This is a genomic window from Serratia sp. TSO36, from assembly GCF_057808395.1.
The window spans coordinates 171,692-282,586 of sequence record NZ_JBJZOU010000002.1; the positions used below are offsets into that span (position 1 = coordinate 171,692).

Consider the following 110,895-nt stretch of genomic DNA (forward strand, 5'->3'; position numbering starts at 1 on the left):
GGTTTGCCATTAACCTCAGGCGTGAATCGCGCCCTGGTCATTTCAACGCTGTTCCTCCAACCGCAGCGTCCAGTGGACGTAGCTCTGCCAGTGGCTTTCCTGCTCCAGCGCCTCGGCGCGCAGCGGATGCTGTTCCAACCAACCCGGCGGCAAGATCACCGTCAGTTCATCGTCCTGATTGGCGCGCAACCGCACCGCCGGCAGCGTGTCATCGCGGCGGCGGCTGGCGAAGATGATCGCCAGGCGCAAAATGCGGCACAGACGCTGCGCAGTGCGCGGCGGCAGGGCGTTTTGCTGGTTCAACAGCGACAGGTCGAGGGGGTTGCTCTGGTTTTGCAGCAGGGTGGCCAGCAGTTTTTTCTGCGCCGGGGTAAAGCCGGGTAAGTCCAGATGGCGGATCAGGTAGGCGGCGTGTTGCGGCGCCTGCTTGAAATCGACGCTGAGGCCGAGTTCGTGGATCAGACTGGCGCTGTGCAACAGCTCGCGACATCGCGCATCCAGCTGCCACTCGTTGGCGACCTGCTGCGAGAAGTTGGCGGCGAGTTGGCTGACGCGTTCGGCCTGCTCGGTGTCGATCAGGTAGCGGCGCTGCAGGTTGCGGATGGTGCGGATGCGAATATCCTGCTCCACCGGCAGATGCAGCATGCCGTAAACCAGGCCTTCACGCAGCGCCCCGCCGGCCAGCATCATGCTTTCGATGCCCAGTTCCTGGAAGATGGCCAACAGAATGGACAGGCCGCTCGGGAACACCAGCGCGCGCTCCAGCGTCAACCCTTCGATCTCCAGCTCTTCCAGCTTGCCGCACTGAATGGCGCGCTGTTTCAGCTGGCGCAGCTTGGGCAGGGTGATGCGCTCATCCATGCCTTGCGCCACCATGATCTCCTGCAGCGCCTGTACGGTGCCGGAAGCGCCGACGCAGATCTGCCAACCTTGCTGGCGCAGCTGCGGTGCGATCGGCCGCACCATTTCGCGCGCGGCCTGTTCGGCGCGCTCGAAGTTTTCTTGCCCGAGGTTGCGATCGCTGAAGTAGCGCTCCAGCCAGGTGACGCAGCCCATCGACAGGCTATACAGCTGCGATGCCTGTGCGCCGGTGCCGGTGACCAGTTCGGTGCTGCCGCCGCCGATGTCGACGACCAGCCGCCGATCCGGCCCGCCGGTGGTGTGCGCGACACCGTGATAAATCAGCCGTGCTTCTTCTTCGCCGCTGATCACCTGTACCGGGCAGCCGAGGATTTGCTCGGCTGCCTGCAGGAACTCATCGGCGTTGGACGCCAGGCGCAGCGTGGCGGTGGCGACGACGCGGATCTGCTCGCGCGGAATGTCCTGCAGGCGTTCGGAGAACAGCCGCAGGCACTGCCAGCCGCGTTGCATGGCCTCATGCGACAGGTGATTGTTCTGATCCAGCCCGGCCGCCAGGCGCACCTTGCGCTTGATCCGCGCCAGGGTCTGAATGCTGCCGGCCACCTCGCGCACCACCAACATATGGAAGCTGTTGGAGCCGAGATCGATGGCAGCATAAAGCGTGCTGGAGCTGAGCATGGCGATCAGCTCGAGCGTTTACGGTTGTTGCGCGGCGCGCCGCCGCGACGAGGCGCGGAGTTGCGACGTGGGCCGTTGCCGCCGCGCGGGCGCGACAGGCGTTTCGGCGCCGGCAGATCGGTCAGCAGCGCATCGCTATTGTACTTGCTTACCGGAATGCTGTGGTCGATATAGGTCTCGATCGCCGGCAGGTTGAGCGCGTACTCTTCACACGCCAGGCTGATGGAGTGGCCGCTGGCGCCTGCGCGGCCGGTACGGCCGATGCGGTGCACGTAGTCTTCGCAATCGTCAGGCAGATCGTAGTTGAAGACGTGGGTGACGGCAGGAATGTGCAGACCGCGCGCGGCGACGTCGGTGGCGACCAGGATGTCGAGGTTGCCCTTGGTGAAGTCGTCAAGGATGCGCAGGCGTTTTTTCTGCGCCACGTCACCGGTCAGCAGGCCCACGCGGTGACCGTCGGCGGCCAGATGGCCCCAGATGTCTTCGCAGCGGTGCTTGGTGTTGGCGAAGATGATGGCGCGATCCGGCCACTCTTCTTCGATCAGCGTCTGCAGCAGGCGCATTTTTTCTTCGTTGGACGGGTAGAACAGCTCTTCTTTAATGCGGTGGCCGGTTTTCTGTTCCGGTTCCACTTCAACATATTCGGCGTTGTTCATCTGCTCGAAGGCCAGCTCGCGTACGCGATAGGACAGGGTGGCGGAGAACAGCATGTTCAGGCGTTGATCGGCCGCAGGCATGCGGCGGAACAGCCAACGGATGTCTTTGATAAAGCCGAGATCGTACATGCGATCGGCTTCATCCAGCACGACAACCTGCATCGCGCCGAGATCGACATAGTTCTGCTTGGTGTAATCGATTAAACGGCCGGTGGTGCCAATCAGAATGTCCACGCCGCTTTCCAGCACTTTCAGCTGTTTGTCGTAGCCGTCGCCGCCGTAGGCCAGGCCCAGTTTCAGGCCGGTGCTCTGGGAGAGCGCTTCTGCGTCGGAGTGGATTTGCACCGCCAGTTCACGCGTAGGCGCCATGATCAAGGCGCGCGGCTGATTGGTCTGGCGATCCTGTTTCGCCGGGTGAGTCAGCAAATAGTGAAAAGTAGACGCCAAAAACGCCAGCGTCTTTCCGGTACCGGTTTGCGCCTGACCTGCAACGTCACGCCCGGAGAGCGTGAGCGGCAATGCTAACGCCTGGATGGGCGTGCAATTGTGAAACCCTTTTTTCTCAAGGGCTTCAAGGACTAACGGGTGCAGGGCGAAGTCGGAAAACTTCTGTTCAGTCAAGTGTGTTTTGCTCATAGTGTGGTAGAATATCAGCTAACTATTGCTTTACGAAAGCACATCCGTTGAAATAAACGCGGTGCAATAAAATCACCTTGAGTTGGTTAATGCTACACCAACAAGGTAGACATAATCCTGTGGAGTAGAACATGAGCGATAAAATTATTCACCTGACTGACAGCAGCTTCGACGCTGACGTGCTGAAAGCGGAAGGGCCGATCCTGGTCGATTTCTGGGCTGAATGGTGTGGGCCGTGCAAGATGATTGCTCCGATTCTGGATGAGATTGCCGAAGAGTTCGAAGGCAAACTGACCATCACCAAGCTGAATATCGATCAGAACCCGGCTACCGCGCCCAAGTACGGTATCCGTGGCATCCCTACGCTGTTGCTGTTCAAGAACGGTGAAGTGGCCGCGACCAAGGTTGGCGCGTTGTCCAAAGGTCAGCTCAAAGATTTCCTGAACGCGAATCTGTAATCGGGCGGGAAGCCCAGTATCAGGCGCCTGGCGGTGATGTTCAATTCACCGCTAGACGCCTGCCAAGAAGCGTGTTAAGTTTAACCACACTGCATATAGAACTTGCCCGAAGTTTTAAATCTAAAGAGTTTGAATCTAAAGCTATACTCTGTGTCGAATCACTGGCGTTGAAAGTAAACTGAACTCAGCCCGTGTTTTGGCAATCAAACGGTTTTGCAAAAATCATTTTTAAGGTACCTTCGATCTTCAACCGTCAATGCGTGCGCCCGATGTAAGCCATTTCTTACCGCGACGGCTCTGCGCCCGGTGATCGAACGTCCAGTAAACAGGCACGCATCTCGCTGCCATACCATTCACGATACAAGTTCGAGACATACCCCGAGTTTAAGAACCCACCACTATGAATCTTACCGAATTAAAGAATACGCCGGTTTCTGAGCTGATTACTCTCGGCGAAAATATGGGGCTGGAAAACCTTGCCCGCATGCGCAAGCAGGACATTATCTTCTCCATTCTGAAGCAACATGCGAAAAGCGGAGAAGATATCTTCGGCGACGGCGTGCTCGAGATATTGCAGGATGGATTCGGTTTCCTCCGCTCTGGAGACAGTTCCTACCTCGCCGGTCCCGACGACATCTACGTATCCCCTAGCCAAATCCGCCGCTTCAACCTCCGCACAGGTGACACCATTTCCGGTAAGATTCGCCCGCCAAAAGAAGGCGAGCGCTATTTTGCCCTGTTGAAAGTCAACGAAGTCAACTACGACAAGCCGGAAAACGCCCGCAGCAAGATCCTGTTCGAGAACCTGACGCCGCTGCACGCCAATTCCCGTCTGCGGATGGAGCGCGGCAACGGCTCGACCGAAGACCTGACGGCGCGCGTACTGGATCTGGCGGCACCGATTGGCCGTGGCCAGCGCGGCCTGATCGTGGCGCCGCCGAAAGCCGGTAAAACCATGCTGCTGCAGAATATTGCGCAGAGCATCGCCTACAACCACCCAGACTGCGTGCTGATGGTGCTGCTGATCGACGAACGTCCGGAAGAAGTGACTGAGATGCAGCGTCTGGTGAAAGGCGAAGTGATCGCATCGACCTTCGACGAGCCAGCTTCGCGCCACGTGCAAGTGGCCGAAATGGTAATCGAGAAGGCCAAGCGTCTGGTTGAGCACAAGAAAGACGTGATCATTCTGCTCGACTCCATCACCCGTCTGGCGCGTGCCTACAATACCGTGGTACCGGCTTCCGGCAAGGTGCTGACCGGTGGTGTGGACGCCAACGCCCTGCATCGTCCGAAGCGTTTCTTCGGTGCGGCGCGTAACGTGGAAGAGGGCGGCAGCTTGACCATCATCGCGACCGCGCTGGTCGATACCGGTTCGAAGATGGACGAAGTGATCTACGAAGAATTCAAAGGTACCGGCAACATGGAATTGCACCTGGCGCGTAAAATCGCCGAGAAGCGCGTATTCCCTGCGATCGATTACAACCGCTCCGGTACCCGTAAAGAAGAGCTGCTCACCACTTCCGAAGAGCTGCAAAAAATGTGGATCCTGCGCAAAATCATTCACCCGATGGGTGAGATTGACGCGATGGAGTTCCTCATTAATAAGTTGGCGATGACTAAAACCAACGATGAATTCTTCGATATGATGAAACGCTCATAATTCGTTAAAAAATTCGCTGAACGCCACGCCTAGTCGTGGCGTTTTTCGCTTTTGGCGGATACGATAAGTAGCAGTAATGGAAAAGTAAGTTGTTTCCTCGACTTATTGAGAATTCATCTTGTTTGTCGGTCGGCTCTGCGCCGGTCGGCTTTGCTGCTGTCGTTTTGTCAGCCGATGCGAAGAAAATAGGCATGAATCACCGTTGTCATAGGAAATGACCGAAAGGTGGCGGGGGTCGATGGCACAAGCTATTGCCCGTGGTAAGCTGCCTTATCTTCTACAGAGATCTGTTAACTGTGAACTTACTCACTATGAGTACTGAAATTCTATTTGTTTTCCTGTTTTCTTTGGCTTTTCTCTTTGTTGCCCGCAAGGCGGCAAAACGTATTGGTCTGGTAGATAAACCCAATTATCGCAAACGCCATCAGGGGCTGATTCCACTGGTCGGCGGTATTTCCGTTTATGCCGGATTGTGCTTCGCGTTTTGGATTTCCGAACAACCTATCGCGCACGCCAAGCTTTATCTTACCTGCGCCGGCATTCTGGTGTTTGTGGGCGCGCTCGACGATCGTTTCGACATCAGCGTTAAAATCCGCGCCCTGGTGCAGGCGTTGGTCGGCATCGCCATGATGGTGTTCGCCGGTCTGTATCTGCGCAGCTTCGGCCATGTACTGGGCGACTGGGAGATGTTGCTGGGGCCGTTCGGCTATCTGGTGACGCTGTTTGCGGTATGGGCGGCGATCAACGCCTTCAACATGGTCGACGGCATTGATGGCCTGCTGGGTGGGCTGTCGTGCGTCTCCTTCGGCGCGCTGGGTCTGTTGCTGTACCTGAGCGGCCACCATGAGATGGCGTTCTGGTGCTTTGCGATGATCGCCACCATCGTTCCCTATATTTTGCTCAACCTCGGCATTCTCGGCCGCCGTTATAAGGTGTTCATGGGGGACGCCGGCAGTACCCTGATCGGCTTTACCGCCATTTGGCTGCTGCTGCAAAGCTCGCAGGGCAAGGCACACTCGATTAATCCGGTGACCGCACTGTGGATCATCGCTATTCCGCTGATGGACATGATAGCAATCATGTATCGTCGTTTACGCAAGGGGATGAGCCCCTTCTCTCCCGATCGTCAACATATTCACCACCTGATCATGCGAGCCGGCTTTACGCCGCGGCAGGCTTTTGTGTTGATTACCCTGGCGGCCGCATTGCTGGCGGCGGTTGGCGTGATCGGCGAACGCCTGACTTTTATCCCAGAGTGGGTTATGTTGGCATTATTCTTGCTTGCTTTCTTCCTGTACGGTTACTGCATCAAGCGCGCCTGGCGGGTTGCGCGGTACATTAAGCGTATCAAGCGTCGCCTGCGGCGTTCGAGCGATAACAAGCAAGTATCTTAACCAGAGGCTTTTTGGCTGTGATGAATCCAGAAACAACGTCTGACAAGCATACCCCGGCGGTGGATAACGAACTCGATATCCGCGGCCTGTGCTGCACCCTGTGGCGCGGCAAACCGTGGATTATCGGCATTGCGGTGCTGTTCGCGGCGGTCGCGCTGATCGTCTCTTATCTGGTAAAGCAAGAATGGAGCGCGACCGCAATCACCGACAAACCCACGGTGAATGCGCTGGGCGGTTACTACTCCCAGCAGCAGTTCCTGCGCAATCTGGATGTGCGCACGCTGCCGGCGACGGCCGGCGATCAGCCGAGCATCGCGGACGAAGCGTACAATGAGTTCATCATGCAGCTGGCGGCTTACGATACGCGTCGCGATTTCTGGCTGCAGAGCGATTACTACAAGCAACGTCAGGAAGGGGATGCCCGCGCGGATGCGGCGCTGCTCGACGAGCTGATCAACAACATCCTGTTCACGCCGCGCGACGACAAGAAAGTGCCGAACGACGGCGTGAAGCTGACGGCGGAAACTGCCGCGGACGCCAACCGCCTGCTGCGTCAATACGTGGCCTTCGCCAGCCACCGCGCTGCCCTGCACCTGAACGAAGAGATTCAGGGGGCGTGGGCCGCTCGCACTACCTCAATGAAGGCGCAGGTCAAGCGGCAGGAAGCGGTGGCGGAGTCGGTTTACAAGCGCGAGCTGAACACCACGCAGCAGGCGCTGAAAATCGCCGAAAGCCAGGGGATCAGCCGCGCGCAGACCGACACCCCGGCCGAGCAACTGCCGGATTCGGATCTGTTCCTGCTGGGCCGGCCAATGCTGCAGGCGCGTCTGGAAGGTCTGCAGGCCTCCGGCCCGACCTATGACCTGGATTACGATCAGAACCGTGCGATGCTGGCGACGCTGAACGTTGGCCCGACGTTGGATGAGAAGTTCCAGACCTATCGTTATTTGCGCACGCCGGAAGAGCCGGTAAAACGCGACAGCCCGCGCCGGGTATTCTGGCTGATTCTGTGGGGCGCGATGGGCGCTTTGGTTGGCGCGGGCGTTGCCTTGGCGCGTCGGCCGCGTAGTTAAAAAATAATATAATAATCTGATGCAGGGCGCGTGAGCGCCCGATTCGCAGGCGTGGCCTGCGATTAACCGACCAAAAGAGAGTCGCTGTGAAAGTGTTGACTGTTTTCGGCACCAGACCTGAAGCCATCAAAATGGCGCCGCTGGTACATGCACTGGCCCAGGATGAGGCTTTTGACGCAAGAGTCTGCGTAACGGCACAGCATCGTGAGATGTTGGATCAGGTATTGCGGTTGTTTGAGATCACGCCGAATTACGACCTGAACATCATGAAACCCGGCCAGGGGCTAACGGAAATCACCTGCCGCATCCTGGAAGGGCTGAAAGGGGTGCTGGAAGACTTCAAACCGGACGTAGTGCTGGTGCACGGCGATACCACCACCACGCTGGCGACCAGCCTGGCGGCGTTCTATCAACGCATCCCCGTCGGGCATGTCGAGGCCGGGCTGCGCACCGGCAATCTGTATTCTCCCTGGCCGGAAGAGGCCAACCGCAAACTGACCGGCCACCTGGCGATGTACCATTTCGCGCCAACCGAGAACTCGCGCCAAAATCTGTTGCGCGAGCTGCTGCCGGACAACCGTATTTTCGTGACCGGCAATACGGTGATCGACGCGCTGTTCTGGGTGCGTGACCGCGTGATGAGCGATGCCGCGCTGCGGGCTGGCCTGGCACAGCGTTATCCGTTCCTCGACGCCGACAAGAAACTGATCCTGGTCACCGGTCATCGCCGCGAAAGCTTTGGCGGCGGCTTTGAGCGGATTTGCAGCGCGCTGGCGGAGATCGCCCGCAATCACCCGGAAGTACAGGTGGTGTATCCGGTGCATCTCAATCCGAACGTCAGTGAGCCGGTGAATCGCATTTTGAAAGGCATCGACAACGTCATGCTGATCGAGCCGCAGGATTATCTGCCGTTTGTCTATTTGATGACCCAGGCTTACATGATCCTGACCGATTCCGGTGGCATTCAGGAAGAGGCGCCATCGTTAGGTAAACCGGTGCTGGTGATGCGCGACACCACCGAACGCCCGGAAGCGATAGATGCGGGCACGGTGCGTCTGGTCGGCACCGATGTGGCCAAAATTGTTGAAGCGGTGACCCGGCTGTTGACGGACGAAAGCGAATATCACGCGATGAGTCGGGCGCATAACCCATACGGTGACGGACATGCCTGTCAGCGTATCCTCGAAGCTTTAAAGAATCATCAGGTGACACTATGAGTTTTGACACTATTTCGGTTATCGGCCTGGGTTATATCGGCTTGCCAACGGCGGCGGCGTTCGCTTCCCGCAAGAAAAAAGTGGTGGGTGTAGATGTTAACCAACATGCGGTAGATACCATTAACCGCGGCGCGATCCACATCGTCGAACCGGATCTGGACAAAGTGGTCAAGGACGCCGTCGACGGCGGTTTCCTGCGGGCGGTGACCAAACCGCTGGCGGCCGATGCGTTCCTGATCGCGGTGCCTACGCCGTTCAAGGGCGATCACGAGCCGGATCTGGCCTATGTCGAAGCGGCGGCGAAATCGCTGGCGCCGGTGCTGAAAAAAGGCGATCTGGTGATCCTGGAGTCCACCTCGCCGGTGGGGGCCACCGAACAAATGGCGGACTGGCTGGCGCAGGCGCGCAGCGATCTCAGCTTCCCGCAGCAAGCGGGCGAAGCGGCGGACGTGAATATCGCCTACTGCCCGGAGCGCGTGTTGCCGGGGCAGGTGATGGTGGAGCTGATTCAAAACGACCGCGTGATCGGCGGCATGACGCCGAAGTGCTCGGAACGTGCCAGCGCGCTGTACAAGATTTTCCTCGAGGGCGAATGCGTGATCACCAACTCGCGCACCGCCGAGATGTGCAAGCTGACGGAAAACAGCTTCCGCGACGTGAATATCGCCTTTGCCAACGAACTGTCGTTGATCTGCGCTGAGCAGGGGATCAACGTCTGGGAACTGATCCGCCTGGCGAACCGCCATCCGCGGGTGAATATTCTGCAGCCGGGGCCGGGCGTCGGCGGTCACTGCATTGCCGTCGATCCGTGGTTTATCGTGGCGCAGAATCCGCAGCAGGCGCGCCTGATCCACACCGCACGCCTGGTGAACGACGGCAAACCGCTGTGGGTGGTCGATCGGGTGAAAGCGGCGGTGGCCGATTGTCTGGCCGCCACCGACAAGCGCGCGTCCGAGGTGAAAATTGCCTGCTTCGGCCTGGCCTTCAAACCGAATATCGATGATTTGCGTGAAAGCCCGGCGGTAGAAGTGGCGCACCTGATCGCCGAATGGCACGTCGGCGAAACGCTGGCGGTGGAACCGAACGTCGAACAGTTGCCGAAGTCGCTGGCCGGCCATGTGACGTTGACGCCAGTCGCGGAAGCGTTGCAGCAGGCCGATGTGATCGTGATGTTGGTCGATCACCAGCAGTTCAAGGCCATCCGGCCGGAAGATGTAAAACAAACATGGGTTGTTGATACCAAAGGAGTATGGCGTTGAAACGTATTTTAGTTACCGGTGGTGCCGGTTTCATTGGCTCCGCAGTCGTGCGGCACATCATCGAGGCCACCGGCGATAGCGTGGTGGTGGTGGATAAGCTGACCTATGCCGGTAACCTCGAGTCGCTGGCGGTGGTGGCCGAGAGCGAGCGCTATGCTTTCGAGCAGGTCGACATCTGCGATCGTGCCGAACTGGATCGGGTATTTGCCCAGTATCAGCCGGACGTGGTGATGCACCTGGCGGCGGAAAGCCACGTCGATCGCTCTATCGACGGCCCGGCGGCCTTTATCGAGACCAACGTGGTGGGCACTTACACCATGCTGGAAGCGGCGCGCCATTACTGGCAGCCGTTGGCAGCGGAGAAGAAGCAGGCTTTCCGTTTCCATCATATCTCCACCGACGAAGTATACGGCGACCTGCACGGCACCGACGATCTGTTCACCGAAACCACGCCGTATGCGCCGAGCAGTCCGTATTCCGCCTCCAAGGCGTCGAGCGATCATCTGGTGCGCGCCTGGTTGCGCACCTACGGTTTGCCGACCCTCGTGACCAACTGCTCGAACAACTACGGCCCTTATCACTTCCCGGAGAAGCTGATCCCGTTGGTGATCCTGAATGCGGTGGCCGGCAAACCGCTGCCGGTATACGGCAACGGCGCACAGGTGCGCGACTGGCTGTATGTCGAGGATCACGCGCGCGCGCTCTATCAGGTCGTGACCGAAGGCGTGGTAGGCGAAACTTACAATATCGGCGGCCATAACGAGCGCAAGAATATCGAAGTGGTGCAGACCATTTGCGATCTGCTGGAAGAACTGGCGCCGAACAAGCCGCAGGGCGTGGCGAACTACCGCGATCTGATCACTTACGTGAAGGATCGCCCGGGCCACGACATGCGTTACGCCATCGACGCCGGCAAAATCGATCGTGAGCTGGGCTGGCGGCCGCAGGAAACGTTCGAAAGCGGCATTCGCAAGACGGTAGCCTGGTATTTGGCTAACGAAACCTGGTGGCGCCGGGTGCAAGACGGCTCTTATGCCGGCGAGCGTTTGGGGTTGTCAGATTAATTTAACGCCGCGCGCGCTTTGCGGCGGTGCGGCGGGTTTTGGAGTACGTATGAAAGGTATTATTCTGGCCGGCGGTTCCGGTACGCGTCTGCATCCGATTACTCGTGGCGTGTCAAAGCAACTGCTGCCGATTTATGACAAGCCGATGATCTATTACCCGATGTCGGTGCTGATGCTGGCGGGGATCCGCGACATTTTGATCATCTCGACCCCGGAAGATCTGCCGTCCTTCGAGCGTTTACTGGGTAACGGCGAACAGTTCGGCGTCAATCTCAGCTACGCTGCGCAGCCTAAGCCGGAAGGTTTGGCGCAGGCGTTTCTGATCGGCGAGGAGTTTATCAACGGCGATTCTTGCTGCCTGGTGTTGGGAGATAATATCTTCTTCGGCCAATCTTTCAGCCCGAAATTAAAAACCGTCGCGGCTCGCACCGAAGGTGCCACCGTGTTCGGTTATCAGGTCATGGATCCTGAGCGCTTTGGCGTGGTGGAGTTTGACGACAACTTCCGTGCGCTGTCGATCGAAGAAAAACCGAAGAAACCGAAATCCGATTGGGCGGTGACCGGCCTGTACTTCTACGATAGCCAGGTGGTGGAGTTTGCCAAGCAGGTGAAACCTTCCGAGCGCGGCGAGTTGGAAATCACCAGCATCAACCAGATGTATCTGGAGCGCGGTGAACTGACCGTCGAGCTGTTGGGGCGTGGTTTCGCCTGGTTGGACACCGGGACTCACGACAGCCTGCTGGAAGCCAGCAGCTTTGTGCAGACGGTAGAAAAACGCCAGGGCTTTAAAATCGCCTGTCTGGAAGAGATTGCCTGGCGTAACGGTTGGCTGGATGATAAGGAACTGAAACGCGCCGCCACTTCATTGTCCAAAACGGGCTACGGCAAGTATTTGCTGGATCTGCTGCATGCGCGTCCACGCCACTATTGAGCCTTTGTCATGGGAAAGCGAGTTTTTCGCGCTCGACAGCGCGAAACTCGGTTTTTCCTCCTCGGCTCCGGCGCTTGCCGAGGCCGATCTGGCGGCTTATAACCTGGTGCAGGCCAAAATTCCCGCGCAGCACCTCGCGTTGGCGGACGGCCTGGCTGATTTGGGATTTCGCCTGGTTGAGGGCGAAGTCGATCTGGTTCTGGCTCTTGAGAGTGATCTAGCGGTTGAACCGGGTTCCGCCGCCCAGATCTCCCGTCTGGCAACCGAGGCCGATATCCCGGCATTGCGCACCGCGGCGGCTCAGGCGTTCACCGTCAGCCGCTTTCGCACGCCCTGGTATCAACCTGATGACAGCGGCCGGTTTTATGCTTTGTGGATCGAAAAGGCCGTTCTGGGCACCTTTGATCATCAATGCTTGCTGGTGCTGGATAGCCAGGGGCAACCCGAAGGCTTTGTCAGCCTGCGTGACATTGGCGGCCAGGAAATGCGCATTGGCCTGTTGGCGGCGTTCCCCGGCGCATACGGCCGGGGCGTGGGCGCCAGGCTGATGACGGCGGCGATCGCCGAATGTCGGCAGCAGGGGATGCAGCGCCTGCGGGTTGCGACCCAGGTGGGCAATATCGCCGCATTACGACTCTATCAACGACAGGGTGCCGTGATTGAAAGCACCGCGTACTGGTTATACAGAGGTAGACATGATTCCATTTAACGCTCCACCGGTTGTTGGCACTGAACTGGAATATATGCAGGCTGCCATGGGCAGCGGCAAATTGTGCGGCGACGGCGGTTTCACCCGCCGCTGCCAGCAGTGGATGGAACAGCGTTTCGGCAGCGCGAAAGTGTTGTTGACGCCTTCCTGCACCGCGTCGTTGGAAATGGCCGCCATTCTGCTGGATATCCAGCCGGGTGACGAAGTGATCATGCCAAGCTTTACCTTCGTTTCCACCGCCAACGCCTTTGTGCTGCGCGGCGCCAAAGTGGTGTTCGTCGACCTGCGTCCAGACACCATGAACATCGACGAAACCAAAATCGAAGCGGCGATCACCGATAAAACCCGCGCGATTGTGCCGGTGCACTATGCCGGCGTGGCCTGCGAGATGGATACCATCATGGCGCTGGCGAAGAAATATAACCTGTTCGTGGTGGAAGATGCCGCGCAGGGCGTGATGTCGACCTACAAAGGCAAGGCATTGGGCACCATTGGCCATATCGGCTGCTTCAGCTTCCATGAAACCAAAAACTACACCGCCGGCGGCGAAGGCGGCGCGACGCTGGTGAACGATCCGGCTCTGATCGATCGGGCGGAAGTCATCCGCGAAAAAGGCACCAACCGCAGCCAGTTCTTCCGTGGCCAGGTCGACAAATATACCTGGCGCGACATCGGTTCCAGCTATCTGATGTCCGACCTGCAGGCCGCCTACCTGTGGGGCCAGCTGGAAGTGGCGGAGCGCATCAACCAGCGCCGTTTGGCTCTGTGGCAGAAGTACTACGACAGCTTCCTGCCGTTGGCCCGGTCAGGCCGCATCGAACTGCCGGTAATCCCGGCCGACTGCGTGCATAACGCGCACATGTTCTATATCAAGTTGCGCGATATCGAAGAGCGCACGGCCTTTATCGACTACCTGAAGGAAGCCGAAATCATGGCGGTGTTCCACTATATCCCGCTGCATGATTGCCCGGCCGGCGAACGCTTTGGCCGCTTTGCCGGCGAAGATCGTTACACCACGCAGGAAAGCGCGCGCCTGGTGCGCTTGCCGCTGTTCTACAATATGTCTGATGTCAATCAGCGTACGGTAATCAATACCATCCTGAGTTTCTTTGCCTGATATGTCGTTGGCAAAAGCATCGATATGGACCGCCGGCTCCACGCTGATCAAAATCGGCGTGGGGCTGTTGGTGGTGAAACTGCTGGCGGTGGCGTTTGGCCCCAGCGGGGTGGGGCAGGCGGGTAACTTCCGCCAGTTGATTACCGTGCTGGGCGTGCTGTCCGGCGCGGGCATTTTTAACGGTATCACCAAATACGTGGCGGAGTACCACCAGGATCCGCAGCGTCTGCGTCTGGCGGTGGGCACCGCGTCGAGCATCGTGCTGGGCTTTTCGACCTTGCTGGCGCTGGTGTTTCTGTTCGCCGCCGAACCGATCAGCATCGGGCTGTTCGGGCATGCCGATTACGTCGATGTGGTGCGCGCCGTCGCTTTCATTCAGATGGGCATCGCCTACGCCAACCTGTTTATGGCGGTGCTGAAAGGCTATCGCGACGCGATGGGCAATGCGCTGGCGGTGATCGGCGGCAGCCTGCTCGGCGTGGTGGCTTATTACCTGTGCTTCAAGCTGGGCGGTTATGAAGGCGCGCTGGCGGGGCTGGCGCTGGTGCCGGCGTTGGTGGTGCTGCCGGCCGGGCTGATGCTGTGGCGGCGCAAAACGCTGCCGCTGCGCTATTTGGCGCCGCGCTGGGACAAACTCGTGGCCGGCAACCTCGGCAAGTTCACCGTCATGGCGCTGATCACTTCGGTGACGCTGCCGGTGGCCTATGTGATGATGCGTAACCTGTTGGCCGCGCATTACGGTTGGGATGAAGTGGGGATCTGGCAGGGCGTTAGCAGCATTTCCGATGCCTATCTGCAGTTCATCACCGCCTCGTTTACCGTCTATCTGCTGCCGACGCTGTCGCGGCTGACGGACAAGGGCGCCATCTCGCGGGAGATCGTGCGCTCGTTGAAATTCGTGCTGCCGGCGGTAGCGGCGGCGAGTTTTACGGTGTGGCTGCTGCGTGATTTCGCCATCTGGCTGCTGTTCTCGGACAAATTCGTCGCCATGCGCGATCTGTTTGCCTGGCAGCTGGTGGGCGACGTGCTGAAAGTCGGGGCTTATGTGTTCGGCTATCTGGTGATCGCCAAAGCGTCGCTGCGCTTCTATATCCTGACGGAAGTCAGCCAGTTTCTGCTGCTGACGCTGTTCTCGCACTGGCTGATCCCGCTGCACGGCGCGTTGGGGGCGGCTCAGGCCTATATGGCAACCTACATCGTGTATTTCGCGCTCTGTAGCTGCGTATTTCTTATCTATCGTAGACGAGTATGACCACACTGATTCACGTTCTGGGATCCGATATCCCGCATCATAACCAGACGGTGCTGCGCTTCTTCAACGACGTGCTGGCGCCGCGTTTGCCGGCTGAGCAGACGCGGCATTTTATGGTGGCGGCCAAGGATGTGGCGGCACTGGGAGATTTCCCCGCCCTGAACATTGCGCCCTACGCGGACAAGAAAAGCCTGGCGGCGGCGGTCATCGCGCGCGCCCAGGCCGATCGCGATGCGCGCTTCTTCCTGCACGGCCAGTTCAATCCGGGGCTGTGGCTGGCGCTGCTGAGCGGCAAGATCAAGGCGCGTCAGGTCAGTTGGCATATTTGGGGCGCCGATCTGTATGAAGACGCCACCAGCTGGAAATTCCGGCTGTTCTATCTGCTGCGCCGCATTGCGCAGGGGCGAGTAGGGAACGTGTTTGCTACCCGCGGCGACGTGATCCACTACCAGCAGCGCCATGCGCGGGTGCCGGCCTCGCTGCTGTACTTCCCGACCCGCATGGATCCGGCGCTGACCGACGTTCACGTCGAGAAAAACCTGGCCGGGCCGATGACGATTCTGGTCGGTAACTCCGGCGATCGCAGCAATCGGCATATCGAAGCGCTGCAGGCGATTCATCAGCAGTTCGGCGCCGACGTGCGCGTGATCCTGCCGATGGGCTATCCGGCCAATAACGACGCCTACATCGAGCAGGTGCGCGCCGCCGGGTTGCCGCTGTTCGGCGAGAAAAACCTGCAGCTGCTCACGCAGCAGGTGGCGTTTGAGGACTATCTCAATATTTTACGCGCCTGCGATCTCGGCTATTTCATTTTCAATCGCCAGCAGGGGATTGGCACTTTGTGCCTGCTGATTCAGTTCGGCGTGCCTTTCGTGCTCAGCCGGCAAAACCCGTTCTGGCAGGATTTGGCGGAACAGCATCTGCCGGTGCTGTTCTACGGCGATTCGCTGGACGAGGCGGTGGTGCGTGAAGCGCAGCGTCAGCTGGCGGCGGTGGATAAACAGGCGATCGCCTTCTTCAATCCGAACTATGTCGACGGTTGGCAGCAAGCCCTGGCGTTGGCGGCGGGAGAGCACTCATGACGTTGGCGCAATTCGGCGGCCTGTTTGTCGTCTATCTGGTCAGCCTGACGTTTATCCTGACGCTGACCTATCAGGAGTTTCGGCGCGTGCGCTTTAACTTCAACGTCTTCTTCTCGCTGCTGTATTTGCTGACGTTTTATTTCGGTTTTCCTTTGACCTGCCTGCTGGTGTTCCAGTTTGACGTCGAGGTAGTGCCGGTGGAGTTTCTGCTGTACGCCCTGCTGTCGGCGACGGCGTTTTACGCCATCTATTACGTTACCTACAAGACCCGGCTGCGCAAGCGCCGCACACAGCCGCGCGCTGCGCTGTTTACCATGAACCGGGTGGAAACCCATATGACCTGGGTGCTGCTGGCGCTGGTGGCGATCGGTACCGTTGGGATCTTCTTCATGCAGAACGGTTTCCTGCTGTTCAAGCTCAATTCCTACAGCCAGATTTTCTCCAGCGACGTGTCCGGTGTGGCGCTCAAGCGGTTCTTTTACTTCTTCATTCCGGCGATGCTGGTGGTCTATTTCCTGCGGCAGGATCTGCGCGCCTGGTTCTTGTTCCTGATGGCGACGGTGGCGTTCGGCATTCTGACCTACGTGATCGTCGGCGGCACCCGCGCCAACATCATCATCGCCTTCGCGCTGTTCCTGTTTATCGGCATCGTGCGCGGCTGGATCACGCTGTGGATGCTGGCGGCGGCGGGCATATTCGGCGTGGTCGGCATGTTCTGGCTGGCGTTGAAGCGCTACAGCCTGGACGTCAGCGGCGCGGAGGCGTTTTATACCTTCCTCTATCTGACCCGCGATACCTTCTCGCCGTGGGAAAACCTGGCGCTGCTGTTGCAAAATTACGACAAGATCGATTTCCAGGGCCTGGCGCCGATCTTGCGTGATTTCTACGTCTTTATCCCTACCTGGCTCTGGCCCGGCCGGCCGGACGTGGTGCTGAACTCGGCCAACTACTTCACCTGGGAAGTGCTGAACAACCACTCCGGGCTGGCGATTTCGCCGACGCTGATCGGTTCGCTGGTGGTGATGGGCGGCGCGCTGTTTATCCCGCTCGGCGCGATTCTGGTGGGCATGATCATCAAGTGGTTCGACTGGCTGTATGAGCTGGGCAAAACCGAGCCGAACCGCTATAAGGCGGCCATTCTGCAGGGGTTCTGCTTCGGCGCGGTGTTCAACATGATCGTGTTGGCGCGGGAAGGGGTGGATTCATTCGTGTCGCGCGTGGTGTTCTTCTGCATTATTTTCGGTGCCTGTCTGGTGCTGGCGAAGTTGCTGTATTGGCTGTTCGATACCGCCGGGCTGATCAAGGCCAGAGTGACGCGCACCCGCGCGCTGGCGTCGCCGCCTCGGGCCAACGGTCTTTTGTAAGGGTAATGAGAACGATGGAAGCAAAGATTTCGGTGCCGCAGTATGAGCTGCGCGGTTTCAGCCTGTGGGGCTTTCGCGATATGGCGCACTGCATGGACTTTTTGTTCGACGGCGGCCGGGTAAAACAGGGCACGCTGGTGGCCATGAACGCGGAAAAGATCCTGAAGGCGGAAGAGGACCAGGCGCTGCATGCGTTGCTGGATGAGGCGGAGTACAAGTACGCAGACGGCATCAGCATGGTGCGCTCGATTCGCCGCAAATACCCGGCGGCGGACGTTTCGCGCGTTGCGGGCGCCGATCTGTGGGAAGCCTTGATGCAACGCGCCGGCCGTGAAGGCACGCCGGTCTTCCTGGTCGGCGGCAAGCCGGAGGTTTTGGCGGAAACCGAGCAAAAGCTGCGCAGCCAGTGGAATGTCAACCTGGTGGGCAGCCAGGACGGCTACTTCAAACCGGATCAGCGCGAGGCGCTGTTCGAGCGTATTCGTGCCAGCGGCGCCGCGATCGTGACGGTGGCGATGGGATCGCCGAAGCAGGAGATTCTGATGCGCGACTGCCGCAAGGTGCATCCGCAGGCGCTGTATATGGGCGTGGGCGGCACCTACGACGTCTTTACCGGCCATGTGAAGCGTGCGCCCAAGGTGTGGCAGAACCTCGGTCTGGAATGGCTCTACCGCCTGCTCAGCCAACCCAGCCGCATCGGCCGGCAGTTGAAGCTGTTGAAGTTTGTCGGCTACTACTACAGCGGCAAGATGTAACCCCTCATCCGGGGCGGAAAGTGCTGTTCCGCTCCGGTCTGCTGTACCAATAATCTGCTTTTGCGCGTTTCTCCCGCATATCTATAACCCTCGGCCCTAAACGTCGTCGCATTTATTCCATAAAGTTTTAAATTGCGGTTTGCTTATAGCGGCGAAATGCGAAACGATACCGCCCGGAAATTATCCCTGGCCGCTGAAGCTTGATGCGACAGCGCTGAACGATGTCCTTCTCACGGTCACTTCGCTCCGACAACCCGTTGATGCCAATCCGATCGGCAGGGGATGATTTATTCTTTTAATAATGACAATAACGACCGGCAGCGGCCGGCAGGCAAACACGACCCGAGAAAAATTATTGAGGATTTATGGCACACAAAGAGAAACCGCAAGGGCTACACCGGGGCCTGGAGGCCCGGCATATCGAGCTTATCGCTCTGGGGGGCACCATCGGTGTCGGCCTGTTTATGGGCTCGGCCAGTACGCTGAAATGGGCGGGGCCGTCGGTGCTGCTGGCTTACATTATCGCCGGGCTGTTCGTGTTCTTCATTATGCGTTCGATGGGGGAGATGCTGTTCCTCGAGCCGGTTGCCGGGTCGTTTGCCGTTTACGCGCATAAGTACATGAATCCCTACTTCGGTTACCTGACCGCCTGGGGCTACTGGTTTATGTGGATTGCCGTCGGCATTTCTGAAATCACCGCCATCGGGGTGTATGTGCAGTTCTGGTTCCCGGAAATACCGCAGTGGGTGCCGGCGCTGATCGCCGTGGCGATGGTCGCGTTGGCCAACCTGGCGGCGGTGCGCCTGTACGGTGAGCTGGAGTTCTGGTTCGCCATGATCAAGGTCACCACCATCATCGTGATGATTCTGGTGGGGCTGGGGGTGATCTTCTTCGGCTTCGGCAACGGCGGTGAACCTATCGGTTTCGCCAATTTGACGGCGCACGGCGGTTTCTTTGCCGGCGGCTGGAAAGGCTTCCTGTTTGCGCTGTGCATCGTGGTGGCGTCCTATCAGGGGGTTGAACTGGTGGGCATCACCGCCGGGGAAGCCAAGAACCCGCAGGTGACGCTGAAACGCGCGATCAACAATATCCTGTGGCGCATCCTGATCTTCTATGTCGGTGCGATCTTCGTCATTGTCACCATCTTCCCGTGGAACGGCATCGGCACCACCGGCAGCCCGTTCGTGCTGACCTTCGCCAAGATCGGTATCGTTGCCGCCGCCGGCATCATCAACTTTGTGGTGTTGACCGCCGCGCTCTCCGGTTGCAACAGTGGCATGTACAGCGGCGGCCGCATGCTGTACGCCCTGGCCAAGAACCGCCAACTGCCGGCGGCGTTGACTAAGCTTTCCGCCAGCGGCGTGCCGGTGAACTGCATCGCCGTCACCATCGGCTGCCTGTTGGTGGGCTCCGCGCTGAACTACATCATCCCGAATCCGGAGCAGGTGTTCGTTTATGTCTACAGCGCGAGCGTGCTGCCGGGCATGGTGCCGTGGTTCGTGGTGCTGATAAGCCAGCTCTATTTCCGTCGCGCCCATAAGGAAGCGATCAAAAACCACAGCTTTAAGTCGATCATGTTCCCGTATGTGAACTATCTGACCATCGCTTTTCTGGTTTGCGTGCTGGTCGGCATGGGAATCAACCCGGATACGCGCATTTCCCTGCTGGTCGGGGCGATTTTCTTAGCCGGCGTCAGCCTGTGCTACTTCGCTTTCGGCATGCACAAGAAACATCATCCGGTTGAAAATCGGGTAGAAACGCGCCAATAAACGGCGAAAAGGGGCTACGGAGTGCGCTTTTGTGCGCGGGAGTGAGCAAAGCGTAATCAAACGCAACATTTCTGCGAAAAAGCACTAGACAGGATTGGCGTAAATCCGTAGTATCCCCTCCCGCAACGGCGCTACGCGCCCGTAGCTCAGCTGGATAGAGCGCTGCCCTCCGGAGGCAGAGGTCTCAGGTTCGAATCCTGTCGGGCGCGCCATTAAGTTTGTGCGCAGGAGCTGCGGTGGTATATTACCGCGTGAGTAAGAAGTAGTAATGGTGGCTATAGCTCAGTTGGTAGAGCCCTGGATTGTGATTCCAGTTGTCGTGGGTTCGAGTCCCATTAGCCACCCCACTTCCTGATGAAGTGAAGATTTAGCAGTATTTTGTGACAGTGCGAAGGTGGCGGAATTGGTAGACGCGCTAGCTTCAGGTGTTAGTGTTCTTACGGACGTGAGGGTTCAAGTCCCTCTCTTCGCACCACGCAAAATATCTGATAAATATAAGATTTATATGGACAATGGTCTGATAAATCGGGTAGTATGAGCAACACAAATCGGCGAGTAGCGCAGCTTGGTAGCGCAACTGGTTTGGGACCAGTGGGTCGGAGGTTCGAATCCTCTCTCGCCGACCACTTTCAAAAAAACCGACGCAAGTCGGTTTTTTTACGCCTGCAGTTTATGAGGATGAGTACCTCCGCAGGAGGTTCGAGCCTCGCGAAGCGAGACAACGTTGCTTTACAACGGCCCGCAGGGCGCGCATCAAAGATGCGCGTAATCCTCTCTCGCCGACCACATTCGAAAAAACCGACGCAAGTCGGTTTTTTTACGCCTGTAGTTTATGAGGATGAGCACCTCCGCAGGAGGTTAGAACCTCGCGAAGCGAGACGTAGGTAGGCCCGTGCAGCAATGCGCGGGCTTTTTGCGTATCTAAGGATGGGCGGCACTTTGTCTCTGTCGGCGAGCGTGTTGGTTTTCAGCGACAGCGCTATCCAGCGCTGTCGTCAGGTTGAGACAAATAATTGATTGATTTAAAAAGATAAAATGGGCTTTGGCTTAAGTCGTCGTTTTGAGGCGACATTCTTATTACGGCTGCTGGCATGGAATGCCAGAGAGTGGCATATAACAGGAAAGACAGGGTTAAATTAAAAATTAATATATTTCAATGCATTGAGACCATTTTTTTATTGGGAATGGCCTCAGCCTTAAAGTTGGCACGCCAAGTGCAATATCTATAGCGTAGATGCTCATTCCACCTCTTATGTTCGCCTTAGGCCTCATAAACCCTGGGAATGACGCAGAGCCGATTTAGGGTGCCTATCGCCCACGAGAACGATGACTAACCCGTCATCACGCTCAGGGCAAAACGTTGAGTGAGGCACCGCCCCTGTTGTCCTAGACCTGATTGCTTCTTTATACACTTGCCATGCGGCAAGTGTTTTTTTTTGCGCTTCAGCAAGCTAACGGGCAAAAAAAAGCGCGGCACCGAGGCCACGCTTTCTCTGCCGGGCGGGCGGTTATTCGCCGCCGTTCTGTTTCAGCGTCAACATCAGTCCTTCACGCCGCATCTGCGCCGCTTCATCCGAACGATGCAGTTTCTCCAGCGTATCGGCCAGCCAGGCGTAATCGTAGGCGTCCGGACGCTGTTTCAGCGCTTCGCGGAAGGCGTCGGCCGCCTGCTGCCACTCGCCGTGTTTCATCAGCAGCTGCCCCAGCGTGCTGTTCAGCAGCGGCGTCGCGCCGTGCTGCTTCATCTGCTGGCGCAGCGCTTTCTCCAACTGCTCGGGGTTGCCGGACTTCAGCCGCGGCAGCAGCAGCACCAGGCGCTCGTCATATTGGCGCTTCAGGCCGTCGAGCACGATCTCCTGCGCCAGTTCGTGGTCATTGCATTCGATCAGGTGTTCCACCATCGCGATTTGCAGCGGCACTTCGTGACGCGTCTTGCGGCTCTGATCTTTCCACCAGCGCTTCAGGCCTTCGCTGCCTTCGTCCGCCATCGCCTGATTCATCAGCCCGATATAAGCCTGCTGCTGCAATGCCTGCAGTTGCTCTTCGCTGTGGAGTTCGATTTTACGCATCGACGGCAGCACTTCCAGCAGCGACGCATAGGCGCCGGTGCGCAGATAGGCTTGTTCCGCCAGGCGCAATACTTCCGGATGACGCGGCGCCTGGTTCAGGAGGCGATCGACGCCGTGGCGCGCGGCGTGGTTCTCGCCCTGTGCCAGCTGGATGCGAACCCGGGTGATATCCACCGGCAGCTGATCGGTGTCGGCCGCTTCGGCAGCGCGCTCCAGATATTGGTTGGTGCGGAAGTCATCGCCGCGTTGCTGTGCGGCCTCGGCGGCCAGCAGGTAGTTCACCACCGGCTGTTCGGCATGATCGGCGTTGCGCGTCATCAGCTTCTCGACCTGCTTGTAGTCGCCTTCCGCCAGCTTGATCAGCGCGGCCTTGGTTTGCTGGCGCGCGCGAGTGCGCTTGCGGCCGATAAACCAACCGCGCGTGCGGGCGCCGGTGCGGAAGAGACGGCGCAGGATCCACTCTATCGCCAGCAGCACCACGAACAGCAGCACCAGCATGATCGCCAGGCCGGTGACGCTGGTTTCGATATTGTAGTTGTCGGTCTGGATCAGCACATAGCCCTGATGCCCGGCCAACATCGGCCCGAGCACCACGCTGGCGATCACCACCAGGAACAGAAATAGCACGCGTAACATGGCTTAACCCTCCTGGTGAGCGGCAGGGGACTGGGTCATCAGGTTGCGCACCCGGGTCTGCATCACTTTTTCCAGCAGCGGCTGGCTTTTCAGCTGATCCGGCACGTCCATCGAGATCGACTGTTGGCTCAGGCTGTCCAGCTCTTCCAGGAAGGCCTTGGTCGCCGGATCGGTGGTGTCGAAATAGGCGCGCACCCAGGTGGAGACGGTTTCCAGGGATTGCTTGTAGGTCTCGTTCTGGTGGCGCGGGATGGCCTGCGCGGCCACCAGCAGGCGCGAACGGATGTTTTCGCGCAGGTAGATGTCCTGGTTCGGCGCCAGCAGCGGTTCGGCGCTGGCGTCGCGGCGGCGGATGGTAATGAAGTCGGCCATGAAATTGCGCCAGCTCTTGGCCAGGTTCTGCCGCCACTCGGCGATCGAACCGGAGAGCTCGCTGCTGTTTTGATCCATCGGCGCTTCGTCGGTGTCGTTGTCCGCCAAGCGCAGGTTATCCACCTGATTGGACAGCTGATTGACCTTGAGGATGATGCCGTCGTAATCGACCTGGGTCAGCGTAGCAAGCGTGCCGATGTCTTCGGTAATGGCGCGGCGCACGTCGAGCAGGCTAGGATCGTTCATGTCCGCCAGGCTGGCGTCGGCGCTTTTCAGCAGCGCGGCGGCGCTGGTCACGTCCTGATCGCTCCACAGCTTGCGGCCGGCCATTTTCACCAGGAAATCGGCCTGCGCCAACAGCCAGGTTTTGGCGTCGCTGCCGGAGATGGTCGCCACTTTTTCCTGCAGCTCACTCAGTTGGCGCGCGAGGTTAGCCTGCTCGCGATCGGCGGCGTCCAGGGTTTTACCCTGCTGCTGCAACAAACCTTCCAGCGCATTTCTTTCCTGCTGCTGGCTTTGCTTCACGCCTTCAAGCTGCTGCTGCAGCGCCTGATTGGCGGCGATCAGCTGTTGCGCCTGCTGATGCGTGTGGTAATAGCCGCCCGCGCCGAGGGCGATGACCAGCACGATAGCGATCGCGCCGAGCACCGGGCCGGTGTTCTTGCCTTTGCGGCTGGCAGCGGCTGGCTGCTGGGAGCTCTCAACCGCGGTGGTTGGCTCTTCAACCGGGGCGGATGGGGTATTTTGTTCCGTCATAGTGGCACATCCCATAGTCAGATTATTGTAGCGCGCGGATCAGCGCGTCATTATCGGCGTTGTCAGCTACCCGAATCGTACGCCAGCCCAAATCCCGGGCGAGGGTAGCCAGGCGTTCGCTCACTACTACCAGGCGGCAACGCAGCAGCCATGAAGAACGATAGTAATCAGGAACTAAAGTATAGAGCTGTTGTAACATTTCACCGCTGGTCACCACCAGCGTATCCACACCGGCGCGCTGCCAGTGGGCGCTCTGCTCGCTGCCGTCGTAGTGCACCGGGCTGCGTTGATAGCATTCATAATAGCTGACGTCGGCGCCGCGCTCGCTCAGCGTCGTGCCCAGCAACTCGCGGCCGCCGTTGCCGCGCAAAATCAGCGCGCGTTTGCCCGCCAGCTTTTGCAGCGCCGGCAGCAGCAGCAGCGTTTCGCTGATCTCGCGTTCACGCGGGTATTCCACCGGTAAACTGCTGATGCGGTGCAGCGCCAGCCCGGTGGTGCGGCCGATGGCGTAATAAGTCAGGTGCGCGGGCCAGCTCAGCCCGGCGCGGCCAATCACCGAATCGGCATAGTTCACCGAATGCTGCGACAGCACGAACACCAGATCGCCGGCGTTCAACTGCTGCAACGCTTGCGGCAGCTGCGGCAGATCGCCGCCGGGGGCGAAGTCGATCAGCGGTGCATGATAGGCAACCCGGCCGAGTGCGCGCAGCCGGCTCACTAACTGCTCTCCCGAAGGCGATGGGCGGGTTACCAGGATCGTCATGCCGGCGGATTTCCCTGATAAACTTCGCGCAGGATCTCGCGCGCGCCGCGCGCCAGCAGCTCTTCCGCCAGCTCAATGCCCATCCGTTCGGCCTCGGCGGCCGGGCCGCGGCGCTCGCCGCACACCATCTGACTGCCGTCCGGCGCGCCGACCAGGGCGCGCAGCCACAGGCTGTCGCCATCCAGTTCGGCATAGCTGCCGATCGGCACCTGGCAGCCGCCTTCCAGACGGGTGTTCATCGCCCGTTCGGCGCGCACGCGGGTTTCGGTGGCCGCATGGTTCAGCGGCGCCAGCAGCGCGCGGGTAACGCTGTCGTCGAGACGGCATTCAATGCCGACCGCACCCTGGCCGACCGCCGGCAGGCACTCTTCGGCACTCAGCGGGCTGCGGATGCGTTGCTCCAGCCCCAGGCGTTTCAGGCCGGCCACCGCCAGAATAATTGCGTCATAGTCGCCGTTGTCCAGCTTGGCCAGGCGAGTGCCGACGTTGCCGCGCAGGTCGCGCACGATCAGATCCGGGCGGCGTTCACGCAGCTGGCACTGGCGGCGCAGGCTGGAAGTGCCGACCACGCTGCCCTGCGGCAGTTGATCGAGCGAGGCGAAACGGTTGGAAACAAAAGCGTCGCGCGGATCTTCGCGTTCGCAAATGGTGGTCAAACCCAGGCCGGCGGGGAAATCGACCGGCACGTCTTTCATCGAGTGCACGGCAATGTCGGCGCGGCCTTCCAGCAGCGCCAGCTCGAGTTCTTTAACAAACAGGCCTTTACCGCCGACTTTCGCCAGCGGCGTATCCAGAATAACGTCGCCGCGCGTCACCATCGGCACCAACTCGACCCGCAGGCCGGGATGGCAGGCCATCAGACGTTGCTGCACATAATGTGCTTGCCAGAGTGCAAGCGGGCTTTGTCGGGTGGCAATTCGAATAATTTTGTCTAACATGCTTGTTACCGTTTTTATATTTCGCCATCCATCCTACCACTGAGAGCCAATACTGTCAGTGCAAGAAGCCGGAGGCGGAAAAAGGACAACGGAATCAAAGGGACGTGTGATGTGCTTTGGGGCAGTTAACACTGCGGGTAAATCGTTTAGGGAAGCGCTACAATAATTGTGAAGCGTTACCTCCTTTACGGTCAATCAGCAAGGTGTTAAATTGATCACGTTTCCAGCAATAAGTCGCCAAATATTCTTCTTACACTAACGGCGCTTATGGAATACGGGTTTTTTTCTAAACACCGGGATAATCAGGCGAGACGTCTTGTACCTCTACATCGAGACATTGAAGCAGAGACTGGATGCGATCAATCAGCTACGCGTCGATCGCGCCCTGGCGGCTATGAAGCCCGCGTTTCAACGGGTATACAGTCTGCTGCCCACCTTACTGCACCACCACCACCCGCTGATGCCGGGTTACCTGAACGGTAACGTTCCCCACGGCATTTGCCTCTACACGCCTGATGAAACTCAACAAGATTACCTGAACGATTTAGAAGACAAATGGGGCAGCCCGTTTGACAAACCGGCCAGCGGCGAGCTGCCGATCACCGGCGTCTATTCGATGGGCAGCACCTCGTCTATCGGCCAAAGCTGCAGCTCGGATCTCGACATCTGGGTCTGCCACCAGTCCTGGCTGGACAACGAAGAACGCACCCGCCTGCAGCAAAAATGCAGCCTGCTTGAGAAGTGGGCCGCCTCGATGGGGGTGGAAGTCAGCTTCTTCCTGATCGACGAAAACCGCTTCCGCCATAATGAAAGCGGCAGCCTGGGCGGCGAAGACTGTGGCTCGACGCAGCATATCCTGTTGCTCGACGAATTCTACCGCACCGCGGTGCGCCTGGCCGGCAAGCGCATCCTGTGGAACATGGTGCCGGGCGAAGAAGAAGCGCACTACGATGAATACGTGCTGTCGCTATACGCGCAGGGCGCGCTGACGCCGAACGAGTGGCTGGATCTCGGCGGCCTGAGTTCGCTGTCGGCGGAAGAGTACTTCGGCGCCAGCCTGTGGCAGCTGTACAAGAGCATCGATTCGCCTTACAAGGCGGTGCTGAAGACCCTGCTGCTGGAAGCCTATTCCTGGGAATATCCCAATACCCAATTGCTGGCGACGGACATCAAACATCGCCTGCATCAGGGCGAGATCGTCAGCTTCGGGCTCGATGCCTACTGCATGATGCTTGAGCGCGTCACCCGCTACCTGACCGACATCAACGACACCACCCGCCTCGATCTGGCCCGCCGCTGTTTCTACCTGAAAGTGTGTGAAAAGCTGTCGCTGGCCAAGGCCTGCGTCGGCTGGCGGCGCGAGATCCTCAGCCAGCTGGTCAGCGAATGGGGCTGGAGCGAAGAGCGTCTGGCGATGCTGGACAACCGCGCCAACTGGAAAATCGAACGGGTGCGCGAAGCGCATAACGAGCTGCTCGACGCGATGATGCAGAGCTACCGCAACCTGATCCGTTTCGCCCGCCGCAACAACCTCAGCGTCAGCGCCAGCCCGCAGGATATCGGCGTGCTGACCCGCAAACTGTACGCGGCGTTCGAAGCGCTGCCCGGCAAGGTGACGCTGGTGAACCCGCAGATTTCGCCGGACCTGTCGGAAAACGACTTAACCTTTATTCACGTGCCGGTTGGCCGCGCCAACCGCACCGGCTGGTACCTGTATAATCAGGCGCCGGCTATGGATTCTATTGTCAGCCATCAGCCGCTGGAATATAACCGCTACCTGAACAAGCTGGTGGCCTGGGCCTATTTCAACGGCCTGCTGACGCCGCAGACCCGCCTGCACATCAAGAGCGGCAACCTGTGCGACACCGCCAAGCTGCAGGAGCTGGTGGCCGACGTTTCCCATCACTTCCCGCTGCGCCTGCCGGCGCCGACGCCGAAAGCGCTGTACAGCCCGTGCGAAATTCGCCATCTGGCGATCATCGTCAACCTGGAAAACGATCCGACCGCCGTCTTCCGCAATCAGGTGGTGCATTTCGATTTCCGCAAGCTGGACGTGTTCAGCTTCGGCCAGCAGCAGCAGTGCCTGGTAGGCAGCATCGATCTGCTGTATCGCAACTCCTGGAATGAAGTGCGCACCCTGCATTTCAGCGGCGAGCAGTCGGTGCTGGAAGCGCTGAAAACCATTCTCGGCAAAATGCACCAGGACGCCGCGCCGCCGGAGTCGGTGGAAGTGTTCTGCTACAGCCAGCACCTGCGCGGCCTGATCCGCACCCGTATCCAGCAGCTGGTGTCGGAGTGCATCGAGCTGCGCCTGTCCAGCACCCGCCTGGAGCCCGGCCGCTTCAAGGCGGTGCGCGTCGCCGGGCAGACCTGGGGGCTGTTCTTCGAGCGCCTGAGCGTATCGGTGCAAAAGCTGGAGAACGCGGTGGAGTTTTACGGCGCCATCTCCAACAACAAGCTGCACGGCCTGTCTATCAAGGTGGAAACCGATCAGGTGCATTTGCCGCCGGTGGTGGACGGCTTCGCCAGCGAGGGGATCATCCAGTTCTTCTTCGAAGACACCTCAGACGACAAGGGCTTCAATATCTATATTCTGGACGAGTCGAATCGGGTGGAGGTGTACCACCACTGCGAGGGCAGTAAAGAGGAGCTGGTGCGCGACGTCAGCCGCTTCTATTCATCCTCGCACGATCGCTTCACCTACGGCTCCAGCTTCATCAACTTCAACCTGCCGCAGTTCTATCAGATCGTGCAGCTCGACGGGCGCACGCAGGTGATCCCGTTCCGCAGCAACGTGCTGTCCAGCCTGTGCGTGACGGTGGCCGACGGCGCCGCTCAGCCGCTGAAACAGCAGTTCCAGCTGCATTGACGCCGCAAGGGCTCGGTTGCCGAGCCCTGCTTAGCCTCAGGAAAAACGCAATTCCTCGCCGGCCTGCGCGCTGGCCGCTTCGCTGAGCAGCTGATAAAACGGCTGCCCGCTGCGATCGCATAGCCAAACGCCGTCGCGGTAGTTGAAGTGGTAGCCGCCGGCCTTGGTGGCGAGCCACACCTGGTGCAGCGGCTCTTGGCGGTTGATGACGATTTTGGTGCCGTTTTCGAAGCTCAGCGTCATTACGCCGCCATTGGTTTCGTAATCGATGTCCGCATCGCCGTCAAAATCGTCCAGTGTCTCTTCAATATTCAGCATCAGCTGGTCGGCCAACTGGTGAAACTCGCTGTCGTTCATATTCAATTCCTATTGCTTTTCATGATCCACCTGCGATTATAGAGACCTTGGACGCATGAATTACAGGCATTAATGCAAATGAAAAAACAACTACGCTATGCGCTGATGGCCGTTCTGGTTACCGGCCTCGCCGGCTGTGGTCTGAAAGGCCCGCTTTACTTCCCGCCTGCCGACCCCGCCAGCCAAAAACCGGCCAAGCCGCCGGTGCAAACGGGCGATCAGGTGCAAAAGAACCAGCAGGAGCAGTCTGGCTCTCAGCAAAAACCGTCGATGGTCGACCAGTAACACCCTGTTTACGGTGGCGAGCGCCGCCGTAAAATCAAGACGGATAGCGCGTCCAGATAGCGGAGTATGATATGCAGTTCTCCAAAATGCACGGTCTGGGCAACGACTTTATGGTGGTCGATGCCGTTACACAGAATGTCTATTTTTCACCTGAGCTGATCCGCCGGCTGGCCGATCGGCACCTGGGCGTCGGCTTTGACCAGATGCTGGTGGTAGAACCGCCTTACGATCCCGAGCTGGATTTTCACTACCGAATTTTCAACGCCGACGGCAGCGAAGTGGCGCAGTGCGGCAACGGCGCGCGCTGCTTCGCGCGCTTTGTGCGGCTGAAAGGGCTGACCAACAAACGCGACATCCGCGTCAGCACCCAAACCGGGCGCATGGTGCTCAGCGTCACCGACGACGATCTGGTGTGTGTCAACATGGGCGAGCCTAATTTCGATCCGCAGGCGGTGCCGTTCCGCGCCGCCAAGGCTGAAAAGACCTACATCATGCGCGCGGCGGAACACACCGTGCTGTGCGGCGTGGTGTCGATGGGCAACCCGCATTGTGTTTTGCAGGTGGACGATGTAAAAACCGCCAAGGTGGAGCTGCTCGGGCCGGTGCTGGAAGGGCATGAGCGCTTCCCGGAACGGGCCAACATCGGCTTTATGCAGGTGGTCAGCCGCGATCATATCAAGCTGCGCGTTTACGAGCGCGGCGCCGGCGAAACGCAGGCCTGCGGCAGCGGCGCCTGTGCGGCGGTGGCGGTGGGGATCCAACAGGAATTGCTGTCAGAAGAGGTGCATGTAGAACTGCCGGGCGGCAGCCTGCATATTCGCTGGAAAGGGCCGGGCAACCCGCTGTTTATGACCGGCCCGGCAACCCATGTCTATGACGGATTTATTCATCTATGAAAAGCGTAGAAGAACAGAGCGTCGCCGGCCTGGCGCTGGATGACGACACCGTGATGCAGTACCTGCTGCAGAACCCGGATTTCTTTATTCGCAACGCGCGCCAGGTTGAGCAGATGCGCGTGCCTCACCCGGTGCGCGGCACCGTTTCGCTGGTGGAATGGCATCTGGCCCGCCAGCGCAATCACATCGAGCGGCTGGAAGAAGAGATCACGCTGCTGATGGAGCAGGCCAGCGCCAACGAAGGGCTGTTCGCCCGGTTGTTGCACCTGCAGGCCGATCTGGCCACCGCCGACAGCCTGCAGGACATGCTCAACCGGCTGCAGCGCTGGGCGCGCGGTTTTGGTTTGGCCGGCGCCACGGTGCGCCTGTTCGCCGAGCGCTGGAAGATCGGCGCGCCTTCCGATTTCACCCATCTGGCGCTGACGCGTTCGGCGTTCGAGCCGTTTCGCATTCAGCGGCTGGGCAGCGAACAACATTACCTCGGCGGCCTGAACGGCCCCGAACTGCTGCTGCTGTTGCCGCAGGCCAAACAGATTGGCCAGATTGGCTCGGTGGCGCTGTCGATGCTGGGCGACGATGGCGAACTGGGCATGGTGATCTTCAGCAGCCGCGATACGCAACACTATCAGCAGGGCATGGGCACGGTGATGCTCAATCAACTGGCGCGCATGCTGCCGGCGCTGCTGGAACGCTGGGTCGAACGCGCATGACGCCGATTGCGCCCAGCCTGCAGCAGCCGGTGGACGCTTTTCTGCGTTATCTCAAGGTAGAACGGCAACTCAGCCCGCTGACGCAGCTTAGCTATTCGCGCCAGCTGGCGGCGCTGATGCGCCTGGCGCAGGAGATCGGCGTCACCGACTGGGCGGCGCTGGACGCCGCCCGGGTGCGCATGCTGGCTGCGCGCAGCAAACGCGCCGGCCTGCAGTCCGCCAGCCTGGCGCTGCGGCTCTCTTCGTTGCGCAGTTTCCTCGACTGGCTGGTCAGCCAGGGCGTATTGCACGCCAACCCCGCCAAAGGCATCCGCACGCCGCGCAGCGGCCGCCATCTGCCGAAAAACATCGACGTCGATGAAATGAACCAGCTGCTGGAGATCGATCTCAACGATCCGCTGGCGGTGCGCGATCGCGCCATGCTGGAGGTGATGTACGGCGCCGGTCTGCGCCTCTCCGAACTGGTGGGGCTGGATTGCCGCCATGTCGATATGGCGGCCGGCGAGGTGTGGGTGATGGGGAAAGGCAGCAAAGAGCGCAAATTGCCGATCGGGCGCACCGCCGTCACCTGGCTGGAACACTGGTTGGCGATGCGCGATCTGTTCGGGCCGGAAGATGACGCGATGTTCCTGTCCAATCAGGGGCGGCGCATCTCGACGCGCAACGTGCAAAAGCGCTTCGCCGAATGGGGCGTGAAACAGGGCGTCAACAGCCATATTCACCCGCACAAGCTGCGCCATTCCTTCGCCACTCACATGCTGGAGTCGAGCGGCGATCTGCGCGCGGTGCAGGAGCTGCTCGGCCACGCCAACCTGACCACCACGCAAATTTATACCCACCTCGACTTTCAACATCTGGCGAACGTGTACGATGCCGCGCATCCGCGTGCCAAACGGGGGAAATCCTGATGCATTTTTATCGCCCGCTGCGCCCGCTGGCGGCGCTGACTTTCGATCTGGACGACACGCTGTATGACAATCGCCCGGTGATCCGGCAAACCGAACAACAGTCGGTGGCCTTCCTGCAGAGCTACCATCCCGGTCTGAACAGCTTCCAGTCGGCGGATTTCCACCGCCTGCGCCAGGAGCTGCGCGAACAGGATCCGGAGATCTACCACGACGTCACCCAGTGGCGCTGGCGCGCCATTCATCTGGCGCTGAGCCGGCAGGGGCTGCGCGATGCCGACGCGGCGATCGGGGCCGATGCGGCCATGCAAAACTTCGCGCTGTGGCGCAGCCGCATCGAGGTGCCGCAAGCGACCCACGCCACGCTGAAGGCGCTGGCCGCGCGCTACCCGCTGGTGGCGATCACCAACGGCAACGCCGATCCGGCGCAGTGCGGCCTGGACGGTTATTTCCAGTTCGTGTTGCGCTCCGGGCCGGACGGGCGCGCCAAGCCGTATCAGGACATGTATCACCTGGCCGTCGAGCGGCTGGGCGTGGCGCCCGAGCAGATCCTGCACGTGGGCGACGATCTGACCACCGACGTCGCCGGCGCGCTGCGCGCGGGGCTGCAGGCCTGTTGGATCAACGATCGGCAACGCTGCCTGATGCAGGCCGCCGACAGCCGCCTGCTGCCGCATATTGAGATTTCGCAGTTGGCATCGCTGACAGCATTGTTATAATCCCTGCCAGAACTCTGTATAAATTTCCAGTGAAAAACCCGTCAGCGGCGGGTTTTCCCTTAACCATTAGTGGTGCCTATGGACGTCTCCGATCTGCTCGACAGCCTGAATGAAAAACAACGTGAAGCCGTGGCGGCGCCGCGCAGCAACCTGTTGGTTCTGGCCGGAGCGGGCAGCGGCAAGACGCGGGTGCTGGTGCATCGCATCGCCTGGCTGCTGTCGGTGGAGAACTGCTCGCCGTATTCGATCATGGCGGTGACCTTCACCAACAAGGCGGCGGCGGAAATGCGCCACCGTATCGAACATCTGATCGGCACCAGCCAGGGCGGCATGTGGATCGGTACCTTCCACGGCCTGGCGCACCGTCTGTTGCGCGCCCACCACCTGGAAGCCAACCTGCCGCAGGATTTCCAGATCCTCGACAGCGACGACCAGCTGCGGCTGCTCAAGCGCATCATCAAGGCGCTGAACGTCGACGAGAAGCAGTGGCCGCCGCGTCAGGCGATGTGGTACATCAACGGCAAGAAAGACGAGGGTCTGCGCCCGCAGCACGTCGAGACCTACAACAACCCGGTAGAGGCCACCTGGCTGCGCATCTACCAGGCATATCAGGAAGCCTGCGATCGCGCGGGGCTGGTGGATTTCGCCGAGCTGCTGCTGCGCGCACACGAGCTGTGGCTGAACAAGCCGCATATCCTCAACCACTACCGCGAACGTTTCACCAACGTGCTGGTGGACGAATTCCAGGATACCAACAGTATCCAGTACGCCTGGATCCGTTTGCTGGCGGGCGGCAACAGCAACGTAATGATCGTCGGCGACGATGACCAGTCGATCTACGGCTGGCGCGGCGCGCAGGTGGAAAACATCCAGCGCTTCCTGAAAGATTTCCCCGGCGCGGAAACCATCCGCCTGGAGCAGAACTACCGTTCTACCAGCAACATCCTGAAAGCGGCCAACACCCTGATCGCCAACAACGACGGGCGCATGGGCAAAAACCTGTGGACCGAAGGCGGCGAAGGCGAACCGATCTCCATCTACTGCGCCTTCAACGAACTCGACGAAGCGCGCTTCGTGGTCAACCGCATCAAGACCTGGCAGGACAACGGCGGGGCGCTGAACGACTGCGCCATCCTGTACCGCAGCAACGCCCAGTCGCGCGTGCTGGAAGAGGCGCTGCTGCAGACGGCGATGCCGTACCGCATCTACGGCGGCCAGCGCTTCTTCGAACGCCAGGAAATCAAGGATGCGCTGGCTTACCTGCGCCTCATTTCCAACCGCAACGACGACGCAGCCTTCGAGCGCGTGGTCAACACCCCGACGCGCGGCATCGGCGATCGCACCCTCGACGTGGTGCGCCAGGCGGCGCGCGATCGCCAGCTGACGCTGTGGCAGGCGACGCGCAAGTTGATGCAGGACAAGGTGTTGGCCGGCCGCGCTGCGTCGGCGCTGCAGCGCTTTATCGAGCTGGTGGAGTCGCTGGCGCACGAAACCGCCGACATGCCGCTGCACGTGCAGACCGACCGGGTGATCCGCGATTCCGGGCTGTTCATCATGTATGAGCAGGAGAAAGGCGAAAAGGGGCAGGCGCGCATCGAAAACCTTGAGGAATTGGTGACGGCGACGCGCCAGTTCAGCTATCAGGACGAAGATCAGGATCTGATGCCGCTGCAGGCGTTCCTGTCGCATGCGGCGCTGGAAGCGGGCGAAGGCCAGGCCGACGCCTATCAGGACGCGGTGCAGCTGATGACCCTGCACTCGGCCAAGGGGCTGGAGTTCCCGCTGGTGTTTATCGTCGGCATGGAAGAGGGCATGTTCCCGAGCCAGATGTCGCTGGATGAAGGCGGCCGTCTGGAGGAGGAGCGCCGCCTGGCCTATGTGGGCGTAACGCGCGCCATGCAGAAGCTGACGCTGACCTATGCCGAAACGCGCCGTCTGTATGGCAAAGAGGTTTACCACCGGCCGTCGCGCTTTATCGGCGAACTGCCGGAAGAGTGCGTGGAAGAAGTGCGCCTGCGCGCCAGCGTATCGCGCCCGGTCAATCACCGCCGCATGGGCACGCCGATCAGCGAGAACGATACCGGCTACAAGCTGGGCCAGCGCGTGCGCCATCCCAAGTTTGGCGAAGGCACCATCGTCAATCTGGAGGGCAGCGGCGAGCACAGCCGGCTGCAGATCGCCTTCCCGGGCGAGGGCATCAAGTGGCTGGTGGCGGCCTACGCTCGCCTGGAAACGGTATAAAAGAGAGGGGCGCGTTGCAGGGGGCAGCCCCTGCAATCGTTCAGGATCAGTGAGGGTAGCGATCGCCGACCTGCGCGGTGGCATACCAGCGCATCACCGCTTCGGTGCCTTCACCGCCTTCCTGCGGCGCCCACGGCATGCAGTCCTCTTCGGTCAACGCCTGATACGGGCCCTGCTTTACTTCGAACACCACGCCGCCGGCATCGACCGACAACACCGCATGCCAGGTAAATGCTGGCATCTCCAGCACTTTGGTTTCTTCGCCGAGCAGGGTGCGCTGCGTCACGACGCCGTCATCGTTGAACTGCAGCACGACAAAACGGCCGCGCAGCGGCGTCAGCAGTTCCCAGGTTTGCGGGTGACGGTGCGGGCGGATATAGGTGCCGGGTTCCATGGCGATCGCCAGGCGTTGCACCGGGTCGCTCAACTCTTCGTGTAAGGTGCGGTGCGCGCGCAGGCGGGGCACGCTGGCGGCCTGTTCGCTCATCGCGGTCAGTTCATGGGCGGTAATCTGTTTCATCGTTTAAATCCGCATGCTTGTCGTACCATTAGGGTGATGTCATCTTAGCAACATTCTTGGTGGCGGTAAGCGATCGCCGCGACTTTTTCAGTACGGTTTAGGCGCCATTTTTGCCATTGAACATCGTGATGATTTGTTGCGCAATTATCCCGCCTAACGTGTTGACAGGCTTTTTCTTCTCGGCGTAACATGCGCGCACTATTATCATTGAGGACAGACGCCTTGGACACACCCAGTAGATACTGGCTCACTGACCTGCGCCGCAGGTATAACTTCTAAGGCTCTCCGTTTTTGCTGATAGCCTTCGTGGTTGTCGGCGACCCCGCAAAGCGTCGCTATGAGTCAGATCTCTTCATGGTCTGAAACAAATCGGTGATACGCATCCCCTCTGTTTCTGTGCTTCAACGCGTTGTCCGCACCCGTTACCTTCACGGAGTTTTGGCACATGCTGAGCGCTTTTAAATTAGATAACCGCCGCTTGTCCCGTCTGGAACTGGACGACTCGGATGATCTCACGTCATCGCTGTGGGTTGATCTGGTCGAGCCGGAAGAGGGCGAGCGTGAGCGCGTGCAGAATGAGCTGGGACAAAGCCTGGCGACGCGTCCCGAACTGGACGACATCGAAGCCTCCGCCCGTTTCTTCGAAGATGAAGACGGTCTGCATATCCACTCCTTCTTCTACTTTGAAGATGCGGAAGATCACGCCGGCAACTCCACGGTGGCGTTCACCATCCGCGACGGCCGCCTGTATACCCTGCGCGAGCGTGAGCTGCCGGCGTTTCGCCTGTACCGCATGCGCGCCCGCAACCAGACCATGCTCGAAGGCAACGCCTACGAATTGCTGCTGGATCTGTTCGAAACCAAGATTGAACAGCTGGCGGACGAGATAGAGAACATCTACAGCGATCTGGAACAGCTCAGCCGGGTGATCATGGAAGGGCATCAGGGCGATGAATACGACGCCGCGCTATCGACGCTGGCGGAGCTGGAAGATATCGGCTGGAAGGTGCGTTTGTGTCTGATGGATACCCAGCGCGCGCTCAACTTCCTGGTGCGCAAGGCGCGTTTGCCGACCGGCCAGCTGGAGCAGGCGCGCGAAGTGCTGCGCGACATCGAATCCCTGCTGCCGCACAACGAATCGCTGTTCCAGAAGGTGAACTTCCTGATGCAGGCGGCGATGGGCTTCATCAACATCGAACAGAACCGCATCATCAAGATCTTCTCGGTGGTGTCGGTGGTGTTCCTGCCGCCGACGCTGGTGGCCTCCAGCTACGGCATGAACTTCGAATTCATGCCGGAGCTGAAATGGTCGTTCGGCTACCCGGGCGCCATCACCTTGATGATCCTGGCCGGTCTGGCCCCTTACCTGTACTTCAAGCGCAAGAACTGGCTGTAACCCGGCGGCGCCGGGCTCAGCGCAGCTTGCGCTGGGTGTAGAGCGCGTCGAGGGTGAACAGGATCAGCGCCGCCCAGATAAAGCCGAAGGTCACCAGTTTGTCCTGGCCGACGGTTTCGCCGTAGAAGGTGATCGCCAGCAGGAACATCAGCGTCGGGCCGAGATACTGGAAGAAACCGAGCGTCGACAGGCGCAGCCGGGTGGCCGCCGCGGTGAAGCACAGCAGCGGCACGGTGGTGACGATGCCGGCGGCGACCAGCAGCAGGTTCAGCGACCACGGGTTGGCGCTCAGGTGGCTGGTGGGGCTGTCGGCGAACAGGAACAGATAGGCCGCCGCCACCGGCAGCAGCCACAGCGTTTCGATCAGCATGCCGGTCTGGGCGTCGATGGCGATTTTCTTGCGCAGCAGGCCGTAGAAGGCGAAGCTGAACGCCAGCCCCAGACCGATGATCGGCAACGAGCCGAACTGCCAGAGCTGCACCAGCACTCCGGTGAACGCCAGCGTCACCGCCACCCACTGCATGCGGCGAAAGCGCTCGCCGAGAAACAGCATCCCCAACAGCACGTTAACCAGCGGGTTGATGAAGTAACCCAGACTGGCTTCCAGCATATGGTGGTTGTTCACCGCCCAGATGAACAGCAGCCAGTTGCCGCCGATCAACAGCGCGGTGACCGCCAGCAGCAGCAGCCGTTTGCGATTTTGGCAGGCGGCGCGCACTTTCGGCCAGTTGCGGCCCAGCGTGATCAGCGCCAGCATGAAGAAAAACGACCAGATGATCCGGTGGGTGAGGATCTCGTCCGCGGATACTTGCTGAATCAGTTTGAAATAGGCCGGGGCGATGCCCCACATAAAATAGGCGGCCAGGGCGAAGAAAATGCCCTGACGCGTTTGCTTTGCGTCCATGACGTCACTCGGTGGGGAACGTAAGATGCGGTGAGTGTACTGAAGACGCCCACCGCACACAATCATCAGCCGACCAGATAGGTGGCGGTCGCGGTCGCGATATGCAGGCCGTCGTGGTTATGCAGTTCTACGCGCGCGACGGCGACCTTATTGCCGCTGCGCAGCACGCTGGCGGAGGCGACGAAGTGTTCGCCGCGGCCGGGGCGCAGGTAGTCGACGCGCAGATCGATGGTGCCCATGCGCGACAGTTTGGCGGCGATCTCTTCTTCGATCAGCGGCTCCATGCGCGTCAGCACCCCGCCGGCGCAGGCCAGCCCGGCGGCGACGTCGAGCACCGCGGCGATCACGCCGCCGTGCAGAATTTCCTGTGCGGCGTTGCCCACCAGCTTGCGCTGGTTGGTGAAGCTCAGCTCGACGTAATCATCGTCGAAGCGGCGCAGCTCCAGGCCAAGCTCGCGGTTGAACGGCATGTGGTAGACAAAGATTTCGCCGATCTTGCGGCGGGCGGCTTCCAGGGTCAGTGGTGTGGTCGACATAGCGGGTTTCCGTTTTTCTTTTGCGTTTTAAGGGAGCTAACTGGTCAGTCCAGGTTAATGGAATGTTGATTTTATGCTTAACCTTTGTTGCTTTCCAGACTATTCCAATAAAACCGGCCTGCGCTGCGGTAAAGCCTCCTTTGTGTGTAAAATGGCCTGATTTTTTCCGGGATTGCCCTTTTTCGTTGGAGTGAGGAGAGGTTATGCGCATTTTGTCAGGGATCGTTTCCGCCACGCTGCTGATGCCGGCGCTGGGATTGGCTGCGGAAGCCAAAGAGCAGCAGATTCACGATAAGCCGGCGGTGCGCGGCAGCATTATCGCCAACCTGCTGCAGGAGCACGATAATCCGTTCACGCTGTACCCTTACGATCCCAATTACCTGCTGTATACCGACACCAGCGATATCAACCAAGAGGCCATCAAGACATACAACTGGGCCGACAAGGCGCGCAAGGACGAGGTGAAATACCAGCTTAGCCTGGCGTTTCCGCTGTGGCGGGGCATTGCCGGCGACAACTCGGTGCTCGGCGCGTCTTATACTCAGCGCTCCTGGTGGCAATTGTCCAACCGCGGCGAGTCTTCACCGTTCCGCGAAACCAACTACGAGCCGCAGCTGTTCGTGGGGTGGGCGACCGATTACCGCTTTGCCGGTTGGACGCTGCGCGATGTTGAAATCGGCGTTAACCACCAGTCTAACGGCCGCTCGGACCCGACGTCGCGCAGCTGGAATCGCGGCTATGCGCGGCTGATGGCGCAAAACGGCAACTGGCAGGTGGATCTCAAGCCCTGGTTCCGTTTCTCGGAGAGCTCGAGCAACGACGACAACCCGGACATCACCAAATACATGGGATACTACCGTCTGAAGGTCGGTTACGCCTGGGGGGACAGCGTGTTCAGCGTCGACAGCCACTACAACTGGAACAGCGGCTACGGCGGCGCGGAACTGGGCTGGAGCTATCCGATCACCCGCAACGTGCGTTTCTATACCCAGGTGTTCAGCGGCTACGGCGAATCGCTGATCGACTATAACTTCCGGCAGACACGGGTGGGCGTTGGTGTCATGCTGAACGATATTATGTAATCATACCCGGTGGGTGTGTACCGATGAAAAAATGGGGAAGTGTGTGTCAACCGCAGCAGTGATTAACAGAGAGTTGCTGGCCGAGCAGGTATTGCGCGATACCTTCGGCTACCAGCAATTCCGTCCGGGCCAACAAACGATTATCAACGCCGCGATCGGCGGGCAGGATTGCCTGGTGGTGATGCCGACCGGCGGCGGCAAGTCGCTGTGTTACCAAATCCCGGCGCTGGTGATGGACGGCCTGACCCTGGTGGTTTCCCCGCTGATCTCGCTGATGAAGGACCAGGTCGACCAGCTGTTGGCTTACGGCGTTTCCGCCGCCTGCTACAACTCGACGCAAACCCGCGAGGAGCAGCTGGACGTCATGGCCGGCTGCCGCAACGGCACCATCAAGATGCTGTACATCGCGCCGGAACGGCTGATGATGGAAAGCTTCCTCAACCTGCTCGATCACTGCCCGCCGGCGATGCTGGCGGTGGATGAGGCGCACTGCATCTCGCAGTGGGGTCATGACTTCCGGCCGGAATATCGCGCGCTGGGCCAGCTGAAACAGCGCTTCCCGGCGATGCCGGTGATCGCGCTGACCGCCACCGCCGACGAGTCCACCCGCGGCGATATCGTGCGCCTGCTGTCGTTGCAGGATCCGCTGGTGCAGGTCAGCAGCTTCGACCGGCCGAACATCCGCTACACGCTGGTGGAAAAATTCAAGCCGCTCGATCAGCTGTGGCGCTTCGTGCAGGATCAGCGCGGCAAGAGCGGCATTATCTATTGCAACAGCCGCGCCAAGGTGGAAGACACCGCCGCGCGTCTGCAGAGCCGCGGGCTGAGCGTCGGCGCCTACCACGCCGGGCTGGACAACGATCGCCGCGCGCAGGTGCAGGAAGCGTTCCAGCGTGACGATCTGCAGGTGGTGGTGGCCACCGTCGCCTTCGGCATGGGCATCAACAAACCCAACGTGCGCTTCGTGGTGCATTTCGACATCCCGCGCAATATCGAATCCTATTATCAGGAGACCGGCCGCGCCGGGCGCGACGGCCTGCCGGCCGAAGCCATCCTGCTGTACGATCCGGCCGACATGGCCTGGTTGCGCCGCTGTCTGGAGGAAAAACCCGCCGGGCAGCAGTTGGACATTGAGCGCCACAAGCTGAACGCCATGGGCGCGTTCGCCGAGGCGCAAACCTGCCGCCGCCTGGTGCTGCTCAACTACTTCGGCGAAGGCAAGCACGAGAACTGCGGCAACTGCGATATCTGCCTCGATCCGCCCAAGCGCTACGATGGGCTGGAGGACGCGCGCAAGGCGCTGTCCTGCGTGTACCGCGTCGGCCAGCGCTTCGGCCTCGGGTACATCGTGGAAGTGCTGCGCGGTTCCAACAATCAGCGCATTCGCGAATACGGTCACGACAAGCTGCCGGTGTACGGCATCGGCCGCGATCAAACCACGGAGCACTGGACCAGCGTGCTGCGTCAGCTGATCCACCTGGGCTTTATCACCCAGAACATCGCCATGCACTCGGCGCTGCAATTGACCGAGGCGGCGCGTCCGGTGTTGCGCGGCGAAGTGGCGCTGCAGCTGGCGGTGCCGCGCATCCAGAGCCTGAAGTCGCGCGGCAGCGCCAACCAAAAATCCTACGGCGGCAATTACGATCGCAAGCTGTTCGCCAAGCTGCGAAAACTGCGCAAATCGATCGCCGACGAAGAAAACATTCCGCCGTATGTGGTGTTCAACGATGCCACGCTGCTGGAAATGGCCGAACAGATGCCGATCAAGGCCGGCGATCTGCTGAGCGTCAACGGCGTCGGCCAGCGCAAACTGGAGCGTTTCGGCGCGCCCTTTATGGCGATGATCCGTGACCATCTCGACAATGACGAAGACTGAGGGCGATAAATCATGCTGATGCTGTTTCTCACCGTGGCGCTGGTGCATCTGATTGCGCTGATGAGCCCGGGGCCGGACTTCTTTTTCGTGTCGCAAACCGCTGCCAGCCGCTCGCGCCGCGAGGCGATGATGGGGGTGGTCGGCATTTCGCTCGGCATCGTGGTGTGGGCTGGCGTGGCGTTGATGGGGCTGCATCTGATACTGCAGAAGATGGCCTGGCTGCATCAGATAATCATGGTCGGCGGCGGCATTTACCTGTGCTGGATGGGGTGGCAGCTGCTGCGTTCCGCTCGGGCGCAGCAAGCGCAGCCGGCGGCGGAAGCCCAGGTAGCGTTGCCGAAGGCCGGGCGCAGCTTTATTCGCGGCTTCCTGACCAATCTGTCCAACCCGAAGGCGGTGATCTATTTCGGCAGCGTGTTCTCGCTGTTCGTCGGCGACAGCGTCGGCGCCGGGGCGCGCTGGGGGCTGTTTCTGCTGATCGTCGCCGAGACCTTCGTCTGGTTCAGCCTGGTGGCGGTGGTGTTCGCGCTGCCGGCGATGCGCCGCGGCTACCAGCGGCTGGCCAAGTGGATCGACGGGGTGGCGGGGGTGCTGTTCACCGGCTTCGGGTTACACCTGATCTTTACCCGCTGACCGGCAGTGACATGCCCAAGGCCGAGCAGCGATGCCCGGCCTTTTTTTCAGGCCTTGCGGGCGGTCGCCAGCAGCCCCGCCACCAAAATGAACAGCGAACCGAATACCCGGTTGAGCAGCTGCATTTGGCGCGGCGTTCTCAGCCAGCCGGCGATGCGCGTCGCCAGGGTGGCGTAACCGATCATCACCAGAATATCCACCACCACGGTGGTGACGCCGAGCACCAGATACTGCTCGGCCTGCGGCTGATTGGGCAAAATGAACTGCGGGAACAGCGCGGCGAGGAACACGATGCTTTTCGGGTTGGTCAGGTTGACCAGCACCGCGCGGCGGAACAGACGGCGGCGCGGCATGCTGCCCGCCAGCGCATGCAGATCCAGCGCCCCGGCGGCGCGCCATTGCTGGATGCCGAGCCACACCAGGTAGGCGGCGCCCAGCCATTTCAGCAGCTCGAACGCCAGCAGCGATTGCGATATCAGCGCGCCGAGGCCGATGCCCACCAGCACGATGTGCGCGCTCAGCCCGACCTGTAGCCCGGCGATCGACGCGGCGGCGCCGCGATAGCCGTGGCTGATGCCGGTGCTCATGGTGTTGATGGCGCCTGAGCCGGGGGACAGGCTGAGGATAAGCGTGGTCAGCAGATAGGTTAACCACCAGTCCAAGGTCATGGTTCTTCGGCTCCCTGAAAGTGTCGTTTTGTGCCACAATGCGCCGAGGCGGCGCCGTTTTTGTAAGAATTGAATCACAATACGCTAGTATGATTTCTTGTGCCAGCGGTCACATTTTCCGCCGGCCCCACAGGGAAAACGCTCTCGATGACCTCGTTCACTCTCAGCTCCGATGACTGGTTAACGCGTGAAACGCAGTTCGCTGCCTTCGCCACCGGGCCGCTGTTGGACTTCTGGCGGCTGCGGGAAGAGGGCGAGTTCAGCGGCGTGGACGGCGTGCCGATCCGCTTTGTGCGTTTTCGCTCCGCGCGGCATCAGCGGGTGGTGGTGGTCAGCCCCGGCCGCATCGAAAGCTACGTGAAATACCCCGAGGTGGCCTACGATCTGTTCCACTGCGGTTACGACGTGGTGATCGTCGATCATCGCGGCCAGGGGCGCTCCGGCCGTTTACTGGCGGATACGCACCGCGGTCATGTGGTAAACTTCGCCGACTACGTGGACGATTTCGAGCAGCTGTGGCAGCGCGAGGTCGAATCGCGCGGTTATCGGCAGCGCTTCGCGCTGGCGCATTCGATGGGCGGCGCGATCCTGGCGCAGTTCCTGCAGCGCCGGCCGCAGGCGTTCGACGCGGCGGCGTTTTGCGCGCCGATGTTCGGCATCCAGTTGCCGATGCCGGATTGGCTGGCCGAACGCATTCTCGACTGGGCGGAGAGCCGCCCGGCGATCCGCGACTATTACGCGGTGGGCACCGGCCAGTGGCGGCCGCTGCCGTATGTGGTCAACGTGTTGACCCACAGCCGCGAACGCTACCGGCGCAGCCTGCGCTATTACGCCGATTACCCCGAGCTGCAGGTGGGTGGGCCGACCTACCATTGGGTGTGGGAGAGCATCCGCGCCGGCCGGCAGATTATCGCTCGAGCCGGGGCGATCACAACGCCGCTGTTGCTTTTGCAAGCCGGTGAAGAACGAGTCGTCGACAACCGTTCGCACCAGGCTTTTTGTCAGGCTCTGTCAGACGCGGGGCGCCCTTGCGAAGGGGGGCTTCCGTGGGTTATCAACGGCGCACGCCATGAGATCCTGTTCGAGCGGGACGCGATGCGCGCCGAAGCACTGAACGCAATCCTGCGCTTCTTTGCTCAACACTTAGGCGGCGCGCTGCCGCCGACAACTCCATCAGAGGTTAGAACATAACGCTATGTATCACGTCGTCGCTTCCGATTTAGATGGCACGCTGCTGTCTCCCGACCATACCCTGTCGCCGTACGCCAAAGAAACGCTGAAGTTGCTGACCCAGCGCGGCGTGCATTTCGTATTCGCCACCGGCCGCCACCATATCGACGTGGCGCAGATCCGCGACAGCCTGGAGATCAGCGCCTTTATGATCACCTCCAACGGCGCGCGGGTGCACAACACCGCCGGCGAGCTGATTTTCAGTCATAACCTGGACGAGGATATCGCCCGCGATCTGTACGGCATGCTGCACGACGATCCGGAGATCACCACCAACGTCTACCGCAACGACGATTGGTTTACCAACCGCGAAAGCCCGGAGCAGGAAGAATTCTTCCAGGAGTCGGTGTTCAAATACCAGCTGTTCGAACCGGGCCTGCTGGAAACCGACGGCGTCTGCAAGGTCTACTTCACCTGCGAAGATCACGAGCGGCTGCTGCAGGTGGAAGACGCCATCAACGCGCGCTGGGGCGATCGGGTCAACGTCAGCTTCTCGTTCCCGACCTGCCTGGAAGTGATGGCGGGCGGCGTGTCGAAAGGGCATGCGCTGGAAGAAGTGGCCAAGATCATCGGCTATACGCTGCAAGAGTGCATCGCCTTCGGCGACGGCATGAACGATCTGGAGATGCTGTCGATGGCCGGCAAGGGCTGCATCATGCGCGACGCGCATCAGCGCCTGAAGGATATGTTGCCGGAGCTGGAAGTGATCGGCTCCAACGTCGATAACGCGGTGCCGCACTACCTGCGCAAGATGTTCCTCTGACATAACCCGGGCGTTTCTCGGAAATAACAAGGGCGCCTTGCGGCGCCCTTGGCATTACTTGTGCTGGCCCTGCTTCTGCAGGAACTGCACGCCCTTGTCCGGGAAATCGGTGAACACGCCGTCGACACCGGCCTGGTTGTAAATCACGTCATACAGCTGGTTCACGTCGGTCACGTACTTCGGCAGCGCATCGGCGCGGATGGTGAACGGATGCACCGCCAGCTTGCTGGCGTGCGCTTCTTTCACCATGTCGGTCAGCACGATGTGGCCCGGCTTGGATTTATCCGCTACCACCAGCATGTGGTAGTCCGGCCCGATGCCGTCGGCATATTGAGCGATTTTCTTCATCGCGCCCGGCTTGAACATCCAGTCGTAATCGTACTCCACCCATTTGCCGTCGGCTTTCTGCTCGTAGGTTTCCTGCCAGTCGTTATAGGCGATCAGCTGCACCAGCTTCAGATCCATGCCCAGCTTCGGCTCCAGCTCGTTCTTGATGCGTTTGAGCTCGTTGGCGTCGAAGCACTGCAGGTAGACGTTGTCGTTTTTGCCGGTGTAGCCGTATTGCTTGAGCACCGCCAGCACTTTGCTGGAGATGTCCTTGCCTTCCTGCTTGTGGAACCACGGCGCCTTGATTTCAGGGTAGATGCCGATGTTCTTGCCGGTCGAATGGTTCAGACCCTGCACGAACTCGATCTCTTCCTGGAAGGTGTGTACGCGGAAGTCGGATTTGCCCATCGGGAAGCGGCCAGGGTAGCCCTGCACCTTCTTGCCGTTTTCGATGTCAAAGCCTTCGGTGAACTTCAGCGATTTGATCTCCGCCAGCGTAAAGTCGATGGCGTAATAACGGCCGTCTTTACGCGCGCGGTCCGGGAAACGTTCGGCGACGTCGGTGACGCGATCGAGGTAATGGTCATGCAGCACCACCAGCTCGTTGTCTTTGGTCATCACCAGATCTTGTTCGAGGTAATCGGCGCCCTGCGCGTAGGCCATCGCCTTCGCCGGCAGGGTGTGTTCCGGCAGGTAGCCGCTGGCGCCGCGATGGGCGATCACCACTTTGTCCGCCGCCTGCGCGGCGCTGACCATTGAGGTAGCGAGAATGATCCCTGTCAGCAGGGCTTTGACTTGAGTCCGCATTCCGTTTTCTCCGTGTTGTTGGGGGCAGGGTAGTAAAAAGGCCGCAGGGCGGCCTTTAAATCATGCAAAAGTCGTGTGACGGTTAGCCGCGCTTGCCGGCAGCGATTTCCGCGTGGTGTTTCTTTTCGTTCAGCATGGTCAGCAGCAGCAGGATAACCGCCAGCACGCCGCCGCCGATCATCACCATGAAGCCGCCGTCCCAACCGAAGAAGTCTACGGTGTAGCCGACGATGGCGCTGGCCGCGACCGAGCCGCCCAGGTAGCCGAACAGGCCGGTGAAGCCCGCGGCGGTGCCGGCGGCTTTCTTCGGCGCCAGCTCCAGCGCGTGCAGGCCGATCAGCATCACCGGGCCGTAGATCAGGAAGCCGATGACCAGCATACAGATCATGTCCACGGTCGGGTTGCCCGGCGGGTTCATCCAGAACACCACGGTGGCGATGGTCACCAGCGTCATGAAGAACACGCCGGTGGCGCCGCGGTTGCCTTTGAACACTTTGTCCGACATCCAGCCGCACAGCAGGGTGCCCGGGATACCGGCGTATTCATACAGGAAGTAAGCCCAGGAAGACTTGTCCAGCGCGAAGTGCTTCACTTCTTTCAGGTAGGTCGGCGACCAGTCCAGAATGCCGTAACGCAGCAGGTAGACGAACACGTTGGCGACCGCGATGTACCACAGCAGCTTGTTCGGCAGGATGTACTGCATGAAGATCTGCTTGGCGGTCAGCTCTTCTTCGTCTTTTTCGCTGTAGTCGTCCGGGTAGTCGTTTTTGTACTCTTCAATCGGCGGCAGGCCGCAGGATTGCGGGGTGTCGCGCATCAGGCCGAAGGCGATCAGGGCCACCAGGATGGCGCCGAAGGCCGGCATGTACAGCGCCGCGTGCCAGTCGTTGAACCAGGCCATGCCCAGCAGGAACAGCAGCGGCGGCAGGCCGCCACCCACGTTGTGGGCGCAGTTCCAGATGGAGACGATGCCGCCTCGTTCTTTCTGCGACCACCAGTGCACCATGGTGCGGCCGCACGGCGGCCAACCCATGCCCTGGAACCAGCCGCACAGGAACAGCAGGACGAACATGATGGCGATGCTGGAGGTGGCCCACGGCACGAAGCCCATGAACAGCATCACCGCCGCCGCCAGGATCAGGCCGGCAGGCAGGAACACTCGCGGGTTGGAACGGTCTGAGACCGAACCCATGATGAATTTGGAGAAGCCGTAGGCGATGGAAATGCCCGACAGCGCGAAGCCGAGGTCACCGCGGCTGAAGCCTTGTTCGATCAGGTAAGGCATGGCCAGGGTGAAGTTCTTACGCACCAGATAGTAAGCGGCGTAACCGAAGAAGATCCCCAGGAAAATTTGCCAGCGCAGCTTACGGTAGAGCGGGTCTACCTTATCGCTCGGCACACGGGCGATGTGTGCGGCCGGCTTAAAAATACTCAACATGAGCGCCTCCGATGGCTTTATCTGTTATCACATCAATATGACCTTTTACGTTCATTTGATGATTGAGCGGATATCGAATGTGGTGTTTTTGTGTTCCATAACGAGCGCCATTGTCGTCAAATACGCCTGGTGTCGCTGTGACGAATGGCGCAATTGTTACACTTTTATGAAACCACGGCGGATTTTGAGCGATTCGTTAACGTTATGAAATAGAAAAACGTCCAAAAATCGTGATTATGATCACATTGATGGTTTTTTGTGGACATTTTTATTTCGTTTTATGTTCGTTCTTGTTCCTTATCAAACAAAGACCCTTATAACCGTGGCTCAATAGGCTCATAACTACCGATCCTGAGGGAGCGACATGAGCAGCTATTTTGACGGCGGCGAAACGGATGTGATCATCATCGGCGGCGGCGCCACCGGCGCAGGCATCGCCCGCGACTGCGCGCGGCGCGGCTTGCGCTGCATCTTGCTGGAGCGCCACGACATCGCCACCGGCGCCACCGGCCGCAACCACGGTTTGCTGCACAGCGGCGCGCGCTATGCGGTGACCGACGGCGAGTCGGCGCGCGAGTGCATCGAAGAGAACCGCATCCTGAAACGCATCGCCCATCACTGCATCGAGCGCACCGATGGGCTGTTCATCACCCTGCCGCAGGACTCGCTGGACTATCAGCAACAGTTTATCGCCGCCTGTCGCCAGGCCGACATCGACGCCGAAGCGATCGACCCGCAGCTGGCGCTGCGGCTGGAGCCGGCGGCTAACCCGGCGCTGATCGGCGCGGTGCGCGTGCCGGACGGCACCGTCGATCCCTTCCGGCTGACCGCCGCCAACATGTTGGACGCGCGCGAACATGGCGCGCAGATCCTGACCTACCACCAGGTGGTGGGATTGTTGCGCAGCGGCGATCGGGTGACGGGCGTGCGCGTTTACGACCATCAGAATCAGCGGCGCTATGCGCTGCATGCGCCGGTGGTGGTCAACGCCGCCGGCATCTGGGGCCAGCAGATCGCCGAATACGCCGATTTGCGCATCCGCATGTTCCCGGCCAAGGGGGCGCTGCTGATCCTCGGCCACCGCATCAACAACATGGTGATCAACCGCTGCCGCAAACCGGCAGACGCCGACATCCTGGTGCCGGGCGACACCATCTCGCTGATCGGTACCACCTCGACCCATATCGACTACGACCAAATTGACAACATGCTGGTGACCCCGCAGGAAGTGGACATTCTGATCCGCGAGGGGGCGCTGTTGGCGCCCACCCTGGCGCAGACCCGCATTCTGCGCGCCTACGCCGGGGTAAGGCCGCTGGTGGCCAGCGACGACGACCCCAGCGGGCGCAACGTCAGCCGTGGCATCGTGCTGCTCGATCACGCCGCCCGCGACGGGCTGGAAGGGTTTATCACCATCACCGGCGGCAAGCTGATGACCTACCGCCTGATGGCGGAGTGGGCCACCGACAAGGTGTGCGAAAAGCTTGGCGTAAACCGCCCGTGCACCACCGCGCAGGATGCGTTGCCCGGCTCCCGCCAGTCGGCGGAGGAGACGGTGCGCAGCGTGGTTTCTCTGCCCGCCAGCATTCGCGGCTCGGCAATTTACCGCCACGGCGATCGCGCCAGCCAGGTGCCGGCGGCCGATCGACTCGACACCAGCCTGGTGTGCGAATGCGAGGCGGTGACCGCCGGGGAAGTGCGCTATGCAGTCAACTCGCTGACCGTCAATAACCTGGTGGATCTGCGCCGCCGCACCCGCGTCGGCATGGGCACCTGCCAGGGCGAACTCTGCGCCTGCCGCGCCGCCGGGCTGTTGACGCGCTTTAACGTCAGCACGCCGCAGCAGTCCATCGCGCAGCTGTCGCAGTTCCTCAACGAACGGTGGAAAGGCGTACGGCCGATCGCCTGGGGCGACGCGCTGCGCGAGAGTGAATTTACCAGCTGGGTTTACCAGGGGCTATGCGGGCTTGAAGCCCAGGCCGACAAGGAGCAGGAGGCGGATGATGCGATTTGACGTAGTGGTGATTGGCGGCGGCCTGGCGGGCCTGAGCTGCGCCATTGCCGTGGCCGAACAGGGCAAGCGCTGTGCGGTGGTCAGTTCCGGCCAGAGCGCGCTCTACTTCTCCTCCGGCTCGCTCGACCTGCTGGCGAGATTGCCGGACGGCACGCCGGTCGAAATGCCGCTGGCGGCGCTACCGCAGCTGGCGCAGCAGGCGCCGCAGCATCCGTATGCCCTGATCGGGCCCGGCCGGGTGGCGGCGCTGTCCGCCGCCGCGCAGCGGCTGTTGGAGCGCTGCGGGCTGAACCTGCAGGGCGAGGGTGCCAACAACCATCTGCGCATTACGCCGCTCGGCACGCGCCGCGCCACCTGGCTCAGCCCGCAGGCGATCCCGACGCTGCCGCTGACCGGCCAACTGCCGTGGCGGCGCATTGCGGTGATCGGCATCGAAGGCTTCCTCGACTTCCAGCCGCAGATGGCTGCCGACTCTCTGAGCCGGGAGCTCGGCGTAGAGACGGAGGTGGCCTATCTGCACATGCCGGCGCTGGACAGATTACGCAATAACCCCAGCGAGTTCCGCGCGGTAAACATCGCCCGGGTGCTGGATTTGATGGAAAATCTGCCGCCGATGGCCGAGGAACTGCGGCGATTGGCGGGGGAAGCCGACGCGCTCTTCCTGCCGGCCTGTTTGGGATTGGAGGACGACGCGTCGCTGGCAGTGCTGCAGGATGCGGTCGGCAAGCCGATCCGGCTGCTGCCGACGCTGCCGCCTTCGGTGCCCGGCATGCGCTTGCATCAGGCGCTGCGGCGGCGTTTTCAACAGCTGGGTGGCGTTTTCATGCCCGGCGACAGCGTGCTGCGCGCCGAGTGCGAAGCCGGCCGCGTCACGGGCCTGTATACCCGCAACCACGGTGATATTCCGCTGCGGGCGCAGCAGGTGGTGCTGGCCAGCGGCAGCTTCTTCAGCAACGGGCTGGTGGCGGATTTCGACGGGGTGCGCGAGCCGATCTTCGGGCTGGACGTACACAGCCGCGCGGATCGCGCCGACTGGAGCCGGTGCGAGCTGTTCGCGCCGCAGCCTTATCTGCAGTTTGGCGTGCGCACCGACGGCAGGCTGCGGGCGATGAAGCAGGGCATGCCGTTCGACAATCTGTACGTCATCGGCGCGGTCGCCGGCGGCTACGATCCGCTGCAACAGGGCTGCGGCGCCGGCGTGTCATTGATCGGTGCGCTGCACGTCGCGCAGCAGATCGCCGCGGAGGAAAACGCATGAGCCTGCATCAGGACCACAGCTTTGAAAGCTGCATCAAATGCACCGTCTGCACCACCTATTGCCCGGTCGCCAAAGTGAACCCGCTCTATCCGGGGCCAAAACAGGCGGGGCCGGACGGCGAGCGGCTGCGGCTGAAAGATCCGGCGCTGTACGACGAAGCCTTGAAATACTGCACCAACTGCAAACGTTGTGAAGTGGCCTGCCCGTCCGACGTCAAAATCGGCGATATCATTCAGCGCGCCCGCGCCGACTTCGCCCAGAGCAAGCCGACGCTGCGCGACGCCATCCTCAGCCACACCGACATCATGGGCTCGCTGTCGACGCCGTTCGCGCCGATCGTCAACGCCGCCACCGGGCTGAAACCGGTGCGCAAGCTGTTGGACAAGGCGCTGAAGATCGATCACCGGCGAGAACTGCCGAAATACTCGTTCGGCACTTTCCGCCGCTGGTACCGGCAGCAGGCGCAGGCTCAGCGGCGCTATGCCGAGCAGGTGGCGTTTTTCCACGGCTGCTTCGTCAACTATAACCATCCGCAGCTGGGCAAAGATTTGATCCGGGTGTTCAACGCGCTGGATATCGGCGTGCAGTTGCTGAAACGCGAGAAATGCTGCGGCGTGCCGCTGATCGCCAACGGGTTTATCGAGCAGGCCAAAAAGCAGGCCAGGGTTAACGCCGAGTCGCTGCATGAAGCGGTGCTGGAGCGCGGCATCCCGGTGGTGGCGACCTCATCGAGCTGCACCTTCACCCTGCGCGACGAATACCCTCATCTGCTGGACGTGGACACCACTCCGGTGCGCGATCGGGTGGAGCTGGCGACGCGCTATCTCTATCGCCTGATCAATCAGGGGCGCAGCCTGCCGCTGAAGCGCACGCCGCTGCGGGTGGCTTATCACACGCCTTGCCATATGGAGAAGATGGGCTGGACCGCCTACACGCTGGAGCTGCTGCGGCAGATACCGGGGCTGGAGCTGGTGGTGCTGGATTCGCAGTGCTGCGGCATCGCCGGCACCTACGGGTTCAAATCGGAGAACTACGCCACCTCGCAAGGCATAGGCGCGCCGCTGTTCCGGCAGATCGAAGAGAGCGGAGTGGATCTGGTGGTGACCGACTGCGAGACCTGCAAATGGCAGATAGAAATGTCCACCAGCAAGCACTGTGAGCATCCGATCACCCTGCTGGCGCAGGCGCTGGTATAAAAACGAGAGGGCCGGCAAGCCGGCCCTCTGTGGGATTACTGCTTCAGCTTCAGGGTGGAGATGATGCCTTCGGCTTCGGCCTGCGCCTGCTGCTGATTGTCCGCCGGCAGCGTCACCTGAATGGTCAGCATGTTGTTGTTCAGCGAGCCGATCAGGACGGAGGAATAGGCTTTTTCGCCGCCGCTGGTGATGATGCTGTCCAGCTGACGCAGCGGCACGCCGTTGACGTCGAGCGCTTTGTTGGTGATCACCTGCAGGTTGGCGTCACGCGCGCGCTGGGTATTCTCCAGGCGCTTGGCCAGGGTCTCCAGGCTGTCGGCGGTCTTGTCGCCCAGGATCACGATCACCGCGCGCTGGCCGGTGCTGTCTGCGTAAACATGCATGTTGTTGGCCTGGTTGCCCAGCTTGCCGCTCTGATCCGCCATGCCGACCGGCAGGGTGAACGCCAGTTTACCGTCCAGCAGGCTGACCTGCTGCCCGGCCGGCGCGCTGGCCGCCGCGCCGTCAGACGCTGCCTTGGTGTCTTTGGTGTCGCCGTCGCAGGCCGCGAGGCCAAGTGCCAGCAGGCTGATACCCATCAATTTCGCTACTTTACGCATCGGGCTTCCTTCTTCCTTTCCGGTAGGGATTCACTGTCGTATCGCAACCTATTCCAGGCTGAAATGCAAGGCAGATGTTGTCACAAGTTTTTCTCCAGTAATAGCCGATAATCAGCCACTTCGCCTTTCTTTTCCAGCTGAACAATCTGATAGTGGTGGGCGAGCAGCATCGTCAGCATGGCGCGGAACCGGTTGCGGGTTTTGACCGTCAGCCGGCGATAGCCCTGCGCCCGCGTCCAGCGCTCCTGTTCGGCCAACAAGGCCTGTGCCACGCCGTGGCGACGAAATGCCGGCAGCACGCCGCCCAGCCAGCTGTAAAACACCGTTTCCCGCTGTTGATAACCGAGTTTGAAACCGGCCGGCTGGCCGTCGATGTCGGCGATCAACAGGCTGGCGGGGGCACCGCCGATACGCCGCTGCAGATCGGCCAGGCTATGCAGGCCGCCGAATTCGGGGATGCGTTGGTAAAGGCGGTGGATTTCTTCGAGCGTGGCGGTGCGGACGATTGGGGTCATGGGCGGCCTCCAAAGGATAGGGCCGCCCAGAATAACACGGCTCAGCCCGGCTGCAGGCTGCCGCTGCGCGCCGCGATGCGTTTGAGCAGCATGTTCAGCAACACGCCGTACATCGGCAGGAAGAACAGCAGGCAGATCATCACCTTGAAGCTGTAATCCACCAGCGCGATCTCCACCCAGTTGTTGGCCATGAAGGGATCGCTGCTTTTGTAGAAGGCGATGAAGAAGAACGCCAGCGTATCGCTGATATTGCCGAAGAACATCGCCGCCGCCGGCGCCACCCACCAGGCGCTGCGTTGGCGCAGGCGATTGAAGACGTGAACGTCGAGGATCTGGCCGAGTACGTAGGCCATAAAGCTGGCGACGGCGATACGCGCCACGAACAGGTTAAAACTGCCCAGCGCCGCGAAGCCCTGCCATTCTCCCTGATAGGTGACGGTGGATATCACGTAGGAGATGAACAGCGCCGGCACCATCACCGCCAGGATAATCCGCCGCGCCAGCGGCGCGCCGAAGATGCGCACGGTCAGATCGGTCGCGAGGAAGATAAACGGGAAGGTAAAGGCGCCCCAGGTGGTATGGAAGCCGAAAACGGTGATCGGCAGCTGTACCAGGTAGTTGCTGGAGGTAATGATGGCGATATGAAACAGCGAAAGCCAGACCAACGCCGTGAAGCGCTGCTGTGCGGTAAACGAATACATATTGTAGCCTTTTTAGCAGTGGGGTGAGGGAACCCAGTGTGTCTTGTCAAAACAGCAAAAAACGCTGCGCGGCGGCATGATACGCGTTTGCGCAACCAATGCAATGGTTAAATTTAACGCAAACGTTAACGCATCTTGCGCAGAAAAACTACCGGCGTAAACTAGGCGCTAATGAGATGCGGCGAGCGTTCGCCGATCGTTTTTGAACGAGAAAAATTGCATGACTGACTTATTTGCCCAGGCAGACCAGACGCTCGACGCGCTGGGCCTGCGTTGCCCGGAACCGGTGATGATGGTGCGCAAAACCGTGCGCCATATGGACAACGGCGAAACGCTGCTGATTATCGCCGACGATCCGGCCACCACCCGCGATATTCCGGGGTTCTGCCGCTTTATGGAGCACACGCTGGTGGCGCAGGAGACCGAGCAGGCGCCATACCGTTATCTGTTACGTAAAGGTGTATAGTTTTTAATCGCCTCGTGAGATAAGCTCCCTGCGATCGGGGAGCGTTCGAAGGGGACAAACGATGAGTATTTTACTACTGCCTACGGTTGCCAAGATGGAAAATGAGGAACGTACACAGGGCTATGAGCGCTGGTTTCTTGAAAAAGTTCAGGAAGCCATGGATGAGCCGCGGCCCGGCATTCCTCATGATGACGTGATGGCTGAAATGGATGCTGTTATCGCTGCTGCAGAAGCCAGGATCAAAGCGAAGCAGGCATAATGCTCAACATCGAATGGACTCGAGCCGCACGTCAGGATCTGGCGGAGATTGTGGGATTCATCGCCAATGATAACCCTCTGGCGGCCAGAAAAATGAAGGTTCTCATCATGGAGGCCGTCATTCCCGCCGCCAGACATCCTCGAATTTTCCGGCGCGGCAGAGTGGACGGCACGCATGAAATCCCCCCTACATCCCCATTATCTCCTGGTTTACCAGGTGTTGGAAACTCACATCCGGGTGTTGCGGGTTTTATATACGCGCCGACAATATCCTTAATACTGCCGCTGCAATCGATCATGCCGGGTTCCCATTGAGGAACCCGGCCTGGCGCCGCGTTATTGGCGCTTTCTCAACAGCCGCAGCGCGTTGGCGGTGACCAGCGCGGTGGCGCCGGAGTCGGCCAGCACCGCCAGCCACAAACCGGTCAGCCCCAGCAGGCTGGTGATCAGGAAGACCCCTTTCAACCCCAGCGCGATGGTGATGTTTTGCCGGATATTGGCGTGGGTGGCGCGCGAGATGCGGATCATCTCCGCGACGCCCAGCAGCCGGTTGTGGGTCAGGGCGGCGTCGGCGGTTTCCAATGCCACGTCGGTGCCGCTGCCCATGGCGATGCCGATGCTGGAGGCTTTCATCGCCGGGGCGTCGTTGATGCCGTCGCCGATCATCGCCGTCGGGCGCAGTTCGCTCAGCTCGGTGACCGCGCTGACCTTATCTTCCGGTAACAGACTAGCGCGATAGTCGAGGCCCAGCTCGCCGGCGATCGCCGCGGCGGCGCGCGGGTTGTCGCCGGTCAGCATCACGCCGCGAATACCCAGCGCGTTCAGTTCGGCTATCGCCTGTTTGGCGTCGCTGCGCAGCGTATCGCGCAGCGCCAGCAAGCCGATGGGCGCGCCGTCTTCCAGCACCACCACCGCCGTTTTACCGGCGTTTTCCAGCTTGTCTACCTGGCTCTGCCATTGAGCGTCGAGCAGGCCCGGCGCCAGCTTGCCCGGCGCGCTGATCAGCACGGTCTTGCCGTCCACGATCCCTTCCACGCCGACGCCGGCCAGCGCGCGGCGCGCCTGCGCCAGCGGCAGCTCAGCCCCGCTTGCGGCGGCGCGGTTGATGATCGCCTGCGCCAGCGGGTGATGTGAACCGGCTTCCACCGCGGCGGCAAGCTGCAGCAGCCGCTGTTCGGTGAGTGTGCCTATCGGCAGCACGTCGGTCACCGTCGGCTTGCCTTCGGTCAGGGTGCCGGTTTTATCGAAGGCGATGGTTTGTATCTGGCCCAGTTGCTCCAGCGCCGCGCCGCCTTTAATCAGCGCGCCGCGCCGCGTGGCGGCCGCCAGCCCGGATGTAATGGCCGCCGGGGTCGAGATCACCAATGCGCATGGGCAGCCGATCAGCAGCAGCGTCAGGCCGCGATAGATCCAGGTATCCCACGGCTGTGAGAACAGCAGCGGCGGCACCAGGATCACCGCGACGGCCAGCAGCATAATGGCCGGGGTGTAATAACGGCTGAACCGATCGAGGAAGCGTTCGATCGGCGCGCGGCGCTCTTCGGCTTCTTCAATCAGCTGCAGAATGCGGTCGATGGCGTTTTTGCCGGGCTCGGAGATCACCTTCATCTGCGCCGCCTGATCGACGGACAGGCTGCCGGCGGCCACTTTCTCGCCCTGCTGGCGCTCGACCGGCACCGATTCGCCGGTCAGGGCGCTTTCGTCGAAGCTGGCGAACGGATTGAGCAGCTCGGCGTCGGCCGGCAGGCGCCCGCCGGGCGCGATTTCAATCACGTCGCCAGGGCGCAGGCTGGCGACCGGCACGCGTTTGCGTTCCGTGCCTTGCAGCAGCAGCGCGTCTTCCGGCACCAGCTCCATCAGCGCCGTCACGCCGCGTCGCGCGCGGTTGGCGGCGTAGGATTCCAGCAGTTCGCCGACCATAAACAGCAGCAGCACCATCGCCGCTTCGGCGGTGGCGCCGATGAACAGCGCGCCGATGGCCGCCACGCTCATCAGCGTTTCGATGGCGAATGGCGTGCCGGAGCGGATCAAACGCAGCGCCTTGGCGGCGACCGGCGCCAATCCGACCAGCGTGGTGGCGATAAAGGCGATGCGCCCCAGCTCCGGGTTAACCCGATCAAGCACCCAGCTGACGACCATCAGGGTAGTTAACAGCAGCAGCGGTGCGAATTCGCCGAAGCGTGAGGTTTTCGGCGCGGCGGCTTTGGCGTTCTGAGTGCCGAGCAGAGTAAAGCCGGCCTGGGCGACCGCGTCCTGGATCCGCAGGCTGATGTCGGACTGTGCGTCGACCACCAGCTTTTCGGTGGCGAACAACACGCGCGCGCTGTCGACGCCGGGGAGTGCGGTGACGGCATTTTCGATTTTCTTGGCGCAGCTGGGGCAGTCCATGCCGGTGACTTTCCAGCTGAAACGTTGGCTACCGGAAGGGGGAGCGGCGGCCAGCCTGTCGCTTTCCTCGTCCGGATCGTCGGGCGTGGCGGCGCAGCAGCCGCTATCGCCATGATCGTGATGATGGTGGGCCTGTTCGGCCTGCGCGGCGGCGTTTTTCGGTTCGCTGCTGCAGCCATGCTGCGTTTTGCTGTGGCTGTGGTTGCAGCCGCATCCGCCTTCGGCGTGGTGATGTTCCTGATGATTATGGTTTTGCTGATTGTGCATAACGTCCCCCTTCGGGCTGTTAAACGGGTTTGCTCAGTTGACTCTACACCCTGGAGTCCACTCCAGAGTCAAGCGCCGGATGAGAATTATTGCTAACGGCGTTCAAGCGTAGAAAGGGGGATTCATTCAATAATGAATAATGCGAATTTTAATCTATCGGCTTTTCTTATCCCCTATTTGGGGAAACAGGCTCGCCGCCGATAGTTTAAATAAGAAAATAATATTCCTATAGAAACTAAAAAATCGCCCGACCTAATAATAAAGAGTTATTAATCTATAACGCTTTAGCAAAATTTACCTTTTACCCTGGGGAAAGCCAGCATGATTCGCTTGAGTCTGCAGGCCGCATTGCTATTGAAGTTTGGTGCCAACTTCTCCTCATCAAGCTTCATTTGTTTTGTAAAGAAGCCAAAAAAGCAGCATAACAAACTTTCGTTGCGATAATAAATGGTTGATTATTTTATGTGCAGTTTTGCGACCCTGCCTATAATTGGAATCGATTACCATTTTTAATGGTGATCTTATTTGCTGATATATATGCATTAATTCTACCTAACACACTGCCGGCAACGGCGCATAAGCCCCTTCCAGCAGGCCTGAGGTTCATTAGCCCTGGCTTACGGGGAGGTTATGTCTATCTGTCTGATTGATATCAATCAGGTAATGAGTGGAATCGAACCAATGCAATCTACTAAAAAGGCAATTGAAATTACTGAATCCAGCCTTGCGGCCGCAACAACCGGCTACGATGCTGTAGACGACCTGCTGCATTATCATGAGCGGGGCAACGGGATTCAGATTAATGGCAAGGATTCATTTTCTAACGAGCAAGCAGGGCTGTTTATTACCCGCGAGAACCAAACCTGGAACGGTTACAAGGTATTTGGCCAGCCGGTCAAATTAACCTTCTCCTTCCCGGATTATAAGTTCTCTTCTACCAACGTCGCCGGCGACACCGGGCTGAGCAAGTTCAGCGCGGAACAGCAGCAGCAGGCTAAGCTGTCGCTGCAGTCCTGGGCCGACGTCGCCAATATCACCTTCACCGAAGTGGCGGCCGGACAAAAGGCCAACATCACCTTCGGCAACTACAGCCAGGATCGTCCCGGCCACTATGATTACGGCACCCAGGCCTACGCCTTCCTGCCGAACACCATTTGGCAGGGCCAGGATCTGGGCGGCCAGACCTGGTACAACGTCAACCAATCCAACGTGAAACATCCGGCGACCGAAGACTACGGCCGTCAGACGTTCACCCATGAGATTGGCCATGCGCTGGGCCTGAGCCACCCGGGCGACTACAACGCCGGTGAGGGTAACCCGACCTATCGCGACGTCACCTATGCAGAGGATACCCGCCAGTTCAGCCTGATGAGCTACTGGAGTGAAACCAACACCGGTGGCGACAACGGCGGCCACTATGCCGCGGCTCCGCTGCTGGATGACATTGCCGCCATTCAGCATCTGTATGGCGCCAACCTGTCGACCCGCACCGGCGACACTGTGTACGGCTTTAACTCCAACACCGGTCGCGACTTCCTCAGCACCACCAGCAACTCGCAGAAAGTGATCTTTGCGGCCTGGGATGCGGGCGGCAACGATACCTTCGATTTCTCCGGTTACACCGCTAACCAACGCATCAACCTGAACGAGAAATCGTTCTCCGACGTGGGCGGCCTGAAGGGCAACGTCTCGATCGCTGCCGGTGTGACCATCGAGAACGCCATCGGCGGTTCCGGCAACGACGTGATCGTCGGCAACGCGGCCAACAACGTGCTGAAAGGCGGCGCGGGTAACGACGTGCTGTTCGGCGGCGGCGGGGCGGATGAGCTGTGGGGCGGTGCCGGCAAAGACATCTTCGTGTTCTCTGCCGCCAGCGATTCCGCACCGGGCGCTTCAGACTGGATCCGCGACTTCCAGAAAGGGATCGACAAAATTGACCTGTCGTTCTTCAACAAAGAGGCGCAGAGCAGCGATTTCATTCACTTCGTCGATCACTTCAGCGGCACGGCCGGCGAAGCGCTGCTGAGCTACAACGCTTCCAACAACGTGACCGATTTGTCGGTGAATATCGGTGGCCATCAGGCGCCGGACTTCCTGGTGAAAATCGTCGGCCAGGTTGACGTCGCCACTGACTTTATCGTGTAACACAGTAACGGAACGCCCGGCGCAGTCTCGGCCGGGCGTGATGCGGGAGCCGGGTATGAAAGGTACTTTAACGCGCACCGCTTTGGCGGCGGGCGGCATGATGGTGACGAGTGCGGTCATGGCCGGCAGCCTGGTGCTGCCGACCGCGCAGTCGCTGGCGGGGCAATGGCAGGTGGCCGACAGCGAACGGCAATGCCAAATCGAATTTCTGGCGAATGAACAAAGCGAGACCAACGGCTATCAGCTGGTGGATCGGCAACGGTGTTTGCAAAGCGTGTTTGCGGCGGAAGTCGTGGGCTGGCGCCCGGCGCCGGACGGCATCGCTCTGCTGCGGGCGGATGGCAGCACGCTGGCGTTCTTCTCGCGCGACGGCGATCTGTATCGCAATCAGCTGGGCGCCGATGATGCCCTGACGTTGAAAGCGCTGGCTTGATAATGAAAAACGGGTTCGGCGCACCGAACCCGCGGCAGAAAGTTACAGGTAGAGCGAACGCACGATCAGGAAGTGGCCGGAGAAGTAACAGAAAGCCACGATGGCGTCCGCCGCGCGGAAGGTGAAACGGTAGCGGTTGAGCAGCCAAACCACGTTGGCCAGCAGCAGCAGCGAGGTGCCGGTCAGCAGCGAGAAGCCGAAATCGGTGCTGCGCAGGAAATATTGCTCGCCCGCCAGCCAGACCATCAGCAGCGTCATCGCCACGTAGGTGACGATCGGCCAGCGCATCTCTTCCAGCCGGGTCCAAAGGGTGGCCAGCAGCAACGCGCCGATCGCCAGCAGCGCCAGCGGCAGCGGCCAGAACAGGCTGAACGTCATCTGGCTGGCGAAGCTCAGGGTATACAGCAGATGGGACAGGAAAAAGGCGCCGATGGCGTACAGCACCCGCTCGCGCGGCAGCAGGAGCAGCGCGTCGCCGATCAGGGTCGCCAACAGGCCGAGTACGATCAGATAACCCGCGGCGCCGAGCACCGGTGCCTGCCAGGCCAACAGCAACAGCAGCAGCAGCGTGACGGGTTTGAACACCCAGCGCTGCCAGCGCGGGCCACGGTAAGAGGCGTCGACGAACAGCCAACCGGAAAAGAATACGGCAAGGAACGGCCAACTCATTTATGTCTTCCTTATGCATGAGGGAGCCGCAACAACCGGCTCCAAACTGTCACCAATGTCACTTCTTATTTCAGTGTAGGTAGCCTGCCGACGATCGACAATGCTTTCTTGAGAATGCTATGTTTACGCCGATTTGGCCGTGAAGGAAATGGGAAACCGATGAGCAAGCCACCGTTGTTTTTTGTCGCCGTGATTGCGTTGATTGCCGTGCTGGCCACGCAACGCTATTTCAAACAGCGCCAGCAGGAGGCGGAAAACGATCGTGCGCCGATGCGCAGCCTGCAGGTGACGGTGAGCGACAAGCGCAGCTTCCCGGTTGCCAAAACCCGTGCGCCGCAGCGTGAACCGCTGGTCAATGAGCCGATGTATTACGAGGTGGTGTTCCGCCCGAACCAGGGCGGTGAAGACATCACGCTGCGGTTGAAACAGTGGCAATACAACCCGATAGAAAAAGGCGCGCAGGGCACGTTGAACATGCAGGGCACGCGCTTCGTCTCTTTCAGCGTTCAGCCGTAGCGGTCACTTTTTCTTGATGGGCGGCTGTTTCTTCTGCCAGGCCAACAGCTCGAACACGCCAAAGATAAAGATCTTGGCTTCTTGCCAGTAGCTGATCGGCTGATCCTTCGGCTGGGTGGATTTCAGCAGCACCAGCTGCAGGCCGTGCATCACCACCATAAAGAACAGCGCCACGTCGATGAAATACTTCAGCGGCTTGGGAAACGGATGGAACAGGTTAGAGAGCAGGAAGCCCCACACGCACAGCATCAGCAGGCGGCCCAGATTAATCAGCATGGTCGGTTTTCTCTTGCGAACGAATATAAAGGCGATAAGCCACCTGGCCGGCGACCTTCTCCCGATGCAGCTGCCAGCTGGCAGGCACGTCCGCCGCGGCGCTTTCCGCCTCGGCTTCTACATAGATCCAGGCCTCGTCGGCCAGCCAGCCACGCTGCTCCAGCAGCAAGGCGGTCTCCGCCAGCAGGCCTTTGCGAAACGGCGGATCGAGGAACACCACGTCAAACGGTTGGCCCTCGCCCGCCAGCCAGCTCAGCGCGTTGGTGTTGATAACCACCCCTTTGCCCTGCAGCAGCGCCAGATTTTTTTCCAGCTGCTGCGCCACCGGCCGTTCGAATTCCAGCAGCGTGGCGCTGCCGGCGTAGCGCGACAGCGCTTCCAGCCCTAATGCGCCGCTGCCGGCGAAACAGTCCAGACAGCGCGCGCCCTGAATCACCGGCGCCAGCCAGTTGAACAGGGTTTCGCGCACCCGATCGGTGGTGGGGCGCAGCCCCGGGCTGTTCGGCACCGGCAGCTTGCGACCGCGCCATTGGCCGCCGATGATGCGGATCTGTCCGGCTGCGGCCTGGGGCGGTTTTTTGGCCGCCGCCCGTGGCGAGAGTCTTGTCATAAGCGTTGTTTGATTTCTTTTGCGGCGCGGAGCCGCAGAGGTTAACGAAAAGTTGCCCCTATTCTACCGGTGACGGGCTTCGGGGGGAACGGTAAAACTTTGTTGTCTGATTTCACACCGGAAAGCGTGCCGGATGCGTGTTGCTGCGCGAGGGAAAGTGATAGACTCGGCGGATTATTGTCAGCATATATCCTTCAGGTATGTAGGGTAAGCGAGCCTTCGGTACGGAGTAGAGTCATAACATGGCAAAAGATAAGAAACGTGGGTTTTTCTCCTGGCTGGGGTTTGGCCAGAAGGAAAAGGAAGAAGAGCAACAGCAACCTGAGCAGCCGGTAGAGCAGGCGGAGCCTCAGGCCGCGGAGACGCCGGCTGAACCGGCCACCGCCAAGCTGGATGACAAGCTCCCCGCCCAGGAATCTGAACCTGCCGCCTCCGTCGACACCCCGGGAGAGTGGGATAGCGGCCAGGCCGGTGAACCCATCGCGGAAAACCTGCCTGCGGCGGCCGAACACCCGACGGCGCAAGCGTTGGCCGAAGAGATTGTCAGCGTGACCGAGCAGGTAGTGGCGCAGCAGCAGCCGGTCGTCGAGCCGGAGCCGGTGGTTGAACCCGAGCCAGTTGTTGAGCCTGAACCGGTTGTTGAGCCTGAGCCGGTTGTCGAGCCCGAGCCGGTCGTTGAACCCGAGCCAGTTGTTGAGCCTGAGCCGGTTGTCGAGCCCGAGCCGGTTGTCGAACCTGAGCCGGTCGTCGAGCCCGAGCCGGTTGTCGAACCTGAGCCGGTCGTCGAGCCCGAGCCGGTTGTCGAGCTAGAGCCGGTTGTCGAGCTAGAGCCGGCCGTTGAACCTGAGCCGGTCGTCGAGCCAGAGCCGGTTGTCGAGCCAGAGCCGGTTGTCGAGCCAGAGCCGGTCGTTGAACCTGAGCCGGTCGTTGAACCAGAACCGGAAGAAGAAGCGCCGCTTGAACCCGTGGTGCCGGCCGCTGCGCAAGAGCAGGAGCGGCCGACCAAAGAGGGCTTCTTCGCTCGCCTGAAGCGCAGCCTGCTGAAAACCAAGCAAAACCTCGGCTCCGGCTTTATGGGGCTGTTCCGCGGTAAAAAGATCGACGACGACCTGTTCGACGAGTTGGAAGAACAGCTGCTGATCGCCGATGTCGGCGTGGAGACCACGCGCAAGATCATCACCTCCCTGACCCAGCACGCCAGCCGCAAGCAGCTGAAAGACGCCGAAGCGCTGTATGGCAAGCTGAAGGAGGAAATGTCCGAAATTCTGGCCAAGGTCGATCAGCCGCTGGATGTCAGCGGGAAAACCCCGTATGTCATTCTGATGGTCGGCGTGAACGGCGTGGGTAAAACCACCACCATCGGCAAGCTGGCGCGCCAATTCCAGGCGGAAGGCAAGTCGGTGATGCTGGCGGCGGGGGATACTTTCCGCGCCGCGGCGGTGGAGCAGCTGCAGGTGTGGGGCGAACGCAACCGCATTCCGGTGGTGGCGCAGCATACCGGGGCGGATTCCGCTTCGGTGATCTTCGATGCGGTGCAGGCCGCCAAGGCGCGCGGCATCGATGTCTTGATCGCCGATACCGCCGGCCGTCTGCAGAACAAATCGCACCTGATGGAAGAGCTGAAGAAGATCGTCCGCGTCATGAAAAAACTGGACGACCAGGCCCCCCATGAGGTTATGCTGACGCTCGATGCCAGCACCGGCCAGAATGCGGTCAGCCAGGCGAAATTATTTAATGAGGCCGTGGGCTTAACCGGCATCACGCTGACTAAACTGGACGGTACCGCCAAGGGCGGGGTGATCTTCGCCATCGCCGATCAGTTCGGTATCCCGATTCGCTATATCGGCGTCGGGGAAGGCATCGAAGATTTGCGGCCGTTTAAGGCTGACGATTTTATTGAGGCACTTTTTGCCCGAGAGGATTAATACGGATGATTCGCTTTGAACAGGTCAGTAAAGCTTATCTGGGCGGACGGCAAGCGCTGCAGGGGGTCGATTTCCATCTGCGCCCGGCGGAAATGGCGTTTCTGACCGGCCATTCCGGCGCGGGGAAAAGTACCCTGCTGAAACTGATTTGCGGTATCGAGCGGCCCAGCGCCGGCCACATCTGGTTTGGCGGCCACGACATCAGTCGTTTGAAAAACCGCGAGGTGCCGTTCCTGCGTCGGCAGATCGGCATGATCTTCCAGGATCACCACCTGCTGCTGGATCGCACGGTGTATGACAATGTGGCGATGCCGCTGATCATTGCCGGCGCCAGTACCGAAGACATCCGCCGCCGCGTCTCCGCCGCGCTGGACAAGGTCGGTTTGCTGGATAAAGCGAAGAACTTCCCGATTCAACTGTCCGGCGGTGAGCAGCAGCGCGTGGGCATCGCCCGTGCGGTGGTGAACAAGCCGGCGGTGTTGCTGGCGGATGAACCGACCGGCAACCTGGACGACGCGCTGTCGGAAGGCATTCTGCGCCTATTTGAAGAATTCAACCGCGTCGGCGTCACCGTATTAATGGCGACGCACGACACCGGGCTTATCGCCCGCCGCAATTACCGCATCCTGACGCTGAGCCAGGGCCGCATGCAAGGGGGCGCTCACCATGGCCAATAACGCAAAAACCGCCAAGAGCAAGGCGCTGCGCGGCGGCTGGCGCGAACAGTGGCGTTACGCCTGGATGAACGCCATCAAAGACATGCTGCGCCAGCCGTTGGCGACGCTGTTGACGGTGATGGTGATCGCCATCTCCCTGACGCTGCCGAGCGTGTGCTACATCGTGTGGAAAAACGTCAGCACCGCGGCCAGCCAGTGGTACCCGACGCCGCAGCTGACCGTTTATCTGGATAAATCGCTCGATGACGACGCCGCGCTGAAAGTGCTCGACGCCATCAAGGCGGAAGCCGGCGTGGAGAAGGTCAATTACCTGTCGCGTGAAGAAGCGCGCGGCGAGTTCCGCAACTGGTCGGGCTTTGGCGGCGCGCTGGACATGCTGGAAGAGAACCCGCTGCCGGCGGTGGCGATCGTCACGCCGAAGATGAGCTTCCAGAGTTCGGATACCCTCAACACCCTGCGCGATCGCGTAGCGGCGGTGCAGGGCGTGGAAGAAGTGCGTATGGATGACAGCTGGTTTGCCCGCCTGGCGGCGCTGACCGGGCTGGCGGGCCAGATCGCGGCGATCATCGGCGTGCTGATGATCGTGGCGGTGTTCCTGGTGATCGGCAACAGCGTGCGTCTGAGCATCTTCAGCCGCCGCGACACCATCAACGTGATGAAGCTGATCGGCGCCACCGACGGTTTTATCCTGCGGCCGTTCCTTAACGGCGGGGCGATGCTCGGCTTTGCCGGCGCGCTGCTGTCGCTGGTGCTGTCCGGTGCGCTGGTGTGGCAGCTGGAGTCAGTGGTCGCCGGGGTGGCCAAGGTGTTCGGCACCACCTTCACCCTGCACGGGCTGGGCTGGGACGAGGCGCTGTTGCTGCTGATCATCTCCGCGATGATCGGTTGGATCGCCGCCTGGCTGGCGACGGTGCAACATTTACGCCGATTTACACCACAGTAAGATTTTTTTGGTATACTCTTCTCCTGCTGCTTTTGATCGCGTTGCGGGAGAAGAGTGACCTCAAGCGAAGTCAGCACCATCCCTCTCTTCTTAGCGCACAAATTCCCTATCGGCCTGCACCCTCGTCACGTATTGTCAGCAACAATGCTTGCAAAAAAGGGTGAACTTTTAGGGCGGAGTACGGTCAAAAATTGCAGCAAATGTTAAGGTGCCCGGCGTGTGGAACCGCTTTTGCTTCAGCAACTGCCGTAGAATCAATCATTTCCCCGCTGTAATAATCACCTGCATGATTTTGTATTCTCATAGAGAGGGTTTGAATGACCAAAGAAATGCAAACTTTAGCCTTAGTACCCCAAGGTAGCTTGGAAGCCTATATCCGGGCAGCCAACGCCTATCCGATGCTGACGGCAGAGGAAGAGCGGGAGCTGGCTGAACGGCTGCATTATCAGGGCGATCTGGATGCCGCTAAGCAGCTCATCCTGTCTCACCTGCGCTTTGTCGCTCATATTGCCCGCAACTATTCAGGCTATGGTCTGCCACAGGCGGATCTGATTCAGGAAGGCAATATCGGCCTGATGAAAGCCGTTCGCCGCTTCAACCCTGAAGTCGGCGTGCGTCTGGTTTCCTTTGCGGTGCATTGGATTAAGGCGGAAATCCACGAGTACGTACTGCGCAACTGGCGCATCGTGAAAGTGGCGACCACCAAAGCGCAGCGCAAGCTGTTCTTTAACCTGCGCAAAACCAAACAGCGTTTGGGCTGGTTCAACCAGGACGAAGTGGAACTGGTGGCCCGCGAGCTGGGCGTAACCAGCAAAGACGTGCGCGAGATGGAATCTCGCATGGCGGCGCAGGACATGACGTTCGATCCGACTCCGGACGACGAGGCCCGCGATGGCCAGTCGATGGCGCCGGTGCTGTACCTGCAGGACAAGAGCTCCGACTTCGCTGAAGGCATCGAGGAAGATAACTGGGAAAGCAACGCCGCAGACAAACTGGCCTATGCGCTGGAAGGTCTGGACGAGCGCAGCCAGCATATCATCCGCGCCCGTTGGCTCGACGACGACAACAAGTCGACGCTGCAGGAGCTGGCCGATCAGTACGGCGTTTCCGCCGAGCGCGTGCGCCAGCTGGAAAAGAACGCCATGAAGAAATTGAAAATGGCGATCGAAGCCTGAGTCGATGCGATATTCGAAAAAAAAGCCCGGCAAGCCGGGCTTTTTCATGCCTGAAATTCGGCGTTATGGCGCCACGGCGGTAAAGTCCGGCGCCGGGCAGTCGTAGCCGAATTTCGCCGCCCACGGGTAGCGAGTGCCGGTGTTGATGTAGCGTTGATAAAGCGCCCGGCCGGTCTTGGCGTCGCGCTTGATAACCCAGCTGGCGGCGTTACACAGCACGGCGGCATAGGCCTGGCTCTTCGGCGGCAGCAGATCGGCCGCCTGTTGCGCCAGCCCCACTGCCTGCCAGCGATAGTGCAGGAAACGGTTGTCCTGCGCCGGCAGCGCCGCCTTGGCGCGCGCCGCTTCTGCGCTGTCGATCCAGCTTTTGTGCTTCAGCTCGCGAGTATCGAACGCATCCCCCAGATAGGAATAGCCGGCGCCATAGATGGCGTAATCCGGCGTCATCTCATAGCCGGTAAACTCCAGCCCCTGGGCGCGCAGCAGGTTGGCCGCGCGATAGTAAGCTTGCGCGCGCGCCAGCGGCGCGGCGGACTTGTCCTTGGCGGCCTTCAGCTCATCGGCGTACTGCTGCGCCGCTTGCCGGTAGTTGGGGATATCGAAATAGGCCTGCGCTTCCGCGGCCCGCCCGGCGCGCATCAAGCGCCGCGCCAGCAGTTCGCGCAGCTGCACTTCCGGCGTGATCTGCTGGCCGCCGTAGTCGTCCGGGTTAACCGGCTTGAGCGGCGTCGTCGGCGCCGGAGCGTGCTTATCGACAAAGCCTTTCAACTCATCGACGGTCAGCACGCGCTCCGCCACATCGGCCACGTCGGCCCAGTAGAGCGCCTTGCCGCGATACAGCAGGTCCATCGCCTGCAGATAGTCGCCGCGGTTCAGCGCCAGGATGGCCTGCTCACCGGCCACCCGGCACTCGGGGACGATGGTTTCCGCGACAAAGTCGGCGTTACGCTGTTCGCCCCAGCTTTCGTCGGCGGGGAACGCGCTTGCCGCCTTGGCGTAGGCAGCGGTGGCGGCTTTCACGTCACCGTCGCGCAGCGCCATTTTGGCGCGCAGCCACCACGCCAGGCCACCGTCGCCGGCGTTTTTCAGCAGGCTCGCCGCCATCGGGTACTGCCCGGAACGGTAGGCCAATGCCGCCAGCCGATCGCTGCCGGCGAAGCCGCTTTTTACCGTGCCGTCCAGCAGCGTCAGGATCTGGCTGATGATCTGGGCAGAGCGGCCGTTGCCGTCGGTATCCGCCATTTGCAGGTTGCCGCTGCGGGCGAACAGCTCAATGGTCACCAACTGCTGGATCAACGGATCGCCGATCACCTGCTTCAGCGTTTCCAGATGGTCGGGATTGACCAGGTAGCTGGAGACGTACTGCAGCGACTGCCCGCCGCTCGGATCGCCCTGCGCCGCCTGCTGTGCGTACAGGTGGGCAGCGGGGGCGACGTCACCCAGCCACAGGTGGATGCGCGCCTGCTGCCCGAGGCTGCTCAGCGCCAGCTGGTCGGGATCGGCGGCGCCGCTTTTCACCCGATCGATCACCTGCTGGAACGCCGCCAGCGCCTGTTCAAGTTCAGCTTTAGGCGGATGCTCGGCGGCGGGGGCCGCTTCACCCGATTCATTCAACGGCGTACCGTGGTCAGCCATCAACACCCGCCCAAGCGAATACTGCGCCCGCAGCCCCCAGTCGCCCTGTTCGACGGCCGGGAGCTTCAGCACCTGCTGGAAATAGTCTGTGGCGCGAGGATCTTGGCTGGTGAAAGCGACGGCGCCCAGTTGATACAGGCGCGCGGCGTTGGACAACCCCTGCGTATTGACGGCGTCAGCCTCTTCCACCGTTTTGGCGGCGCGCATTTTGCCGATCGCCACCGTTTCCGGCGATTGCGGCATCGGTTTCGGCGGCATCGGCGGCGGCGGGCCTTGCCAGCGCGGCAGCTGCTTATCCGCCGGCACCAGTCGGCCGGCTTCGAAGGCGAAATTGCCCTCCGGCATATACAGCAGGGTGCCGTTGCGGTCGATCAGCAGCCGGTTAGGGAAATCCGGGCCGCAGGCATAGCCGCTCAGCGGCAGCGCCAGCGCGGCGCCGATCAGCATGGCCAGCGGAAGAAGGCGGCGGGTGTTCCGTGCCGCGCGCGAATCAAGGTGTGACAAGGGTGCCTCCTGGCGTCAGTTGTTGGCAGCGCAGCCAGCCCAGCGGCCGGGATTGCCCGGCGCGCAGCTGATCGCCGCTGATGCGAATAAAGCGTTGCCGCTGCGGTGCGGATTCCAGCCGGTAGTTGCCGACCGCGTCCGCCGCCAGGCAGTCGTCGGCGCGGATGGCCACCTCTTGCGGCAGCGGGGCGTCCACCGGCCCGTTGTTATGAATTATCAGATCATACAGCCCGTTTTGCTGTGGCTGAGGCCTAAATTTTACCTGCCAGTCGACGTTCAGCGGCTGCCGTTCGATCACCGCTCGCAGCGTGGCGAGCGACCAGGCGCGCCGATCGTCCGCCAGCGGCAAGCGGAACCAGATAATGCCGCGCAGCCGGGGCGGCGTTTGCTGCGCCAGCGTCTGCAGAAAATCGGCGATCTGCTGCGGCGCGACCGTCAGCTCGCGGCCGTTGCCCGCCACGCGCAGCGAGGACTCGCTCTCCACCTGCGCGCCCTGCGCATCAAACCCCAGCAGCGCCATGCCGTAGGCCGGCAGCGCGACGCGAAACGGCTTCGGTGTGACGGAGGCGTACTGCCGCACCCAGCGCAGCGCCAAGGAGCCGTCAAACAGCCCCTGCTGCGGCGAGAGCACCGCATGTACCTGCAGGACGGAGCTGTCGGCCTGTTGCAGTACGCCGGGCAGGTCGGGCGAGCGGATCCAGGCCGGCAGGGCGGTGATGCCGAGCTGCAAAGCGGCGGGCAGCCGTTGGCGCAGTTGCTGCAGAAAGCGTTGGTAGTCCGGCAGGCGGGCGGTGGCGGCGTCATGATCGATCTCGACGCCGGTGACGGGCAGCCCGGCCGCCTGCCAGCGCTGGGTGAGCGCCTGCAGGCGCTGGATAATGGCCTCTTGGTCCAGCTGCGGCAGCTGGCCGTCGAGGCGCGCCACCAGCCAGAGCGGGCGGCCGTCCTGCCGCAACAGGCTGAGATCGGCCGGGATCTCCCGCCAGCCCTCGCGCGGATGCACCTGCAGCGCCAGCACGCGCAGCCCACTGAACAGATCGCGGCTGTGTGCCAGCGCATCGGCGTGCTGCGGCGTCCAGACCCGCTGCCAGATATAAACCTGCTGATCCCAGCCTGAGGCCAGGCGCAGCGCCTGCTGGCGTCCGAGGAGCGCGACCGCCAGCCCAAGCACAATCAAGATTAGCGCCGCCAGCCGGCGTTTCATTTTTGCCAGAGATCGCCCTGCGGTGCGAAGCCGCAGGCGCGCATGAAGTTATCGACTTCCCCGCGTTCGCGCGGCGCCAGGCCGGCGGTCGACAGCTGCCAGTGGGCGATCTGCGGCAGCTGACGCTGCGCATCCTGCACCAGGTAAAGACCGACGCCGCGGCGGCGCGTCACTTCGCGTACCAGCAGGTCCTGCAGCTCGGCGCGGTCGTCCTGCAGTGCGATTTTCACCGCCCCCAGCAGCCGCTCGTTGAAGCGGGCGGCGAACAGCGCCTTGCCGTCGCTCAGCCAGCTCTGCCACTGTTCCGGCTGCTGGTGCGGCCAAATTTTACCGAGGTCGATAAGATCTTGCGGGGACAGCGCGGTCAGGCGCTCGATGGTCAGTTTCATGCAGAATTTCCGCGCAGCTAAATGATGCCGACAGTGTAATAGATCTTGTGCAGAGCGTTGTGTAAGTTTTTCTGTACGATTACTGTGCAATATGTTTTTTGCACGGGGCATTTTCCGAGTAAATAGTTAGTAAACGGATTGTTAACCAGCACAACGCACTACGCCTCAAGGTAAAGAGCGCAGATTTAATTCGAATTTTATCCTGTTTACACCGCTTGTTTCTGCCTGATGAAGTTGATTTGCAGAAGAAAATTCCTGTTTAATGGCATGAAAAATAAAGTCTTATTAGAAAATAATGCCGACAAAGCGCCTAAATCATTATTACTTATAACAAAAGCGGTCAATAACGATCCGGTGCAGGCAAACACAACAGGTACGTTCACAACGACAGATGGGGATTTGCGGATGAAATTAACAACAGGTAAGGCACTGCTGGCGGGTTGTATTGCGATGGCCATGAGCCAGGCGGCCATGGCGAAAGACATCAAGGTGGCGATCGTCGGGGCGATGTCCGGCCCGGTCGCGCAGTATGGCGACATGGAGTTTACCGGCGCGCGCCAGGCGATTGCCGACATCAACGCCAAGGGCGGCATCAAGGGCGACAAGCTGGTCGGCGTGGAATACGACGACGCCTGCGACCCGAAACAGGCGGTTGCGGTCGCCAATAAGGTGATCAACGACGGCATTCGCTACGTGATCGGCCACCTGTGCTCCTCGTCCACCCAGCCGGCGTCCGATATTTATGAAGACGAAGGCGTGATCATGATTACCCCGGCGGCCACCAACGCCGATCTGACCACCCGCGGCTACAAGATGATCATGCGCACCACCGGCCTGGACTCGGATCAGGGCCCGACCGCCGCCAAATACATCCTCAGCGACATCAAGCCGAAGCGCATCGCCGTGGTGCACGACAAGCAGCAATATGGCGAAGGCCTGGCGCGCTCGGTGCGCGACAGCCTGAAAAAACAGGGCACCGAAGTGGCGATGTTCGAAGGCATCACCGCCGGCGACAAAGACTTCTCCACCCTGGTGGCGCGCCTGAAGAAAGAGAATATCGACTTCGTGTATTTCGGCGGTTACTACCCGGAAATGGGCCAGATCCTGCGCCAGGCCAAGCAGGCCGGGTTGACCACCCGCTTCATGGGGCCGGAAGGCGTGGGCAACTCCTCGCTGTCCAACATCGCCGGGGCCGCTTCGGAAGGCATGCTGGTGACGCTGCCGAAGCGCTACGATCAGGTGCCTGCCAACCAGCCGATCGTCGATGCGTTGAAAGCCAAGAAGCTGGATCCGACCGGCCCGTTCGTCTGGACCACCTATGCCGCGCTGCAGTCGCTGACCACCGGCATGGAGCGCAGCGGCAGCCAGGAGCCGGCGGACATCGTCAAGGATCTGAAAACCGGCAAGCCGGTGGAGACCGTGATGGGGCCGCTGAGCTGGGATGACAAGGGCGATCTGAAAGGCTTCGAGTTCGGCGTGTTCGAGTGGCATGCCAACGGCACGTCCACACCGATCAAATAAGCCATAATGATTAGGGTGGGGCGCGGCTCGCTGCGCCCGGCGGGTCGGCTTGCCGGCCCCGCCTCCCTTTACCCGCCGGTTCTCCGCCGGCGGGTTTCGCAGCCAAGGGTTCAGAGTATGTCAGAGCAACTCCTCTATTTTCTGCAGCAGATGTTCAACGGCTTAACGTTGGGCAGCACCTATGCATTGATCGCCATCGGTTACACCATGGTTTACGGCATCATCGGCATGATCAACTTCGCCCACGGCGAGGTGTACATGATCGGCAGCTATGTCTCCTTTATCGTGATCGCCGCCCTGATGATGCTCGGCATCGACGTCGGCTGGTTGCTGATCGGTGCCGCGTTTCTGGTCTCGATCGTCATCGCCAGCGCCTACGGCTGGAGCATCGAGCGGGTGGCCTACAAGCCGGTGCGCAACTCCAAGCGCCTGATTGCGCTGATCTCGGCCATCGGCATGTCGATATTCCTGCAAAACTACGTCAGCCTGACGCAGGGCTCACGCGATCTGGCGCTGCCCAGCCTGGTGACCGGCCAGTGGGTGCTGGGGGAAAGCAACGGTTTCGCCGCCACCATCAGCACCATGCAGCTGACCATCTGGCTCGTGACCTTCCTGGCGATGCTGGCGCTGACGCTGTTTATCCGCTATTCGCGCATGGGCCGCGCCTGCCGCGCCTGTGCGGAAGACCTGAAGATGGCCAGCCTGCTGGGCATCAACACTGACCGGGTGATCTCGCTGACCTTCGTCATCGGGGCGGTGATGGCGGCGGTGGCCGGGGTGTTGCTCGGCCAGTTCTACGGCGTCATCAACCCTTACATCGGCTTTATGGCCGGCATGAAAGCCTTCACCGCCGCGGTTCTGGGCGGCATCGGCAGCATTCCCGGCGCGATGATCGGCGGCCTGGTGCTGGGCGTGGCGGAAGCGCTGACCTCCGCCTACCTGAGCACCGAATACAAAGACGTGGTGTCGTTCGCGTTGCTGATCGTGGTGCTGCTGATCATGCCGACCGGCATCCTCGGGCGTCCGGAGGTTGAGAAAGTATGAAACTCAATCTGCTCAATGCGCTGATCGCCACGGCGGTGCTGTTCGTGATGGCGTCGTTCCTGATGGGCATGCAGCTTAGCCTGGACGGCACCAAGCTGGTGGTGCACGGCGCGGCGGAAGTGCGCTGGATGTGGATCGGCATCGGCTGCGTCATCGTCTTTTTCTTCCAGCTGTTGCGCCCGCTGCTGCAGCAGGGATTGAAAAAAGTCTCCGGCCCGGCGTTCGTGCTGCCGAGCTTCGACGGCACCACGCCGCGGCAAAAGCTGCTGGCGGCTCTGCTCATCGTCGCGGCGGTCGCCTGGCCGTTCCTGGTATCGCGCGGCACGGTGGATATCGCCACCCTGACGCTGATCTACGTGATGCTGGGCCTCGGCCTCAACGTGGTGGTGGGCTTGTCCGGCTTGCTGGTGCTCGGCTACGGCGGTTTCTACGCCATCGGCGCTTACACCTACGCGCTGCTGAATCACTATTACGGCCTCGGCTTCTGGGAGAGCCTGCCGCTGGCGGGCATCGTCACCGCCGCCTTCGGCTTCCTGCTCGGTTTCCCGGTGCTGCGGCTGCGCGGCGACTATCTGGCGATCGTGACGCTCGGCTTCGGTGAGATCGTGCGCATCCTGCTACTGAACAATACCGAGATCACCGGCGGGCCGAACGGCATCAGCCAGATCCCGAAACCGACCTTTTTCGGCCTGGAGTTCAACCGCAGCGTGCGCGACGGCGGTTGGGATACCTTCCATAACTTCTTCGGCCTGAAATACGATCCGAGCGATCGCATCATATTCCTGTATCTGGTGGCGCTGCTGCTGGTGGTGCTGACGCTGTTCGTCATCAACCGCCTGCTGCGCATGCCGCTGGGGCGCGCCTGGGAAGCGCTGCGCGAAGACGAGATCGCCTGCCGCTCGCTGGGCCTCAGCCCGACGCGCATCAAGCTGACCGCCTTTACCATCAGCGCCGCTTTCGCCGGGTTTGCCGGCACGCTGTTCGCCGCGCGCCAGGGCTTCGTCAGCCCGGAATCTTTCACCTTCGTCGAATCGGCCTTCGTGTTGGCGATCGTCGTACTGGGGGGCATGGGCTCGCAGTTCGCGGTCATTCTGGCGGCGATCCTGCTGGTAGTGTCGCGCGAACTGATGCGCGATCTGAATGAATACAGCATGTTGCTGCTGGGTGCGCTGATGGTGTTGATGATGATTTGGCGGCCGCAGGGGCTGCTGCCGATGAAACGGCCGCAGCTGAAGCTGCAGGCGGCGGACATTCAGGCGGGCAAGGGGGAGCAGGCATGAGCGTTCAACCTTTACTGCAGGTGGAAGGCCTGTCGATGCGTTTCGGCGGGCTGCTGGCGGTCAACAACGTGGCGTTGACGCTGAACGAAGGCGAAATCGTGTCGCTGATCGGCCCCAACGGCGCCGGTAAGACCACGGTGTTCAACTGCCTGACCGGTTTTTACCGCCCGACCGGCGGCACCATCAAATTGCGCGATCGCCACCTGGAAGGGCTGGCGGGGCAGGCCATCGCCCGCATGGGCGTGGTGCGCACTTTCCAGCACGTGCGGCTGTTCCGTGAAATGACGGTGATCGAGAACCTGCTGGTGGCGCAGCATCAGCACCTGAAAAGCGGCGTGTTTGCCGGGCTGTTGAAAACCCCGGCCTTCCGCCGCGCCGAAGCCGAGGCGCTGACGCACGCGGCGGAGTGGCTGGAGCGCGTCGGCCTGCTGGAGATGGCCAACCGTTCGGCGGGCAACCTGGCCTATGGGCAGCAGCGGCGGCTGGAGATCGCCCGCTGCATGGTGACCCGGCCGGAGCTGCTGATGCTGGACGAACCGGCCGCCGGCCTCAACCCGAAAGAGACCGACGAGCTGGACCACCTGATCGTCGAGCTGCGCGATCGGCATAAGGTATCGGTGCTGCTGATCGAGCACGACATGAAGCTGGTGATGGGCATCTCCGACCGCATTTACGTGGTGAATCAGGGCACGCCGCTGGCGCAGGGCACACCGGCGGAGATCCGCAACAACCCGGACGTGATCCGGGCTTATTTGGGCGAAGAATAATATGTTGTCATTCAATCAGGTATCCGCCCACTACGGCAAAATTCAGGCGCTGCATCAGGTCAGTTTAACGATAAGCCAGGGTGAAATCGTGACGTTAATCGGCGCCAACGGCGCCGGTAAAACCACGCTGCTCGGGACTCTGTGCGGCGAGCCGCGCGCCAGCGAAGGCAGCATCGTCTTTCAGGATCAGGACATCACCCAGTGGCAAACCTCGCGCATCATGCGCGAAGCGGTGGCGATCGTGCCGGAAGGGCGGCGCGTCTTCTCGCGCATGACGGTGGAAGAAAACCTGGCGATGGGCGGCTTCTTCGCCGATCGCCGGCAGTATCAACAGCGCATCGAACGGGTGTTCACTCTGTTCCCACGCCTGCTGGAGCGCCGAAACCAGCGTGCCGGCACCATGTCCGGCGGCGAACAGCAGATGTTGGCCATCGGCCGCGCGCTGATGAGCCAGCCGAAGCTGCTGCTGCTCGACGAGCCCTCGCTCGGGCTGGCACCGATCATCATCCAGCAGATCTTCGACATCATTCAGCAGCTGCGGGAAGAGGGCATGACCATCTTCCTGGTGGAGCAAAACGCCAATCAGGCGCTGAAATTGGCGGACCGCGGTTATGTGCTGGAAAACGGCCGCGTGGTGTTGGAAGATACGGGGGCTGCATTGTTAGCCAACGAAGCAGTGAGGTCGGCGTATCTGGGCGGTTAATCCGCCCCCCTACGAATTAAAATAATCAGGTACGAGAAGAAGAAATGAAGACAGAAGGGTTACTCGCGCAGCGCATCGTTAACGTAAAAAGTTCGGCCATCCGTGAATTGCTTAAACACAGCAAGATGGAACACGTCATTTCGCTGGCGGGCGGCATCCCCTCTGATGCGCTGTTCGATTTCGAAGGATTGAGCATCGCCACCCAGCAGGCGATCACCGAACAGCCGAAAAGCGCGTTCCAGTATGGCCTGACCGAGGGCAGCCCGCTGCTGCGTGAGCGCATTTGCGCGCTGTGCGCCGAGCGCGGCGTCACCGCGCGCGCGGAAGAGGTGATGGTCACCGCCGGCTCGCAGCAGGCATTGGATTTGGTGATGCGCGCCATCGTCAACCCCGGCGACGTGTTCGTGGTGGAGCGCCCGACCTACCTGGCGGCGCTGCAAACGCTGGAGCTGGCGGAGGCCAACATCATGTCGGTCTCGTCCGACAGCGACGGCATGGTGGTGGAAGAGCTGGCCGAGCTGCTGAAAACCCAGCGCATCAAGGGCGTGTACGTGGTGCCGAACTTCGGCAACCCCAGCGGCATCACCCTGAGCGCCGCGCGCCGCGAACTGCTGGTGAAACTGGCCGCCGAACATAACTTCCTGATCATCGAAGACGATCCGTACGGCGAGTTGCGTTTCACCGAAGAGCGCCACCCGACGCTGCATCAGGTGTCGCAGCGGGTGCTGGGCAACACCGACCACATCATTTATACCTCGACCTTCTCCAAGATCCTGGCGCCGGGTCTGCGGTTGGGCTGGGCGATCCTGCCGCCGTTCCTGCTGCATAAAGTGGCGATCATCAAGCAGGCGGCGGATCTGCACGCCAGCGCGCTGTCGCAGAGCATAGTCGAATGCTACCTCGGCCTGGATCGCCTGCCGGCGCAGATCGACAAGATCCGCGCCGCCTACAAGCAAAAGGGCGAGATCCTGGCCGGTTTGGTGGAGCAGGAGCTGGGCGACTACATCACCTTCGATAAGCCGAAGGGTGGCATGTTCCTGTGGGCGCGTTTCCGCCAGCCGTTCAACGCCACCGAATGGCTGAATACCACGCTGCAGCAGGGCGTGGTGTTCGTGCCGGGGGAATACTTCTTCTCCGACAATCCGGATCGTTCGACCTTCCGCCTGTCGTTCGCCACCGCCACCGAGCAACAAATGCAGGAAGCGGTGGCGCGCCTGCGCCGTTCGCTGTAATCCCCGCGGCGGCGGAGCGCATGCCCGCCGCCGACATCAAACTGCCATCTTCACTTCACTCTCCTGTCACATGGCTGTCACTTTTTAGTTATTTTTCTGTCATCCGCGCATGGCATGTTAGCTTCCGAACAAAAAACTGATTCTTTTCGCTCACGCGCTTTTACACCAGCTTTTTTCAGGAGTTAGGCATGCTCACCTACGCTATTCGCAAAACCACGCTGTGCGTCGCATTGACCCTGGCGGTCAGCACTCAGGCGCTGGCGGCGACCGAGATCCCGTTCTGGCATTCGATGGAAGGCGAACTGGGTAAGGAAGTGGACTCCCTGGCGGATCGCTTCAACCAGTCGCACAGCGACGTCAAGATTGTGCCGGTTTACAAAGGCAACTACGAACAGAGCCTGGCGGCGGGCATCGCCGCTTACCGCTCCGGCAAGGCGCCGGCGATCCTGCAGGTTTACGAGGTGGGCACCGCCACCATGATGGCCAGCAAGGCCATCAAACCGGTCTATGAAGTGTTTAAAGAGGCCGGCATCAACTTCGACGAGTCGGTGTTCGTGCCGACGGTAGCCGGCTATTACACCGACAACAAGAGCGGCCATCTGCTATCGCAGCCGTTCAACAGCTCCACGCCGGTGCTGTACTACAATAAAGACGCCTTCAAGAAGGCCGGCCTGAACCCGGATCAGCCGCCGAAAACCTGGCAAGAGCTGGCGGCGGATACCGCCAAACTGCGTGAGGCCGGCATGAAGTGCGGCTACGCCAGCGGCTGGCAGGGCTGGATCCAGCTGGAGAACTTCAGCGCCTGGCACGGCGTGCCGTTCGCCAGCGAAAACAACGGTTTCGGCGGCACCAACGCCAAGCTGGAGTTCAACAAGCCGCTGCAGGTCAAGCATATCGCGCTGCTTGAAGCGATGAACAAGAAGGGCGATTTCACCTACTTCGGCCGCAAAGACGAATCCACCGAGAAGTTTTATAACGGCGACTGCGCCATCACCACCGCGTCATCCGGTTCGCTGGCGGACATCAAGCACTACGCCAAATTCAACTACGGTGTCGGCATGATGCCGTACGACGCCGACGCGAAAAACGCGCCGCAGAACGCCATCATCGGCGGGGCCAGCCTGTGGGTGATGAACGGCAAAGACGCCGCCACCTACAAGGGCGTGGCCGAGTTCCTGCAGTACCTGGCGCAGCCGGAAATCGCCGCCGAATGGCACCAGAAGACCGGCTATCTGCCGATCACCACCGCGGCTTACGATCTGACCAAGCAGCAGGGCTTCTACGACAAGAACCCGGGGGCCGACGTCGCCACTCGCCAGATGCTGAACAAGCCGCCGTTGCCGTTCACCAAGGGCCTGCGCCTCGGCAACATGCCGCAGATCCGCAGCGTGGTGGATGAGGAACTGGAAGGCGTGTGGACCGGCAAGAAAACGCCTCAGCAGGCGTTGGACGCCGCCGTGCAGCGCGGTGACGTGCTGCTGCGCCGTTTCGAAGCATCGACCAAGTAACCCTGCGTCGCGGGCCCGGCAGACCGGGCTCGCGTCTTCACGCCGATCCTTCCGTACCCGATTAATGGTTTAACTGCTATGTCATCTTCCCGTCCCGGTTTCGGCTGCAGCTGGTTGCCCTATGCGTTGGTGCTGCCGCAGCTGCTGATTACCGCCGTCTTCTTTTTATGGCCCGCCGGTGAGGCGCTGTGGTATTCGGTGCAGAGTCTCGATCCGTTCGGCCTGTCCAGCCAGTTTGTCGGGCTGGATAACTTTAAGCAGCTGTTTCAGGATCCTTACTACCTCGACTCGTTCTACACCACGCTGATCTTCAGCTTCCTGGTGGCGGGCATCGGGCTGGCGGTTTCGCTGTTCTTCGCCGCGCTGGTGGACTACGTGCTGCGCGGCAGCCGCCTCTATCGCACGCTGATGATCCTGCCCTATGCGGTGGCACCGGCGGTGGCGGCGGTGCTGTGGATCTTTCTGTTCAACCCCGGCCTGGGGTTGATCACCCATTTCCTCAACGGGCTGGGCTATAACTGGAACCATGCGCAAAACAGCGGCCAGGCGATGTTCCTGGTGGTGCTGGCCTCGGTATGGCAGCAGATAAGCTATAACTTCCTGTTTTTCCTCGCGGCGCTGCAGTCGATCCCGCGCTCGCTGGTGGAGGCGGCGGCCATCGACGGCGCCGGCCCGGTGCGGCGTTTCTTCCATCTGGTGCTGCCGCTGATCGCGCCGGTGAGCTTCTTCCTGCTGGTGGTCAATCTGGTGTACGCCTTCTTCGATACCTTCCCGGTGATCGACGCCGCCACCGGCGGCGGGCCTGTGCAGTCCACCACCACGTTGATCTACAAGATCTACCGCGAGGGCTTCGCCGGATTGGATCTCTCCAGCTCTGCCGCGCAGTCGGTGATCCTGATGCTGCTGGTGATCGGCCTGACGGTGATCCAGTTCCGCTTTGTTGAACGTAAGGTGCGCTATCAATGATTGAGAATCGACGCGGGCTGGATATCTTCAGCCATGTGATGCTGATTATCGGCGTGCTGGTGGTGCTGTTCCCGCTGTACGTGGCCTTTGTCGCCGCCACGTTGGACGACAAGCAGGTGTTTCAGGTGCCGATGACGCTGGTGCCCGGCGGCCACCTGTGGGAGAACATCCGCAATATCTGGCAGGGCGGCGTGGGCAACCTCAAGGTGCCGTTCTCGCTGCTGCTGCTCAACAGCGTGATCATGGCGCTGGCGATCACCTTCGGCAAAATTGCGGTGTCGGTGCTGTCGGCTTACGCCATCGTGTACTTCCGCTTTCCGCTGCGCAGCCTGTTCTTCTGGCTGATTTTCCTCACCCTGATGCTGCCGGTGGAGGTGCGTATTTTCCCGACGGTGGAGGTGATCTCCAACCTCAACCTGCTGGACAGCTACACCGGCCTGACGCTGCCGCTGATGGCCTCGGCCACCGCGACCTTCCTGCTGCGTCAGTTCTTCATGACGCTGCCGGATGAGCTGCTGGAGGCGGCGCGCATCGACGGCGCCGGGCCGATGCGTTTCTTTTGGGACATCGTGCTGCCGCTGTCGAAAACCAATCTGGCGGCGCTGTTCGTCATCACCTTTATCTACGGCTGGAACCAATACCTGTGGCCGATCCTGATCACCAGCGACGCCTCGATGGGCACCGCGGTGGCGGGCATCAAGAGCATGATCTCCACTTCCGGCGCGCCGACCCAGTGGAACCAGGTGATGGCGGCGATGATTCTGACTTTATTGCCACCGCTGGCGGTGGTGCTTCTGATGCAGCGCTGGTTTGTGCGCGGTCTGGTTGATAGCGAGAAATAACGACGATGGCAGGATTAAAACTACAGGCGGTCACCAAGTCTTACGACGGTAAAACGCCGGTGATCAAACAGATCGACCTCGATGTGGCGGACGGCGAATTCATCGTGATGGTCGGCCCGTCCGGCTGCGGCAAATCCACGCTGCTGCGGATGGTGGCCGGGCTGGAACGCACCACCAGCGGCGATATCTATATCGATACCCGGCGCGTGACCGATCTGGAGCCCAAGGATCGCGGCATCGCGATGGTGTTCCAGAACTACGCGCTCTATCCGCACATGAGCGTGTACGACAACATGGCCTACGGCCTCAAGATCCGCGGTTTCGGCAAGGATCATATCCGCCAGCGGGTGGAGGAGGCGGCGCGCATCCTGGAGCTGGAGCCGCTGCTCAAACGCAAACCGCGCGAGCTTTCCGGCGGCCAGCGCCAGCGCGTGGCGATGGGGCGCGCCATCGTGCGCGAACCGGCGGTATTCCTGTTCGATGAGCCGCTGTCCAACCTGGACGCCAAGCTGCGGGTGCAGATGCGCCTGGAGTTGCAACAGCTGCACCGCCGTCTGAAAACCACCAGCCTGTACGTGACGCACGATCAGGTGGAGGCGATGACGCTGGCGCAGCGGGTCATCGTAATGAACAAGGGCGTGGCGGAGCAGATCGGCACCCCGAGCGAGGTGTATCAGCGGCCGGCTTCGCTGTTCGTCGCCGGCTTTATCGGATCGCCGGCGATGAACCTGCTGCCCGGCATCCTCAGCGCCGACGGCGGCCAGCTGCTGCTGGCGGACGGCATGGCGCTGCCGTTGCCGGCGGCCAAACCGCAGTGGGCGGGGCGGCAGTTGACGTTGGGCATTCGGCCGGAGCATATTCAACTGGTGGCGCAAGGCCAGGGCGTGCCGCTGCAGCTGCAGACGCTGGAACTGCTGGGGGCCGACAATCTGGCGCACGGCCAGTGGGGCGGCCACGGGGTGATCGCGCGGCTGTCGCACGAAACCTTGCCGGCGGCGGGCAGTACGCTATATTTGCAGCTGCCTGCTCAGGCGCTGCACTTCTTTGACACCGACAGCGGATTACGGATGGATTGATGACTAGACCCTGGCCTTACCCTCATATCGTCGCCCACCGCGGCGGCGGTTCTCTGGCGCCGGAAAACACCCTGGCGGCGATCGACGTCGGCTCGCGCCACGGCCACAAGATGATCGAGTTCGATGCCAAGCTGGCGCAGGACGGGCAAATTTTCCTGCTGCACGACGACACGCTGGATCGCACCAGCAACGGTTGGGGCGTGGCGGGCGAGCTGCCGTGGGACAAACTGGTGCAGCTGGACGCCGGCAACTGGTACAGCTCGGCCTTCAAGGGCGAGCGGCTGCCGCTGCTGTCGGAGGTGGCGGAACGCTGCCAGGAACACGGCCTGATGGCCAATATCGAGATCAAGCCGACCACCGGCAGCGACGATGAAACCGGCCGGGTGGTGGCGCTGGCGGCGCGGCTGCTGTGGCAAGGGCAGACCGATCCGCTGCTTTCCTCCTTCTCGGTAGAAGCGCTGGCGGCGGCGCAGCGCACCGTGCCGGATTTGCCGCGCGGCCTGCTGCTGGAGGACTGGGACGACAACTGGCGCGAGCTGACCGAACGCCTGGATTGCGTCTCGCTGCATATCGATCACAAAGCGCTGACCGCCGAGCGGGTAAAAGCGTTGAAAGACGCCGGGCTGCGCATTCTGGTGTATACCGTCAACCAGCCGGATCGCGCGCGCCTGCTGCTCGACTGGGGCGTTGACTGCATTTGCACCGACCGGATAGATTTAATCGGCCCGGATTTTTAATCCGGCGCCGATGAATCCCGCGACGACAAGCCTTGCCGCCGCACCACCGGAAGGAATGCGATGCCTGGCTTTAGGATGTCACTGTGGCACCAGATCGTGCTGTCTTTACCGCTGTTTGTGCTGATCGCGTTGGGTTATGGGCTGATTCGCTGGGGGAAATGGCCTGCCGGCATCACCGATGGCCTGACGCGCTTCGTGTTTTCCCTCGCCTTGCCCGCCATGCTGTTTCGCATGATGTGCGACTTCTCGCAGCGCCCGGCGGTCGACGCCCGGCTGCTGATCGCGTTTTTCGGCAGTTGCCTGATCGTGTTCGTGCTCGGCCGCCTCGTCGCCCGGCATCTCTTCCGGCTGGATGGCGTCGCCGGATCGGTGTTTGCGCTGGGCGGCATTTTCTCCAATAACGTGATGCTCGGCTTGCCGATCGCCGGCGTGATGCTGGGGGAGGCGGCGATCCCGTCGGTGGCGCTGGTGCTGGTGTTCAACGGCCTGATCCTGTGGACGCTGGTGACGGTGTCGATCGAATGGGCGCGCAACGGCTCGCCGACGCTGAGCGGTTTCGTTAAAACCGCGCGCAGCGTGCTGACCAATCCGCTGATCGTCGGCATTCTGTCCGGCACCCTGTTCAGCCTGATCGGCCTGCCGCTGCCGGCCTTCGTCGATCGGCCGATCAGCATGCTCGGCCAGGTGGCGGCGCCGCTGTCGCTGGTGGTGCTCGGCATGGGGCTGGCGGAGTACCGCATCGGCGAAGGCTGGCGGCTGAGCAGCGCCATCTGCGTGCTGAAACTGCTGGTGCAGCCATTAGTGATTTGGCTGCTGGCCTGGATGATGGATCTGCCGCCGATGGAAACCCGCGTTGTGGTGCTGCTGGGCTCGATGGCGGTGGGGGTGAACGTCTACCTGATGTCGCGCCAGTTCAATACGCTCACCGGCCCGGCCGCCACCAGCCTGGTGATGTCCACCGTGCTGGCGGCGATCACTACGCCGCTGATCCTCACCGTTATGGGCGTGCGGGCGTAGCCGGCATCGGCGCCTGCGGCACCGCCGGCGCGGTGCGATTGAACGGATCGCGCGGCTGGTTGCCGTTGGGCAGCAGCTGCCCGCCGTTCGGCGTGGTTTGCAACAGCTGCTGCCGTTGATTGTCGAACTGCCGTTGCTGCTGCAGGCGGCGTTGATCCATCTGCCGATTGTTCAACAGGCGCTGTTGCTGAGCCTGTTGGCTGTTTTGGTTGAGCAACTGCTGCTGTGAGCGCAGGTCGGTTACGCCGTTGGCCGCCGCAGCCAGGCCGGGCAGCCACAGCAGAACAAACAGGATGTGAGAAGTTTTCATGATGGTTACCTCGCCTTTTTATTAAGCCTAACCCAACGGTGAAATTTTGCCGGTAGTTTGTCTTTTGTTCAGATGTAAACCGCCTTTTCGCCAACGCGGCGCGCATCTTCCGTTACAATCGCCCTTTCGGTCTTTTTAGGGTGAACCCATCGTGCTGCTTTTGGTTATAACCACCATCCTGTGGGCGTTTTCTTTCAGCCTGATTGGCGAGTACCTGGCGGGCCAGGTCGACAGCGGGTTCTCGGCGCTGGTGCGCATCGGGCTGGCGGCGTTGGTGTTCCTGCCGTTTCTGCGCTGGCGCAATATCAAGCCCAGGGTGATCCTGCTGTATATGCTTGTGGGCGCTTTCCAACTGGGCATCATGTACCTGTTCAGCTTCCGCGCCTATCTCTACCTGACGGTGCCCGAATTCCTGCTGTTCACCGTGCTGACGCCGCTGTACATCACCTTGATCTACGATTTGCTGAGCGGCCGACGCCTGCGTTGGGGCTACGTATTCAGCGCGCTGCTGGCGGTGCTGGGCGCGGCGATCATCCGCTATCACCAGCTGAGCGAACACTTTTGGTGGGGGCTGCTGTTGGTGCAGGCGGCGAATATCAGCTTCGCCATCGGCATGGTCGGCTATAAGCGCCTGATGGAGGTGCACCCCTTGCCGCAGCACACCGCATTTTCCTGGTTCTACCTGGGGGCGGCGGTGGTGGCGGTGGTGGCCTGGTTCCTGTGGGGCAATCCGCAGCAGCTGCCGACCACCAATCTGCAGTGGGGCGTGTTGATCTGGCTGGGCGTGGTGGCATCGGGGCTGGGCTACTTTATGTGGAACTATGGTGCGACGCAGGTGGATGCCGGCACGCTCGGCATCATGAACAACATGCATGTGCCGGCCGGTTTGTTGGTCAACCTGGCCATCTGGCAACAGCAGCCGCATTGGCCGAGCTTTATCATTGGCGGGGCGGTGATCGTCGCTTCGCTGTGGGTGCACCGGCGCTGGGTGGCGCCGAAACGGCTCGGCTAAGCGGGCGGGCCACCCGGCACGTTTATACGTCGGCCGTCAACGCTTTGGCGCCGGCGGCGCCAGGGCGTGCCGCGTCGCGCACAAACGGCAGATGATCGCAGGCGTGCTGGCGGGCCGAGCGGATAAAGGCTTCGGTCACCGCCTGGCGCTGTTCGCCGTCGCGCACGGCGGCATACAGGCGGCTCCACAGGCCGTCACCCAGGGTTTTGGTCACTATCAGCCCCTGTTGTTCGAAACTTTCCACCACCCAGTGCGGCAGCGCCGCAATCCCCATCCGCGCCGATACCATCTGGATCAGCAGCAGCGTGTTATCGACGTTCTTCAACGCCGGGCTAACGCCCGCCGGCTGCAGAAAATGCCGCCAGATATCCAGCCGCTGGCGCTGCACCGGGTAAATCAACAGCGTTTCGTCACTCAAGTCTTCCGGCTCGATGTGCGGCTTGCCGGCCAGCGGATGATCCGGCGCCAGCACCAGGCGTACCTCGAAATCGAACATCGGTGAATAGTGCAGGCCGCTGCGCGGCAGAATATCCGACGTCATGACCAGATCCAGCTCGCCCTGTTGCAAGGCCGGCTGCGGATCGAAAGTCACGCCGGAAGTAAAGTCCATCACCACCTGCGGGAAACGCCGGCGGAAGTTGTCCAGCGCCGGCGTCAGCCACTGAATGCAGCTGTGGCATTCGATGGCGATGCGCAGCGTGGTCTGGTGCGGTTCGTGGCAGGCCTGCAGCGCCTGTTGGATCTGCGGCAGCACCTGTTCTGCCAGCTGCAGCAGGATCTCGCCCTGGGCGGTGAAGCGCAGCGGCTGGCTCTTGCGCACGAACAGCTTGAAGCCCAGACGTTGCTCAAGATCGCTGAACTGGTGCGACAGGGCAGACTGCGTCTGATGAAGTTGGGCCGCCGCCCCCGCCAACGAACCGCTGTTGCGCAGGGCCTGCAGCGTCCGTAAATGTTTCAGTTCGATCATGAGAGTCCTTCACATTGACAGTGAATAAATTGCGCTTGTGGTTAATACAGTACCTGCTGATTATGGATGTGTAAACATCTGGACGGCTAAATGGGGAATATGACGATGGCAATTTTGAATCACACACTGGGTTTTCCTCGCGTTGGGCTACGACGTGAGCTGAAAAAAGCTCAGGAAAGCTACTGGGCCGGCAACTCAACGCAGGAAGAGCTGTTGGCGGTTGGCCGCGAGCTGCGCGCTCGTCATTGGCAACAGCAACAGCAGGCCGGGGTGGATTTGGTGCCGGTCGGCGATTTCGCCTGGTACGATCATGTGTTGACCACCAGCCTGCTGCTGGGCAACGTGCCGGCGCGCCATCAGAATGCGGATGGCACGATCGATCTGGACACGCTGTTTCGCATCGGCCGTGGCCGCGCACCGACCGGCGAGCCGGCGGCCGCGGCGGAAATGACCAAATGGTTCAACACCAACTATCACTACATGGTGCCCGAATTCCAGCAAGGCCAGCAGTTCAAGCTGGGCTGGACTCAGTTGCTGGACGAAGTGGACGAAGCGCTGGCGCTCGGCCATCGCATCAAGCCGGTGCTGCTGGGCCCGGTGACCTATCTGTGGCTGGGTAAGGTGAAGGGCGAGCCGTTCGACCGCCTGTCGCTGCTGAAAGACATCCTGCCGGTTTACCAACAGGTGCTGGCCGAGCTGGCGAAACGCGGCGTCGAGTGGGTGCAAATTGATGAGCCTGCGCTGGTGCTGGAACTGCCGCAAGCCTGGCTGGATGCGTTCAAACCGGCTTACGACGCGCTGCAGGGGCAGGTGAAGCTGCTGCTGACCACGTATTTCGACAGCGTCGGCCACAACCTCGATACCGTCCGCACGCTGCCGGTGCAGGGGCTGCATGTCGATCTGGTCGCCGGCCATGACGATATCGCCGCGCTGAGCGCCGCATTGCCGCAAGACTGGCTGCTGTCGCTGGGGGTAATCAACGGCCGCAACGTCTGGCGCGCCGATCTGAGCCGCTGGTTCGAACGTCTGCAGCCGCTGGTGGGCAGCCGTCCGCTGTGGATCGGCAGCTCCTGTTCACTGCTGCACAGCCCGATCGATCTGAGCGTGGAAAGCCGTCTGGACGAAGAAGTGAAAAGCTGGTTCGCCTTCGCCCTGCAAAAATGCGCCGAGCTGGCGCTGTTGAGCTCGGCGCTGAACGCGCCTGACGCGACGAAACGGGCCGAACTGGACGCCTACAGCGCGCCGATCCGCGCCCGCCGTCAGTCGAGCCGCGTGCACAACCCACAGGTTGAGCGCCGCCTGGCGGCGATCACCGCGCAGGACAGCGAACGCCACAGCGCTTACGCCGAACGCGCCAGGGCGCAGCGCGAACGTTTCAACCTGCCGGCCTGGCCGACCACCACCATCGGTTCGTTCCCGCAGACCACCGAGATCCGCGGCCTGCGTCTGGACTTCAAACAGGGCCGTTTGGACGGCAACAACTACCGCACCAGCATCGGTGAGCACATCAAACAGGCGATCGTCGAGCAGGAGCGCCTTGGGCTGGACGTGCTGGTGCACGGTGAAGCCGAGCGCAACGACATGGTGGAGTATTTCGGTGAGAACCTGGACGGCTTCGTGTTTACCCAGAATGGCTGGGTGCAGAGCTACGGCTCCCGCTGCGTGAAGCCGCCGGTGATCATCGGTGACGTCAGCCGCCCGGAAGCCATCACCGTCGAATGGGCCAAATTCGCCCAGTCGCTGACCGACAAGCCGGTGAAAGGCATGTTGACCGGGCCGGTGACCATCCTGTGCTGGTCGTTCCCGCGTGAAGACGTGACCCGCGAAGTGATTGCCAAGCAGATTGCGCTGGCGCTGCGCGATGAGGTGGAAGATCTGGAAAAAGCCGGTATCGGCATCATCCAGATCGACGAACCCGCGCTGCGCGAAGGGCTGCCGCTGCGCCAATCCGACTGGGCGGCGTATCTGAACTGGGCGGTGGACGCCTTCAAGCTGAACGCCGCCGTGGCGCGGGACGACACCCAGATCCACACCCACATGTGTTACTGCGAGTTCAACGACATCATGGACTCCATCGCCGCGCTGGACGCCGACGTGATCACCATCGAGACCTCGCGTTCCGATATGGATCTGCTGGAAGCCTTCAAAGAGTTCGAATACCCGAACGAAATCGGGCCGGGCGTCTACGATATCCACTCGCCGAACGTGCCGAGCGTGGAATGGATTGAAGCGCTGCTGCGTAAAGCGGCGCAGAACATCCCGGCGGAACGCCTGTGGGTTAACCCGGATTGCGGCCTGAAAACCCGCGGCTGGCCGGAAACCCGGCAGTCGCTGGCCAACATGGTCTTGGCGGCACAGCGCCTGCGCGAGCAAGCGTGATGTCGTGCGGCGGATAAGCCGCCGCTTATAGATTTACTGGTGTGATGATTGGGCGCTTCGGCGCCCTTTTTTATGCGGGGGAAATTATTTGACGCCGTGCTGGGCAAACCACGCCAGCATGCGCTGCCAGCCGTCCTCCGCCGCTTCGGCGTTGTAGCTGGAACGATAATCGGCGTTGAATGCATGCCCGACCTCGGGATACACCACGATTTCGGCCTCGGCGTTGGCGGCGCGGATCGCCTGACGCATGGTTTCAACCGTCTCCAGCGGGATACCGCTGTCCTGCCCGCCATACAGCCCCAGCACCGGGGCCGACAGGTGGGTGGCGACATCGACCGGATGCTTCGGCGAGTTCAGCGTTTTCTCGCCGACCAGTTTGCCGTACCAGGCGACCGCCGCCTTCAACTGCGGGTTATGCGCCGCGTACAGCCAGGTGATGCGGCCGCCCCAGCAAAAACCGGTGATCGCCAGCTTGCCGGCGTCGCCGCCGTGGCGAATAGCCCAGTGCGCGGCGTGATCCAGATCCGACAGCACCTGACGATCCGGCACCTTGGTGACCAACTGCTGGAACAGCTCGCCGATATCGGCGTAGTCGTTGGCGTCGCCCTGGCGGAAATAGAGCTCGGGCGCGATCGCCAGATAGCCCTGCTTGGCCAGGCGGCGGCACAGATCCTGAATATGTTCATGGACGCCGAAGATTTCTTGCACCACCAGCACGATGGGGAAAGGGCCGCTCTGGTCGGCGGGTTTGGCGACGTAGGCCGGCAGCGCATCGCCTTGGGAAGGGATGGTCGTTTGCCCGGCGTGAATGCCCTGTTCGTCGGTGATAATCGCGGAGGCGGCCAATGGCGCGGCGGCCGGGGCGAATCCCCCCTGAGCCTGTTCTAATGTCATCACATGTTCGGTTTTCATTGCGGTCTCCGTGCAATAGAAAAAAGCGCTGAGATTAACTATAGGAAAGATTACCCATTATTGGCGCTGCGTGGCGCACTTTCGGACAAGTCGATAAAAAACGGCTAATTATCTGGCTTTGCGGCATTTTTAAGCGCTTTTTATCATGTTATTACGCGTTTTGCCCCGCGTAAGTGCCATAAGGTGCGTTAGAGGGCTTTTTTGTCCCTAAGCAACCGATAAGTTGGGGTTATTTCGGATTGATGAGCTAAATAGTTTCAGCCGGCAACCAACGGGCGAGGAGCAGCCGAGTTTGTCGGCTAGACTGAGGTTTAGCGGCGCGTTCCGGATGCGTCATAGTTCTTTTTTTGTGATAAAAATCACAAAAAATATGTAGCATGTAATTTGTTTCTCTTTTCATAGTGATTTTCGTCACGTAATTAAGCGGCGATTTTCAGTAGAGTGCTTTTTTGTTCCTCCCAATAAACATGATCCATGAGGAGTCTCGTATGTCTCAGTCTGACGTTTTTCATCTCGGCCTCACCAAGAACGATTTACAAGGGGCCCAGCTTGCCATCGTGCCGGGCGATCCGCAGCGCGTAGAGAAGATTGCCAAGCTGATGGAAAATCCGGTGCATCTGGCCTCCCATCGTGAATTCACTACCTGGCGCGCGGAGCTGGACGGCAAGGCGGTGATCGTCTGCTCTACCGGTATCGGCGGCCCGTCTACCTCTATCGCGGTGGAAGAGCTGGCGCAGCTGGGCATTCGCACCTTCCTGCGCATCGGCACCACCGGCGCCATTCAGGCAAACATCAACGTCGGTGACGTACTGGTCACCACGGCGGCGGTACGCCTCGACGGCGCCAGCCTGCACTTCGCGCCGATGGAGTTCCCGGCGGTCGCGGACTTCGCCTGCACCACCGCGCTGGTGGAAGCGGCCAAGGCCAGCGGCGCCACCACGCACATCGGCGTGACCGCCTCCTCCGATACCTTCTATCCGGGCCAGGAGCGTTACGACACTTACTCCGGCCGCGTGGTCAGCCGCTTCAAAGGCTCGATGGAAGAGTGGCAGGCGATGGGCGTGATGAACTATGAAATGGAATCCGCCACGCTGCTGACCATGTGCGCCAGCCAGGGCCTGCGTGCCGGCATGGTGGCCGGGGTGATCGTCAACCGCACCCAGCAAGAGATCCCGAACGCCGAGACCATGAAAAACACCGAAAGCAAAGCGGTGCAGATCGTGGTGGACGCCGCCCGCCGCCTGCTGTAATCGCCTTTCCCCCAACGGGCCGCCGACGCGGCCCGTTTTTCCATTCGCGGCGAATCTGTTACGGTGATACTCCTCAGCGCTGCGCCGATGGCCGCCGCGCGTTGTCATAACAAAAACAACGAGGACGTTTATGACCGCCCAGATCCTGCTTCATCCTTCGCTCGCGCCGCTCGACGGCGGCATCAATTTCCGCGACTTCGGCGGCAACGGTGTGGCCGACGGGCGCCGCATCAAGCGCGGCCTGCTGTTCCGCTCCGGTTCCCTCGAGCGGCTGACGGAAAACGACTGCGCCTTTCTCGCCGGCGTGCCGGTGCGCTCGGTGCTGGACTACCGTGATGCCGACGAGGTGCAGGCCAAGCCGGATATTCTGTGGAGTGGCGCCGACTATCACCACGTGCCGGCCAACCCGCTGAGCAGCGAAGTCAACGCCAACCTGGAGAAGCTCACCAACGAGACGCTGGCCGCCTTCGACGCCCGCGCGTTCATGCTGGAGCTGTATCGCCGCCTGCCGTTCGGCAATGCGGCCTATCAGCGGCTGGCGCAGCTGTTGAGCAATCCTGGCGGCGGCGCCATCGTGCAGCACTGCGCGGTCGGCAAGGATCGCACCGGGGTCGGTTCGGCACTGGTGCTGTTCGCGCTGGGGGCCGACGAAGCGACGGTGCTGGAAGACTATCTGCTGACCGAAACCACGCTGGCCACTTTCCGCGAGCAGATGCTGGATCAGCTGTCTATCAAGCTGAATGCAGCGGCGCTGGAGCAATTCGCCTACGTGCTCAGCGCGCGCGAGGAGTTCCTGATGACGGCGCTGGGCTGCATCCGTCAGCAATACGGTTCCACCGATCGCTGGCTGGAAGCGGAATACGGCCTGGGCGCAGCCCAGCGCGAAGCGCTGCAGGCGTTCTACCTCGAGTAAATCGCCGCGCGTTTAGCCGGGGTTTAACTCGCCCCGGCCTATCCTAGGCGGCGAATTATCGCGTATCAGGAGCCCCGCATTGAGCCTCAATGACGTTATCAACTGGGTCAGCGACGTCGTGCGTCAGCACGAAGGCTGGGCCATTCCCATCATCTTCTTCCTGGCGTTCGGCGAGTCGCTGGCGTTTTTGTCGCTGCTGCTGCCGGCCACGGTGATCCTGCTGGCGCTGGGCGCGCTGATCGGCGAAAGCGGCATCGCCTTTTGGCCGATTTGGGCCGCCGCCGCCGTCGGGGCGTTTTTCGGCGACTGGCTCTCTTACTGGATCGGCTATCACTATCAGGATCGCGTGGCGCATATGTGGCCGCTGTCGCGCAATCCGCAGCTGCTGGCGCGCGGCCACGCGTTCTTTGAACGCTGGGGCGTGCTGGGCATCTTCATCGGCCGCTTCTTCGGCCCGCTGCGCGCCGTGGTGCCGCTGGTGGGCGGCATTTGCGGCATGCCGCAGCGTTATTTCCAACTGGCCAACGTCACGTCGGCGATGATCTGGGCGTTCGGCATTCTGGCGCCAGGGGCATTCGGCATCAAGTGGCTCAGCCAGTGGCTTGGCTGATTTCTCGCTAAATTGCGCAGCGCCGCGCAATATTGTGCTCGGCGGGCAAAATCAGGCTGGACATCCATACAGCCTCCCCTTAACGTGACGGGCAATGGGCGTGTGAAACGCCGGAACGGCAAGGTGCAACAGGAGGCAGGGTGGATACCAGTCTGATTTATGGGATTGGCGGCGTAGCGATCGGCATGCTGTTGGGGTGGCTGATCGCCAGTCTGCGGGTGCAGCAGACGAATGCGCAACATGAAACCGAACTGCGGTTGCTGGAGCAAGCGTTGCAGCAGGCGCAGCAGGAAACGGCGGCGCGGCAGGATGCTCTGCAGCGCCACGAGCAACAGCTGCGGCAGAGCGAGCTGGAGCTACGCAACCTGCACAGCCAGTTGGCGGCCGGGCATGAAAAGCTGCAACAGCTCAACCATTGGCGCAACGAATGTGAACTGCTTAATCAGGAGCTGCGCGCCCAGCGTGAGGTCAACAGCGCGCAGGAGGCCGAGCTGCGCGAAGTCACCATCCGTCTGGAAGAGACGCGCATGGCGGCGGAAGAGAAGCAGCGCCTGCTTATCAACAGCGAACAGCGCCTCACCACCCAGTTTGAAAACCTCGCCAACCGCATTTTTGAACACAGCGGCCGCAAGGTGGACGAGCAAAATAAGCAAAGCTTGGATCGGTTGCTGCTGCCGCTGCGTGAACAGCTGGACGGGTTCCGCCGTCAGGTGCAGGACAGTTTTGGTCAGGAAGCGCGGGAGCGCCACACGCTGACGCACGAGATACGCAATCTGCAGCAGTTGAACGCGCAGATGGCGCGCGAAGCCATCAACCTCACCAAGGCGCTCAAAGGCGACAACAAGACGCAGGGCAACTGGGGCGAGGTGGTGCTGAGCCGGGTGCTGGAGGCTTCCGGCCTGCGCGAAGGGCACGAGTATGAAACGCAGGTCAACGTGCGGGTGGATCACCAGAGCCGCATGCAGCCCGATGTGATCGTGCGCCTGCCGCAGGGCAAGGACGTGGTGATCGACGCCAAGATGTCGCTGATCGCCTACGAGCGCTATTTCAACGGTGAAGACGAGGTGGAGCGCGAAGCGGCGCTGAGCGAACATATCGCCTCGCTGCGCGGCCACATTCGCATGCTGGGCCGCAAGGACTATCAGCAGCTGCCGGGGCTGCGCTCGTTGGACTATGTGCTGATGTTCATTCCGGTCGAGCCCGCCTTCCTGCTGGCTATCGATCGCGAACCGGAGCTGATCAGCGAAGCGCTCAAGCACAACATCATGCTGGTCAGCCCGACCACGTTGCTGGTGGCGCTGCGCACCATCACCAACCTGTGGCGCTATGAGCATCAAAGCCAGAACGCGCAGCGCATCGCCGATCGCGCGGCGAAACTGTATGACAAGATGCGGCTGTTCGTGGACGATATGTCCGCGCTGGGGCAGAGCCTGGACAAGGCGCAGGGCAGTTATCGTCAGGCGATGAACAAACTGAGCGAAGGCCGTGGTAATCTTATCGGCCAAATTGAAGGTTTCCGCGCGCTGGGGGTTGAGGTCAAACGGCCGATAAACCCGCTGCTGGCGCAGCAAGCCGGCGCGCAACACGATGAAGCGGAAGAGGCGAACGACGACGATGTCGCCGCGCTGCCGCAGACGAAAGACGATGACGATACCGCCGGGGAACCGGGCTTCGTTTCGCACGGCTGAGGCCGTGGCGAGGTGGGGTATTCTCCGAGCTTCTGGTACACTCATCCACACAAAATTGACTGAATAGCAGGCAGGACAATGGCAGATCAACCGCAGGAAACCACCGATTTCGGTTTTCGCACCGTCGCTAGAGACGAAAAACAGGCCATGGTGGCGGACGTTTTTCATTCGGTAGCGGCAAAGTATGACGTGATGAACGACCTGATGTCGTTCGGCATCCACCGTATCTGGAAGCGTTTCACCATTGACTGCAGCGGCGTGCGCCGCGGGCAGCGCGTGCTGGATCTGGCCGGCGGTACCGGCGACCTGGCCGCCAAGTTCTCCCGCATGGTCGGCGAGCAGGGGCAGGTGGTGCTGGCGGACATCAACGATTCGATGCTGAAGATGGGGCGCGAGAAACTGCGCGATCGCGGCATCGTCGGCAACATCAATTACGTGCAGGCCAACGCCGAAGCGCTGCCGTTCCCGGACAACTACTTCGATTGCATCACCATCTCCTTCGGCCTGCGCAATGTCACCGACAAAGACAAAGCGCTGCGCTCGATGTTCCGCGTGCTCAAGCCGGGCGGCCGCCTGCTGGTGCTGGAGTTCTCCAAGCCGCTGCTGGCGCCGCTGAGCAAGGCTTACGATGCCTACTCCTTCCACGTGTTGCCGAAGATCGGCGAGCTGGTGGTGAAAGATCCGGACAGCTACCGCTACCTGGCGGAATCGATCCGCATGCACCCCGATCAGGAAACCCTGAAGGGCATGATGGGCAACGCCGGTTTTGAAAACGTCACCTATTTCAACCTGACCGGTGGGATTGTCGCCCTGCATCGCGGCTTCAAGTTCTGAGAGGGAGATGCCGATGCTGTTTACCCCTCTGCTGACCGCTGCGCTGGAAACCTCGCTGAATAACCTGCTGTTTCGCGATCGCAGCATGAAAGCCGCTCGCCAACGCCTGGCGGGCAAGGTGCTGCGCATCGAACTGGAAGAGCTGGCTTCGCCGCTGGTGCTGGTGTTCAGCGAACTGCGCGTGGACGTGCTGGGGCAGTCCGAAGACAGCGCCGATTGCACGGTGCGCAGCCGCATTCCCGTCTTACTGAAGCTGCGCGATCGACAGCAGTTGCCGGTGCTGATGCGCAGCGGCGAATTGACGGTGGAAGGCGATATTCAGGTGGTGCAACAGCTGGTTGGCCTGCTCGATCTGGCGGAGTGGGATCCGGCGGAGTGGCTGGCGCCTTACATCGGCGATATCGCCGCCCAGGGCATTACGCAGGCGCTGGGAAAAGGCGCCTCGCTGCTGAAAGCCGGCTTTATGCGCCGGCAGCAGGACATGGCGGAGACGTTGACGGAAGAGTGGCGCCTGGCGCCGGGGCCGCTGGAAGTGGTGTGGTTCAACGAAGAAGTTGATGCTCTCGCCCGCAGCGCGGAAGCGCTGTTTGCCCGCATGGACAAGTTGGAGGGCAAGCGATGACCCCAGGCGAACTGCGCCGTTTGTATTTTATCGTTCGCGTTTTTCTCAGCTATGGGCTGGACGAACTGATCCCTAAAATGCGTTTGACGCTGCCGCTGCGCTTTGGCCGCCGGCTGCTGTTCTGGATGCCGAATCGGCACAAGGACAAGTCGCTGGGTGAACGTCTGCGGCTGGCGCTGCAGGAGCTGGGGCCGGTATGGATCAAGTTCGGCCAGATGATGTCGACCCGCCGCGATCTGTTTCCGCCGCACATTGCCGATCAGCTGACGTTGCTGCAGGATCGGGTGGCGCCTTTCGACGGCGCGCTGGCGCGTAAACATATCGAGCTGGCGATGGGTGGCCCACTGGAAACCTGGTTCGACGATTTCGACCAGCAGCCGCTGGCCTCTGCCTCGATCGCGCAGGTGCATACCGCGCGGTTGAAAACCACCGGCCAGGAAGTGGTGCTGAAGGTGATCCGGCCGGATATCGGGCCGATCATCAAGGCCGACGTGCGGCTGATGTACCGGTTGGCCGGCTGGGTGCCGAAGCTGTTGCCGGACGGCCGCCGTCTGCGCCCGCGTGAAGTGGTGCGCGAGTACGAGAAAACCCTGCTGGACGAATTGAACCTGCTGCGCGAAGCGGCCAACGCCATTCAGCTGCGCCGCAATTTCGACGGCAGCCCGATGCTGTACGTACCGGAAGTTTATTCCGACTACTGCCGTGAAAGCGTATTGGTGATGGAACGCATCTACGGCATTCCGGTCTCGGACATCGCCACGCTTGAACGGCAGGGCACCAACATGAAACTGTTGGCGGAACGCGGCGTCCAGGTGTTCTTTACCCAGGTATTCCGCGACAGCTTCTTCCATGCGGACATGCATCCCGGTAATATTTTCGTCAGCTACGAACATCCTGAAGATCCTTGCTATATCGGCATCGACTGCGGCATCGTCGGCTCGCTGAACAAGGATGACAAGCGCTATCTGGCGGAAAACTTCATCGCCTTCTTCAACCGCGATTACCGCAAGGTGGCGGAACTGCACGTCGACTCCGGTTGGGTGCCGCGCGACACCAACGTGGAAGACTTCGAATTCGCCATTCGTACCGTGTGCGAGCCGATTTTCGAGAAGCCGCTGGCGGAAATTTCCTTTGGCAACGTGCTGCTCAACCTGTTCAACACTGCGCGCCGCTTCAATATGGAAGTGCAGCCGCAGCTGGTGTTATTGCAGAAGACCTTGCTGTATGTTGAAGGGCTGGGGCGCCAGCTCTACCCGCAGCTGGATCTGTGGACTACCGCCAAGCCGTTCCTCGAGAGCTGGCTGCGCGATCAGGTCGGCATTCCTGCCGTGGTGCGCGCGCTGAAAGAGAAAGCGCCGTTCTGGGCGGAGAAGCTGCCCGAACTGCCCGAGCTGTTTTACGACAGCCTGCAGCAGCATAAACTGTTGCAACAAAGCGTTGATAAGCTGACCAACCAAATGCAGGCTCAGCGGGTTCGTCAGGGGCAGTCACGTTATTTGTTCGGCGTTGGCGCTACACTGTTAGTAAGCGGTACGCTGTTGCTGCTGGGGCAAATCGAGGTGTTTCCCGCCTGGATGATGGCCGCCGGCATCGTATGCTGGGTGATTGGCTGGAAGCGAACCACCTGATTTAATTCGTTACTCTGGTAAAGCCGAGCCTATAATGCGGGCTGGCTTTAAAAGACCCTTTAAAATTAGAGGTAATTGAAATGGGCGGTATTAGTATTACGCAATTGTTGATCATCGCAGTGATCGTGGTGCTGCTGTTCGGCACCAAAAAACTGCGCACGCTGGGCTCCGATCTCGGCGCCTCGATCAAGGGCTTCAAAAAGGCGATCGGCGACGATACGCCGTCGAACCCCAACACGGCTGAAAAAAGCAGCCTGGATGACGCTGACTTCGCGGCCAAGCCTATTACCGATAAGCAGCCGGAAGTGAAACCGGAAGAGTCGAAGAACAAAGAGCAGGTATAAACCGTGTTTGACATTGGGTTTAGTGAGCTGCTGCTGGTGCTGGTGATCGGCCTGATTGTTCTGGGGCCGGAACGGTTGCCGGTCGCGGTCAGAACGGTGTCGGGCTGGATCCGCGCGCTGCGCTCGCTGGCGGCCTCGGTGCAGCACGAACTGTCTCAGGAACTGAAGCTGCAGGAGCTGCAGGACAGCCTGAAAAAAGCCGAACAGGCCGGCCTGCAGAACCTGACGCCGGAACTGAAGGCATCGATGGATGAGCTGAAAGACGCGGCGGAATCATTGAAACGCACCTACCGGGGCGAGACAGAAGAGCTGGCGAACACCATTCATAACCCGCAGATCACCGATCCGGAAGCTTTGCACGACGGCGTGACGCCGGCGGAAGCGGCAACCCGCGTCAGTGCGCCCGCCGCCGTGCCAAAATTGGCAGCGGAGCCTGAGGCCGTTGAGGCTGCATCCCCGGCTGCGCCCGTGGCGGCGCAACCGGCCAAAGCACCGGTGGAAACTGCGCCGGCACCTGTCGAACCTGTTGCGGATAAAACCCCAGCGTCTCACCAACCTAGTGGCGATCGTTAATACATGGCTGTTGAAGATACCCAACCCCTTATCAGTCATCTGATAGAGCTGCGCAAGCGGCTGTTGAACTCGATTATTTGCGTGCTGGCGGTGTTCGTGGTGCTGGTGTTTTTCGCCAACGACATCTACCAGCTGGTTTCTGCACCGCTGCTCAAGCAGCTGCCGGCCGGGGCGAGCATGATCGCCACCGACGTGGCGTCACCGTTCTTTACGCCGATCAAGCTGACCATGATCGTCTCGGTGTTCGTCTCCGCGCCGATGATTCTGTATCAGGTGTGGGCATTCATCGCGCCGGCGCTGTACAAGCATGAACGCCGCCTGATGATGCCGCTGCTGGTGTCCAGCAGCCTGCTGTTCTACCTCGGCATGGCCTTCGCCTACTTCATCGTGTTCCCGCTGGCCTTCGGCTTCTTTGCCAAGACCGCGCCGATGGGGGTGACCATTGCGACCGACATTAAAAACTACCTCGATTTCGTCATGGCGCTGTTTATGGCGTTCGGCGTCGCCTTCGAAGTGCCGGTCGCCATCATTCTGCTGTGCTGGAGTGGTGTCACCTCGCCGGAAGATCTGAAGAAGAAACGGCCGTATGTATTGGTCGGCGCGTTTGTGGTCGGCATGCTGTTGACGCCGCCGGACGTGTTCTCGCAAACCCTGTTGGCAATACCGATGTATCTGCTGTTTGAAGTGGGGGTATTCTTCGCTCGCTTCTATACCGGCAAGCGTCGTCCGCAAGCGGAAGAAGAAGACGAGGGTGACGAACCCCCAGCACCCTGATCCATATTGATTGCTAAGCCGCCCATTGGGCGGCTTTTGCTTTGGAAAAAACCATGTTTGATATCGGCGTTAATCTCACCAGCAGCCAATTCGCCAAAGATCGCCAGGCGGTGGTGGAACGCGCCCGCGCCGCGGGCGTGACGGGGATGTTGATTACCGGCACCGATCTGGCGGAGAGCCGCGAGGCCGCCGAACTGGCGCGGCAACATGCGGGCTACTGTTGGTCTACCGCCGGCGTGCATCCGCACTACGCCAGCGGCTGGGATGAACACACCGCCGAGCAGATTTATGCGTTGGCCGCGCGCCCTGAAGTGGCAGCGATCGGCGAATGCGGCCTGGATTTCAACCGCAATTTCTCGACGCCCGCGCAGCAGGAAGCGGCGTTCACCGCGCAGCTGGCGCTGGCGGCGGAGTTGGCGCTGCCGGTGTTTCTTCATTGCCGCGACGCACACGCACGTTTTGCCGAGCTACTGACGCCGTGGTTGGATAAACTGCCCGCGGCCGTGGTGCACTGCTTCACCGGCACCGCCGAAGAATTAACCCGCTGCCTGTCGCTGGGCCTGTCGATCGGGATTACCGGTTGGGTCTGCGACGAGCGGCGCGGCCTGGAATTGCGCGCCCTGTTGCCGCAGATCCCGGCCGAGCGTCTGCTGCTGGAAACTGACGCCCCTTATCTGTTGCCCCGGGATTTACAGCCTAAACCCGCATCTCGCCGCAACGAACCCTGTTTCCTGCCCCATATCGTGCATCAGGTCGCCGTCTGGCGACAGGAAGAGCCGCAATGGCTGGGGCAAAAAACCGATGAGAACGCCCGCCGGCTATTCCGGCTGGTTTGAGCTAGGAGAAAATTATGAGCTATGCATTTCCGGGCACCTTCCCTGGTCGCCGTATGCGCCGCGTGCGCCGTCATGACTTCAGCCGCCGCCTGGTGGCCGAGAACCAACTGACGGTCAACGACCTGATTTATCCGGTGTTTGTCATGGAAGGCAGCAACCGTCAGGAAGAAGTGGCCTCGATGCCGGGCGTATCGCGCATGACGATCGATCTGCTGGTCAAGGAAGCGGAAACCATCGCCAAACTCGGCGTGCCGGTGATCTCCCTGTTCCCGGTGATTGAGCCAGGTCTGAAATCGCTGCATGCGGAAGAAGCCTATAACCCGGAAGGGCTGGTGCAGCGCACGGTGCGCGCGCTGAAAGACGCGGTGCCTGAGCTGGGCATTCTGACTGACGTAGCGCTCGATCCCTACACCACGCACGGGCAGGATGGGGTAATCGATGAGCAGGGTTATGTGATTAACGACGTGACCAAAGACATCCTGGTGCGTCAGGCGCTTTCCCATGCCGAAGCGGGCGCGGAAATCGTGGCGCCGAGCGACATGATGGACGGCCGCATCGGGGCGATCCGCGATCGTCTGGAATTGCAGGGTCTGGTGAATACCCAGATTATGGCCTACTCCGCCAAGTATGCTTCCTGTTACTACGGCCCGTTCCGCGATGCGCTGGGTTCCAGCGGCAATCTGAAGGGTGGCAACAAGAAGACCTATCAGATGGATCCGGCCAACAGCGATGAAGCGCTGCAGGAGATTGCACAGGATCTGCAGGAAGGCGCGGATATGGTGATGGTGAAACCGGGCATGCCGTACCTCGACGTTGTGCGCCGCGTGAAGGATACCTTCGGCGTGCCAACCTTCGCTTATCAGGTGTCCGGCGAGTACGCCATGCATATGGCGGCGATTCAGAACGGCTGGCTGCAGGAGCAGCCTGCGGTGATGGAGTCGTTGATGTGTTTCAAACGCGCCGGCGCCGACGGCGTGCTGACCTACTTCGCCAAGCGTGTCGCCCAGTGGTTGCACGACGATGCGATGCGTCGCTAAGCGTGAAATGAGCCAACAAAAAGGCGCCTGAGGGCGCCTTTTGCATTACATCTTCTGGAACTGTCGGTTGTCGATGCTTTGGCTGACCTGTTTGTTGATCAGGTTCAGCAACAACATGGAGCGCGCCTCGCCGTCCGGCTCGGTGTAGATCGCCTGCAGCCCTTCGAACACGCCGTCGACGATCAGGACGGTATCCCCCGGCTGCGGGGTTTCCGGATCGACATAGGTTTCGCTGGCGTGCGTGCGCAGCTCATCGATCACCTTGTTCGGGATGACGCTCGGCAGCGCGCCGAAGCGCACGAAGTGGCTGACGCCGCGGGTGGCGCTGATGGTGGTGGTGTGAATGCGCTCTGGGTCGAACTCCACAAACAGATAGTTGGGAAACAGGGGTTCGCTGACCGCGATACGCTTGCCGCGCACGATCTTTTCCAGCGTGATGATCGGGCTGAGGCAGTTTACCTGCTGCCGTTCCAGATGTTCCTGCGCCCGCAACAGCTGACCGCGTTTGCAATAAAGTAGATACCAGGATTCCATAATTTCACATGCCTTTCTGCCAGCCGGTAAGCATATCAAAAGCGCTTCCGGATACATAGTGATGCAAGTTTCAGCGTGTAACATCACCTATCTCTATGAATATGCGGCTATTAGCGAGGGGTCACACACTTATCGATACGGCGCTGGTATAACAGAGGGCTAAAAATTTGTTACCGTTACAGTATGGCAAGGCGTTGCGCCACCGGCTGTGACGCTATTCGTCGTTTTTGACCGAGGGAGAAAGAAATGGAGCTGTTTCTGTTGAGCAACGGCAAGCTGTCTGGCGAAGCCGAGCTGCTGGGGTACGCCAAAAGCCAACTGCTGGCGATGATTGCGCGTCGCGGCATCAAATCCGCCGTCTTTATCCCTTATGCGCTGATCCGTTATGACTACGACCAGCGTGCGCAGGAGCTGGCGCAAACGCTGGGCATTGAAGTCATCAGCATCCATCACGCGGCTTCGCCGGCGGCGGCGATCGCGCAGGCGGAGTGCATTTTGGTCAGCGGCGGCAATACCTGGTTGCTGAACCAAATGCTGCACGAGCAAGGCCTGATCGTGCCCATCCAGCGCGCGGTGCGCGAGCGTGAAGTGCCTTACGTCGGCTGGAGCGCCGGTTGCAACGTGGCCACGCCGAGCATTCGCACCACCAATGATATGCCGGTGCGCTGCAGCGTGGTGCTGCCGGCGCTGGGGCTATTCCCGGTGCAAATCAACCCGCATTACATCGACGCGCATATCAGCGGCCACATGGGCGAAACCCGTGACGAGCGCCTGGCGGAGTTCTGCGCGATCAACCCAAGTGAATCGGTGGTGGCGCTGCGTGAAGGCAGCCTGCTGCACGTTGAAGGCAATGCGCTGCGTTACTTCAGCGCCAACGGGCAGGGCTTCAAGGTGTTCCGCCACGGCGAGGAGACGCGCGAATATCAGGATACGCGTGCGCTGGCTGCGCTGGTGCCGTTCAACTGCGGCTGAGGGCCACCCGATGGCGGGCGGCGTTAACAAAATTGCAGCAACAACCGTGAAGAGGGCTTATAATGCCCTCCCCACTGGCCGTTATAATGATCAGCATGAAATACCGTGACTTACGCGATTTCCTCTCGTTGCTGGAGAAGAGAGGGGAACTAAAACGCATCAGCCAGCCGATCGATCCTTACCTGGAAATGACGGAGATTGCCGATCGCACCCTGCGGGCAGGCGGCCCGGCATTGCTGTTTGAAAACCCGAAAGGCTACGACATGCCGGTGCTGTGCAACCTGTTCGGCACTGCCAATCGCGTGGCGATGGGCATGGGGCAGGAAGACATCAGCGCGCTGCGCGAAGTCGGCAAACTGCTGGCGTTCCTCAAAGAGCCGGAGCCGCCGAAAGGATTCCGCGATCTGTTCGACAAAATGCCGAAGTTCAAGCAGGTGCTGAACATGCCGACCAAGGTGCTGGGGTCTGCACCTTGTCAGGAGCAGGTATGGCAGGGCGAGGACGTCGATCTGGGCCGTATTCCGGTGATGCACTGCTGGCCGGAAGACGCCGCGCCGCTGATCACCTGGGGGCTGACGGTGACCCGCGGCCCGCATAAGGAACGGCAAAATCTCGGCATCTATCGCCAGCAGGTGCTGGGCAAGAATAAAGTGATCATGCGCTGGCTGTCGCATCGCGGCGGCGCGCTGGATTATCAGGAGTGGTGCCAGGCGCACCCCGGCGAGCGTTTCCCGGTTGCGGTGGCGCTGGGCGCCGATCCCGCCACTATCCTCGGCGCGGTGACGCCGGTGCCGGATACCCTGTCTGAATACGCTTTTGCCGGGCTGCTGCGCGGCAATAAAACCGAAGTGGTCAAGTGCCTTTCCAACGATCTGGAAGTGCCCGCCAGCGCCGAAATCGTGCTGGAAGGCTATATCGAGCCGGGTGAAATGGCGCCGGAAGGCCCGTACGGCGACCACACCGGTTACTACAATGAAATCGACCAGTTCCCGGTGTTCACCGTCACCCACATCACCCAGCGCCGCAACGCGATCTACCACTCGACTTACACCGGCCGCCCGCCGGATGAGCCGGCGATCCTGGGCGTGGCATTGAATGAAGTGTTCGTGCCGATTCTGCAAAAGCAGTTCCCGGAAATCGTCGATTTCTATCTGCCGCCGGAAGGGTGCTCGTACCGCCTGGCGGTAGTGACCATGAAGAAACAGTACGCCGGCCACGCTAAACGCGTGATGATGGGCGTCTGGTCGTTCCTGCGGCAGTTTATGTACACCAAATTTGTTATCGTCTGCGATGACGACGTCAATGCGCGCGACTGGAACGACGTAATTTGGGCGATCACCACACGAATGGATCCGGCAAGGGATACCGTTCTGGTGGAGAATACGCCGATCGACTATCTGGACTTCGCCTCACCGGTTTCCGGCCTGGGTTCGAAGATGGGGCTGGACGCCACCAATAAATGGCCGGGTGAAACCGATCGCGAATGGGGCCGTCCGATTCAGATGGATGAAAAGGTACGTGCGCGCGTCGACGAAATCTGGGATGAGCTCGCAATCTTCAGTGACAGGGAACCGACGCTGTAGCGTCAGGCCCTGTTCTCAGCTTTGCATTGATGACCCGACAGAGGGAACGCATGACAATATTGAGCTGTAAAGTGACCTCGGTAGAGGCCATTACCGATACGGTTTATCGGGTACGTCTGGTGCCCGAGCAGCCGTTTTCTTTCAAGGCAGGGCAATATCTGATGGTGGTGATGGACGAGCGCGACAAGCGCCCGTTCTCGCTGGCATCAACCCCGACGCAGCAAGATTACATCGAGCTGCACATCGGCGCTTCGGAGCTGAATCTGTACGCCATGGCGGTGATGGATCGCATCCTGAAAGAGCAGGCGATCACCGTCGACGTGCCGCACGGCGACGCCTGGCTGCGGGAAGAGGGCAGCCGTCCGCTGGTGCTGATTGCCGGCGGCACCGGTTTCTCTTATGCGCGTTCAATCCTGTTGACCGCGTTGGAGCAGCAGCCCGATCGCGATATTTCTATCTACTGGGGCGGGCGTGAGCTGAAGCACCTGTACGATCTGAGCGAGCTGGAAGCGCTGTCGTTGCAGCATCCGAATCTGAAGGTGATCCCGGTGGTCGAGCAGCCGGAAGCCGAATGGCGCGGCCGCAGCGGCACCGTGCTCAGTGCGGTGCTGCAGGATTTCGGCACGCTGGCGGAGCACGACATCTATATCGCCGGGCGTTTCGAGATGGCGAAAATCGCCCGTGAGCGTTTCTGCGCCGAGCGCGGCGCGCTGGAAGCGCATATGTTCGGCGACGCGTTTTCGTTTATCTGACCGATGCGATGCGCAGTGAACGGGGTGGCCGAGGGTCGCCCCGTTATTATTTGGGCGCTGGCAAACGTCAGGCATAAAAAACCCGCCCCTGACAGGCGGGAAGAACGGCAACTAAACTTGGCGGGATGCCGCGATTTGAAGTGGTGACGCGGTCATCCCAAGATAGTCACAGCTAAACGCGTTCAAAGACGGTGGCGATGCCCTGGCCCAGGCCGATGCACATGGTCGCCAGGCCGAACTGCGCGTCGCGACGTTCCATGTTGTTCAACAGGGTGGTCGAGATGCGGGAGCCTGAACACCCCAGCGGGTGGCCGAGCGCGATGGCGCCGCCGTTCAGGTTGATCTTGTCGTCGATGCTGTCCATCAGCCCCAGATCCTTGATGCACGGCAGCGACTGGGCGGCGAACGCTTCGTTCAGCTCGAACAGATCGATGTCCTGCACGCTCAGACCGGCGCGTTTCAGCGCCAGCTTGCTGGCCGGCACCGGGCCGTAACCCATGATGGAAGGATCGCAGCCGACGACCGCCATCGAGCGGATGCGGGCGCGGGCCTTCAAACCGAGCGCTTTGGCGCGCGATTCGCTCATCAGCAGCATGGCGGAAGCGCCGTCCGACAGGGCGGAAGAACTGCCGGCGGTGACGGTGCCGTTGACCGGATCGAACGCCGGACGCAGGGCCGACAGGCTTTCGACGGTGGTTTCCGGGCGAATGACTTCATCGAAATCGTAACGGGTCAGCACGCCGTCGGCATCATGGCCGTTGGTCGGTATGATCTCGTTTTTAAAGTAACCGGCCAGCGTCGCCGCATGCGCGCGCTGGTGGGAGCGGGCGGCAAACTCATCCTGCATCTGGCGGCTGATGTTGTGCATCTTGGCCAGCATTTCGGCGGTCAGCCCCATCATCCCAGCGGCTTTGGCCACGCTGCGGCTCAGCCCCGGATGGAAATCCACGCCGTGGTTCATCGGCACATGGCCCATGTGTTCCACGCCGCCGATCAGGCTGACGTGCGCGTCGCCGACCATGATGGCGCGCGCCGCGTCGTGCAGCGCCTGCATCGAAGAGCCGCACAGGCGGTTGACGGTCACCGCCGGCACGCGGTGCGGGATCTCGGCCAGCAGCGCGGCGTTGCGGGCGATGTTGAAGCCTTGTTCCAGCGTCTGCTGTACGCAGCCCCAGTAAATGTCATCGATCTCGGCGGCGTCCAGCGCCGGGTTGCGGCTCAGCACTTCACGCATCAGGTGAGCGGAGAGATCTTCGGCGCGCACCTGGCGGAAGGCGCCGCCCTTGGAACGGCCCATCGGCGTGCGTACGGCATCAACAATAACTACGTTTTCCATCTTTATGACCTCATGCCGGTTGGCGGGTAGCGACGTCGGACAGCGGTGTCGCCACCGGGTAGTAGCTTTCATTGCGTTCGGCCTTGGCGCGCAGACCGGCCGGCACCTGATACAGGGCGCCGAGGTGTGCGTAACGCTGGGCCAGCTCAACGTAGTTGGCGGTGCCGAGCGTATCCAGGTAGCGGAACGCGCCGCCGTGGAACGGAGGGAAGCCAATGCCGTAGACCAACGCCATATCGGCTTCCGCCGGGCTGGCGACGATCTTCTCTTCCAGGCAGCGAACCACTTCGTTGATCATCGGGATCATCATGCGCGCAATGATTTCTTCGTCGCTGATGGTCTGGCGCGATTGACTCACTTCGGCCAGCAGCGCATCGGTCTGCTCGTCGTTGTCCTTGCGCGGCTTGCCTTTGCTGTCCTGGCTATAGCGGTAGAAGCCCAGCTGATTTTTTTGACCGAAGCGCTGGTTGTCGAACATCACGTCAATGGCGTCGCGGTAGTCTTTGCTCATGCGATCCGGGAAGCCGGCGGCCATTACCGCCTGCGCGTGGTGCGCGGTGTCGATGCCCACGACGTCGAGCAGGTAGGCCGGGCCCATCGGCCAGCCGAACTGTTTTTCCATCACTTTATCGATCTGACGGAAGTCGGCGCCATCGCGCAGCAGCAGGCTGAAGCCGGCGAAATACGGGAACAGCACGCGGTTGACGAAGAAGCCCGGGCAGTCGTTCACCACGATCGGCGTTTTGCCCATGCGGCTGGCGTAGGCCACCACTTTGGCGATGGTGTCATCGCTGGTTTGTTCGCCGCGGATGATTTCGACCAGCGGCATGCGGTGTACCGGGTTAAAGAAGTGCATGCCGCAGAAGTTTTGCGGGCGCTTCAGCGATTTTGCCAGGTGATTAATCGGAATGGTCGAGGTGTTCGACGCCAGCACGGTGTCCTCACCGATCAGGGTTTCCACTTCCGACAGCACGGCGGCTTTGACTTTCGGGTTCTCGACGACCGCTTCGACGATCACCTGCGCGCGTTCGATACCAGCGTAGTCCAGCGTCGGCTGAATGGTCGACAGCACCTGTGCCATTTTCAGGCCATCCAGCTTGCCGCGTTCCAGTTGCTTATTGAGCAGCTTGGCCGCTTCGCTCATGCCCAGCGTCAGCGACTTGTCGCTGATGTCTTTCATGATCACCGGCACGCCTTTCAGCGCCGATTGGTAAGCGATGCCGCCGCCCATGATGCCGGCGCCCAGCACCGCCGCCTGTTTCGGCGCATCCACATTCTTGGCCAGCTTTTTCGCCTGGCCCTTCACGAACTGATCGTTGAGGAAGATGCCGACCAGCGCGCGCGCTTCGTTGGAACGCGCCAACGGCACGAAGCTGGCGGTTTCCAGTTTCAGCGCTTCATCGCGGCCCAGCTTGGCGGCGGCTTCAATGGTCTTCACCGCGGTCATCGGCGCCGGGTAATGTTTACCGGCGGTCTGCAGCACCATGCCTTTGGCGGTGGTGAAGCTCATCGCCGCTTCAATCGGGCTGAGTTTCAGCGGCTCCAGCTTAGGTTGACGCGCGGCGCGCCAGTCCAGCTTGCCGTCGATCGCCTGTTGCAGCATTTTCAGCGCCGCTTCGGCCAGTTTTTCCGGTGCCACCACCGCATCCACCAGGCCGACTTTCAGCGCCTCTTTGGCGCTGACGTCTTTGCCGGCGGCGATGATTTCCAGCGCGCTGTCGTTACCCAGCAGGCGCGGCAGGCGGACGGAACCGCCGAAGCCCGGCATGATGCCCAATTTGGTTTCCGGCAGGCCAATGCGCGCGTCCGGTGAGGCGACGCGGAAATCGGTCGCCAGAATGCATTCGCAACCGCCGCCGAGCGCATAGCCGTTAATGGCCGAAATGGTCGGCACCGGCAAATCTTCCAGCCGGTTAAAGACGTTGTTGGCGAACACCAGCCACTCTTGCAGCTTTTCAGCCGGTGCGGCGAACAGAGAAAGGAATTCGGTGATATCGGCGCCGACGATAAACGCGGCTTTGGAGGAACGCAGCAGCAGCCCTTTCAGCTCAGGCTGGTTTTCCAGCACGGTGAGCGCTTCGCCCAGGCTGGCGACGGTGCGGGTGTCCAGCTTGTTGACCGAGCCCGGTGCGTTGAACACCAGCTCGGCGATGCCGTTATCGAGCCAGTGCAGTTGTAATGTTTCGCCTTGGTAGAGCATGTCTATCTCCTGAATCAGCGTATGATCTGGTATGACCAGATGATGAGGAGTGTGGTTTTTATGTTAAAAATATGCAAATGAGAGATTGCATATTTGCTGGTCGGATCACATCTCACCAAGTTAGCGTTTTGATTTAAAACGAAGTTATATTTTATGTGCTATCGGCATTTGCTGGCGGTTGTCGGTCTTCATACACTTGCCAGCGGCGATTTATCATTCAGGCGAGGTTAGGCATGAATAAGGCGGCTGGCGTCATGGCGACGACGATGCGGGGCTGACGATGGCACTCGGCTGGCTAAGGTGAAACTGCGGATGTAACGGCATTTGCCGGGAATTGCGAGCTGCTCCGCATGCCCAACGCGATGAGGTTGGTGCGCCGGAGCGCTGTGTTAAGATGATTTCTTTCGTGCTAAGGCATAAGGGTAATGTGATGGAAACGCTGGCTTCTTTGTATAACGACCACCTGGCAGAGCTGCAAAAACGCGCGCGCGAAGTGCTGGAGCGCAACAAGTTGGATGCGCTGCTGATTCACTCCGGTGAACTGCAAAAGGTATTCTTGGACGACCATAGCTATCCGTTCAAAGTGAACGCGCATTTCAAAGCCTGGGTGCCGGTGACGTCGGTACCGAACTGCTGGTTGTGGATTGATGGCGTCAACAAGCCGAAGCTGTGGTTCTACTCCCCGGTTGACTACTGGCACAGTGTAGAGCCGCTGCCGGACAGTTTCTGGACCAAATCCCTTGAATTGATGCCGCTGGCCAACGCCGACGCTATCGCCCAGCAGCTTCCGCCGCAGCGCGAGCGCGTGGGCTATATCGGTTATGCGCAACAGCGCGCCCGCGATCTCGGCATCCCTTCGGAAAATATCAACCCGAAAGCGGTGTTGAACTACCTGGATTTCCACCGTTCGATCAAAACCGGCTACGAGCTGGCCTGCATGCGCGAAGCGCAGAAGACGGCGGTAACCGGCCATCGTGCGGCGCATGAAGCCTTCCTCTCCGGCATGAGCGAATTCGACATCAATCTGGCCTACCTCACGGCGACAGGCCACCGCGATACCGACGTGCCTTACGACAACATCGTGGCGCTGAACGAACACGCTTCGGTACTGCACTACACCAAGCTGGATCATCAGCCGCCGGCCGAATCCCTGAGTTTCCTGATCGACGCCGGCGCGGAATACAACGGCTACGCCGCCGATCTGACCCGCACCTACGCAGCGCAAAGCGGCAGCGAATTCGCCCATCTGGTGAAAGATCTCAACGGTGAACAGCTGGCGCTGATCGACACCATCAAAACCGGCATGCGCTATACCGACTACCATGTGCAGATGCACCAGCGCATCGCCAAGCTGCTCAAGAATCACAAGCTGGTGAACGGCCTCAGCGAAGAGGCGATGGTTGAAACGGGTATCACCACGCCGTTCCTGCCGCACGGGCTGGGCCACCCGCTGGGCCTGCAGGTGCACGACGCCGCCGGCTTTATGCAGGACGAGCAAGGCACCCATCTGGCGGCGCCGGCCAAGTATCCGTTCCTGCGTTGCACCCGCGTGTTGCAGCCGGGCATGGTATTGACCATCGAGCCGGGTCTGTACTTCATCGAGTCTCTGTTGGCGCCGTGGCGCAGCGGTGAGTTCAAGCAGCACTTCGCCTGGGATCGCATCGATGCGCTGAAGCCGTATGGCGGCATCCGCATCGAAGACAACATCGTGATCCACGAAAAGCGCATCGAGAACATGACGCGCGATCTGAACCTGGCCTGATGCGGCCGTATCCGATACCGGCGGAAGCAACCTGCTTTACCGAAGAAATAAAGAAGAGCCGTTTTATCACCCTGCTGGCGCCGACCAGCGGGGTAGAAGCGGCAAAGACGTTTATTCAGCAGGTGCGGGATGAACACCCGGCGGCACGGCACCATTGTTGGGCCTTCGTCGCCGGCAGCCCCGATGACTCGCAGCAGTTGGGATTCTCCGACGACGGAGAGCCGTCGGGTACCGCCGGCAAACCGATCCTCGCGCAGCTCATGGGCAGCGGCATCGGGGAAGTGACCGCCGTGGTCGTTCGTTACTACGGCGGTGTCAAGCTGGGCACCGGCGGATTGGTGAAAGCCTATGGCAACGGTGTTCAACAGGCGTTGAAGCAGCTGGCGTTGGCTCAAAAGGTGCCGGAAGCCGAATATATCTTGCAGTGCGACTATGCGCAGTTGGCGTTGGTGGAGAACTTGCTGCAGCAAACCGCAGGTCGGATCCTGCAGGGGGAATACGGCGCCGCCGTCGTGCTGCATCTGGCGTTGCCGGCCACGGAGGTCGAGCTGTTTGGGCATAAATTGCGTGATCTCAGTCGCGGTAATTTGCAATTAACCCCCATTTCGCAATAATTCCTCCCAATTGAATTGCTAAGGATCGTGCTGAAATGCATTTTCGCGCCATAACCCGTATCGTTGGTCTGCTGGTCATCCTGTTCTCCGGGACGATGTTTATTCCCGGCCTGGTGGCATTGATTTACCGCGATGGGGCGGGGCGCGCGTTCAGCCAAACCTTCTTCGTGGCGCTGACCATCGGCCTGATGCTGTGGTGGCCGAACCGCAAACAGAAACACGAACTGAAACCCCGCGAAGGCTTTCTGATCGTCGTGCTGTTCTGGACCGTGCTGGGCAGCGTGGGGGCATTGCCGTTCCTGTTTTCTGAACGGCCCAACTTGTCGCTGACCGACGCCTTCTTTGAATCCTTCTCGGGGCTGACGACCACCGGTGCGACGACGCTGGTGGGACTGGATTCGCTGCCGAAGGCCATTCTGTTCTATCGCCAAATGCTGCAATGGATGGGCGGCATGGGGATCATCGTGTTGGCGGTGGCGATACTGCCGATACTCGGCGTCGGCGGCATGCAGCTGTATCGGGCGGAAATGCCTGGGCCGCTGAAAGATAACAAGATGCGCCCGCGCATCGCCGAAACAGCCAAAACCCTGTGGCTAATCTATGTGTTGCTGACCGTAGCCTGTGCGCTGGCGCTCTGGGGAGCAGGAATGTCGGTGTTCGATGCCATCGGCCACAGTTTCTCGACCATCGCCATCGGCGGCTTTTCTACCCACGACGCCAGTATCGGTTATTACGCCAGTCCGACCATCAACACCATCATCGCCGTGTTCCTGCTGATTTCCGGCTGTAACTACGGCCTGCACTTCGCTTTGCTCAGCGGCCGCAGTCTGAAGGTATACGGGCGCGATCCTGAATTCCGCATGTTCATCTTCGTCCAGCTGACGCTGGTGGTGGTGTGCACGTTGGTGCTCTGGGGACATGGCGTCTATAAGAGCGGTATGGAAACGCTCAATCAGGCGTTCTTCCAGGTGGTATCGATGGCGACTACGGCCGGTTTTACGACCGACAGCATCGCCAAGTGGCCGCTGTTCCTGCCGATGCTGTTGTTGTGTTCGGCATTCATCGGCGGCTGCGCCGGCTCGACCGGCGGCGGCCTGAAGGTGATCCGTATTCTGCTGTTGTACCTGCAGGGCTCGCGCGAGTTGAAAAGGCTGGTGCACCCTAACGCGGTCTATACCATCAAATTGGGCAACCGCGCGCTGCCGGAACGCATTCTGGAGGCGGTGTGGGGATTTTTCTCCGCCTATGCGCTGGTGTTTATCGTCAGCATGCTGGCGATCATTGCTACCGGCGTTGATGATTTCTCCGCGTTTGCCGCAGTGACGGCAACGCTGAATAACCTCGGCCCCGGCCTGGGCGTAGTGGCGGATAACTTCACCACGATGCCGGCGGCGGCCAAGTGGATCCTGGTGGTGACGATGCTGTTCGGGCGCCTGGAAGTGTTTACATTGCTGGTGCTGTTCACGCCAACCTTCTGGCGTGAGTGAGCCTGATATAAGGAGTACGCCATGAAGGCATTGATACTTTATTCGAGCCGTGACGGGCAAACACGTGCTATCGCTTCTTATATAGCAAGCAAATTGCAGGATACGCTGCGCTGTGAGGTGATCGATCTGCTGCAGGCGGAACAGGTCGACCTTAATCAGTATCAGCTGGTGATGATCGGTGCTTCTATCCGTTACGGGCACTTTAACCCGGCGCTGGATAAATTCGTCAAACGTCATGCCGAGCAGTTGAATCGAATGCCGAGCGCGTTCTTTGCCGTGAACCTGACGGCGCGCAAACCGGAAAAGCGCTCGCCGCAAACCAATGCTTATACCCGCAAGTTCCTGCTGGCCTCACCGTGGCAGCCAAAACAGTGCGCGGTGTTTGCCGGCGCATTGCGTTATCCGCGCTATCGCTGGTTCGACCGCATCATGATTCAATTTATTATGCGTATGACGGGTGGTGAAACGGATACCAGTAAGGAAGTGGAGTACACCGATTGGCAGCAGGTCGATCGTTTCGCCCAGGAATTTAGCCAGATCCCGTACGAAAAGTGACAAAAGCGCGGGTTTGGCTAGCGTTTTGCCGAAAAAATCCGCGCTTGAAAAGTTTTTTGCATTTAGGGGTTGCGGCCTGCCGAGAACTCCCTATAATGCGCCTCCACTGACCGGGAACAACGACTGACAAGCCGCCGGGTCAGCGAGAAGATAGCGAAATAAACGCTTGACTCTCCGGGCTAAAAGCGTAATATACTCAGCCCGCGCCGATGAGTTTCTCGGCACTGCTCTTTAACAATTTATCAGACAATCTGTGTGGGCACTCCACAAGACGATATCCAGCATCTTCGGATGCAAAAAAATATCAAGTCTTGAAGAGTGACT

103 protein-coding genes, 4 tRNA genes and 1 other RNA gene are annotated in these 110,895 nt (G+C 60.6%); 79 read left to right on the plus strand and 29 right to left on the minus strand.

Going from position 1 to position 110,895, the window contains the following annotated elements:
- Positions 1–42: 42 nt before the first annotated feature.
- Both ppx and rhlB read right to left on the minus strand, forming a co-directional pair.
- On the minus strand, positions 43–1,539 hold the full coding sequence (gene ppx, locus ACK3CV_RS01085; protein ID WP_033636627.1) for an exopolyphosphatase: 1,497 nt from the start codon (positions 1,537–1,539) through the stop codon (positions 43–45).
- A gap of 5 nt (positions 1,540–1,544) precedes the next feature.
- Positions 1,545–2,831: an ATP-dependent RNA helicase RhlB gene (rhlB, locus tag ACK3CV_RS01090; protein WP_004934183.1), complete on the minus strand. Its 1,287-nt coding sequence runs from the start codon at positions 2,829–2,831 to the stop codon at positions 1,545–1,547.
- Positions 2,832–2,962: 131 nt separating this feature from the next.
- Between rhlB and trxA the strand changes: the two genes are divergently transcribed.
- The 20 genes from trxA (at position 2,963) to ACK3CV_RS01190 (ending at position 20,721) form a co-directional block, all read left to right on the plus strand.
- A complete protein-coding gene (gene trxA, locus ACK3CV_RS01095) occupies positions 2,963–3,289 on the plus strand; it encodes a thioredoxin TrxA (RefSeq protein ID WP_033636629.1) in 327 nt (108 codons plus the stop codon).
- 400 nt (positions 3,290–3,689) lie between these two features.
- Positions 3,690–4,949, plus strand: coding sequence for a transcription termination factor Rho (gene rho / locus ACK3CV_RS01100; RefSeq protein WP_004934188.1), 1,260 nt, complete (start codon positions 3,690–3,692; stop codon positions 4,947–4,949).
- A 296-nt stretch (positions 4,950–5,245) separates the two neighbouring features.
- Positions 5,246–6,343 (plus strand): UDP-N-acetylglucosamine--undecaprenyl-phosphate N-acetylglucosaminephosphotransferase, encoded by a 1,098-nt coding sequence (gene wecA / locus ACK3CV_RS01105; RefSeq protein ID WP_049233749.1) that lies wholly within the window; start codon positions 5,246–5,248, stop codon positions 6,341–6,343.
- 20 nt (positions 6,344–6,363) lie between these two features.
- Positions 6,364–7,416 (plus strand): ECA polysaccharide chain length modulation protein, encoded by a 1,053-nt coding sequence (wzzE, locus tag ACK3CV_RS01110; RefSeq protein WP_033636634.1) that lies wholly within the window; start codon positions 6,364–6,366, stop codon positions 7,414–7,416.
- Positions 7,417–7,502: 86 nt separating this feature from the next.
- A complete protein-coding gene (gene wecB / locus ACK3CV_RS01115) occupies positions 7,503–8,633 on the plus strand; it encodes a non-hydrolyzing UDP-N-acetylglucosamine 2-epimerase (RefSeq protein ID WP_041037227.1) in 1,131 nt (376 codons plus the stop codon).
- Positions 8,630–9,892, plus strand: coding sequence for a UDP-N-acetyl-D-mannosamine dehydrogenase (gene wecC / locus ACK3CV_RS01120; RefSeq protein ID WP_164141454.1), 1,263 nt, complete (start codon positions 8,630–8,632; stop codon positions 9,890–9,892). Before wecB ends, wecC begins: the two co-directional genes overlap by 4 nt.
- Positions 9,883–10,956 (plus strand): dTDP-glucose 4,6-dehydratase, encoded by a 1,074-nt coding sequence (gene rffG / locus ACK3CV_RS01125; RefSeq protein WP_172905242.1) that lies wholly within the window; start codon positions 9,883–9,885, stop codon positions 10,954–10,956. Before wecC ends, rffG begins: the two co-directional genes overlap by 10 nt.
- Before the next feature lie 49 nt (positions 10,957–11,005).
- Positions 11,006–11,887 carry a glucose-1-phosphate thymidylyltransferase RfbA gene (rfbA, locus tag ACK3CV_RS01130; RefSeq protein WP_047569833.1) on the plus strand — a complete coding sequence of 294 codons (882 nt, stop codon included), beginning with the start codon at positions 11,006–11,008 and terminating at the stop codon, positions 11,885–11,887.
- Positions 11,865–12,596 (plus strand): dTDP-4-amino-4,6-dideoxy-D-galactose acyltransferase, encoded by a 732-nt coding sequence (gene rffC, locus ACK3CV_RS01135; RefSeq protein WP_049212738.1) that lies wholly within the window; start codon positions 11,865–11,867, stop codon positions 12,594–12,596. Before rfbA ends, rffC begins: the two co-directional genes overlap by 23 nt.
- Positions 12,583–13,713 (plus strand): dTDP-4-amino-4,6-dideoxygalactose transaminase, encoded by a 1,131-nt coding sequence (gene rffA, locus ACK3CV_RS01140; RefSeq protein WP_033636640.1) that lies wholly within the window; start codon positions 12,583–12,585, stop codon positions 13,711–13,713. Before rffC ends, rffA begins: the two co-directional genes overlap by 14 nt.
- A gap of 1 nt (position 13,714) precedes the next feature.
- Entirely contained in the window at positions 13,715–14,965 is a 1,251-nt protein-coding gene (gene wzxE, locus ACK3CV_RS01145; RefSeq protein ID WP_033649867.1) for a lipid III flippase WzxE, read from the plus strand.
- Entirely contained in the window at positions 14,962–16,047 is a 1,086-nt protein-coding gene (locus tag ACK3CV_RS01150) for a TDP-N-acetylfucosamine:lipid II N-acetylfucosaminyltransferase (RefSeq protein WP_033636643.1), read from the plus strand. Before wzxE ends, ACK3CV_RS01150 begins: the two co-directional genes overlap by 4 nt.
- Positions 16,044–17,411, plus strand: coding sequence for an ECA oligosaccharide polymerase (wzyE, locus tag ACK3CV_RS01155; RefSeq protein WP_060424193.1), 1,368 nt, complete (start codon positions 16,044–16,046; stop codon positions 17,409–17,411). Before ACK3CV_RS01150 ends, wzyE begins: the two co-directional genes overlap by 4 nt.
- Positions 17,412–17,425: 14 nt before the next feature.
- Entirely contained in the window at positions 17,426–18,166 is a 741-nt protein-coding gene (wecG, locus tag ACK3CV_RS01160) for a lipopolysaccharide N-acetylmannosaminouronosyltransferase (protein WP_033636645.1), read from the plus strand.
- A 365-nt stretch (positions 18,167–18,531) separates the two neighbouring features.
- The gene (gene thrP, locus ACK3CV_RS01165; protein ID WP_033649864.1) at positions 18,532–19,935 is read left to right on the plus strand and encodes a bifunctional threonine/serine APC transporter ThrP; all 1,404 of its coding nucleotides are present in this window, start codon (positions 18,532–18,534) and stop codon (positions 19,933–19,935) included.
- A 135-nt stretch (positions 19,936–20,070) separates the two neighbouring features.
- Positions 20,071–20,147: transfer RNA gene (locus tag ACK3CV_RS01170), tRNA-Arg, on the plus strand.
- Between the two features lie 59 nt (positions 20,148–20,206).
- Positions 20,207–20,282, plus strand: a tRNA-His gene (locus ACK3CV_RS01175).
- A 41-nt stretch (positions 20,283–20,323) separates the two neighbouring features.
- Positions 20,324–20,410, plus strand: a tRNA-Leu gene (locus tag ACK3CV_RS01180).
- Between the two features lie 74 nt (positions 20,411–20,484).
- Positions 20,485–20,561 (plus strand) — tRNA-Pro (locus ACK3CV_RS01185).
- A gap of 32 nt (positions 20,562–20,593) precedes the next feature.
- A non-coding RNA gene (locus ACK3CV_RS01190) (RtT sRNA) lies at positions 20,594–20,721 on the plus strand.
- A 722-nt stretch (positions 20,722–21,443) separates the two neighbouring features.
- On the opposite strand, the gene hemY is transcribed toward ACK3CV_RS01190, so the two are convergent.
- Genes hemY through hemC form a run of 4 tightly spaced genes read right to left on the minus strand, consistent with a single transcriptional unit; the run spans position 21,444 to position 25,469 of the window.
- Positions 21,444–22,640, minus strand: coding sequence for a protoheme IX biogenesis protein HemY (hemY, locus tag ACK3CV_RS01195; protein ID WP_164141456.1), 1,197 nt, complete (start codon positions 22,638–22,640; stop codon positions 21,444–21,446).
- A 3-nt stretch (positions 22,641–22,643) separates the two neighbouring features.
- Positions 22,644–23,768, minus strand: coding sequence for a uroporphyrinogen-III C-methyltransferase (gene hemX, locus ACK3CV_RS01200; protein WP_033636648.1), 1,125 nt, complete (start codon positions 23,766–23,768; stop codon positions 22,644–22,646).
- A gap of 22 nt (positions 23,769–23,790) precedes the next feature.
- Entirely contained in the window at positions 23,791–24,531 is a 741-nt protein-coding gene (gene hemD, locus ACK3CV_RS01205; protein WP_033636649.1) for a uroporphyrinogen-III synthase, read from the minus strand.
- Positions 24,528–25,469 (minus strand): hydroxymethylbilane synthase, encoded by a 942-nt coding sequence (hemC, locus tag ACK3CV_RS01210; RefSeq protein WP_164040149.1) that lies wholly within the window; start codon positions 25,467–25,469, stop codon positions 24,528–24,530. The genes hemD and hemC overlap by 4 nt, the downstream gene beginning before the upstream one ends.
- 316 nt (positions 25,470–25,785) lie before the next feature.
- Here hemC and ACK3CV_RS01215 point away from each other — a divergent pair, with 316 nt between their 5' ends.
- The gene (locus ACK3CV_RS01215) at positions 25,786–28,338 is read left to right on the plus strand and encodes a class I adenylate cyclase (protein WP_164040150.1); all 2,553 of its coding nucleotides are present in this window, start codon (positions 25,786–25,788) and stop codon (positions 28,336–28,338) included.
- A 36-nt stretch (positions 28,339–28,374) separates the two neighbouring features.
- Here ACK3CV_RS01215 and cyaY read toward each other — a convergent pair whose 3' ends face one another.
- On the minus strand, positions 28,375–28,695 hold the full coding sequence (gene cyaY, locus ACK3CV_RS01220; protein ID WP_015376263.1) for an iron donor protein CyaY: 321 nt from the start codon (positions 28,693–28,695) through the stop codon (positions 28,375–28,377).
- Positions 28,696–28,773: 78 nt separating this feature from the next.
- Here cyaY and lptM point away from each other — a divergent pair, with 78 nt between their 5' ends.
- From lptM to uvrD, 6 genes are all read left to right on the plus strand, one after another.
- Positions 28,774–28,980, plus strand: a complete 207-nt coding sequence (gene lptM, locus ACK3CV_RS01225) for an LPS translocon maturation chaperone LptM (RefSeq protein ID WP_004934241.1) — start codon at positions 28,774–28,776, stop codon at positions 28,978–28,980.
- Between the two features lie 71 nt (positions 28,981–29,051).
- Positions 29,052–29,876 (plus strand): diaminopimelate epimerase, encoded by an 825-nt coding sequence (gene dapF / locus ACK3CV_RS01230; protein ID WP_004934244.1) that lies wholly within the window; start codon positions 29,052–29,054, stop codon positions 29,874–29,876.
- On the plus strand, positions 29,873–30,586 hold the full coding sequence (locus tag ACK3CV_RS01235) for a DUF484 domain-containing protein (protein ID WP_033636652.1): 714 nt from the start codon (positions 29,873–29,875) through the stop codon (positions 30,584–30,586). The genes dapF and ACK3CV_RS01235 overlap by 4 nt, the downstream gene beginning before the upstream one ends.
- Positions 30,583–31,494, plus strand: a complete 912-nt coding sequence (gene xerC / locus ACK3CV_RS01240) for a tyrosine recombinase XerC (protein ID WP_016929495.1) — start codon at positions 30,583–30,585, stop codon at positions 31,492–31,494. The genes ACK3CV_RS01235 and xerC overlap by 4 nt, the downstream gene beginning before the upstream one ends.
- Complete coding sequence (gene yigB / locus ACK3CV_RS01245) at positions 31,494–32,210, plus strand: 5-amino-6-(5-phospho-D-ribitylamino)uracil phosphatase YigB (protein ID WP_033649639.1); 717 nt, start codon at positions 31,494–31,496, stop codon at positions 32,208–32,210. The genes xerC and yigB overlap by 1 nt, the downstream gene beginning before the upstream one ends.
- 78 nt (positions 32,211–32,288) lie before the next feature.
- Positions 32,289–34,451, plus strand: a complete 2,163-nt coding sequence (uvrD, locus tag ACK3CV_RS01250; RefSeq protein ID WP_049195203.1) for a DNA helicase II — start codon at positions 32,289–32,291, stop codon at positions 34,449–34,451.
- 46 nt (positions 34,452–34,497) lie between these two features.
- Here uvrD and ACK3CV_RS01255 read toward each other — a convergent pair whose 3' ends face one another.
- Positions 34,498–34,971 carry a WbuC family cupin fold metalloprotein gene (locus ACK3CV_RS01255; RefSeq protein ID WP_033636654.1) on the minus strand — a complete coding sequence of 158 codons (474 nt, stop codon included), beginning with the start codon at positions 34,969–34,971 and terminating at the stop codon, positions 34,498–34,500.
- Positions 34,972–35,416: 445 nt separating this feature from the next.
- On the opposite strand from ACK3CV_RS01255, the gene corA reads away from it, so the two are divergent.
- Entirely contained in the window at positions 35,417–36,367 is a 951-nt protein-coding gene (gene corA / locus ACK3CV_RS01260; protein WP_004934262.1) for a magnesium/cobalt transporter CorA, read from the plus strand.
- A gap of 16 nt (positions 36,368–36,383) precedes the next feature.
- Here the strand turns inward: corA and rarD are convergent, their stop codons facing one another.
- Together rarD and ACK3CV_RS01270 are read right to left on the minus strand one after the other, a co-directional pair.
- Entirely contained in the window at positions 36,384–37,271 is an 888-nt protein-coding gene (gene rarD / locus ACK3CV_RS01265; RefSeq protein WP_164040152.1) for an EamA family transporter RarD, read from the minus strand.
- Between the two features lie 65 nt (positions 37,272–37,336).
- Positions 37,337–37,807 (minus strand): thioesterase family protein, encoded by a 471-nt coding sequence (locus ACK3CV_RS01270; protein ID WP_033636656.1) that lies wholly within the window; start codon positions 37,805–37,807, stop codon positions 37,337–37,339.
- Positions 37,808–38,010: 203 nt separating this feature from the next.
- Here ACK3CV_RS01270 and pldA point away from each other — a divergent pair, with 203 nt between their 5' ends.
- Genes pldA through rhtC form a run of 3 tightly spaced genes read left to right on the plus strand, consistent with a single transcriptional unit; the run spans position 38,011 to position 41,398 of the window.
- Positions 38,011–38,889, plus strand: coding sequence for a phospholipase A (gene pldA, locus ACK3CV_RS01275; protein ID WP_164040153.1), 879 nt, complete (start codon positions 38,011–38,013; stop codon positions 38,887–38,889).
- A 43-nt stretch (positions 38,890–38,932) separates the two neighbouring features.
- Positions 38,933–40,765, plus strand: coding sequence for an ATP-dependent DNA helicase RecQ (gene recQ, locus ACK3CV_RS01280; protein WP_164040155.1), 1,833 nt, complete (start codon positions 38,933–38,935; stop codon positions 40,763–40,765).
- 12 nt (positions 40,766–40,777) lie between these two features.
- The gene (gene rhtC / locus ACK3CV_RS01285; protein WP_016929486.1) at positions 40,778–41,398 is read left to right on the plus strand and encodes a threonine export protein RhtC; all 621 of its coding nucleotides are present in this window, start codon (positions 40,778–40,780) and stop codon (positions 41,396–41,398) included.
- Positions 41,399–41,445: 47 nt separating this feature from the next.
- Here the strand turns inward: rhtC and rhtB are convergent, their stop codons facing one another.
- Positions 41,446–42,066, minus strand: a complete 621-nt coding sequence (gene rhtB, locus ACK3CV_RS01290) for a homoserine/homoserine lactone efflux protein (RefSeq protein WP_025304879.1) — start codon at positions 42,064–42,066, stop codon at positions 41,446–41,448.
- 147 nt (positions 42,067–42,213) lie between these two features.
- Between rhtB and pldB the strand changes: the two genes are divergently transcribed.
- Together pldB and yigL are read left to right on the plus strand one after the other, a co-directional pair.
- Positions 42,214–43,257 (plus strand): lysophospholipase L2, encoded by a 1,044-nt coding sequence (gene pldB, locus ACK3CV_RS01295; RefSeq protein ID WP_164040157.1) that lies wholly within the window; start codon positions 42,214–42,216, stop codon positions 43,255–43,257.
- Positions 43,258–43,261: 4 nt separating this feature from the next.
- Positions 43,262–44,059: a sugar/pyridoxal phosphate phosphatase YigL gene (gene yigL / locus ACK3CV_RS01300; RefSeq protein WP_033636660.1), complete on the plus strand. Its 798-nt coding sequence runs from the start codon at positions 43,262–43,264 to the stop codon at positions 44,057–44,059.
- Between the two features lie 54 nt (positions 44,060–44,113).
- Here yigL and glpQ read toward each other — a convergent pair whose 3' ends face one another.
- Together glpQ and glpT are read right to left on the minus strand one after the other, a co-directional pair.
- Positions 44,114–45,193: a glycerophosphodiester phosphodiesterase gene (gene glpQ, locus ACK3CV_RS01305; protein WP_033636662.1), complete on the minus strand. Its 1,080-nt coding sequence runs from the start codon at positions 45,191–45,193 to the stop codon at positions 44,114–44,116.
- A gap of 82 nt (positions 45,194–45,275) precedes the next feature.
- Positions 45,276–46,631, minus strand: coding sequence for a glycerol-3-phosphate transporter (gene glpT / locus ACK3CV_RS01310; protein ID WP_033636663.1), 1,356 nt, complete (start codon positions 46,629–46,631; stop codon positions 45,276–45,278).
- Positions 46,632–46,995: 364 nt separating this feature from the next.
- Here glpT and glpA point away from each other — a divergent pair, with 364 nt between their 5' ends.
- From glpA to glpC, 3 genes are read left to right on the plus strand one after another with little or no spacing between them, the layout of a single operon-like run.
- Positions 46,996–48,645, plus strand: coding sequence for an anaerobic glycerol-3-phosphate dehydrogenase subunit A (glpA, locus tag ACK3CV_RS01315; protein WP_033636664.1), 1,650 nt, complete (start codon positions 46,996–46,998; stop codon positions 48,643–48,645).
- Positions 48,635–49,903 carry a glycerol-3-phosphate dehydrogenase subunit GlpB gene (gene glpB / locus ACK3CV_RS01320; RefSeq protein ID WP_164040159.1) on the plus strand — a complete coding sequence of 423 codons (1,269 nt, stop codon included), beginning with the start codon at positions 48,635–48,637 and terminating at the stop codon, positions 49,901–49,903. Before glpA ends, glpB begins: the two co-directional genes overlap by 11 nt.
- The gene (glpC, locus tag ACK3CV_RS01325) at positions 49,900–51,099 is read left to right on the plus strand and encodes an anaerobic glycerol-3-phosphate dehydrogenase subunit GlpC (RefSeq protein WP_060431217.1); all 1,200 of its coding nucleotides are present in this window, start codon (positions 49,900–49,902) and stop codon (positions 51,097–51,099) included. Before glpB ends, glpC begins: the two co-directional genes overlap by 4 nt.
- A 35-nt stretch (positions 51,100–51,134) precedes the next feature.
- Here glpC and ACK3CV_RS01330 read toward each other — a convergent pair whose 3' ends face one another.
- The 3 genes from ACK3CV_RS01330 to ACK3CV_RS01340 all read right to left on the minus strand — a co-directional run bounded on the left by ACK3CV_RS01330 (position 51,135) and on the right by ACK3CV_RS01340 (position 52,914).
- The gene (locus tag ACK3CV_RS01330) at positions 51,135–51,698 is read right to left on the minus strand and encodes a DcrB family lipoprotein (RefSeq protein ID WP_033636670.1); all 564 of its coding nucleotides are present in this window, start codon (positions 51,696–51,698) and stop codon (positions 51,135–51,137) included.
- 80 nt (positions 51,699–51,778) lie between these two features.
- Positions 51,779–52,213 (minus strand): GNAT family N-acetyltransferase, encoded by a 435-nt coding sequence (locus ACK3CV_RS01335; RefSeq protein WP_164040160.1) that lies wholly within the window; start codon positions 52,211–52,213, stop codon positions 51,779–51,781.
- A 41-nt stretch (positions 52,214–52,254) separates the two neighbouring features.
- On the minus strand, positions 52,255–52,914 hold the full coding sequence (locus ACK3CV_RS01340; protein WP_033636672.1) for a 7-cyano-7-deazaguanine/7-aminomethyl-7-deazaguanine transporter: 660 nt from the start codon (positions 52,912–52,914) through the stop codon (positions 52,255–52,257).
- Between the two features lie 220 nt (positions 52,915–53,134).
- On the opposite strand from ACK3CV_RS01340, the gene tusA reads away from it, so the two are divergent.
- The 3 genes from tusA (at position 53,135) to ACK3CV_RS01355 (ending at position 53,953) form a co-directional block, all read left to right on the plus strand.
- A complete protein-coding gene (tusA, locus tag ACK3CV_RS01345) occupies positions 53,135–53,380 on the plus strand; it encodes a sulfurtransferase TusA (protein ID WP_025304890.1) in 246 nt (81 codons plus the stop codon).
- A gap of 61 nt (positions 53,381–53,441) precedes the next feature.
- Positions 53,442–53,639, plus strand: a complete 198-nt coding sequence (gene relB, locus ACK3CV_RS01350) for a type II toxin-antitoxin system RelB family antitoxin (protein ID WP_126179208.1) — start codon at positions 53,442–53,444, stop codon at positions 53,637–53,639.
- On the plus strand, positions 53,639–53,953 hold the full coding sequence (locus ACK3CV_RS01355) for a type II toxin-antitoxin system RelE/ParE family toxin (protein ID WP_239504650.1): 315 nt from the start codon (positions 53,639–53,641) through the stop codon (positions 53,951–53,953). Before relB ends, ACK3CV_RS01355 begins: the two co-directional genes overlap by 1 nt.
- Before the next feature lie 21 nt (positions 53,954–53,974).
- On the opposite strand, the gene ACK3CV_RS01360 is transcribed toward ACK3CV_RS01355, so the two are convergent.
- Positions 53,975–56,293 carry a zinc/cadmium/mercury/lead-transporting ATPase gene (locus ACK3CV_RS01360; protein WP_164040162.1) on the minus strand — a complete coding sequence of 773 codons (2,319 nt, stop codon included), beginning with the start codon at positions 56,291–56,293 and terminating at the stop codon, positions 53,975–53,977.
- A gap of 681 nt (positions 56,294–56,974) precedes the next feature.
- Between ACK3CV_RS01360 and ACK3CV_RS01365 the strand changes: the two genes are divergently transcribed.
- Positions 56,975–58,438, plus strand: coding sequence for a serralysin family metalloprotease (locus ACK3CV_RS01365; protein WP_086580813.1), 1,464 nt, complete (start codon positions 56,975–56,977; stop codon positions 58,436–58,438).
- 55 nt (positions 58,439–58,493) lie between these two features.
- Positions 58,494–58,871: an AprI/Inh family metalloprotease inhibitor gene (locus ACK3CV_RS01370; RefSeq protein ID WP_033636675.1), complete on the plus strand. Its 378-nt coding sequence runs from the start codon at positions 58,494–58,496 to the stop codon at positions 58,869–58,871.
- Positions 58,872–58,913: 42 nt separating this feature from the next.
- On the opposite strand, the gene ACK3CV_RS01375 is transcribed toward ACK3CV_RS01370, so the two are convergent.
- Positions 58,914–59,540, minus strand: a complete 627-nt coding sequence (locus tag ACK3CV_RS01375; protein ID WP_033636676.1) for a lysoplasmalogenase — start codon at positions 59,538–59,540, stop codon at positions 58,914–58,916.
- A 159-nt stretch (positions 59,541–59,699) separates the two neighbouring features.
- Between ACK3CV_RS01375 and ACK3CV_RS01380 the strand changes: the two genes are divergently transcribed.
- Entirely contained in the window at positions 59,700–60,056 is a 357-nt protein-coding gene (locus ACK3CV_RS01380) for a DUF2500 domain-containing protein (protein ID WP_164040164.1), read from the plus strand.
- Between the two features lie 3 nt (positions 60,057–60,059).
- Here the strand turns inward: ACK3CV_RS01380 and ACK3CV_RS01385 are convergent, their stop codons facing one another.
- Positions 60,060–60,332: a DUF1145 family protein gene (locus tag ACK3CV_RS01385; protein ID WP_004934327.1), complete on the minus strand. Its 273-nt coding sequence runs from the start codon at positions 60,330–60,332 to the stop codon at positions 60,060–60,062.
- Positions 60,322–60,942, minus strand: coding sequence for a 16S rRNA (guanine(966)-N(2))-methyltransferase (gene rsmD / locus ACK3CV_RS01390; RefSeq protein ID WP_033636678.1), 621 nt, complete (start codon positions 60,940–60,942; stop codon positions 60,322–60,324). The genes ACK3CV_RS01385 and rsmD overlap by 11 nt, the downstream gene beginning before the upstream one ends.
- Before the next feature lie 242 nt (positions 60,943–61,184).
- Here rsmD and ftsY point away from each other — a divergent pair, with 242 nt between their 5' ends.
- From ftsY to rpoH, 4 genes are all read left to right on the plus strand, one after another.
- A complete protein-coding gene (gene ftsY, locus ACK3CV_RS01395) occupies positions 61,185–62,867 on the plus strand; it encodes a signal recognition particle-docking protein FtsY (RefSeq protein WP_489009789.1) in 1,683 nt (560 codons plus the stop codon).
- A gap of 5 nt (positions 62,868–62,872) precedes the next feature.
- Positions 62,873–63,544, plus strand: a complete 672-nt coding sequence (gene ftsE, locus ACK3CV_RS01400) for a cell division ATP-binding protein FtsE (RefSeq protein WP_004934337.1) — start codon at positions 62,873–62,875, stop codon at positions 63,542–63,544.
- The gene (ftsX, locus tag ACK3CV_RS01405) at positions 63,534–64,487 is read left to right on the plus strand and encodes a permease-like cell division protein FtsX (RefSeq protein ID WP_033636680.1); all 954 of its coding nucleotides are present in this window, start codon (positions 63,534–63,536) and stop codon (positions 64,485–64,487) included. Before ftsE ends, ftsX begins: the two co-directional genes overlap by 11 nt.
- Positions 64,488–64,804: 317 nt before the next feature.
- On the plus strand, positions 64,805–65,662 hold the full coding sequence (gene rpoH / locus ACK3CV_RS01410; RefSeq protein ID WP_004934345.1) for an RNA polymerase sigma factor RpoH: 858 nt from the start codon (positions 64,805–64,807) through the stop codon (positions 65,660–65,662).
- Positions 65,663–65,725: 63 nt separating this feature from the next.
- On the opposite strand, the gene ACK3CV_RS01415 is transcribed toward rpoH, so the two are convergent.
- From ACK3CV_RS01415 to panM, 3 genes are read right to left on the minus strand one after another with little or no spacing between them, the layout of a single operon-like run.
- Positions 65,726–67,744 carry a hypothetical protein gene (locus ACK3CV_RS01415; protein ID WP_424540218.1) on the minus strand — a complete coding sequence of 673 codons (2,019 nt, stop codon included), beginning with the start codon at positions 67,742–67,744 and terminating at the stop codon, positions 65,726–65,728.
- A gap of 43 nt (positions 67,745–67,787) precedes the next feature.
- On the minus strand, positions 67,788–69,005 hold the full coding sequence (locus ACK3CV_RS01420) for a DUF3142 domain-containing protein (protein WP_164142016.1): 1,218 nt from the start codon (positions 69,003–69,005) through the stop codon (positions 67,788–67,790).
- Complete coding sequence (gene panM, locus ACK3CV_RS01425) at positions 69,002–69,394, minus strand: aspartate 1-decarboxylase autocleavage activator PanM (RefSeq protein ID WP_033655138.1); 393 nt, start codon at positions 69,392–69,394, stop codon at positions 69,002–69,004. The genes ACK3CV_RS01420 and panM overlap by 4 nt, the downstream gene beginning before the upstream one ends.
- Positions 69,395–69,799: 405 nt before the next feature.
- On the opposite strand from panM, the gene ACK3CV_RS01430 reads away from it, so the two are divergent.
- From ACK3CV_RS01430 to ACK3CV_RS01485, 12 genes are all read left to right on the plus strand, one after another.
- On the plus strand, positions 69,800–70,915 hold the full coding sequence (locus ACK3CV_RS01430) for a branched-chain amino acid ABC transporter substrate-binding protein (RefSeq protein WP_033636684.1): 1,116 nt from the start codon (positions 69,800–69,802) through the stop codon (positions 70,913–70,915).
- Between the two features lie 117 nt (positions 70,916–71,032).
- Positions 71,033–71,959 (plus strand): high-affinity branched-chain amino acid ABC transporter permease LivH, encoded by a 927-nt coding sequence (gene livH / locus ACK3CV_RS01435; protein WP_015376290.1) that lies wholly within the window; start codon positions 71,033–71,035, stop codon positions 71,957–71,959.
- Positions 71,956–73,239 (plus strand): high-affinity branched-chain amino acid ABC transporter permease LivM, encoded by a 1,284-nt coding sequence (locus ACK3CV_RS01440; protein ID WP_033649658.1) that lies wholly within the window; start codon positions 71,956–71,958, stop codon positions 73,237–73,239. The genes livH and ACK3CV_RS01440 overlap by 4 nt, the downstream gene beginning before the upstream one ends.
- Positions 73,236–74,006, plus strand: a complete 771-nt coding sequence (gene livG, locus ACK3CV_RS01445) for a high-affinity branched-chain amino acid ABC transporter ATP-binding protein LivG (RefSeq protein ID WP_033636686.1) — start codon at positions 73,236–73,238, stop codon at positions 74,004–74,006. The genes ACK3CV_RS01440 and livG overlap by 4 nt, the downstream gene beginning before the upstream one ends.
- A gap of 1 nt (position 74,007) precedes the next feature.
- Positions 74,008–74,709, plus strand: a complete 702-nt coding sequence (gene livF, locus ACK3CV_RS01450; RefSeq protein WP_033636687.1) for a high-affinity branched-chain amino acid ABC transporter ATP-binding protein LivF — start codon at positions 74,008–74,010, stop codon at positions 74,707–74,709.
- 44 nt (positions 74,710–74,753) lie between these two features.
- Entirely contained in the window at positions 74,754–75,941 is a 1,188-nt protein-coding gene (locus tag ACK3CV_RS01455) for an aminotransferase-like domain-containing protein (protein ID WP_004934394.1), read from the plus strand.
- 188 nt (positions 75,942–76,129) lie between these two features.
- The gene (gene ugpB / locus ACK3CV_RS01460; protein WP_033636688.1) at positions 76,130–77,449 is read left to right on the plus strand and encodes a sn-glycerol-3-phosphate ABC transporter substrate-binding protein UgpB; all 1,320 of its coding nucleotides are present in this window, start codon (positions 76,130–76,132) and stop codon (positions 77,447–77,449) included.
- Positions 77,450–77,527: 78 nt separating this feature from the next.
- Positions 77,528–78,415: a sn-glycerol-3-phosphate ABC transporter permease UgpA gene (gene ugpA, locus ACK3CV_RS01465; protein WP_015376293.1), complete on the plus strand. Its 888-nt coding sequence runs from the start codon at positions 77,528–77,530 to the stop codon at positions 78,413–78,415.
- Positions 78,412–79,257: a sn-glycerol-3-phosphate ABC transporter permease UgpE gene (ugpE, locus tag ACK3CV_RS01470; RefSeq protein WP_019455301.1), complete on the plus strand. Its 846-nt coding sequence runs from the start codon at positions 78,412–78,414 to the stop codon at positions 79,255–79,257. Before ugpA ends, ugpE begins: the two co-directional genes overlap by 4 nt.
- A 5-nt stretch (positions 79,258–79,262) precedes the next feature.
- A complete protein-coding gene (locus tag ACK3CV_RS01475; RefSeq protein ID WP_164142014.1) occupies positions 79,263–80,333 on the plus strand; it encodes a sn-glycerol-3-phosphate import ATP-binding protein UgpC in 1,071 nt (356 codons plus the stop codon).
- Complete coding sequence (gene ugpQ / locus ACK3CV_RS01480) at positions 80,333–81,070, plus strand: glycerophosphodiester phosphodiesterase (RefSeq protein WP_164142012.1); 738 nt, start codon at positions 80,333–80,335, stop codon at positions 81,068–81,070. The genes ACK3CV_RS01475 and ugpQ overlap by 1 nt, the downstream gene beginning before the upstream one ends.
- A gap of 60 nt (positions 81,071–81,130) precedes the next feature.
- On the plus strand, positions 81,131–82,087 hold the full coding sequence (locus tag ACK3CV_RS01485) for an AEC family transporter (RefSeq protein ID WP_164142011.1): 957 nt from the start codon (positions 81,131–81,133) through the stop codon (positions 82,085–82,087).
- Here the strand turns inward: ACK3CV_RS01485 and ACK3CV_RS01490 are convergent.
- Entirely contained in the window at positions 82,068–82,397 is a 330-nt protein-coding gene (locus ACK3CV_RS01490; RefSeq protein WP_033649665.1) for a hypothetical protein, read from the minus strand. The two genes, ACK3CV_RS01485 and ACK3CV_RS01490, sit on opposite strands and share 20 nt — an antisense overlap.
- A 151-nt stretch (positions 82,398–82,548) precedes the next feature.
- Here ACK3CV_RS01490 and ACK3CV_RS01495 point away from each other — a divergent pair, with 151 nt between their 5' ends.
- On the plus strand, positions 82,549–83,409 hold the full coding sequence (locus tag ACK3CV_RS01495; protein ID WP_033649666.1) for a carboxylate/amino acid/amine transporter: 861 nt from the start codon (positions 82,549–82,551) through the stop codon (positions 83,407–83,409).
- 22 nt (positions 83,410–83,431) lie between these two features.
- On the opposite strand, the gene metR is transcribed toward ACK3CV_RS01495, so the two are convergent.
- Complete coding sequence (gene metR, locus ACK3CV_RS01500; RefSeq protein WP_033649667.1) at positions 83,432–84,376, minus strand: HTH-type transcriptional regulator MetR; 945 nt, start codon at positions 84,374–84,376, stop codon at positions 83,432–83,434.
- Positions 84,377–84,466: 90 nt separating this feature from the next.
- On the opposite strand from metR, the gene metE reads away from it, so the two are divergent.
- Positions 84,467–86,755 (plus strand): 5-methyltetrahydropteroyltriglutamate--homocysteine S-methyltransferase, encoded by a 2,289-nt coding sequence (gene metE, locus ACK3CV_RS01505; RefSeq protein ID WP_080353490.1) that lies wholly within the window; start codon positions 84,467–84,469, stop codon positions 86,753–86,755.
- 84 nt (positions 86,756–86,839) lie between these two features.
- Here the strand turns inward: metE and ACK3CV_RS01510 are convergent, their stop codons facing one another.
- Positions 86,840–87,667 carry a dienelactone hydrolase family protein gene (locus ACK3CV_RS01510; RefSeq protein WP_060452000.1) on the minus strand — a complete coding sequence of 276 codons (828 nt, stop codon included), beginning with the start codon at positions 87,665–87,667 and terminating at the stop codon, positions 86,840–86,842.
- Positions 87,668–88,155: 488 nt separating this feature from the next.
- On the opposite strand from ACK3CV_RS01510, the gene udp reads away from it, so the two are divergent.
- The 12 genes from udp to hemB all read left to right on the plus strand — a co-directional run bounded on the left by udp (position 88,156) and on the right by hemB (position 98,776).
- Positions 88,156–88,917, plus strand: coding sequence for a uridine phosphorylase (gene udp, locus ACK3CV_RS01515; protein WP_004934432.1), 762 nt, complete (start codon positions 88,156–88,158; stop codon positions 88,915–88,917).
- Between the two features lie 130 nt (positions 88,918–89,047).
- Complete coding sequence (locus tag ACK3CV_RS01520; RefSeq protein ID WP_033636699.1) at positions 89,048–89,830, plus strand: tyrosine-protein phosphatase; 783 nt, start codon at positions 89,048–89,050, stop codon at positions 89,828–89,830.
- Between the two features lie 79 nt (positions 89,831–89,909).
- Positions 89,910–90,440, plus strand: coding sequence for a DedA family protein (locus ACK3CV_RS01525; protein WP_019455291.1), 531 nt, complete (start codon positions 89,910–89,912; stop codon positions 90,438–90,440).
- Positions 90,441–90,580: 140 nt separating this feature from the next.
- Complete coding sequence (rmuC, locus tag ACK3CV_RS01530; RefSeq protein WP_164040171.1) at positions 90,581–92,128, plus strand: DNA recombination protein RmuC; 1,548 nt, start codon at positions 90,581–90,583, stop codon at positions 92,126–92,128.
- A gap of 78 nt (positions 92,129–92,206) precedes the next feature.
- Entirely contained in the window at positions 92,207–92,962 is a 756-nt protein-coding gene (ubiE, locus tag ACK3CV_RS01535; protein WP_025304918.1) for a bifunctional demethylmenaquinone methyltransferase/2-methoxy-6-polyprenyl-1,4-benzoquinol methylase UbiE, read from the plus strand.
- A 13-nt stretch (positions 92,963–92,975) separates the two neighbouring features.
- Positions 92,976–93,584, plus strand: coding sequence for a ubiquinone biosynthesis protein UbiJ (gene ubiJ, locus ACK3CV_RS01540; protein ID WP_033636702.1), 609 nt, complete (start codon positions 92,976–92,978; stop codon positions 93,582–93,584).
- On the plus strand, positions 93,581–95,212 hold the full coding sequence (ubiB, locus tag ACK3CV_RS01545; RefSeq protein ID WP_033636703.1) for a ubiquinone biosynthesis regulatory protein kinase UbiB: 1,632 nt from the start codon (positions 93,581–93,583) through the stop codon (positions 95,210–95,212). The genes ubiJ and ubiB overlap by 4 nt, the downstream gene beginning before the upstream one ends.
- 80 nt (positions 95,213–95,292) lie before the next feature.
- Positions 95,293–95,556 (plus strand): Sec-independent protein translocase subunit TatA, encoded by a 264-nt coding sequence (tatA, locus tag ACK3CV_RS01550; protein ID WP_033636704.1) that lies wholly within the window; start codon positions 95,293–95,295, stop codon positions 95,554–95,556.
- Positions 95,557–95,559: 3 nt separating this feature from the next.
- On the plus strand, positions 95,560–96,129 hold the full coding sequence (gene tatB / locus ACK3CV_RS01555) for a Sec-independent protein translocase protein TatB (RefSeq protein ID WP_164142009.1): 570 nt from the start codon (positions 95,560–95,562) through the stop codon (positions 96,127–96,129).
- 3 nt (positions 96,130–96,132) lie between these two features.
- Positions 96,133–96,903 (plus strand): Sec-independent protein translocase subunit TatC, encoded by a 771-nt coding sequence (tatC, locus tag ACK3CV_RS01560; RefSeq protein ID WP_004934456.1) that lies wholly within the window; start codon positions 96,133–96,135, stop codon positions 96,901–96,903.
- A gap of 53 nt (positions 96,904–96,956) precedes the next feature.
- Positions 96,957–97,739: a 3'-5' ssDNA/RNA exonuclease TatD gene (gene tatD, locus ACK3CV_RS01565; RefSeq protein WP_033636706.1), complete on the plus strand. Its 783-nt coding sequence runs from the start codon at positions 96,957–96,959 to the stop codon at positions 97,737–97,739.
- Positions 97,740–97,753: 14 nt separating this feature from the next.
- A complete protein-coding gene (hemB, locus tag ACK3CV_RS01570; protein WP_033636707.1) occupies positions 97,754–98,776 on the plus strand; it encodes a porphobilinogen synthase in 1,023 nt (340 codons plus the stop codon).
- 45 nt (positions 98,777–98,821) lie between these two features.
- On the opposite strand, the gene rfaH is transcribed toward hemB, so the two are convergent.
- Positions 98,822–99,310: a transcription/translation regulatory transformer protein RfaH gene (gene rfaH, locus ACK3CV_RS01575; RefSeq protein WP_039568044.1), complete on the minus strand. Its 489-nt coding sequence runs from the start codon at positions 99,308–99,310 to the stop codon at positions 98,822–98,824.
- Between the two features lie 246 nt (positions 99,311–99,556).
- On the opposite strand from rfaH, the gene pepE reads away from it, so the two are divergent.
- The 3 genes from pepE to fre all read left to right on the plus strand — a co-directional run bounded on the left by pepE (position 99,557) and on the right by fre (position 102,617).
- The gene (gene pepE, locus ACK3CV_RS01580) at positions 99,557–100,282 is read left to right on the plus strand and encodes a dipeptidase PepE (RefSeq protein ID WP_164142007.1); all 726 of its coding nucleotides are present in this window, start codon (positions 99,557–99,559) and stop codon (positions 100,280–100,282) included.
- An 86-nt stretch (positions 100,283–100,368) separates the two neighbouring features.
- Complete coding sequence (gene ubiD / locus ACK3CV_RS01585; RefSeq protein ID WP_025304926.1) at positions 100,369–101,865, plus strand: 4-hydroxy-3-polyprenylbenzoate decarboxylase; 1,497 nt, start codon at positions 100,369–100,371, stop codon at positions 101,863–101,865.
- 50 nt (positions 101,866–101,915) lie between these two features.
- Complete coding sequence (gene fre, locus ACK3CV_RS01590; RefSeq protein WP_004934474.1) at positions 101,916–102,617, plus strand: NAD(P)H-flavin reductase; 702 nt, start codon at positions 101,916–101,918, stop codon at positions 102,615–102,617.
- A 172-nt stretch (positions 102,618–102,789) separates the two neighbouring features.
- On the opposite strand, the gene fadA is transcribed toward fre, so the two are convergent.
- Both fadA and fadB read right to left on the minus strand, forming a co-directional pair.
- A complete protein-coding gene (gene fadA, locus ACK3CV_RS01595; RefSeq protein WP_025304928.1) occupies positions 102,790–103,953 on the minus strand; it encodes an acetyl-CoA C-acyltransferase FadA in 1,164 nt (387 codons plus the stop codon).
- Positions 103,954–103,963: 10 nt separating this feature from the next.
- A complete protein-coding gene (fadB, locus tag ACK3CV_RS01600; RefSeq protein WP_164040175.1) occupies positions 103,964–106,153 on the minus strand; it encodes a fatty acid oxidation complex subunit alpha FadB in 2,190 nt (729 codons plus the stop codon).
- A 430-nt stretch (positions 106,154–106,583) separates the two neighbouring features.
- Here fadB and pepQ point away from each other — a divergent pair, with 430 nt between their 5' ends.
- Genes pepQ through hemG form a run of 4 tightly spaced genes read left to right on the plus strand, consistent with a single transcriptional unit; the run spans position 106,584 to position 110,571 of the window.
- Entirely contained in the window at positions 106,584–107,915 is a 1,332-nt protein-coding gene (gene pepQ / locus ACK3CV_RS01605) for a Xaa-Pro dipeptidase (RefSeq protein WP_033636712.1), read from the plus strand.
- Positions 107,915–108,529: an IMPACT family protein gene (locus tag ACK3CV_RS01610; protein WP_164040176.1), complete on the plus strand. Its 615-nt coding sequence runs from the start codon at positions 107,915–107,917 to the stop codon at positions 108,527–108,529. Before pepQ ends, ACK3CV_RS01610 begins: the two co-directional genes overlap by 1 nt.
- Before the next feature lie 35 nt (positions 108,530–108,564).
- Positions 108,565–110,016, plus strand: coding sequence for a Trk system potassium transporter TrkH (gene trkH, locus ACK3CV_RS01615; protein WP_004934492.1), 1,452 nt, complete (start codon positions 108,565–108,567; stop codon positions 110,014–110,016).
- A 21-nt stretch (positions 110,017–110,037) separates the two neighbouring features.
- On the plus strand, positions 110,038–110,571 hold the full coding sequence (gene hemG / locus ACK3CV_RS01620) for a menaquinone-dependent protoporphyrinogen IX dehydrogenase (RefSeq protein WP_033636714.1): 534 nt from the start codon (positions 110,038–110,040) through the stop codon (positions 110,569–110,571).
- Positions 110,572–110,895 lie beyond the last annotated feature (324 nt).

What these genes read in the sequence shown, in the direction of transcription:
- ppx (WP_033636627.1), bottom strand. Translation starts at nt 1,539, where the DNA reads ATGCTCAGCTCCAGCACGCTTTATGCTGCCATCGATCTCGGCTCCAAC.
- rhlB (WP_004934183.1), bottom strand. Translation starts at nt 2,831, where the DNA reads ATGAGCAAAACACACTTGACTGAACAGAAGTTTTCCGACTTCGCCCTG.
- trxA (WP_033636629.1), top strand. Translation starts at nt 2,963, where the DNA reads ATGAGCGATAAAATTATTCACCTGACTGACAGCAGCTTCGACGCTGAC.
- rho (WP_004934188.1), top strand. Translation starts at nt 3,690, where the DNA reads ATGAATCTTACCGAATTAAAGAATACGCCGGTTTCTGAGCTGATTACT.
- wzzE (WP_033636634.1), top strand. Translation starts at nt 6,364, where the DNA reads ATGAATCCAGAAACAACGTCTGACAAGCATACCCCGGCGGTGGATAAC.
- wecC (WP_164141454.1), top strand. Translation starts at nt 8,630, where the DNA reads ATGAGTTTTGACACTATTTCGGTTATCGGCCTGGGTTATATCGGCTTG.
- rffG (WP_172905242.1), top strand. Translation starts at nt 9,883, where the DNA reads ATGGCGTTGAAACGTATTTTAGTTACCGGTGGTGCCGGTTTCATTGGC.
- rfbA (WP_047569833.1), top strand. Translation starts at nt 11,006, where the DNA reads ATGAAAGGTATTATTCTGGCCGGCGGTTCCGGTACGCGTCTGCATCCG.
- rffC (WP_049212738.1), top strand. Translation starts at nt 11,865, where the DNA reads ATGCGCGTCCACGCCACTATTGAGCCTTTGTCATGGGAAAGCGAGTTT.
- rffA (WP_033636640.1), top strand. Translation starts at nt 12,583, where the DNA reads ATGATTCCATTTAACGCTCCACCGGTTGTTGGCACTGAACTGGAATAT.
- wzxE (WP_033649867.1), top strand. Translation starts at nt 13,715, where the DNA reads ATGTCGTTGGCAAAAGCATCGATATGGACCGCCGGCTCCACGCTGATC.
- ACK3CV_RS01150 (WP_033636643.1), top strand. Translation starts at nt 14,962, where the DNA reads ATGACCACACTGATTCACGTTCTGGGATCCGATATCCCGCATCATAAC.
- wzyE (WP_060424193.1), top strand. Translation starts at nt 16,044, where the DNA reads ATGACGTTGGCGCAATTCGGCGGCCTGTTTGTCGTCTATCTGGTCAGC.
- wecG (WP_033636645.1), top strand. Translation starts at nt 17,426, where the DNA reads ATGGAAGCAAAGATTTCGGTGCCGCAGTATGAGCTGCGCGGTTTCAGC.
- thrP (WP_033649864.1), top strand. Translation starts at nt 18,532, where the DNA reads ATGGCACACAAAGAGAAACCGCAAGGGCTACACCGGGGCCTGGAGGCC.
- hemY (WP_164141456.1), bottom strand. Translation starts at nt 22,640, where the DNA reads ATGTTACGCGTGCTATTTCTGTTCCTGGTGGTGATCGCCAGCGTGGTG.
- hemX (WP_033636648.1), bottom strand. Translation starts at nt 23,768, where the DNA reads ATGACGGAACAAAATACCCCATCCGCCCCGGTTGAAGAGCCAACCACC.
- hemD (WP_033636649.1), bottom strand. Translation starts at nt 24,531, where the DNA reads ATGACGATCCTGGTAACCCGCCCATCGCCTTCGGGAGAGCAGTTAGTG.
- hemC (WP_164040149.1), bottom strand. Translation starts at nt 25,469, where the DNA reads ATGTTAGACAAAATTATTCGAATTGCCACCCGACAAAGCCCGCTTGCA.
- cyaY (WP_015376263.1), bottom strand. Translation starts at nt 28,695, where the DNA reads ATGAACGACAGCGAGTTTCACCAGTTGGCCGACCAGCTGATGCTGAAT.
- lptM (WP_004934241.1), top strand. Translation starts at nt 28,774, where the DNA reads ATGAAAAAACAACTACGCTATGCGCTGATGGCCGTTCTGGTTACCGGC.
- dapF (WP_004934244.1), top strand. Translation starts at nt 29,052, where the DNA reads ATGCAGTTCTCCAAAATGCACGGTCTGGGCAACGACTTTATGGTGGTC.
- ACK3CV_RS01235 (WP_033636652.1), top strand. Translation starts at nt 29,873, where the DNA reads ATGAAAAGCGTAGAAGAACAGAGCGTCGCCGGCCTGGCGCTGGATGAC.
- xerC (WP_016929495.1), top strand. Translation starts at nt 30,583, where the DNA reads ATGACGCCGATTGCGCCCAGCCTGCAGCAGCCGGTGGACGCTTTTCTG.
- yigB (WP_033649639.1), top strand. Translation starts at nt 31,494, where the DNA reads ATGCATTTTTATCGCCCGCTGCGCCCGCTGGCGGCGCTGACTTTCGAT.
- uvrD (WP_049195203.1), top strand. Translation starts at nt 32,289, where the DNA reads ATGGACGTCTCCGATCTGCTCGACAGCCTGAATGAAAAACAACGTGAA.
- ACK3CV_RS01255 (WP_033636654.1), bottom strand. Translation starts at nt 34,971, where the DNA reads ATGAAACAGATTACCGCCCATGAACTGACCGCGATGAGCGAACAGGCC.
- corA (WP_004934262.1), top strand. Translation starts at nt 35,417, where the DNA reads ATGCTGAGCGCTTTTAAATTAGATAACCGCCGCTTGTCCCGTCTGGAA.
- rarD (WP_164040152.1), bottom strand. Translation starts at nt 37,271, where the DNA reads ATGGACGCAAAGCAAACGCGTCAGGGCATTTTCTTCGCCCTGGCCGCC.
- ACK3CV_RS01270 (WP_033636656.1), bottom strand. Translation starts at nt 37,807, where the DNA reads ATGTCGACCACACCACTGACCCTGGAAGCCGCCCGCCGCAAGATCGGC.
- pldA (WP_164040153.1), top strand. Translation starts at nt 38,011, where the DNA reads ATGCGCATTTTGTCAGGGATCGTTTCCGCCACGCTGCTGATGCCGGCG.
- rhtC (WP_016929486.1), top strand. Translation starts at nt 40,778, where the DNA reads ATGCTGATGCTGTTTCTCACCGTGGCGCTGGTGCATCTGATTGCGCTG.
- rhtB (WP_025304879.1), bottom strand. Translation starts at nt 42,066, where the DNA reads ATGACCTTGGACTGGTGGTTAACCTATCTGCTGACCACGCTTATCCTC.
- pldB (WP_164040157.1), top strand. Translation starts at nt 42,214, where the DNA reads ATGACCTCGTTCACTCTCAGCTCCGATGACTGGTTAACGCGTGAAACG.
- yigL (WP_033636660.1), top strand. Translation starts at nt 43,262, where the DNA reads ATGTATCACGTCGTCGCTTCCGATTTAGATGGCACGCTGCTGTCTCCC.
- glpQ (WP_033636662.1), bottom strand. Translation starts at nt 45,193, where the DNA reads ATGCGGACTCAAGTCAAAGCCCTGCTGACAGGGATCATTCTCGCTACC.
- glpT (WP_033636663.1), bottom strand. Translation starts at nt 46,631, where the DNA reads ATGTTGAGTATTTTTAAGCCGGCCGCACACATCGCCCGTGTGCCGAGC.
- glpA (WP_033636664.1), top strand. Translation starts at nt 46,996, where the DNA reads ATGAGCAGCTATTTTGACGGCGGCGAAACGGATGTGATCATCATCGGC.
- glpB (WP_164040159.1), top strand. Translation starts at nt 48,635, where the DNA reads ATGCGATTTGACGTAGTGGTGATTGGCGGCGGCCTGGCGGGCCTGAGC.
- glpC (WP_060431217.1), top strand. Translation starts at nt 49,900, where the DNA reads ATGAGCCTGCATCAGGACCACAGCTTTGAAAGCTGCATCAAATGCACC.
- ACK3CV_RS01330 (WP_033636670.1), bottom strand. Translation starts at nt 51,698, where the DNA reads ATGCGTAAAGTAGCGAAATTGATGGGTATCAGCCTGCTGGCACTTGGC.
- ACK3CV_RS01335 (WP_164040160.1), bottom strand. Translation starts at nt 52,213, where the DNA reads ATGACCCCAATCGTCCGCACCGCCACGCTCGAAGAAATCCACCGCCTT.
- ACK3CV_RS01340 (WP_033636672.1), bottom strand. Translation starts at nt 52,914, where the DNA reads ATGTATTCGTTTACCGCACAGCAGCGCTTCACGGCGTTGGTCTGGCTT.
- tusA (WP_025304890.1), top strand. Translation starts at nt 53,135, where the DNA reads ATGACTGACTTATTTGCCCAGGCAGACCAGACGCTCGACGCGCTGGGC.
- relB (WP_126179208.1), top strand. Translation starts at nt 53,442, where the DNA reads ATGAGTATTTTACTACTGCCTACGGTTGCCAAGATGGAAAATGAGGAA.
- ACK3CV_RS01355 (WP_239504650.1), top strand. Translation starts at nt 53,639, where the DNA reads ATGCTCAACATCGAATGGACTCGAGCCGCACGTCAGGATCTGGCGGAG.
- ACK3CV_RS01360 (WP_164040162.1), bottom strand. Translation starts at nt 56,293, where the DNA reads ATGCACAATCAGCAAAACCATAATCATCAGGAACATCACCACGCCGAA.
- ACK3CV_RS01365 (WP_086580813.1), top strand. Translation starts at nt 56,975, where the DNA reads ATGCAATCTACTAAAAAGGCAATTGAAATTACTGAATCCAGCCTTGCG.
- ACK3CV_RS01370 (WP_033636675.1), top strand. Translation starts at nt 58,494, where the DNA reads ATGAAAGGTACTTTAACGCGCACCGCTTTGGCGGCGGGCGGCATGATG.
- ACK3CV_RS01375 (WP_033636676.1), bottom strand. Translation starts at nt 59,540, where the DNA reads ATGAGTTGGCCGTTCCTTGCCGTATTCTTTTCCGGTTGGCTGTTCGTC.
- ACK3CV_RS01380 (WP_164040164.1), top strand. Translation starts at nt 59,700, where the DNA reads ATGAGCAAGCCACCGTTGTTTTTTGTCGCCGTGATTGCGTTGATTGCC.
- ACK3CV_RS01385 (WP_004934327.1), bottom strand. Translation starts at nt 60,332, where the DNA reads ATGCTGATTAATCTGGGCCGCCTGCTGATGCTGTGCGTGTGGGGCTTC.
- rsmD (WP_033636678.1), bottom strand. Translation starts at nt 60,942, where the DNA reads ATGACAAGACTCTCGCCACGGGCGGCGGCCAAAAAACCGCCCCAGGCC.
- ftsY (WP_489009789.1), top strand. Translation starts at nt 61,185, where the DNA reads ATGGCAAAAGATAAGAAACGTGGGTTTTTCTCCTGGCTGGGGTTTGGC.
- ftsE (WP_004934337.1), top strand. Translation starts at nt 62,873, where the DNA reads ATGATTCGCTTTGAACAGGTCAGTAAAGCTTATCTGGGCGGACGGCAA.
- ftsX (WP_033636680.1), top strand. Translation starts at nt 63,534, where the DNA reads ATGGCCAATAACGCAAAAACCGCCAAGAGCAAGGCGCTGCGCGGCGGC.
- rpoH (WP_004934345.1), top strand. Translation starts at nt 64,805, where the DNA reads ATGACCAAAGAAATGCAAACTTTAGCCTTAGTACCCCAAGGTAGCTTG.
- ACK3CV_RS01415 (WP_424540218.1), bottom strand. Translation starts at nt 67,744, where the DNA reads ATGCTGATCGGCGCCGCGCTGGCGCTGCCGCTGAGCGGCTATGCCTGC.
- ACK3CV_RS01420 (WP_164142016.1), bottom strand. Translation starts at nt 69,005, where the DNA reads ATGAAACGCCGGCTGGCGGCGCTAATCTTGATTGTGCTTGGGCTGGCG.
- panM (WP_033655138.1), bottom strand. Translation starts at nt 69,394, where the DNA reads ATGAAACTGACCATCGAGCGCCTGACCGCGCTGTCCCCGCAAGATCTT.
- ACK3CV_RS01430 (WP_033636684.1), top strand. Translation starts at nt 69,800, where the DNA reads ATGAAATTAACAACAGGTAAGGCACTGCTGGCGGGTTGTATTGCGATG.
- livH (WP_015376290.1), top strand. Translation starts at nt 71,033, where the DNA reads ATGTCAGAGCAACTCCTCTATTTTCTGCAGCAGATGTTCAACGGCTTA.
- ACK3CV_RS01440 (WP_033649658.1), top strand. Translation starts at nt 71,956, where the DNA reads ATGAAACTCAATCTGCTCAATGCGCTGATCGCCACGGCGGTGCTGTTC.
- livG (WP_033636686.1), top strand. Translation starts at nt 73,236, where the DNA reads ATGAGCGTTCAACCTTTACTGCAGGTGGAAGGCCTGTCGATGCGTTTC.
- livF (WP_033636687.1), top strand. Translation starts at nt 74,008, where the DNA reads ATGTTGTCATTCAATCAGGTATCCGCCCACTACGGCAAAATTCAGGCG.
- ACK3CV_RS01455 (WP_004934394.1), top strand. Translation starts at nt 74,754, where the DNA reads ATGAAGACAGAAGGGTTACTCGCGCAGCGCATCGTTAACGTAAAAAGT.
- ugpB (WP_033636688.1), top strand. Translation starts at nt 76,130, where the DNA reads ATGCTCACCTACGCTATTCGCAAAACCACGCTGTGCGTCGCATTGACC.
- ugpA (WP_015376293.1), top strand. Translation starts at nt 77,528, where the DNA reads ATGTCATCTTCCCGTCCCGGTTTCGGCTGCAGCTGGTTGCCCTATGCG.
- ugpE (WP_019455301.1), top strand. Translation starts at nt 78,412, where the DNA reads ATGATTGAGAATCGACGCGGGCTGGATATCTTCAGCCATGTGATGCTG.
- ACK3CV_RS01475 (WP_164142014.1), top strand. Translation starts at nt 79,263, where the DNA reads ATGGCAGGATTAAAACTACAGGCGGTCACCAAGTCTTACGACGGTAAA.
- ugpQ (WP_164142012.1), top strand. Translation starts at nt 80,333, where the DNA reads ATGACTAGACCCTGGCCTTACCCTCATATCGTCGCCCACCGCGGCGGC.
- ACK3CV_RS01485 (WP_164142011.1), top strand. Translation starts at nt 81,131, where the DNA reads ATGCCTGGCTTTAGGATGTCACTGTGGCACCAGATCGTGCTGTCTTTA.
- ACK3CV_RS01490 (WP_033649665.1), bottom strand. Translation starts at nt 82,397, where the DNA reads ATGAAAACTTCTCACATCCTGTTTGTTCTGCTGTGGCTGCCCGGCCTG.
- metR (WP_033649667.1), bottom strand. Translation starts at nt 84,376, where the DNA reads ATGATCGAACTGAAACATTTACGGACGCTGCAGGCCCTGCGCAACAGC.
- metE (WP_080353490.1), top strand. Translation starts at nt 84,467, where the DNA reads ATGGGGAATATGACGATGGCAATTTTGAATCACACACTGGGTTTTCCT.
- ACK3CV_RS01510 (WP_060452000.1), bottom strand. Translation starts at nt 87,667, where the DNA reads ATGAAAACCGAACATGTGATGACATTAGAACAGGCTCAGGGGGGATTC.
- udp (WP_004934432.1), top strand. Translation starts at nt 88,156, where the DNA reads ATGTCTCAGTCTGACGTTTTTCATCTCGGCCTCACCAAGAACGATTTA.
- ACK3CV_RS01520 (WP_033636699.1), top strand. Translation starts at nt 89,048, where the DNA reads ATGACCGCCCAGATCCTGCTTCATCCTTCGCTCGCGCCGCTCGACGGC.
- ubiE (WP_025304918.1), top strand. Translation starts at nt 92,207, where the DNA reads ATGGCAGATCAACCGCAGGAAACCACCGATTTCGGTTTTCGCACCGTC.
- ubiJ (WP_033636702.1), top strand. Translation starts at nt 92,976, where the DNA reads ATGCTGTTTACCCCTCTGCTGACCGCTGCGCTGGAAACCTCGCTGAAT.
- ubiB (WP_033636703.1), top strand. Translation starts at nt 93,581, where the DNA reads ATGACCCCAGGCGAACTGCGCCGTTTGTATTTTATCGTTCGCGTTTTT.
- tatA (WP_033636704.1), top strand. Translation starts at nt 95,293, where the DNA reads ATGGGCGGTATTAGTATTACGCAATTGTTGATCATCGCAGTGATCGTG.
- tatC (WP_004934456.1), top strand. Translation starts at nt 96,133, where the DNA reads ATGGCTGTTGAAGATACCCAACCCCTTATCAGTCATCTGATAGAGCTG.
- tatD (WP_033636706.1), top strand. Translation starts at nt 96,957, where the DNA reads ATGTTTGATATCGGCGTTAATCTCACCAGCAGCCAATTCGCCAAAGAT.
- hemB (WP_033636707.1), top strand. Translation starts at nt 97,754, where the DNA reads ATGAGCTATGCATTTCCGGGCACCTTCCCTGGTCGCCGTATGCGCCGC.
- rfaH (WP_039568044.1), bottom strand. Translation starts at nt 99,310, where the DNA reads ATGGAATCCTGGTATCTACTTTATTGCAAACGCGGTCAGCTGTTGCGG.
- pepE (WP_164142007.1), top strand. Translation starts at nt 99,557, where the DNA reads ATGGAGCTGTTTCTGTTGAGCAACGGCAAGCTGTCTGGCGAAGCCGAG.
- ubiD (WP_025304926.1), top strand. Translation starts at nt 100,369, where the DNA reads ATGATCAGCATGAAATACCGTGACTTACGCGATTTCCTCTCGTTGCTG.
- fre (WP_004934474.1), top strand. Translation starts at nt 101,916, where the DNA reads ATGACAATATTGAGCTGTAAAGTGACCTCGGTAGAGGCCATTACCGAT.
- fadA (WP_025304928.1), bottom strand. Translation starts at nt 103,953, where the DNA reads ATGGAAAACGTAGTTATTGTTGATGCCGTACGCACGCCGATGGGCCGT.
- fadB (WP_164040175.1), bottom strand. Translation starts at nt 106,153, where the DNA reads ATGCTCTACCAAGGCGAAACATTACAACTGCACTGGCTCGATAACGGC.
- pepQ (WP_033636712.1), top strand. Translation starts at nt 106,584, where the DNA reads ATGGAAACGCTGGCTTCTTTGTATAACGACCACCTGGCAGAGCTGCAA.
- ACK3CV_RS01610 (WP_164040176.1), top strand. Translation starts at nt 107,915, where the DNA reads ATGCGGCCGTATCCGATACCGGCGGAAGCAACCTGCTTTACCGAAGAA.
- trkH (WP_004934492.1), top strand. Translation starts at nt 108,565, where the DNA reads ATGCATTTTCGCGCCATAACCCGTATCGTTGGTCTGCTGGTCATCCTG.
- hemG (WP_033636714.1), top strand. Translation starts at nt 110,038, where the DNA reads ATGAAGGCATTGATACTTTATTCGAGCCGTGACGGGCAAACACGTGCT.